74 protein-coding genes, 1 riboswitch and 1 other annotated feature (1 of these 76 only partly in view) are annotated in these 84,878 nt (G+C 38.8%); of the genes, 63 read left to right on the forward strand and 11 right to left on the reverse strand.

Features of this window, described 5'->3' with window-relative positions; genetic code table 11:
• The 24 genes from lacA to D3H64_RS04415 all read left to right on the forward strand — a co-directional run.
• Window positions 1–428 carry the 3' portion of a galactose-6-phosphate isomerase subunit LacA gene (gene lacA, locus D3H64_RS04295; RefSeq protein ID WP_121565035.1) on the forward strand. The gene continues 1 nt to the left of window position 1, outside the view, so the window shows 428 of its 429 coding nt (coding positions 2–429); only part of the start codon is in view: it crosses the left edge, with 2 bases visible at window positions 1–2; it ends in the stop codon at window positions 426–428.
• Between the two features lie 12 nt (window positions 429–440).
• Window positions 441–953, forward strand: a complete 513-nt coding sequence (gene lacB, locus D3H64_RS04300) for a galactose-6-phosphate isomerase subunit LacB (protein WP_121565036.1) — start codon at window positions 441–443, stop codon at window positions 951–953.
• A 317-nt stretch (window positions 954–1,270) separates the two neighbouring features.
• Window positions 1,271–2,311, forward strand: coding sequence for a PTS sugar transporter subunit IIC (locus D3H64_RS04305; RefSeq protein WP_121565037.1), 1,041 nt, complete (start codon window positions 1,271–1,273; stop codon window positions 2,309–2,311).
• Window positions 2,312–2,875: 564 nt separating this feature from the next.
• Window positions 2,876–3,820 (forward strand): hypothetical protein, encoded by a 945-nt coding sequence (locus D3H64_RS04310; protein WP_121565038.1) that lies wholly within the window; start codon window positions 2,876–2,878, stop codon window positions 3,818–3,820.
• 26 nt (window positions 3,821–3,846) lie between these two features.
• Entirely contained in the window at window positions 3,847–5,598 is a 1,752-nt protein-coding gene (locus D3H64_RS04315; RefSeq protein ID WP_121565039.1) for an ABC transporter ATP-binding protein, read from the forward strand.
• A gap of 3 nt (window positions 5,599–5,601) precedes the next feature.
• Window positions 5,602–7,428: an ABC transporter ATP-binding protein gene (locus tag D3H64_RS04320; protein ID WP_121565040.1), complete on the forward strand. Its 1,827-nt coding sequence runs from the start codon at window positions 5,602–5,604 to the stop codon at window positions 7,426–7,428.
• A 174-nt stretch (window positions 7,429–7,602) separates the two neighbouring features.
• Window positions 7,603–7,917 carry a thioredoxin family protein gene (locus tag D3H64_RS04325; protein ID WP_158589221.1) on the forward strand — a complete coding sequence of 105 codons (315 nt, stop codon included), beginning with the start codon at window positions 7,603–7,605 and terminating at the stop codon, window positions 7,915–7,917.
• A gap of 396 nt (window positions 7,918–8,313) precedes the next feature.
• Window positions 8,314–8,416, forward strand: a riboswitch (TPP riboswitch).
• A 158-nt stretch (window positions 8,417–8,574) separates the two neighbouring features.
• Window positions 8,575–9,342, forward strand: a complete 768-nt coding sequence (locus D3H64_RS04330) for an ABC transporter permease (protein ID WP_199700136.1) — start codon at window positions 8,575–8,577, stop codon at window positions 9,340–9,342.
• Complete coding sequence (locus tag D3H64_RS04335; RefSeq protein ID WP_121565042.1) at window positions 9,335–10,333, forward strand: ABC transporter substrate-binding protein; 999 nt, start codon at window positions 9,335–9,337, stop codon at window positions 10,331–10,333. Before D3H64_RS04330 ends, D3H64_RS04335 begins: the two co-directional genes overlap by 8 nt.
• A 4-nt stretch (window positions 10,334–10,337) precedes the next feature.
• Complete coding sequence (locus D3H64_RS04340; RefSeq protein WP_121565043.1) at window positions 10,338–11,075, forward strand: ABC transporter ATP-binding protein; 738 nt, start codon at window positions 10,338–10,340, stop codon at window positions 11,073–11,075.
• A gap of 71 nt (window positions 11,076–11,146) precedes the next feature.
• The gene (locus D3H64_RS04345) at window positions 11,147–11,878 is read left to right on the forward strand and encodes a TatD family hydrolase (protein ID WP_121565044.1); all 732 of its coding nucleotides are present in this window, start codon (window positions 11,147–11,149) and stop codon (window positions 11,876–11,878) included.
• 281 nt (window positions 11,879–12,159) lie between these two features.
• Window positions 12,160–13,098: a 2-dehydropantoate 2-reductase gene (locus tag D3H64_RS04350; RefSeq protein WP_121565045.1), complete on the forward strand. Its 939-nt coding sequence runs from the start codon at window positions 12,160–12,162 to the stop codon at window positions 13,096–13,098.
• Window positions 13,099–13,259: 161 nt separating this feature from the next.
• Window positions 13,260–13,514, forward strand: a binding site (T-box leader).
• A gap of 73 nt (window positions 13,515–13,587) precedes the next feature.
• Window positions 13,588–15,264 (forward strand): peptide ABC transporter substrate-binding protein, encoded by a 1,677-nt coding sequence (locus D3H64_RS04355; protein WP_158589222.1) that lies wholly within the window; start codon window positions 13,588–13,590, stop codon window positions 15,262–15,264.
• Window positions 15,265–15,597: 333 nt separating this feature from the next.
• Entirely contained in the window at window positions 15,598–16,557 is a 960-nt protein-coding gene (locus tag D3H64_RS04360; RefSeq protein ID WP_305000258.1) for an ABC transporter permease, read from the forward strand.
• Between the two features lie 80 nt (window positions 16,558–16,637).
• Entirely contained in the window at window positions 16,638–17,696 is a 1,059-nt protein-coding gene (locus tag D3H64_RS04365; protein WP_121565104.1) for an ABC transporter permease, read from the forward strand.
• Between the two features lie 63 nt (window positions 17,697–17,759).
• On the forward strand, window positions 17,760–18,971 hold the full coding sequence (locus D3H64_RS04370; protein WP_121565047.1) for an ABC transporter ATP-binding protein: 1,212 nt from the start codon (window positions 17,760–17,762) through the stop codon (window positions 18,969–18,971).
• Entirely contained in the window at window positions 18,928–19,878 is a 951-nt protein-coding gene (locus tag D3H64_RS04375) for an ABC transporter ATP-binding protein (RefSeq protein WP_121565048.1), read from the forward strand. The genes D3H64_RS04370 and D3H64_RS04375 overlap by 44 nt, the downstream gene beginning before the upstream one ends.
• Before the next feature lie 412 nt (window positions 19,879–20,290).
• Window positions 20,291–21,751, forward strand: coding sequence for a C69 family dipeptidase (locus D3H64_RS04380; RefSeq protein ID WP_121565049.1), 1,461 nt, complete (start codon window positions 20,291–20,293; stop codon window positions 21,749–21,751).
• Between the two features lie 177 nt (window positions 21,752–21,928).
• Window positions 21,929–22,330: a hypothetical protein gene (locus tag D3H64_RS04385; RefSeq protein WP_121565050.1), complete on the forward strand. Its 402-nt coding sequence runs from the start codon at window positions 21,929–21,931 to the stop codon at window positions 22,328–22,330.
• Entirely contained in the window at window positions 22,320–24,131 is a 1,812-nt protein-coding gene (locus tag D3H64_RS04390; protein ID WP_121565051.1) for an acyltransferase family protein, read from the forward strand. The genes D3H64_RS04385 and D3H64_RS04390 overlap by 11 nt, the downstream gene beginning before the upstream one ends.
• A gap of 175 nt (window positions 24,132–24,306) precedes the next feature.
• Window positions 24,307–25,155 (forward strand): DMT family transporter, encoded by an 849-nt coding sequence (locus tag D3H64_RS04395; RefSeq protein WP_121565052.1) that lies wholly within the window; start codon window positions 24,307–24,309, stop codon window positions 25,153–25,155.
• 322 nt (window positions 25,156–25,477) lie between these two features.
• The gene (yedF, locus tag D3H64_RS04400; protein ID WP_121565053.1) at window positions 25,478–25,813 is read left to right on the forward strand and encodes a sulfurtransferase-like selenium metabolism protein YedF; all 336 of its coding nucleotides are present in this window, start codon (window positions 25,478–25,480) and stop codon (window positions 25,811–25,813) included.
• Window positions 25,814–25,996: 183 nt separating this feature from the next.
• Complete coding sequence (locus D3H64_RS10535; protein WP_305000257.1) at window positions 25,997–27,187, forward strand: cobalamin-independent methionine synthase II family protein; 1,191 nt, start codon at window positions 25,997–25,999, stop codon at window positions 27,185–27,187.
• Window positions 27,188–27,515: 328 nt separating this feature from the next.
• Window positions 27,516–28,706 (forward strand): NADH-dependent oxidoreductase, encoded by a 1,191-nt coding sequence (locus D3H64_RS04415; RefSeq protein WP_121565055.1) that lies wholly within the window; start codon window positions 27,516–27,518, stop codon window positions 28,704–28,706.
• A gap of 218 nt (window positions 28,707–28,924) precedes the next feature.
• Here the strand turns inward: D3H64_RS04415 and D3H64_RS04420 are convergent, their stop codons facing one another.
• Window positions 28,925–29,251, reverse strand: coding sequence for a putative heavy metal-binding protein (locus D3H64_RS04420; RefSeq protein ID WP_121565056.1), 327 nt, complete (start codon window positions 29,249–29,251; stop codon window positions 28,925–28,927).
• 264 nt (window positions 29,252–29,515) lie between these two features.
• Here D3H64_RS04420 and D3H64_RS04425 point away from each other — a divergent pair, with 264 nt between their 5' ends.
• Window positions 29,516–30,184, forward strand: a complete 669-nt coding sequence (locus D3H64_RS04425; protein WP_121565057.1) for an HAD family phosphatase — start codon at window positions 29,516–29,518, stop codon at window positions 30,182–30,184.
• 89 nt (window positions 30,185–30,273) lie between these two features.
• On the opposite strand, the gene D3H64_RS04430 is transcribed toward D3H64_RS04425, so the two are convergent.
• Window positions 30,274–31,158: a MurR/RpiR family transcriptional regulator gene (locus tag D3H64_RS04430; RefSeq protein ID WP_121565058.1), complete on the reverse strand. Its 885-nt coding sequence runs from the start codon at window positions 31,156–31,158 to the stop codon at window positions 30,274–30,276.
• Between the two features lie 300 nt (window positions 31,159–31,458).
• On the opposite strand from D3H64_RS04430, the gene D3H64_RS04435 reads away from it, so the two are divergent.
• The 12 genes from D3H64_RS04435 (at window position 31,459) to D3H64_RS04490 (ending at window position 43,251) form a co-directional block, all read left to right on the forward strand.
• Complete coding sequence (locus D3H64_RS04435) at window positions 31,459–32,574, forward strand: iron-containing alcohol dehydrogenase family protein (RefSeq protein ID WP_121565059.1); 1,116 nt, start codon at window positions 31,459–31,461, stop codon at window positions 32,572–32,574.
• Window position 32,575: 1 nt separating this feature from the next.
• Window positions 32,576–33,433: a PTS sugar transporter subunit IIC gene (locus D3H64_RS04440; RefSeq protein WP_121565060.1), complete on the forward strand. Its 858-nt coding sequence runs from the start codon at window positions 32,576–32,578 to the stop codon at window positions 33,431–33,433.
• Window positions 33,434–33,453: 20 nt separating this feature from the next.
• Window positions 33,454–34,296, forward strand: a complete 843-nt coding sequence (locus tag D3H64_RS04445; protein ID WP_121565061.1) for a PTS system mannose/fructose/sorbose family transporter subunit IID — start codon at window positions 33,454–33,456, stop codon at window positions 34,294–34,296.
• Window positions 34,297–34,318: 22 nt separating this feature from the next.
• A complete protein-coding gene (locus tag D3H64_RS04450; RefSeq protein ID WP_121565062.1) occupies window positions 34,319–34,831 on the forward strand; it encodes a PTS sugar transporter subunit IIB in 513 nt (170 codons plus the stop codon).
• A 2-nt stretch (window positions 34,832–34,833) separates the two neighbouring features.
• Window positions 34,834–35,709: a hypothetical protein gene (locus tag D3H64_RS04455; protein ID WP_121565063.1), complete on the forward strand. Its 876-nt coding sequence runs from the start codon at window positions 34,834–34,836 to the stop codon at window positions 35,707–35,709.
• Window position 35,710: 1 nt separating this feature from the next.
• The gene (locus D3H64_RS04460) at window positions 35,711–36,154 is read left to right on the forward strand and encodes a PTS sugar transporter subunit IIA (RefSeq protein ID WP_121565064.1); all 444 of its coding nucleotides are present in this window, start codon (window positions 35,711–35,713) and stop codon (window positions 36,152–36,154) included.
• A gap of 45 nt (window positions 36,155–36,199) precedes the next feature.
• Window positions 36,200–37,261, forward strand: a complete 1,062-nt coding sequence (locus D3H64_RS04465) for a mannonate dehydratase (RefSeq protein WP_121565065.1) — start codon at window positions 36,200–36,202, stop codon at window positions 37,259–37,261.
• 23 nt (window positions 37,262–37,284) lie between these two features.
• Window positions 37,285–37,917, forward strand: coding sequence for a bifunctional 4-hydroxy-2-oxoglutarate aldolase/2-dehydro-3-deoxy-phosphogluconate aldolase (locus tag D3H64_RS04470; protein ID WP_121565066.1), 633 nt, complete (start codon window positions 37,285–37,287; stop codon window positions 37,915–37,917).
• A 13-nt stretch (window positions 37,918–37,930) separates the two neighbouring features.
• Window positions 37,931–38,926, forward strand: a complete 996-nt coding sequence (locus D3H64_RS04475; RefSeq protein ID WP_121565067.1) for a D-isomer specific 2-hydroxyacid dehydrogenase family protein — start codon at window positions 37,931–37,933, stop codon at window positions 38,924–38,926.
• Window positions 38,927–39,300: 374 nt separating this feature from the next.
• Window positions 39,301–39,945: an HAD family phosphatase gene (locus D3H64_RS04480; RefSeq protein WP_121565068.1), complete on the forward strand. Its 645-nt coding sequence runs from the start codon at window positions 39,301–39,303 to the stop codon at window positions 39,943–39,945.
• Window positions 39,946–40,617: 672 nt separating this feature from the next.
• Complete coding sequence (locus tag D3H64_RS04485) at window positions 40,618–41,850, forward strand: MalY/PatB family protein (protein ID WP_121565069.1); 1,233 nt, start codon at window positions 40,618–40,620, stop codon at window positions 41,848–41,850.
• Between the two features lie 75 nt (window positions 41,851–41,925).
• Window positions 41,926–43,251, forward strand: coding sequence for a Na+/H+ antiporter NhaC family protein (locus D3H64_RS04490; RefSeq protein WP_121565070.1), 1,326 nt, complete (start codon window positions 41,926–41,928; stop codon window positions 43,249–43,251).
• A gap of 293 nt (window positions 43,252–43,544) precedes the next feature.
• On the opposite strand, the gene D3H64_RS04495 is transcribed toward D3H64_RS04490, so the two are convergent.
• Window positions 43,545–45,449 (reverse strand): DUF2207 domain-containing protein, encoded by a 1,905-nt coding sequence (locus D3H64_RS04495; protein ID WP_121565071.1) that lies wholly within the window; start codon window positions 45,447–45,449, stop codon window positions 43,545–43,547.
• Between the two features lie 223 nt (window positions 45,450–45,672).
• Window positions 45,673–47,229 carry a helicase HerA-like domain-containing protein gene (locus D3H64_RS04500; RefSeq protein ID WP_121565072.1) on the reverse strand — a complete coding sequence of 519 codons (1,557 nt, stop codon included), beginning with the start codon at window positions 47,227–47,229 and terminating at the stop codon, window positions 45,673–45,675.
• 297 nt (window positions 47,230–47,526) lie between these two features.
• Between D3H64_RS04500 and D3H64_RS04505 the strand changes: the two genes are divergently transcribed.
• Both D3H64_RS04505 and D3H64_RS04510 read left to right on the forward strand, forming a co-directional pair.
• On the forward strand, window positions 47,527–48,426 hold the full coding sequence (locus tag D3H64_RS04505; RefSeq protein WP_121565073.1) for a DMT family transporter: 900 nt from the start codon (window positions 47,527–47,529) through the stop codon (window positions 48,424–48,426).
• A 210-nt stretch (window positions 48,427–48,636) separates the two neighbouring features.
• The gene (locus D3H64_RS04510) at window positions 48,637–49,926 is read left to right on the forward strand and encodes an MFS transporter (protein WP_121565074.1); all 1,290 of its coding nucleotides are present in this window, start codon (window positions 48,637–48,639) and stop codon (window positions 49,924–49,926) included.
• Window positions 49,927–50,437: 511 nt separating this feature from the next.
• Here the strand turns inward: D3H64_RS04510 and D3H64_RS04515 are convergent.
• The 4 genes from D3H64_RS04515 to dhaK are packed head-to-tail and all read right to left on the reverse strand — an operon-like array spanning window position 50,438 to window position 53,128.
• Window positions 50,438–51,151, reverse strand: a complete 714-nt coding sequence (locus D3H64_RS04515; RefSeq protein WP_121565075.1) for an MIP/aquaporin family protein — start codon at window positions 51,149–51,151, stop codon at window positions 50,438–50,440.
• Window positions 51,152–51,180: 29 nt separating this feature from the next.
• Window positions 51,181–51,555: a dihydroxyacetone kinase phosphoryl donor subunit DhaM gene (gene dhaM, locus D3H64_RS04520; protein WP_121565076.1), complete on the reverse strand. Its 375-nt coding sequence runs from the start codon at window positions 51,553–51,555 to the stop codon at window positions 51,181–51,183.
• Window position 51,556: 1 nt separating this feature from the next.
• Window positions 51,557–52,132 (reverse strand): dihydroxyacetone kinase subunit DhaL, encoded by a 576-nt coding sequence (gene dhaL / locus D3H64_RS04525; protein WP_121565077.1) that lies wholly within the window; start codon window positions 52,130–52,132, stop codon window positions 51,557–51,559.
• A gap of 9 nt (window positions 52,133–52,141) precedes the next feature.
• Window positions 52,142–53,128, reverse strand: coding sequence for a dihydroxyacetone kinase subunit DhaK (dhaK, locus tag D3H64_RS04530; protein WP_121565078.1), 987 nt, complete (start codon window positions 53,126–53,128; stop codon window positions 52,142–52,144).
• A 454-nt stretch (window positions 53,129–53,582) separates the two neighbouring features.
• On the opposite strand from dhaK, the gene dhaS reads away from it, so the two are divergent.
• Entirely contained in the window at window positions 53,583–54,146 is a 564-nt protein-coding gene (gene dhaS / locus D3H64_RS04535) for a dihydroxyacetone kinase transcriptional activator DhaS (protein WP_121565079.1), read from the forward strand.
• Window positions 54,147–55,163, forward strand: a complete 1,017-nt coding sequence (gene dhaQ / locus D3H64_RS04540) for a DhaKLM operon coactivator DhaQ (protein WP_255420996.1) — start codon at window positions 54,147–54,149, stop codon at window positions 55,161–55,163.
• 254 nt (window positions 55,164–55,417) lie between these two features.
• On the opposite strand, the gene D3H64_RS04545 is transcribed toward dhaQ, so the two are convergent.
• Window positions 55,418–56,290, reverse strand: coding sequence for an aldose 1-epimerase family protein (locus D3H64_RS04545; RefSeq protein WP_121565080.1), 873 nt, complete (start codon window positions 56,288–56,290; stop codon window positions 55,418–55,420).
• Window positions 56,291–56,691: 401 nt separating this feature from the next.
• On the opposite strand from D3H64_RS04545, the gene D3H64_RS04550 reads away from it, so the two are divergent.
• Entirely contained in the window at window positions 56,692–57,468 is a 777-nt protein-coding gene (locus D3H64_RS04550; RefSeq protein WP_121565081.1) for a nucleoside phosphorylase, read from the forward strand.
• A 2-nt stretch (window positions 57,469–57,470) separates the two neighbouring features.
• On the forward strand, window positions 57,471–58,394 hold the full coding sequence (rbsK, locus tag D3H64_RS04555) for a ribokinase (protein ID WP_121565082.1): 924 nt from the start codon (window positions 57,471–57,473) through the stop codon (window positions 58,392–58,394).
• A 478-nt stretch (window positions 58,395–58,872) separates the two neighbouring features.
• On the opposite strand, the gene D3H64_RS04560 is transcribed toward rbsK, so the two are convergent.
• Window positions 58,873–60,972 (reverse strand): LacI family DNA-binding transcriptional regulator, encoded by a 2,100-nt coding sequence (locus D3H64_RS04560; protein ID WP_121565083.1) that lies wholly within the window; start codon window positions 60,970–60,972, stop codon window positions 58,873–58,875.
• A 180-nt stretch (window positions 60,973–61,152) separates the two neighbouring features.
• Between D3H64_RS04560 and D3H64_RS04565 the strand changes: the two genes are divergently transcribed.
• The 7 genes from D3H64_RS04565 (at window position 61,153) to D3H64_RS04595 (ending at window position 69,600) form a co-directional block, all read left to right on the forward strand.
• On the forward strand, window positions 61,153–62,211 hold the full coding sequence (locus tag D3H64_RS04565) for an extracellular solute-binding protein (protein WP_121565084.1): 1,059 nt from the start codon (window positions 61,153–61,155) through the stop codon (window positions 62,209–62,211).
• A 139-nt stretch (window positions 62,212–62,350) separates the two neighbouring features.
• The gene (locus D3H64_RS04570) at window positions 62,351–63,367 is read left to right on the forward strand and encodes an ABC transporter ATP-binding protein (protein WP_121565085.1); all 1,017 of its coding nucleotides are present in this window, start codon (window positions 62,351–62,353) and stop codon (window positions 63,365–63,367) included.
• A 12-nt stretch (window positions 63,368–63,379) separates the two neighbouring features.
• Window positions 63,380–65,143, forward strand: coding sequence for an iron ABC transporter permease (locus tag D3H64_RS04575; RefSeq protein ID WP_233554883.1), 1,764 nt, complete (start codon window positions 63,380–63,382; stop codon window positions 65,141–65,143).
• Window positions 65,136–65,972 (forward strand): glycerophosphodiester phosphodiesterase family protein, encoded by an 837-nt coding sequence (locus tag D3H64_RS04580; protein WP_121565086.1) that lies wholly within the window; start codon window positions 65,136–65,138, stop codon window positions 65,970–65,972. Before D3H64_RS04575 ends, D3H64_RS04580 begins: the two co-directional genes overlap by 8 nt.
• An 11-nt stretch (window positions 65,973–65,983) precedes the next feature.
• Window positions 65,984–66,691: an MgtC/SapB family protein gene (locus tag D3H64_RS04585; RefSeq protein WP_121565087.1), complete on the forward strand. Its 708-nt coding sequence runs from the start codon at window positions 65,984–65,986 to the stop codon at window positions 66,689–66,691.
• Window positions 66,692–67,539: 848 nt separating this feature from the next.
• Window positions 67,540–68,916, forward strand: a complete 1,377-nt coding sequence (locus D3H64_RS04590; RefSeq protein WP_121565088.1) for a TrkH family potassium uptake protein — start codon at window positions 67,540–67,542, stop codon at window positions 68,914–68,916.
• A gap of 9 nt (window positions 68,917–68,925) precedes the next feature.
• Window positions 68,926–69,600: a TrkA family potassium uptake protein gene (locus tag D3H64_RS04595; protein WP_121565089.1), complete on the forward strand. Its 675-nt coding sequence runs from the start codon at window positions 68,926–68,928 to the stop codon at window positions 69,598–69,600.
• A gap of 197 nt (window positions 69,601–69,797) precedes the next feature.
• Here the strand turns inward: D3H64_RS04595 and D3H64_RS04600 are convergent, their stop codons facing one another.
• Window positions 69,798–70,862: a methyltransferase domain-containing protein gene (locus tag D3H64_RS04600; protein ID WP_121565090.1), complete on the reverse strand. Its 1,065-nt coding sequence runs from the start codon at window positions 70,860–70,862 to the stop codon at window positions 69,798–69,800.
• Window positions 70,863–71,492: 630 nt separating this feature from the next.
• Here D3H64_RS04600 and spxB point away from each other — a divergent pair.
• The 13 genes from spxB (at window position 71,493) to D3H64_RS04665 (ending at window position 84,586) form a co-directional block, all read left to right on the forward strand.
• Entirely contained in the window at window positions 71,493–73,274 is a 1,782-nt protein-coding gene (gene spxB / locus D3H64_RS04605; RefSeq protein WP_121565091.1) for a pyruvate oxidase, read from the forward strand.
• A 266-nt stretch (window positions 73,275–73,540) separates the two neighbouring features.
• Window positions 73,541–74,572 carry a BMP family protein gene (locus D3H64_RS04610; protein WP_121565092.1) on the forward strand — a complete coding sequence of 344 codons (1,032 nt, stop codon included), beginning with the start codon at window positions 73,541–73,543 and terminating at the stop codon, window positions 74,570–74,572.
• A 9-nt stretch (window positions 74,573–74,581) separates the two neighbouring features.
• Window positions 74,582–76,138, forward strand: a complete 1,557-nt coding sequence (locus D3H64_RS04615; protein WP_121565093.1) for an ABC transporter ATP-binding protein — start codon at window positions 74,582–74,584, stop codon at window positions 76,136–76,138.
• Window positions 76,125–77,186 (forward strand): ABC transporter permease, encoded by a 1,062-nt coding sequence (locus D3H64_RS04620; RefSeq protein ID WP_158589223.1) that lies wholly within the window; start codon window positions 76,125–76,127, stop codon window positions 77,184–77,186. Before D3H64_RS04615 ends, D3H64_RS04620 begins: the two co-directional genes overlap by 14 nt.
• Entirely contained in the window at window positions 77,179–78,087 is a 909-nt protein-coding gene (locus D3H64_RS04625; protein ID WP_121565095.1) for an ABC transporter permease, read from the forward strand. The genes D3H64_RS04620 and D3H64_RS04625 overlap by 8 nt, the downstream gene beginning before the upstream one ends.
• A complete protein-coding gene (locus D3H64_RS04630; protein WP_199700137.1) occupies window positions 78,077–78,637 on the forward strand; it encodes a cysteine hydrolase family protein in 561 nt (186 codons plus the stop codon). The genes D3H64_RS04625 and D3H64_RS04630 overlap by 11 nt, the downstream gene beginning before the upstream one ends.
• A 5-nt stretch (window positions 78,638–78,642) precedes the next feature.
• Window positions 78,643–79,572, forward strand: a complete 930-nt coding sequence (locus tag D3H64_RS04635; RefSeq protein ID WP_121565096.1) for a PfkB family carbohydrate kinase — start codon at window positions 78,643–78,645, stop codon at window positions 79,570–79,572.
• 34 nt (window positions 79,573–79,606) lie between these two features.
• A complete protein-coding gene (locus D3H64_RS04640) occupies window positions 79,607–80,383 on the forward strand; it encodes a nucleoside phosphorylase (protein WP_121565097.1) in 777 nt (258 codons plus the stop codon).
• Window positions 80,361–81,152: a BtpA/SgcQ family protein gene (locus D3H64_RS04645; protein ID WP_121565098.1), complete on the forward strand. Its 792-nt coding sequence runs from the start codon at window positions 80,361–80,363 to the stop codon at window positions 81,150–81,152. The genes D3H64_RS04640 and D3H64_RS04645 overlap by 23 nt, the downstream gene beginning before the upstream one ends.
• Window position 81,153: 1 nt before the next feature.
• The gene (locus tag D3H64_RS04650) at window positions 81,154–82,308 is read left to right on the forward strand and encodes an iron-containing alcohol dehydrogenase (protein WP_199700138.1); all 1,155 of its coding nucleotides are present in this window, start codon (window positions 81,154–81,156) and stop codon (window positions 82,306–82,308) included.
• Entirely contained in the window at window positions 82,298–83,032 is a 735-nt protein-coding gene (locus D3H64_RS04655) for a tryptophan synthase subunit alpha (RefSeq protein ID WP_121565099.1), read from the forward strand. The genes D3H64_RS04650 and D3H64_RS04655 overlap by 11 nt, the downstream gene beginning before the upstream one ends.
• A gap of 19 nt (window positions 83,033–83,051) precedes the next feature.
• Window positions 83,052–83,786 carry a GntR family transcriptional regulator gene (locus D3H64_RS04660; RefSeq protein WP_121565100.1) on the forward strand — a complete coding sequence of 245 codons (735 nt, stop codon included), beginning with the start codon at window positions 83,052–83,054 and terminating at the stop codon, window positions 83,784–83,786.
• A gap of 80 nt (window positions 83,787–83,866) precedes the next feature.
• Window positions 83,867–84,586 carry a transaldolase gene (locus D3H64_RS04665; protein ID WP_199700139.1) on the forward strand — a complete coding sequence of 240 codons (720 nt, stop codon included), beginning with the start codon at window positions 83,867–83,869 and terminating at the stop codon, window positions 84,584–84,586.
• Window positions 84,587–84,878: the final 292 nt, after the last annotated feature.

Consider the following 84,878-nt stretch of genomic DNA (forward strand, 5'->3'; position numbering starts at 1 on the left):
TGAAAGTTTATCTCGGCTCAGATCAAGACGGCATGGAATTGAAGAATGTCATTAAAAGTTATTTGACAGAAAACGGTTATGAAGTGATCGATAAATCAGAAACAGCGAGTGAAGATTTTGTAGAATCCACTAAAGCGGTTTGTCAAGAATTGTTAAAAGATGACAGTGCACGTGGGATTTTGTTCGATAAATATGGGGCAGGTTCTTTTATGACAGCTTGCAAGATTAAGGGGATGATTGCAGCTGAAATTTCTGAAGAACGCTCTGCTTACATGACACGGGAACACAATAATGCCAAGGCTATCTGCTTGGGGAATGAAATTCTTGGGAAGGGTTTGGCTAAGAATGTGGTTAAGGAATTCTTGGCTGCCAACTATGACGGTGGTCGTCACCAAGTTCGTGTCGATATGCTAAATGCGATGTGCTAGAGGAGGGTCATTATGAAAATTGCAATTGGTTGTGATCATATTGTTACGAAAGTCAAAATGGCTGTTTCAGACTATTTAAAAGCTCAGGGGCATCAAGTTTTGGATATGGGGACTTATGATAACACTCGCACACACTACCCAATCTATGGGAAGAAAGTTGGCGAAGCTGTTGTATCCGGGCAAGCTGATCTTGGTGTAGTAATCTGTGGTACTGGGGTAGGGATTACTTCTTCAGTGAATAAGGTTCCTGGTGTACGGGCAGCTTTAGTTCGTGATATGACGACTGCTATTTACTCCAAAGAAGAATTGAATGCCAATGTCATTGGTTTTGGTGGGATGATCACAGGGGAATTGTTGATTAAAGATATCATCACCGCCTTCATTAATGCTGAATATAAACCAAGCGAAGAAAACAAGAAGTTGATTGACAAGATTGATCATTTAGAAGATCTGAATAAGCCAGCTGATCCACATTTGTTTGATGAATATATCAAGAAATGGGACGAAGGCTATTATCATGACTAAGTTATAGACAAAAAGACAGATAAATGTCCTATAAATAGTTTTTGTCATTTGGATGGAATAAATGTTTTTGAAATTTAGGATGAAATAAAAAGGCCAGGTGTACAGATAGCAGTGCACTGGCCTTTTTTCTATCTTTTTTGGGAGGAGGGAACGACAGTTTTCTCTTGGAGAAGAAAAATAAAACACAAAAAGATCGATTTCTTCTCATTAAAGTGCGTTAATGCTATTGATTATAAAAAGTAGATCGGGTAAACTGACGGGGTTATTTCAGAAAATATAATTTCTTTTACAGAAAATCGTTTTTAAAGGAGACCTTGATGGAGAGAAAAGAAATGACGCCGAAAGTTTTTACAAATAAAATTTTGACAGGGACAGCGCAAGCTACCTTAATTGCTTTGATACCTCATGCCATTTTAGGAGGCTTTTTGAAATATTTTAACCATCTGCCTCTTGTTTCCATGATTCTTTTAGTCACGCAAATGTTTCAATTAGCCACTCCTTTGATTATTGGGAGTATGATTGCCAAACAATTTAACTTTACTCCAGCGAGAAGTTTGATTGTAGGGGCGGCTTCTTTTGCAGGATCTGGAGTGGTGCACTTTAACGAGGAAAGCCATAGTTTTATTGCTCAGGGGACTGGGGATATTATTAATGTCATGCTCACTGCTGCTGTTGGCTGTTTGATGGTGCTCTTTATTGGGGATCGCTTCAAGTCTTTAGAGACGATCGCCATGCCACTTGTAGTGGGGGTTGGAGCAGGTGTGATAGGGATGCTGATCTATCCTTATGTCAGTCTGATCACCTTAGCTATCGGAAGATTTATCGATCAATTTACGCAATTTCAACCCATCCTAATGAGTATTTTAATCGCTTGTTCTTTTGCTACTTTGATCATTTCTCCGATAACGACGATAGGTTTAGGGATGGCTATTCAGTTGAATTTAATGTCTGCTGGGGCAGCTGCTATGGGGATTGCGGCAACGACGATCGTTTTAGTGATTCACTCATGGAAAGTCAATGAATCTGGGGTGACTTTAGCCGTCGCTTTGGGCGGAATGAAGATGATGATGCCTAATTTGATCAAATACCCTGTGATTCTCGTGCCAAGTCTCTTTACAGCGATGATTTCATCCTTACCTGTATCACTCTTGAATATTTCTGGAACACCTCAATCGGCAGGTTTTGGTTTGATCGGTATGGTAGGGCCTTTAGCTTCACATGAGGCTGGTTTACAGCTCTCCCTTGTTGTCGTTTGTTGGTTTGTGATTCCCATTTGCACTGGACTTTTGGCCAAGTTCTTGTTTGAAAAAGTGCTGAAATTATACGACAGCAAAGAAGTATTTGCTTATCAAGGCTAAGGATATAGCTAAGCGAAGAAGTGTTTGCTTATCAAGGCTAAGAATATAGCTAAGCGAAGAAGTGTTTGCTTATCAAGGTTAACGATATACAAAAGTAAGGAAGTATTGCTTACCAAGGTTAATAATCTCCCCAAGCGAAGAAGTATTTGTTATCAAGGCTAATAATCTACCCAAGAGGACATGTTCTGACTGGCCTTTTTTAAAGAAGCTTCTATAAAATAGAAAGACTTCGATGATAGCAGAAGGTTCTATAAATAGCTCAAGGCTTCGATGGTATCATCGGAGCTTTTTCCTTTCATCCAGCGCTCGACTTGGCTTAGAATAAGCCGATTTTCAGTCTGACATGCGGGGATCGACTTAGTATAGAATAAGCCGATTTTAAGCCTGACATGCGGAGCCCGACTTTGCTTAGAACAAGCCGATTTTCAGGATAAGAAGGGAAGTTTTGAAAAGGCTTGAAAAGACTTATTTTTTCCTTAATGATGAAGCCAAATAGCTGAATAAAATGGTGAAATATGTTAAGATTGGTAAAATCTAGTGAATCCCTTGAAAAGGAGAATGAAAATGAAGTCAAAAGTTTTAAACTCTATTGATGTAACGCAATTGAAGATTCCAGAAGAATTACTGACCCTTTCTCGTAAAGACTACTCAGCTCTTTTAGAGGAAGATTTGCAAAAATTATCCCGCCAATATTCTAAAGATAAGGAACGGGAAAATGGAGAAGCCTTAGTTCTAGGCGATGTGGTCTCTATTTCAGCGTCGTGTGATCAAGAGGGGGCTCCTGCTAAGTTTAATCGAGAAAAGGCTACGATTAAATTAGGAAAAGGGTTCTATGATAAAGCTATCGAGAACGAATTGATAGGGAAATTAGTTGGCGAAAGCTACAGTTTAACAACTGGAGACTTTACTGTAGAAGTGAAGATTCTTGCTGCTAAATTTATGGACATTCAACCGGTTAATGATGAGATGATTCAAAAAGAAGAGATCAACGGTGTAGATACGCTTGAAGAGTACAAACGAGTGATGCTCAATAGCTTTAAAGAAAATGATGATTGGAATCATATTTATGACCATATTTTGCCGAAAATTTCCGATCAAATTTTTGACCAAGTGAAATTTGACGTTGATGAAGAAGAAATGGATCAATTTGTGACGGAATGGGTAGAAGCAGATAAAGAAGCTTGTACCTATGAGGAAGAGGAACTCAGCTTTGAAGAGTATGCCGCTAAGGAAACAGGTTTATCTGAAGATGATCCAGGTCTTGAAGATGCCTTAAAAGAAAAATATAAAGCTGATTTTTACCTCGAACTTATCTACATTGATCTAGGGAAAAAACTCTATCAAGCTTCTGAAGAAGATTTTAAAGCTGAATTGGATCAAGCCCGAGAGTATGGTGTGGATGAAGAATATATCGCCAGCATGACTTATGAGAAATTCCTAGAAGGACATTGGATTGAGTTAGGACGAAACGAGCTTTTCCAACATATTATCAAGCAATTTAAGAATTAATCCTCAAGAAGGTGAGGAAGGCATTTATGAAAAAGAAGAATAAGGGACCAGTTATTGCGAGGATTAGCCTCAAGCAATTCTGGAATTTAGTCAAAAGTGTCCGGATCCCTTGGGTTCTTTTGCTGGTTACCATTGCCTTGTCCTTGATTAATGCAAAGGTCAGTATATGGTTCCCAGATTATCAAAGAACCTATTTTGAAAAGGGTAATTTAACCAGTAAGACGGTGACAATCGGGATTTTGATTCTGATTTTGAGTGGTCTAACGAGTATGATCTCAACAGGGGTTGAAAATTATCTGCGTAAGGACATTGACCGACGCTTTAGAAACCGGATCTGGCAAAAAAGTTTGGCCTTGAAAGTTTCGAGCTTGCGTCAGTTTAATCCTAACGAATTAATTTCTCGTACCACGGATGATACGCAACAATTGAGTGATTTTATGGTGACAGTCACGGTAACATTACTATCGGCTATTTATTCTGTCTATATTAATCTAGCCTTGATTGCTTCATATCATAAAAATTTAATGTATGTGCAATTAGCGGTGATTCCTATCTTGCTCATTTTGCGGATCATTGAAGGGGAGGTTAATTATCGGATCCAATACCAAGCCCAATACCGTTTGTCTAAATTTACGGAGTATATGGCGGAAATTTTGACCAATGTACCTTTGATCAAGTCTTTTGTGAAGGAGAAGTATGAGGGAGATCGAGCCTCTAAAGTCATTGATGATTACAATAATATCCATTTCAAATCATCAGCTATTGGTCTTCTCTTTATAGTGGGAGATAACATCCTGCAAATTTTAGTTCGGGTAGTTGGTATCCTCTATGGGGGCTACTTGATCAAGACTGGTGAATTGGATATGGCTTCTTGGATTGCTTACTTTGGCCTTTCTGGGGGCTTATATTTTACGATTAACCAAATTTTACAACAATGGTCTATCTTAAAAGGGGTTCAAAGTGCGGTCGCTCGTTTGGTGCAAATTTTTGAATTGCCTGAAGAAGATCGAAAAGGGCAAATGCCAGAAGATCGTGTCGGAGATTTAAATGTGCATCAGGCTCAGTTGCAATTGTCAGGGCAGGTCGTTCTCGATGATTTGTCCGTCACATTTGCTCCTAAAGGTAAACAAGTGATTGTTGGCCCTTCTGGAGCAGGGAAATCTAGCCTTTTGAATAGTTTATTACGCTTCCATGATTTGAATGAAGGAAGTATAACATTAGGGGGTCAAGACATCAGTACACTTGACTTGTTGGCTTATCGGCAAGAATTTGTGTATGTCCCTCAAGAACCTGTTTTGTTCTCACGGAGTTTAAGAGATAATCTGTGCTATGGTTTGAAAGAAGCTGTAAAGGATGATGAGATACTGGCTTTATGTCATCGTTTATGTCTCGATGAATTATTAGACCGCCTGCCAGATGGCTTGGATTCTTTATTAGCTGAAAGTGGGCAAAATCTATCTGGTGGTGAACGGCAAAAAGTGGCTATGGTTCGGGCTATTTTGCAATTGCAAGAAGGGCATAAACACTTCTTACTATTGGATGAAATAACGGCGAATTTAGACCCTGAGTCAGAAGAAAAGATCAGTCAAGTCATCGATGAGCTTTCACATGATTATGCGGTGATTATCGTGACCCACCGGATGCACTTAGCCAAGGATGCCAAACAAATTGTCGTCTTAAAAGAAGGGCGTTTATGTGGGATGGGGCAACACCAAGATTTACTCTCGACTTGCCCTATTTACCAACAGCTCGTTTGGAATACAGGAAAGGAGGACTAGGATATGGATTTAAAGATTAGTAAACGGCAACAATATAGGCCTTGGCAACGGATGATTCTCTTTTTCCGTTCTGTCAAATTGCCATGGATTCACTTTATCCTCTCCTCTTGTGTCGGTGTTTTAGGGGCTTTCCTCTTTACGACTTTGCCTGAGATTGAAGGGCAGATCGCTGCAGGGAAAATTTTCAATCATTCCTTGATTGTTCGCTATAGCATTTTATCTGCTTTGATGGCCTGCACCCATTTTCTAGCGGTTTATTCGACTTGGGTAAAATTTCAATTTGACCGTCGTTTTCAAAAGATGACCTTTAGGAAGATTTTGACCCTGCCAATGAATTTGTATCAACGTTTCCAACCGTCTCAATTGATTTCACGGGTAACGGACGATCCATCTATGGCCAGTGAATTGATCAATATCATGACAACGCTAGTGACGGATGTTTCGACAGCTGTGATGATGGTTATTGGGATGTTCCAACAAAACTTAACTTTGGCTAGCCTGACCCTTCCTTTATTTATCGTTAATGCCTTAGCCTTGTATTATGCGAGCACTCGAGGCTATAGCGTGGGGTATGGGATTCAAAATTCTATTTCTAAAATGTTGGCTTTCCTAGCAGAACGTTCTGGGCATATTGCTTATATTAAAGCAGCTGGACAAGAAGAAGCCGAATATGAAGCTGGTGTAAAACAATCCAATCGCTGGTTTAATGCAGAGGTCAAAGGCATCTTTTTGCAATTAGTTATCGATGGCGCACTGCAAATGAGTACCTTACTTTTGAATGCGGGTGTTTTAATTGGGGGGGCTTACTTAGCCAGTCGTCATCAATTAAAAATGGAAGATTTGATTAGTTTCTATATCTACTCGGCTTATTTACCATCTACTCTTCAAGGTTTACTTTGCGATGTCCAGTTGGTCAAAGGCTATCAAGGTAGTCTGGATGTAATTACTGCCGTGAATAGCTTGCCAAGTGAAGATGTGACATCTGGAGAAGCTGTCCTTGAGAATTTATCAGCGGGAGACTTAGCCTTAGAGCAAGTATCATTCGCTTATGGAAAAACTCAGGGAACGGATCCTGAGATTATCAAACTGTTAGATGAAGCTAATGTAGATGAAGGAGAAAGAAGCGATTTCGCTGATCGAAAAGCAATTTTTGAGAAGCTGAATGTGACCATTCCATCCGGTAAGACGACAGGGATTCTTGGCCCATCAGGTTCAGGGAAGTCCACTTTGTTAAAAATCTTAATGCAAATGTTACCTGCTACAGAAGGACAAGTCACTTTTCAAGGGAAAGATTTGAGCCAATTCCAATTGAGTGATTTTCGTCACCGCTTGGCTTATGTCCAACAGAATGCCCCACTTCTCTCTGGAACGATTCGGGATAACTTGCTCTATGGCGCCAAACGTCAGTATAGTGATGAGGAATTAGCTCGTATTTGCCAGAAGGTGAATATTTATGATTATATTCAAAGTTTGCCTGAAGGGTTTGATAGTCCAGTTAAGGCAAAAGCTTCCAATATGTCAGGTGGACAGGCTCAACGTCTGGCTATAGCCCGGGCTTTGTTATCTGAACCAGAAATTTTGGTGTTGGATGAAGTGACTTCTAGCTTAGATGCTGAAAATGCCCATTTGGTTGAAACTGCCTTAATGGAGTTAACGAAAGGCATGACAGTGATCATGATTTCTCATGATGTCCGGAGTTTAGCCGCTTGTGATCACTTGCTTGTGATCAATAATGGTCATTTAGAAGCAGAAGGTAGCCCTGAAGAACTCGGAAAATCTGATACAGCCTATGCCCATTTTTGCCGTTTGCAAGGGCTAGAACAAGCTTAAAACTGACCTGCTTTTTTCGCATGCAAGGTCTAGAATAAGGAAATCAAGCCTGAATGATTCAAGGGATCTATTAACAAAAATAGACTAAAAAAGAAAAGGAAAACGCTAAAGAGTTTAGAGATGAACTCATGATCTATTAAGAAAAATAGACTAAAAAAGAAAAGGGGAACGATGATGATTAAGGAAATTAAACAAGAAGAATTTAAAGAAGCTATTGCAGAAGGTTTTGTTTTATTGGATGTTTACGGCCCTCACTGTGGCCCATGCCGTATGCTCGATAAGACTTTGCATATTTTGGAAAGAGAATATCCAGATATGACAATTTTGAAATTGGATTCTAGCCTGAATGAACAATTTTGTGAAGAAAACCATATCGTAGGGGTACCAACCCTCTTCTTCTTCTTCAACGGAGAATTAAAAGAACGTCTAACAGGAGCTTTGAGCGAAGATGAGCTCATGGAAATTGCAGGGCCTTACCTGTACGCTTAATCAATAGTCTAGAAAAGTAGTCTTGATTTAGTTAGAGTCAAAGCTCTCTTTCCTGAATGGTTTGGAAAATGAAAAGCACGTCGATCGTCCTTTAATGAGGGCTGTCGGCGTGCTTTTTCTTATAGGGGAAATATTCTTGACGATGAACGGCTATTATGCGTAAGTGCTTGCCTTATGACGGTAAGCGGTCAATCGCTAGCTACATTGCATAGATGAGTTAGCAAATCGGCACTTGCTTAACTAGAGTCTCAATGCTGTTATAGGCATGTATAGATCTGTTTCAAATTCTCCTTTCTAAGAGCGATCATATGAAGATAAATTGTTTAAGACAAGCAATTCTAAACGCTTGCAAGAAAGGTAGTGCTCTGTTATAATGTGGGCGAATTAAATGTAAGAGAGTATCACAAGGGGAGCCTTAAAGAAGGCTGAGAAACGCTAGCGTTGACTCTTTGGACCTGATGAAGTTAGTACTTCCGTGGGGATGTGATCATGATGTAGACTTTTCACCTCCGAGGCTTCTTTTGTGAACCTATTGGGGGTGTTTTATTTTTGGCTAAGAAGGTCTGGAATATACTGAAGCTACTGACTGGATAAGGGGAAGTTACTTAGGGGATATAGCATATAGCTAGGGAATCGAAAATGGAAAGGGGGCCTGTGATGAAGCTAATGAAAAAAGCTCAATCTCTCATAGGAATTGCCGTGATATTGATCTTATGGCAAGTGCTAACGGGTTTAGAGATTGTTCCATCTTTTATCTTACCTAGTCCACTGGCTATTCTAGAAGCGATGGTCGAAAAGCGGGAGTTACTTTTCTATCATGCAGAGGCAACGTTACTGGAAGCTTTTTTAGGCTTAACTATAGGGGTAGTCTTGGGATTTACTCTAGCGCTTACGATGGAACGCTTTAGTCTCTTCTATCAAATGCTTTACCCTATTTTGGTGATTTCTCAAACTATTCCCATTGTAGCGATTGCGCCTGTTTTAATCATTTGGTTTGGCTATGGCATCTTGCCCAAAGTAGTGATTGTTGTCGTATCTAGTCTTTTCCCCATTGCTATAGGGCTATTGGATGGCTTTCGATCTGTAGATCCCGATCGGATTCTTTTATTGAAATCGATGCAGGCGACAGATAGACAAATTATTCGCTATGCTAAGTTGCCAGAAGCTCAACCCTATTTTTTCTCAAGCTTGCGTATTTCAGCTACTTATGGTCTCATCGGGGCTGTTTTAGCGGAACTCTTGGGAGGGAATAGTGGCCTTGGGGTTTACCTGACTAGAGCAAGGAAATCTTATGCTTTTGATGAAATGTTTGCCATTATTTTTTTGACGACCTTGATTAGTTTAGCCTTGGTCTGGCTGATTAAGAGGATTGAAAAATTTGCTACACCTTGGAAAAAAGAAGAGGAGAGAAGAAAACATGTGTAAAAAATTTCGCTTTTATCTGTTGAGTATTGTAGCTTTAGTCTTCGTTTTTAGCTTAGTCCCATTAGGAACAATTGAAGCAAAAGAAAAATTAACGGCCATTGATTTTGTCTTGGATTATACGCCAAATACCAATCATACGGGGATTTATGTGGCTCAGGCAAAGGGTTATTTTAAAGAACAAGGGCTTAAAGTGTCCATTATTCAACCACCTGAAGATGGGGCACCTGCTTTAGTGGCATCTGGCAAGGCTAAATTTGGGATCGATTATCAAGACACCCTAGCGCCTGCTTTTGCCTTGAAAAAAGCGCTACCAGTGACAGCTATTGCGTCTCTTGTTCAACATAATACATCTGGGATTATTTCATTAAAAGATAATCCTGTTCAAAGGCCAAAGAATATGGAGGGGAAAGCTTATGCCACTTGGGGATTACCGATCGAACAAGCCATTGTTAAAAATGTTGTGGCTAAAGATGGTGGGGATCCTAAAAAAGTGAAATTTTTACCAGAAGCTTCTGCCAATATCTACAACATGTCTAAATCTGATTATGATTGCGTTTGGGTTTTTTATGCTTGGGATGTTATGTCTGCAAAAGCTAATCATATCGACTACCAATACTTTGCTTTTAGGGATATCAATGATACCTTTGATTACTACACCCCAGTTATCATTGGAAACAATAGTTACATGAAGCAACATCCTAAAGAAACAAAGAAATTTTTAGCTGCGGTGAAGAAGGGTTACGAATATGCCATAGCCCATCCTAAAGAAGCGGCAGATATTCTTTTAAAAGCTGCGCCAGAGTTGGATAAAGAAACAGTATATAAGAGTCAAGACTATTTGAAGGATCAATATATTGCGGATGCCAAACGTTGGGGAGAATTTGACAAAGACCGGTGGAATCGTTTCTATGAGTGGTTAGCTAAGGAAAAACTAATTGATAGGAAGATCCCTAAAGATTTCGGCTTTAGCAATGCTTATTTGCCGGAGTAGAGCCATGTTACTTTTAGAAGCGGAGCAGTTGAGTAAAAGTTACCAAGGGCAGCTAATTATTTCTGATATATCTATTCAACTTCTTGAAGGGGAAATTGTTGCTTTATTAGGGACGTCTGGTGTAGGGAAAACCACCCTTTTTAATTGCTTAGCAGGGTCAGTTCAGGCGGATAAAGGGCATGTTTATTTAAAGGGCAAAGATATCACAGGGCAAACAGGCCATTTTTCCTATATGCTTCAAAAAGATCTCCTCTTTGAACAGATGAAAATGATAGATAATGTGAGTTTGCCTTTACAAATTTCAGGCATGAAAAAAAAGGAGGCTCGCGAAATAGCCCAAAGTTATTTCAAACAATTTGGCTTAGAAGGGCGAGAGATGGATTATCCCAATCAACTGTCTGGAGGCATGAGGCAAAGGGCAGCTTTTTTGAGGACTTATTTAGCATCTGGTTCCTTGATGCTATTAGATGAACCTTTTAGTGCCTTGGATAGCCTAACCAAAGAGGATATTTACTATTGGTATTTAAAAACTAGTGCACGCTATAAACTCTCGACTTTGTTTATTACGCATAGTGTGGATGAGGCCATTACCTTGTCAGATCGCATCTATGTTATGAAAGGAAGACCCGGTAAAATTATAGGGGAATTTCTGATAGAAGCAGCTCCTGATCGGCAATCTTTTGCTTTGACCAAGGAATTTTTAGACTATAAGAAGGCTATTTTAGAGGCGATTCAGTCTTAGAGAGTCTACAATAAGATATTTTCTCTTTTATCTTATATAAAAAAGCCTTGTTTTAAAGGAGACGGTCACTGATGTTAGTAAATGCGCATGATCATCTGAGTCATTATAAAGAGAATACGGCAAAAGCCTTGGACATGATAAATAATTTGCAGATAATAACCTTGGCAAATGGACAAACAGTGGAAGAATATGCCAGTATTCAAGCTGTAGCAGAGAAGTGCCCTTATATTAAGAAAGGTTTTGGGATCCATCCTTGGTCTGTGGATGAGCAAACGTCTTTAGAAAATTTAGAGCCGTATTTAGCGGATGCTGATTTTTTTGGAGAAATTGGCTTGGATTATTTTTGGGAAAAACGGAGTCAATTTTATGGACGCCAACGAGAAGTTTTTGGCTTTTTCTTAGAACAAGCGGAAAAATATCATAAGCTCGTGAATATCCATACCAAGGGAGCAGAGAGGGAAATTCTTTCCTATTTGAGAAGCCACCAACTAGAGGCGACTATTATTCATTGGTATTCTGGCCCCTTAGACTTAGTAAAAGATTATTTAGACTTAGGGATTTATTTTACGATTAGCGTGGATGCAGGTGTGTCAGCTTTAACGAAAGAATTGATCCGTCGTTTACCAATGGATCGTATCCTAACTGAAACAGATGGACCAGATTCGTCGGAATGGCTGGGCCTTGGCTATGGCTTCCCAGATCGGCTCTTGGCCATTATGGATCAGATAGCAAAAGTGAAGGGCATTAGTGAAAGAGAAGTAGAAGAAAGAGTATATGCTAATTACCTTCGTTTAGGTCTGTAAAAGCTTGGGCTGGATACTTGTCCAGTGCTTACCATTTAAATTAGCTCCTTTTCGGACGGCAAAAGAGATAGACTCAGCTGATAGTATCTGTTTAAAAGCTGGGTGCTTTTTCTGGCCTAGGCATAGAGAAGTGATAAAATAAGGTGAGTAGAAATTTAAGCACTCAGCTTATAGAATGGCTGGGATAAAGAGGAGCCAAGCTTTCCCATCAGCTGGATTGAAGCATTAGGAGGATTCAGCTAGACGCTAAGGAAGCGAATGGCTAGAGTAGAGGTGGAATGATGAAGATCACAATTGCTGGTGCAGGGGCTATGGGGATGAGATTTGGCTTGATGTTGCACCGTAGTGGGGAAGAAGTTACATTTATTGATGGCTATAAGGCCAACGTTTTGGCTTTAGAAGAAAAGGGCTTGCAGGCGAATTATAATGGGGAAGAAGTGATTGACCAGATTAAAGCCTATGATATGACGGCTATTCCAACTGACTTGACCATTGATCTGTTGATCCTATTTACCAAGTCCACCCAATTAGAAGACATGTTACAAGCCGTTTCAGGAAATATTAGTAAAAATACCAAATTATTGTGCTTATTGAATGGAATCGGCCATGAGAAAGTGATTGAAAAGTATCTTTCTCTAGAACAAGTTTTCATTGGGACGACCATGTGGACAGCTGGAATGGAAGGCCCTGGACGAGTGAAACTTTTTGGGAAGGGATCCGTTCATTTGGGGGCTGTAGATAAAAGTCAAGAAGCTGTTGGAAAAGAAATAGCGGCTGTCTTAACAAAAGCAGGCTTAAATGCGCATTATGCTAGTCATATTAAGGAAATGATTTATCGGAAAGCTTCCTTAAATGGCTGTATGAATAGTCTTTGCACCATTTTGGAGGCGAATATGGCTGAAGTGGGGGCATGCCCAAGTACGGAAAATATGATTCATTCTATTGTGGATGAGTTCTTAGCTGTAGCGGCCAAAGAAGATGTTCATTTAGAAAAAGAAGAAATTCTTGCCAACATTCACTCCTGTTATGACCCACAAACCAATGGGAAGCATTACCCTTCTATGTACCAAGATTTGATAAAGAATCATCGGCTAACGGAAATTGATTACTTAAACGGGGCGATTAGTGAAAAAGGGAAAGCCTATGGGATTCCTACGCCTTATTGTGATCTGATCACTAACTTAATACATGCTAAAGAAAAATTGTTAGAGGCGAAATAAGTTAGGGGAAGTTGTAGGGGATAAAAATTTTCAAAAAAATATCCTCTAAAAAGTCCCTAAATAGCAAGCTTTTATAGTGGTTTTTGATACTAGACTTAAAAGAAATTTAAAGAAATGGCTTGACAGGGTATAATTGCCTTGATATAGTAAAGCACAAGTTAAGAGATGCGTTGAAGAGATAAGTAATTAGTGGAACTTGCTCAGAGAGTCGGCGTTAGGTGGGAGTCGATCGAGGAAAGCTAGTGAAAATGGTCTTGGAGCAGTACAGTTGCAAGCTTCCAGTGAGTGATTGTCGGGATCTCCCGTTACAGAGAAAGAGTATAATCAGATCATTCTGACGTACTTAATGAGGTAGTATTAGTGATAATACTATAAAAAAAGGTGGTACCGTGGAAGCTTTGGCTTTCATCCTTTTGCATTATAAACGTGCAAGGGGATGAAGGCTTTTTTTGTTTCATCCTTGGGCACATGTATCAAGGAGGAATATTTATGACCAAAAAATTACCTATTCGTCTGGCTAGCGTCGTAGCTTTAGGCCTTTTGACCATTTCTGGAGCACAAGAATTAGTGTTGAAACCTATTCTTCATCCGCAAAGCATCGAAGCTAAAGAAAAAGAAGAAAAGATAGTGGTAAAGGCTATTGAAACGGCTGAAGTGACGGCTTTTGATTCAGTGAAATGTTACGATGTTATTTCTCAAGACGCTTTATCTAAAATTGGCGAGGGCTTAGTGAAGTTCAATGATGAAGGAAAGATTGTTCCTGCTGGAGCGATAGAATTACCAAAAGTTTCAGAAGATGGGCTAACTTACAGCTTTAAACTTCGCCCAGAAGCTAAATTCTCTAATGGTGAGAAAATTACCGCTAAAGATTATGTTTATGCTTTCAGACGTTTAGCGGATCCTAAAACAGCTTCTGCCAATGCACGTAAAGCAACTTTTTTGAAAAATGGGGAAGCTATCGTAGATGGAAAAGCTAAACCGGAAACATTAGGGGTTGAGGCAATTAGCGATGATGAATTAAAAGTAACAGTCGAAAAAGCTTTGCCTAATGTGTTGAACTTGTTAGCTGGTACGAATTTCTTCCCTCAAAGTCAAAGTTTTGTTGAAAAAGCTGGAGAGGGCTATGGGACAAGTTCGGATAAGATCCTTTCTAATGGGCCTTTCGTGGTCAAGGGGTGGGATTCGACGAGTATGAATTATAGCTATGAAAAGAACCCAAATTACTATGATACGAAGAAGGTTCAAGTGGATGAAGTACAGGTCGCTATTGTGAAAGATCCTAATACTATTGTCAATCTTTACGAATCAGGGGAAGCAGACATTGCACCAATTTCAGGATCTTTATTGAATCAGTATCGAGGCAAAAAAGAATTAAAATCTTTCCCAGGATCATCTCATTCCTATCTAGAATTAGGTATTGGCTATGCGAAAGCTTTAAACAATGAAAACTTACGGCAAGCTTTATCTTATGCGATCGATCGCAAGACTATAGCAGAAAAAATTCTCTCTGGTAATGCTACTCCAGTTAAAGGCTTAGTAGCACCAAACTCGGTATTTGATCCAAAATCTGGTAAAGATTTTACAGAAGATTCAAAAGATTTTGGAAAGTATGACTTGAAAAAGGCTAAAGCTTATTGGGCTAAAGCGAAGAAAGAGCTGGGAGTGGATAAAGTAGAATTTGATTTGTTAGTGACTGATGCGGAAGGGCCTAAAAAGATTGGAGAATATATCCAAGGGCAAGTGAATAACAACTTGAAAGGGATTAAGATTAACCTGCTTCCTCTTCCGGCTAAAGCTCGCTTTAAGAAACTATTAGCCCATCAGTTTGATTTAGCTCTAGGTGGTTGGCAAGGGGACTCTGGAGATGCCTTGGAATATATTGCTAACTTTAGAACTGGCGTGACCCACAATCATGGTCAATATGTTGATAAAGCCTTTGATGAACAACTGGATAAGATTGAAGGAGAATTATCTCAACCAGGCAAAGAAGTTGAACGAGAAAAGGCTCTGCATGAAGCTGAAAATTACTTGGCGGAACATAAAGCTTTTATCCCAACGATTCAAAACAATTCCAGTTACCTAGTGGATAAGAAAATTAAAAAGATTGCCACTATCCCAGGCAAAGCTATTGACTATACCACTTTACGGGTTGAAGAAAAGAAATAGACTGGGCTTTTAACGAGGCAACTTGGCTAAATGTGCCAAGATGAGTGCATTTAGCCTCATTCAATGAGTTACTTGATTCTTGCTTAGGCCTATTCTAGCGCTCTTTGTAAAACTCATCTCCCCCCGATTTTTTCCACTGTTTTACCCTTACTGATAGCTAGAGGGTTAGGGAAGTAGTCGGTTTGGTTCCTACTGGAGTGCTAGTTTAGGCTTAGGTGAGCAACGCCCCTATCAGTTTAAGAGACGTGAGGGGAAATATATTAGGATTGAGCGCTACTTCCTCCTTGATTGGCTTTTGATGTTGTGTGATCAAGGAGGCAAGTGGTGTTCTTTATTAAGGAGGTTTATCGTTTGACTTATCGACGCTATTTGATTCAACGAGTGATCTATCTTTTGATCACCTTGTGGCTTATCGTTTCTCTAACGTTTTTCTTGATGAAATTTCTCCCAGGTTCACCATTTGCTAATGAAGAAATGTTAACCGCTTCTCAATTGGCTAGTTTAAAGGCTAAATACCATTTAGATTTGCCCCTTTGGCAACAATATGGTCACTATTTGGCCAATGCCTTGAGAGGGGATTTAGGTATTTCTTTCCAATTCAATAACACGCCAGTGACGGACTTGATTAAAGCTCGTGCTCTCCCTTCTATTCAATTAGGCTTACAGGCAATGTTATTGGGAACAATAGTAGGGACTTTATTAGGCTGTATTGCAGCCGTAAAGCACAATTCTTGCTTAGATTATTTGACTTCGGTTTTGGCAATTGGGGGAAGATCGGTTCCTAATTTTGTTTTCGCTGTCGCCTTACAATTTGTTTTTGCTGTGACTTTGCATTGCCTACCTATTGCTTTTTGGAAGGACGGGTTTCTATCGACCATTTTGCCTACTTTAGCTTTAGCTATTGGGCCAACAGCAGATGCCGCTCGGTTTGTCCGGACAGAGATGGTAGAGGTCTTGAACACGGATTATATTGAATTAGCCACAGCAAAAGGATTTTCAAAGAGCTATGTAATTTTTTCACATGCATTACGTAATGCGATTATTCCCCTTTTAACTATCTTAGGGCCTATGACAGCTGGGTTGATGACAGGGTCTTTAGTGATTGAAAATATCTTTTCCATTCCTGGGATTGGGGAGCAATTTACGAAATCTATTTTAGTGAATGATTATCCAACTATTATGGGGATCACTATTTTATACTCCAGCTTTCTTTTAGTGTTTATTTTATTGGTAGATATTTTGTATGGGTGGATTGATCCTCGGATGAAGCTTTCAGGAGGTGAAGCTGAATGAATCAGATAGATGATTTTTCTAGGCGTGATTTAGGAAAGGCTAGACATACGCAAGGGGTGGCAACAGCGACACTTCCTAAAATGCCTGATACAGCCTACAATAAGGCCTTGCTATCTTCCTACCCTCGTTTAAGTCCAGATGATTTTCGCTTTGATGAGGGACTTAATCAGCAAGAGTTAGAAGAAAGGGAAAGTCCTTCTCAAGACTTTTTTCAAGATGCTTTTAGACGTTTAAAAAAGAATAAGGCAGCTTTGCTTTCTCTTTTAGTGCTACTTATTTTAATAGGGATTGCCGTCTTAGCGCCTGTTTTGTCGCCACGTTCGCCTATTGCGCAAGAGCCATCTTTCGCCAATTTGCCACCAAAGATACCGGCTTTAAGTCATTGGTCACTTTTCGATGGATTTAACCATACAAAAGGATCTGCTCCGGTTGATGCCTATCAATTAGCGCAAGTTCCAAAAGGCCAATATTTCTATTTGGGGACAGATGCCTTGGGTAGGGACTTGCTCTCACGTATTTTGTACGGCTTGCGTATTTCTTTATTGATCGCCTTTGTGGCTGCTTTCTTGAATGTGATTTTTGGAGTGACTTATGGTTTGGTGTCTGGATGGCTAGGTGGGAAGGTAGATACACTCATGCAACGGGTGATTGAGATTCTTTCTGGCGTACCTAATCTAGTCATCGTTATTTTATTACTTTTGGTGCTAAAGCCTGGCTTACTGTCCATTATCCTTACGATTTCCTTGACCTCATGGATCTCGATGTCTCGAGTGGTTCGGGCGAAAACCTTGCGTTTAAAACAACAAGAATATATCCTTGCGGCACGTGTCCTAGGGCAATCTACGCCGAGTATTTTTCTAAAACATTTATTGCCCAATATGCTAGGTCTGATTATTGTTCAAGTCATGTTCGCCTTGCCAAGTGCTATTTTCTTTGAAGCTTTCTTGAGTTTTATAGGGATTGGCCTACCAGCTCCAGCAGCTTCTTTAGGGACTTTGATCAATGATGGCTATAAAACTTTCAGATTTTATCCTCATCTCATGTGGTATCCAGCAGCTGTTATTTCCATATTAATGTTGGCATTTAACTTGCTGGCAGATGGGCTTCGGGATGCTTTTGACCCAAAAACGAAAAATTAAATAACTAAGGCATAAAAGATAATGCATAAATAAATTTATACGATATCAGAAAGAGGTGATGTGATGACAGGAGGAAAAAAGCAAGAAAAAGTAGATACTTTTGAAAATGAGGCAAATCAAGGAGCTGGTCTAAAAAAAGTAAGAGAAGATGTTTCAGGAAGAGCAGATCAAGCAGTAAATGCTTCTGCGCAAGAAGATATTTTGCTGGAAGTGAAGGATTTAGAAATTCATTTTCATAGTCAGGATGGTGAGGTGGAAGCGGTACGTTCGATTAGTTTTCACTTACGGCAAGGGGAAACTTTGGCTATTGTTGGGGAATCAGGTTCAGGGAAAACAGTCAGTTCAAGAAGCCTAATGGGTCTTTTAGGGAAAAATGCGGAAATTGTAGCGGGGTCTATTCAATATCTTGGACGAGAGCTAACGACATTAGACGATAAAGGCTTTCAAAAAATACGGGGGAGCGAGATCGCCATGGTCTTTCAAGATCCAATGACTGCTTTGAACCCGACATTAACCATTGGTCGGCAAATTGAAGAAGTATTGCTCTATAAGCGGGGATTTTCAAAGAAAGAAGCTAGAAAAGAAGCGATCCATCTATTGGAGAAATGTGGGCTGACGCAAGCCGAAGAACGTCTTTTCCAATACCCCCATCAATTATCAGGAGGGCAAAGGCAAAGAATCGTGATTGCTATAGCTTTAGCGGGCAAGCCAAAGCTTTTGATTGCGGATGAAGCTACTACCGCTTTAGATGTGACGATCCAAGCCCAAATCATTGAGCTTTTAAAGAAATTACAAGAAGAAGCTGGAATGGCGATGATATTTATTAGCCATGATTTAGGAGTGGTTGCTAGAATTGCGGATAGAGTAGCCGTGATGTATGCAGGCAAAATTGTAGAAACTGGTCGAGTGGATCAAATTTTCTATCATCCTCAACACCCCTATACTTGGGGTTTACTAGCTTCTTTGCCCACACTTGAAACAAAAGGCCGATTACATACCATTCCAGGGACACCCCCAGTATTGATTCATCCTCCAAAAGGAGATGCCTTTGCGGCAAGAAATGCTTATGCTTTAGCTATTGATTGGGAGATGGAACCCCCTTTATTTCAAGTGGAAGAAGATCATTATGCGGCGACTTGGCTTTTGCATCCTCTAGCCCCACGACTCGTTTTACCAGAGCATATTCAAAAACGATTCGCTTATTATCAAGCGAGGAAGGAGGAGAAGATAGATGACCAAAATCGATTGGAGCAAATCAGCGACAGAAGAGCGTGAAGAATATAAGCAAGCTGAAAAAGAACAAAGCACTCCTATACTGGAACTAGATCATTTAGTCAAAACCTTTCACTTAGATAAGCACCATGAAGTAAGGGCAGTAGATGGAGTGAGTTTTCAGGTCAATAAGGGAGAAAGTTTTGGACTGGTTGGGGAATCTGGTTCAGGGAAATCAACTATCGGGCGCTTGATTGCTCGTTTATATCCCGCTAGTTCAGGGAAGATTATTTACGAAGGAAAAGAAATCAGTCGATTGAAAGGGAAAGAACTCCTGGCTTACCGAAAAAAAGTGCAAATGATCTTCCAAGACCCTTATGCCTCTTTAAACCCTCGAATGAAAGTGAGAGACATTATCGGTGAAGGGATAGATATTCATGGATTAGCGGCAAGTCCCAAAGAAAGGGAAGAGAAAGTGGACGATTTGTTGGAATTAGTGGGCTTACAAAAAGTGCATGGCTCACGTTATCCTCACGAATTTTCAGGGGGACAAAGACAAAGGATTGGAATTGCGAGAGCATTAGCAGTAGAACCAGAATTTATCATCTGCGACGAGCCTATTTCAGCCTTAGATGTTTCCATTCAAGCCCATATTGTTAATTTACTATCCGATTTACAAGAAAAGTTAGGCTTAACTTATCTCTTTATTGCCCACGATTTATCGATGGTGAAATATTTTTCTGATCGTATAGCTATGTTGTATCATGGGCATTTGCTCGAATTAGCCGAGGCAGAGGAACTCTATCGCAATCCCCAACACCCTTATACGAAAAGCCTTTTGTCAGCCATTCCTTTACCAGATCCCGACCATGAAAGGGAAAGAAAAAGGCTTATTTTTGATCGAGAAGTGTCTAATACAGGGAAGTGGCTAGAAGTTACGCCAAATCATTACCTAAGACAAGAGGCTTAGTTAGTCTATCAATCATATCCTCAGATAAGAGTTTGAGGGATTCCGCTTTTAATAGACTATAAAAGAAGCAAAATTTAAGAAAATTGCTCTGATCGTTATAGAGTTTGGAATGAGAAAATTTTTATCTAGGTAAAAAGAATATAGAAAAGTAGGCCCTAAATGCCCTCATCTGGTAAGAAAAGATAGGTCATAAAAAAGTGAAGAGATCTGTAGGAATGCAGAAAAGTGGGAGCTACCTTTTTTTAGGAAAGATCTAGTCAGCTAGCTGGACGTTCTTCTTTTAGATATTAAAAGGAAATAAGACAGATGTAAGCGCCTTTTTCACCTGTTGACAAGTCCTTAAAATGGGTCTAGGCTATAGGGTGTAAGTGCTTCAATATCTTATATCATTGATTAAGGGGGTTTCTTTCTTATGTCTTGTACAACAATTCTTGTTGGTAAAAATGCTAGTTATGATGGATCAACTATTGCGGCTAGAATTGAAGATTCAGCATCTGGCATGTTTAAAGCAAAGAAATTTATCGTTGTTGAGCCAAAAGATCAACCGATCCACTATAAATCTGTTCGGACAGATTGCGAAATTGAGCTACCAGACAATCCAATGCGCTATACTTGTGTCCCAAATGTTAAGAAATGGAGAGGTGTTTGGGGGGCTTGTGGCGTTAACGAAAAGAATGTTGCTTTAACAGCTACTGAAACCATTGCGGTAAATGAATTAGTTCTTGGAGCCGATCCTCTTGTAGAATATGTTGAAGGTGAAGTGAAGAAGGGCGGTATTGGAGAAGAAGACTTTGTGACGATTGTTCTTCCATATATTTCAACAGCTCGTGAAGGTGTGTTAAGACTGGGCGCTTTGTTGGAAAAATATGGTACCTATGAAGTCAATGCTATCGCTATTCATGATGTAGACGAAATTTGGTGGTTAGAAACGATTGGTGGGCATCATTGGATGGCTAGACGAGTTCCAGATGATGCCTATGTTGTGAATCCTAATCAATTAGGAAGTGACTATTTTGACTTTGAAGACAAGGAAAACTTCCTATGCTCTGACGATTTGAAAGAATTTGTTGAAGAAAATCATTTGAACTTGAACAAAGATGGGAAATTTAACCCACGTCTTGTTTTTGGAACGAATAGTGACTCCGACAAGGTTTACAACACTCCTCGTGCTTGGATTATGTTGAGATACTTTAACCGCAATTCTTACAAGTGGGATGGACCAGATGCGGATTATCGACCAGATTCTGAAAACTTACCTTGGTGTTTAGTGCCGGAACGCAAGATCACTATTGAAGATGTCAAATATGTGATGAGTCATCATTATCAAGGAACACCATATGATTGCTATGGGAACAACACCAATCCGAATGAAAAAGGGATATTCCGTCCAATAGGGATTAGCCGTAATGATGTTTTAGGGATTACGCAAATTCGTCCATATATGCCAGAAGCCATTCGTTCGATTCAATGGCTAGCTTTTGGCTCTAATGTCTATAATGCTATCGTGCCATTTTACCCTAACGTGCGGAAGACACCAGAATATTTGAGCAATACGACGCTTAAACCAAGCGTTGAAAATGTTTACTGGGCTAATCGGATTATAGCTGCTTTATGTGATCCGCACTTTAACACGACTAATCAACATGTGGAACGTTACCAACTGGCTGTCCAATCTAAGGGGCATGAAATCATCAATAAGACAGATAAGAAATTCTTGGCAGAAGAAGGTCAAATTGATGTGCATGATTTGCTAGAAGAAGCTAATGAAGAAATGGCAGCTTACCTAGAAGAAGAAACCACTGATCTATTAGATACAGTGCTTTATGTCGCTAGTATGGCTATGAAGAATGGCTTTGCACGGTCAGATAATTAAAATTTAGCTAGTAATTGATATCACAACTCCTTAATAAAAAGGCTATTCTCATGTAGAGGATAGCCTTTTCTTAATGGGAGGAAATATTGTTTTGCCTTCAGTTGTTGGTCTTTTTTCCCTACTATGGATGAGGGATTCATGATAGAATAAAAAAGAATAAAGAAAGGGAGTTTGGTCATGGAAAAAAGGAAAAAAGACAACTTTTTTAGCCTATTTGAAAGGGGCATGCTAGTCTTCATGGCAGTGTGTACTGCCTTTGCCTTTTGTCGTCCGGCAAAGACTCTTGTGGTGAAAAAGCCATTCGGATCAAATATGACCTATACGGGAATTATTAAGCAAGATAAATTTACGGATCAGGGCTTTTTGACGGTAGAAAAAAAAGGTCGTTACGAAGGAAAGTTTAAAGATGGTCGTTTTTATGGGAAAGGTGAATTCCGATTTGATGATGGTTCTGTTTATAAGGGGACTTTTAATGGAAATAAAATGGCCAAAAATGTAAGCTATACTGCTCCAAAAGGAACGGTTTGGCTGAAAGGTAAAGGATATTGGGTGAGAAAGGCTGTAAAAGATGAGAATTAAAGGTTTAGATACACTGAGAGTTTTTGCTATTGTAGTGATCCTTATCTACCATTTCTTTGATAAGATCCTTCCTGCTGGTTTTTTAGGGGTGAACATTCTTTTTGTTTTGTCTGGTTATTTGCTCATGCGCAATTTTTTAAAAGAGATTAATCAGACGGGACATATTCATCTAGGGCGGTTTATAAATAGACGTTTTATTCGTATTGTTCCAGCTATTTTGCTGATGCTGATCATTTCTTTAGTCTTTGTTCAATTTGTGTCAACAGATTATTTGGTCGGCTTACCCCAACAAGTTGCTGCTGTATTATCCTTTAATACGAACTGGTATGAAATTCTCAATGGTGGCTCATATGAAGCGCAATTTATTAAGCATATTTTCCTCCATACCTGGTTTTTGGCCTTGGAAATTCATTTTTATATCTTAATGCCTGTCCTTATACTGGCTATCCTCCAAGTGGCAAAGAAGAAAGCTTTAGATTTTAAAGGCATAAAAATTTATTTGAAACGTCTCTTACTGGCCTTGACTCTTATTTCCTACCTTATTTTGTATATAGGGGTGTTAACTGGGAAGCTCGGCACCTCATTTAATTATTTCTCTGATTTTACTCGGATGAACTCCTTGTTCTTAGGGGCTTTCTTGGCAGTCTTTTTAGAAGATCATCAAATTCCTCGTTTATCGCCAGCCTTAGCTCTAGGAACTTTAACTGTGGTTACTTTAATTTTGTCCTTGCTACTGAATTATAATGACCAACAAACCTATCTCGTCGGCTTTTTCGTTATCGATATACTGACAGCTTTTGCGATTGCTCAATGTCTGAATGCTGAACATGTCTATGAGCCAAAACTGATCACTAAATTAGCCAGTTACACTTATGGGGTCTATATTTTCCATTATCCTTTTATGGTGATGGTCTCTAGTTTAACCAGTTCCTTCATCAAATATCCGATAATTCTATTTTTAATCATAGGGGCAGTTATCCTTAACCAAAAAATATGGGAACCCTTGTTTAGAGGAGAAGAGATTGCTTTTCTACCATTAAAACCGAAATCCTTTAGGGCAAGATTACTTGTTCTAGCTAGTCCATTTTTGATCATCGCTTTAAGTGGCTTGGTGCGCTATAGAGAACCAGACATGCTCAGTTTGGAAAAACAAATTTGGGAAAAGACGGTTGAAGGAGATGTGCAGAAGATTGAAGCGGATATTAACAACTTATCGCAAAGTGTTAAAATGGCAGGGGGAGACGCTCTAGCTGATAGCAATCGGGACGTCAAGATCTTGATGCCAGCGGATATGCACAAAAAAGGATCCATTTCGGTTATTGGGGATAGTGTAGCGCTTGGACCAAAGAATTATTTGGAAAGTAGCGTAAGCAATCTGAGTGTTGATGCTAAAGGTAGTCGTCTGCTGGAAGTGGGAGCAGATGTGATTAGAGAATTGAGGCAGCAAAATCAATTAGGCGAGTATGTTGTTGTGGCTTTGGGAACGAATAATCAAGATTCACCGAAGTACTATCTAAAAGAAATACTCAAGGCAATTCCAGCTGGACGAAAAGTTGTTTTTGTGACCCCTTATAATGGACGAGATAATCTGACCTATGTGGCTGAAGCCATGCGGAAGATTGCCAAGGCCAACAAGTATATAGCGATCATGGATTGGCAAGCTTTTTCTGAAAAGCATCCAGAATTCTATGAAGGAACGGATAAAATCCATTTTTATGGGAAAGAAGATGCTTATAAGGCTTACAAAAATCTCTTGATGGAGGCTCTTCAAGAGGCTAAGAAGAAGGGAGCTAAACCTTAATCGCTTAGGAATAGCTAATAATTTAAAATGTTCGTGACCTCTTAGGAAGCGAACATTTTTTATGAGAGTGGCTTGTCCGGATAACTTACTGGTGAAAGTCTACAAAAAATAAGATTGGAAAGTCAGTCAGTAGTATTTTTGAACACAAGAGCAGATCTTCGAAAGAGGTAGGAACATGTCAGAAAAAACAAAGGGAATGTTGGCTATTCTAATGGCGACATGTGTATGGGGTGGAGGATTTGTCGCCTTGTCTAAGTCACTAGAAACTGTGGATACTATGGCACTTTTGGCCGTCCGTTTTTCTTTGGCAGCCCTCATCATGCTAGCTTTATTTTTTAAGGAAATAAAGACGATCCAGTGGAAAGAATTTAAACAAGGGATACCCTCTGGATTTTGCTTATTTATGGGTTTTACGACGCAAAGTTTTGCCTTGAAATTGACTACAGTGGCTAACAATGCTTTTTTATCCGCACTAAATGTTATTTTTACTCCGTACTTTCTTTGGTTCATCTATAAAAAGCATCCAGGGAAAAAGATATTTATGGCCAGCCTTCTTGCCTTGATAGCGGTGGGATTTCTGACCTTAAATAGTGCCGGCCTTGCCCTTAATTTAGGAACAGTTTTGTCTTTGATTGACGCGGTTTTCTTTTCTTTGCACCTTATTTTTTCTTCTCGAATGAAAGGGAGCAGTGTCAAGCTGATTACCTTTATCCAATTTAGCGTGACAGCTGGCTTGGCTTTTCTTGCTTGCTTTTTGTCTGGCGCACGAATAGCTTTCCATACCCCACTGGAAATAGGCTTGTTGGTTTACTTAACGCTCTTTTCGACCATTATGTGTTATGTCCTGCAAATATATGGGATTAAACGACTTCCAGCTAGTTTGGCAGCTATCATTTTGACCTCTGAAGCTATGTTTGCGACTTTTTTTGCCAGCATATTTTTACATGAAGCTTTAACTTTGAATATCTTAGTCAGCATGATTCTTTTAATCTCTGCTGTTCGTTTGGCGACTAAGCGAGATTAAAGGGAATAGGATGCTAGTCTTTTATAGGAGGAGTCAGTGGCTTATCTCACATAGATAAGCCATTTTTTTATAGCTAATTTTAGCGAAAAAAGTGAGCAGAATATTTTTAGATGAAGATCGTTTGCTAAGGTAAATGACTTAAGCAATCTATTTAATAGCATGGTAAATGGAAATTAAGTTAATAAAGTATGAATAAATGGACTTATTTAGGTATTAAATGAAATTGACTTACTTATGATGTTTTTTGAAAACGATTTCCACTATCGATTAAAGGTGCTAAAATAAGCGTGTAGTAAATGAAAAACTGAGGAGGAAGAAACTTATGGCATACGATGTTGTTATTGTTTCTAAAGAAATGGGTAAAGGGGAAGAATCTCTAACTCAAACCTTGATGCTTGGTTTTATTCATACTCTTGCTGAAAGAGAAGAAAAACCTAAAAACATCATTCTTTATGGTGAAGGGGTTGCTTTAACTTGCAAGGGGTCTGAAGCTATTGATGACTTGAAAGCTTTAGAAGCAGCAGGAGTTAATATTCTTTCTTGCGGTATTTGCTTGAACTTCTTAGAATTGGATAAGAAGTTAGAAGTTGGTGGCGTGACAACCATGGGTGAAGTGGTTGACATTTTAGCAGCTAGCGATCACATCATCAAACCTTAGTCCAGAATTGTTCATTATGTCATCTTAAAAAGATTTAGCTTTAGACAAGTTACTGGACTGATCTGGTAGCTTGTCTTTTGCTTTTTGGACTTTTAGCTCCTTCGTTTTTCAGGCCTGTATAATAGAATTTTTGAATAATTAGCGGTATGATATCATGTAGATGAATAGTAAAGGGGGAGAATTATGGCCAAGACCTATCAGGCGTTTACGACTTCTTTAATGGGGAGTATGCCGAGAAGTCAAGACTTGTTAAAGGCTAAAGCCAAAGCGATGGATCAGACAGAAGAAAGTAAAACTGCCTATCAAGCTTTGCTAGCAAAAGAAACCGAAGAAATTGTTCGCTTTCAAGAGGAATGTGGCATTGATGTAGTGGTTAATGGGGAATTAGATCGGGATAATTACATGTCTTTCGTGGCTGAAAAAGTCCCAGGGATTCAATTAATGTCTTTGGAAGAAATTTCTGCTAGTTTGGAAGATCGGGAGCAATTTGAAAAAAGTCGGGCCAATATGGATGCTTTGGATGATACATTAAGTAGCCCGGTGATTGTCGATAAGATTGCTTTAGATGCAGAACTGGATTATAAAGAAATGCAGCAATTAAAGAAAATGACAGATCACCCGATTAAGGCCACTATTCCAAGTCCTTACCTACTGACTCGTTCCATGTGGATGGATGAGATGGCAGGGAAATTTTACGATAGTCGGAAAGAATTAGGGAAAGATATTCAAGAAATGGTCTTGAATGAAACCAAACGTTTGATTGATTTAGGAGTAGATATTATTCAATTGGATGAGCCTATCCTTTCTGATGTGGTTTTCAACTGTGCTGAAGCAGGTTCTTCCTTCTACTGAGGGGCTTTATCAGCGAAGGTCAAGGTTGACCGAGAATTGAAATTTGCCGAAGAATTGATGAAACCTGTTTTAGACTTGATTAATGCTTCTGGTTCTATTGGGGCTATCCACGTTTGTCGGGGGAATTGGACCAAGGATGAATCAGCACTCCTTGAAGGGGCTTATGACAAGTTATCCAAATTCTTTACCAAGGTTGGCGCTAAGATGTTGAATCTTGAATTTTCTACGCCACGTGCAGGGGATGTCGGCCTGCTTTTTAAAAATAATGACTTAGCTGACGAAATTATTTTAGGTTTAGGAGTCATCAACCCTAGAAGTGATGAGGTGGAAAGTGTAGAGGACATTGTCAATCGGGTAGAAGAAGCGCTGAAATACCTGCCAGCTGAACGGATTTGGCTGAATCCAGACTGTGGCTTTGCAACCTTTGCACAAAGGCCACTTAATCCTTATCCAGTGATCCAAGAAAAATTGAAGCATATGACGGAAGCAGCCCAAATCCTTCGGGATAAATATGTGAACTAGGGGTTAGTTTGGTAAGGATTAGCCCAGTAGATTTGGAATTTTTTAGAGAAGTAGCTAGTCTCTCAGCCTAGATGAAATAAATGATAGAGATAGAACTAGAGGACGAATATAATCTCTTAGTTTAAGTAAGATACACGAATCCCCATATCACCTTTCAAGAGTGACTTGAGAGGTGATTTTTTTGAATAAAAAAACTATCATTTAAGGATAAATCGCATATAAGAGTAGGAATAGGGCGTCTAGTTGCTTTTCCTGTTTTTTTCTAGACGGGTGATGGATTTATTTGTTAAACTGAAAGGGAACTATTGCAGAGAAAGGATGAGGTCTAATGGTAAAAAAATTAACCGATCAAGTTACTTTTCGCCATGGAGCAAAGATTAATGGTCGGATTGTACAACCTCCAATGTTAACAAATTCAGGTTTGAGTGGAGGCTTTGTGAGTCAGGATACTTTAGACTATTATGCTGTTCGTCCGGAATCAGCTTCTATGATCATTGTGGAATATTGCTATGTCATTAAAGATGGCGGGCCTTCTCACACTTGGGGAGCAAATAAGGAACAATTGGGGATCCAAAGTGACGAACATATCGAAGGTTTGGCTAAGATCGCGAAATTATTAAAGGCTAAAGGGAATAAGGCTATTCTTCAAATCAACCACTCGGGGAGAGAATCTAATTATCCTGCTCGACACGGGGGACGTGCTTTAGCACCAAGTAAGATCGATTTTAGCTTCTTGGATTACCCAGTAGAAGAAATCACTGAAAAAGAAATTTATGAAGTCATTGAAGCTTTCGGTGCAGCAGCTCGTCGGGCTATTAAAGCTGGTTATGATGGTTTAGAAATTCATGGGGCTAATCATTATCTGCACCAACAATTCTTCTCTAAATGGTCAAATCAACGGACAGACCAATGGGGAGGTTCATACGAAAATCGGACGCGCTTTATCCGGATGGTCAATGATGCAGTCTTTAAAGTGATTCGTGAAGAAGCGCCAAAAGACTTTATCGTGGGTTATCGGATCAGCCCAGAAGAAATTCATGGGGAAAATGTCGGTTACACGATTGAAGATTCCAAGCAATTAGTGGAAGATTTGGGTAAGAATTATGACTTTGACTACATCCATGTGTCTAATTTGAACTACAAGAATATTCCAGCTGGCTATGATAAATCCTATTCACAAATTTATAGAGAAGTCTTGCCAGATGATGTGAAATTGATTGTGGTTGGTGGCGTGACCAATGAAGAAAAAGCTCAAGATGCCTTGAACTATGGGGATTTAGTGGCAGTAGGTCGGGGTACTTTAATTGACCCAGAATTTGGGAAGAAGATTATGGAAGGGCGAGGAAATGAAATTGTAACGGCGATTTCTCCGGAACAAATTAAGATTTCTAAATTGCCACCAGCTTTAATCACTCTCTTTTCAGATCCACGGATGCCACTACAAATGCCTGGACGGGAATCTATTTTTAGCTTGCATGACCTTTATAAAGGAGACGACTACTATCGAGAAGGTTATTAAGCTGTAAGGTTGAATCTTCTACAAATCTCTACTGATGTTGTAGTAAAGATAGGATAAGAAAAGACCTCTGATGCACTTTTATAAGGTGCGTTAGAGGCCTTTTTAGTTTGAAAAATTTGACTGATCAGTAGGGGAGTTTATTGTTTTTGAATGTTAGTTTTTCTCGATTATTACATCTTCTAGGTCTTGTATAACTTTCTGATCCTTTTTTTGGAATACTAGTTTTTCTCGATGATGACAGCTGTTCCAGAAGAAGTGACCATCAGCATACCATTGTCAGCGCCCAAAACTTCATAGTCCATTTTAACGCCTATGACAGCATTTGCGCCTAAAGCTTTTGCTCGTCTGCTCATTTCTTCCAAGGCTTCTTCACGCGCTTTGGTTAATTCTTCTTCATAGCCAGCAGACCGTCCCCCGAAAATATTGCGAAGACCTGCACCGATATCTTTTAAAAAGTTAACCCCAGAGATGACTTCCCCAAATACGATTCCCTTGTAGCTTGTTACATGATAATCTGCAATTTCGTTTGTTGTAGTAACAATCATTCTTTTCAACTCCTTTTCTATAGCTAAGTATACTTGAATGTGACGTAAGTGTATACTAGGCTTGAGGCGGATTTTTCTGAAGATTTTGCGTTTAGGAGAGGTAACTTTAAAAGTGTAAACGCTTTATTATAACGTGGACGCTTCTACAATCATCGGTTACAATGGGATTAAGCTAGTGAGGGCGTTGATTGGGATAAGAATGCTGTTATTAGTGATCAACAAAAAATTGATTGAAGCTTATAAAAGTAAAATAGGAGGTCAGCAATGATAGATTTGAGTCGGAAGAAGATGATCATTTTTGACTTGGATGGAACCCTTATTGATAGCGAACGCTTGTACAAAGAAGGATGGAAAAAAGGTTTTCAGGCTTTAGGATATAAAGAGTCGGAAGAATTTTTTGAGGCTATGTCGGGTAACTCGGTGGAGCAAAATAACAAAATTGTCTTGCAATGTGTGGGGGATGCTGATCTAGTTCAGAAGATTCGCCAGGTTCGGGAGGACTATTTTAACCAAATAGCCGATCATGGTGGAGTAGCTCTCATGCCAGGTGTGTTAGAAAGCTTAGATAGCCTACATCAGAGAGGGATAATTTTGGCTTTAGCGACCCTATCGTCTAAAAAAAGGGCAGATCGAATTTTTGCGCAAAGGGATATTCGTCATTACTTTAGCTATATGGAGTATCAAGACACGATTCATCAGCAAAAACCAGATCCAGAAGTTTATTTGAAGGTGATTGATCGCTCTGGATTCAAAAAGGAAGAAGTATTAATTGTAGAGGATTCCCAAAATGGCTATCAAGCAGCAATGAATGCTAAAGTGGACACTCTCCTGGTATCTGACCATGTGATTCGTGATCAAGGCAAGGAACATGTTCAAGTGATGTCTTTTCCAGACTTTGAGACAGCTGCAAGAGAAGTTTTTACAAGAGCCTAATAAAAAGAATGATGGAATAAAAAAGACGAGCTTTTCCAAGAAAAAGAAAAGTTCGTCTTTTTTGTTGTGCCTAGCGCTATAATAGAGGGTTAATCTTTAGGCGTTTGCAGTATTTTTCGGCTGGATAGTGTTTTTCGTAACTGCTTAAGGGATTGGTAGTTGTTATCGTAGTCTAAGTACATGAGGTTGACATAGAGGATATCCATGATGGTGATGTAACTGATTCGAGACATCATCGCTTCTGTTCGGAAGATAGCTTCTTCCGTCACTACCAGGATCACCTCATCTGCATATTTACATAGAGGAGATGCCGCATTACCTGTGAGGACGATAATTTTGGCGGGAGTTTCTCGAATAGCTTTGGCTACGTGCAAAATTTCGCTGGAGAGACCAGAATGGGAAAAAAGAAAAATACAATCGTCTTTTGTGTATTTATGGGCGACGGATAGTTGGAGATGGGTATCGCTAATATAATTGCACCAATATTTTGACCGTAAAAAAGTATGGTAGCTATCGTAGGCTGTGATAGATGACCCACCAACACCAAAAAAATGGAAAGCTTTAGAATGCGAAATGCTTTCTAGTATATGAGTTAATTTTTCTTCATCTAAATATTCTAGAGAGTTGGATAGGGAATATAAGTTTGCATTTAATACCTTTTGGGCAATGATATGAGGAGAATCTTCTTTTTCAATGGTTTGAAAATTGGGGAAAAAATTGGCATAAGGATTAGTAGAAGTATTTTGATTGGTGGCGATGGAGACACGAAAATCTTGATAGCCATTGTAACCTATTTTTCGAACAAACTTGTAAAGGGAGGAATTTGAAACGCCAATTTCGTTGGCTAAGTCATCAAGTGTACAAGTGGCTAGATTACGAGTGGTTTGAATGAGATAGTCCGCAATTTTATTTTCTAACTCTGTAAAACTGCTTTGGAAAGGACGAATAACTTTTTTTAAGTAATGGTTGTTCATGGACAAGCCTCCTTCTTGTTTGATAGGAAAGTGATGAGTAGGCGAAAGTGTAGAGGAAGTAGTTAAAATAATTTCTTCTTGGTCGAATATTAGCTTAATTCCCCGTCAATTATAGCACGCTCGCTTTGAGAAGTAGCGGGCTTTTTTTGTTTGACCATACTTATTTTAGCATAAATAAAAAACTTTTTTTATCGAAAGTGTTTACAATAAAAAAAGTTTATGGTAGTTTAATGGTGTAAAACAAATAAAATGTGAAAAAATGATTTTATTACAGTTAGAAAAGAAAAGGAGTTGTCAAAAATGATTCAAGGTTTGAAAGTCAAATTAGGACCTCAGCTGTACCAATATTGTACAGATGCCATTGATTTTGTTCCTAATGTCTTGGTTGAATACAAAAGTGAAAACGTTTTGATTGTTCATGGCGAAAAGTCTTGGGAAAAAGCCAAGCCTTACCTCAAATTTTTAAATGAAAAAGATTTTTCCTTCTCCTTTTACCAATATTTAGGGGAATGTAGTTATGCAGATACTGAAAATATTCGACAAAAAGTGCTAGAAAATGACATTGATTTTATCATCGGTGTTGGCGGAGGGAAGTTAGCTGACTTGGTAGGCTATGCGGCTCATTTAGCCAATAAACCATTTGGCTTGATCCCAACTTTAGCCAGTAATTGTGCGCCATGGACGCCTTTATCTGTCATGTATAAAGAAAATGGAGAGTCTGAAGGGAAAAGTGAACACTTTTTAAGACAAGCGGCCTTTTTGATTACCGATCCTGCTTTGGTAATGGATGCTCCAGTTCGCTATTTTATAGCAGGTATTGTAGACACTTTAGCCAAATGGTATGAGTCAGATGCGATTTTATCACAAGAAAATTTACAAGATGAAACGCCATTAATGTTAGCTCGTTATGTAACCGTCTTCACTAAAGAGAAAATTATGGAGCAAACTTTTAAAGCTATCGATGATATGAAGCATCAACGCATGAGTAAGGAATTTTACAATATGTCGGAGATTGTTTTTGCGATAGCAGGTTTAATTGGGGGACTAGGGGATAAATATGCGAGAAATGCAGCAGCCCATGCCCTTCACGATGGGTTAGGTAAGTATTGCCCAGAAATACATGAGTATTTGCATGGTGAAATTGTTGGTTATGGAATGCTATACCAAATGGCCTTGGAAGATCGGTATGACCAAGTGGATCAATTGGCTCATTTTTACCGGCAAATTCATTCACCAATTAGTTTGAAAGAAATGGGGGTGGAAATGAGCGAAGAACAAATAGAAAAAGTGGTTCAATTTATGGATAGTAAGGAAAAAGTACATTTGATTCCTGTAGACACGACGCCTGTTGCTTTAAAATCTGCATTAATTCGTTTAGAAACTTATATGAACAAGCATTATCTTGAGGAGGATTAATATGTCCACATTAACGGTTACGCAAAGTTTGCTTATCGCTCTTTGGGTTGCTTCAGTAATGTCTCGTTGGCTTGGTGGTGGGGCTACTTTAACTCTGCGCTTTTCTCCACTCATGACTGGTCTTTTCGTTGGGATTGTGATGGGTCGTGTGGGTGAAGCTATGGTGATTACCGCTGCCTTGCAGTTGATCTACATGGGGGTTTTCTCACCAGGTGGACAAATGCCATCAGAACCAGCTGTTGCGGCTGCAGTAGCGGTGCCAGTTGCTCTTTTAGGTGGCTTATCAGCTAAAGCGGCCATAGCAGTGGCCGTACCAGTTGGTTTGTTGGGGAGCTATCTTTACCAATTCCGCTTTTTCCTCAATACCTTTATCGGGAAAGCAACGGATAAGGCTGTAGAGGATATGGATGAGAAAAAAATTGTTCGCTCAATCATTTGGTATCCTACCATCGTTTCTTTCGCTTTGTTTGTTCCATTAATCTTTGCTGCTCTTTATTGGGGAGCGCCAGTGATTGCCAGTGTTATTGCTAAGTTACAAGGTACAGTGATTATTCATATATTAGAAGTGACTGGTGGTGGCCTTGCTGCTATAGGTATTGCGACAACGATCTATGTTATCGGACGGCGTGAATTAATGCCATTCTTCTTCCTAGCTTATTTTGCTAGTGTCGCTTTTGCATCATTGAAAATTACCATGGTTACCTATGCTATTTTCGGGATCTTAATCGCTCTTATCTTTGTCAATGCTAAAGGAAGCGGTAAGGCCAAAGTAGCTGCAACAGCAAGTTCAGATGATAAAGCTGTTAGCTCAGGGGAAGCAACTTTTGATGATGGCCTTGATTTTGACGATGGATTCTAAAAAGGAATAGGAGGATTAACATGACGACCAAATTAGCACCTGAAAAAATTACCGAAAAAGATGTAACTAAAGCCTATTTAAGATGGCACTTCGCTAATGAAATTCCTCATTCCTTCGAACGTTATATCGCAGCATCATTACTTTATGCGATGATGCCAATTCTTCGCAAGCTCTACAAAGATAAAGATCGCCTACAAGCAGCCTATCGCCGTCAACTACTCTTTTTTAATACGCAGTTGACTTGGGGCGGTGGGGTTATTACAGGTTTGATGTCTTCTATGGAAGAAGCTAGAGCTAACGAAGAATATGAAAATAAAGAAATTTCTATGACAGATGATTTGCTTTATAACACTAAAGCTGGGTTAATGGGAGCTTTAGCAGGTATTGGGGACGCTATCGACTCAGGGACTGTGCAATATATTTTTATTGCGATTGCTATTCCTTGGGCACAAAAGGGGAGTGCTTTAGGTGCTTTGTTCCCATTTGTTACTTTTGCCCTCTACCAATTTATGATTGGTCTCTTCTTCGCTCGTAAATCCTTTGCTTTAGGTCGTAATGCGAACGAGTTGATGCAAGGGGTTGGGGTTCAAACGATGATTGAAACCTTGTCTATCTTAGGGTTATTCATGATGGGGATTCTAGCTGGTAACTATGTCAGTGTCAAGTCAGGCTTAACCTTTACGCTGTCTGGTCGAGAATTTGTCCTACAAGATATTTTAAATAAGGTCATGCCAGGTATCTTACCACTAGCAACTGTTATGGGGGTCTACTTCTACTACGATAAGAAGGGTCTAAAAGTTACACAGGCTTTGATTTACCTTACCCTCATCCTTGTCGTATTAGCAGCAGTTGGTATCTTATAAATCACGAAAGGAAGATCTATTCATGGGAGAAGTTAATTTAGCTCGAGTGGATGAACGCTTAATTCATGGACAGGTGATGATGACCTTATCACAAAAAAGTGGTGTGAATTCTATTTTTGTTGTGGACGATGTGGTCGCTAAAGATAAATTCATGCGTGAATTGTATATGAACGCGGGTAGCCGGACAGGGCAAAAAACGGTTGTCACAACTGTAGAACGGATGAAACACTATTGGAATGAATACCAATTAAAAGATTATAGTTGTATTTTACTGACCAAGACTATCGGCACCATGTATGACTTAGTGAAAAGTGGTTTGCCGTTAAAGGAATTAAATATTGGCGGGATTGCGCAGAAAAATAGTGAAACAGATAAACAAGTTTCCAGATCTGTGTATATGAATCAACAAGATGCCCAAATGTTGAAAGAGTTATATCAGGAGTATCAGGTGAAGGATATCTATTTCCAATCCACTCCAGCAGCAGAAAAGACGTCCTTAAAAGACGGACTGAAACTGTTTGATTTGAGCTTGTAGAGATGAAGGAAGTGAATAAGCCACAAACCGTATGGAAGGACTGGTTGGTGAGATATCATGGCCTTTTATCGATCAGATATAGCAAAAAGCAAATGGAGCGAGCGATTCATAGCTTGGTCAAAGATATCTCTCAATATCGTCAGGATGTGCGTGTCAAGGCGTTTTCAAGGGGATCTACTGATTTAGGTCAATTTATTTTAGTCGGGAAAGTTGATCAGGCAGATCGTATTATTTGCAGTTATTATGACACGCCTATGCGCCATTTCGGGTCTTATGTCTTCTTTGATCATCAAGGTCAGCAAAAAAAGACTTTGGCTCTTACTTGTCTAAGCAGTGCTCTTGTCTTTTTATTAGGTATGCCACTAATTTTAGCTTACAGGCATTTGTTAAGTCATGGAACACAGGCTTATTGGACGAATCTCCTACTTATTTTGATGGCTTTCCTTTACTTTTTCACTTTGGGTAAAGTAGCCAAAGGGTTGCCAAGAAAAAAGAATGGGGTACGGAATACTTCTTCTCTTTTGGCCATGTTAAGGCTTATTGCGACTGACCAGTCTAGGGATAAGGCCTACATATTTTTCCCAAACGGGTCTTATGGAGACTATTCATTAAAAGTCATCGAAGGATTGATTAAGGAGAAAGCTGAGTTAATTTGCTTAGATAGTATTGGATCAGGTCAGAATCTGTATTTCTTTTCAAAAAAATCTTACCCGAGAGGAAAGAATATTGAAGTCGTTCCAACAAAAGAGCGTATATCTTATCTGATCAGCGCACGATCAACAGAGGGAAAGTTCTATTTAAGGCCTGAAGATTTAAATGATGTGATGGTAAATGAAGAAAGAATTCATACAGTTTGTGATTTTCTAAGGAGGAAGTGACATGTTTCATATTGTGATTGCTAGCCATGGTAGTTTGAGCCAAGGACTCAAGGATGCAGCAGATGTGATTATTGGCAATGTTGACCATATCAGTACGATTAGCTTAAACAAGGGTGAAAGTATTGAAGCATTTGGAAGTCAGCTCAAAAGTCTAATTGAAGAAAAGAATAGTGAAGATGGGGTCTTGGTCTTCACTGATTTGCTGAGTGCCAGCCCTTATAATCAAAGTGTGATGGCTATTTATGAGATGGAACAAGTTGATAAAGTTCATATCCTAACTGGAGTGAATATGCCAATGCTCTTAGAAGCTGTTAACCATCAATTACTAGCGACTTCCTTAGAAGAGGCTATTCCTTTGATTCAAGAACAAGGAGCAGCAAATATCAGTCATTGGCATATTTCAATGTACAAAGCTGAAGAAGATGACTTTGTTGACGATTTTTAAAAGAGATGAGTTTGTCGACTATTTTAAAAAGAAGGGAGAACTGCTATGAAATGGTCCTTTAGATGGTACGGAAAAGATGATCCGATACCTATCGAATATGTTAACCAAATTCCTCAAATGGATGGAGTTGTTGGGACTCTTTTGAATAAGTTGCCAGGGGATGTTTGGGAAATAGATGAAATAAATGAATTGAAAGCTCAAGTGAATAAAGTAGGCCTTAAGTTACATGGAATTGAATCCGTTTCTATTCACGAATCTATTAAAGCAGGCCTGCCGGATCGTGACCAATACATTGAAAACTATCGCCAAACGATCCGAAATTTGGGCGCATGTGGGGTCAAAGTCATTTGTTATAGCTTTAAACCAATCTTTGGCTGGTTAAAAACATCATTGAATTATGAATTCCCAGATGGGTCAATTGGTTTAGTTTATGATCAAGCTGTTATCGATCAAATGAAACCTTGTGAAGTTTTTAATCATGTTAAAAAGCAAACAGGAGGATTTAATTTGTCGGGCTGGGAAGAAGAGCGACTGAAAAAATTTGATCGCTTAACAGCTCTTTATGACGGGATGACTGAAGACCAGTTATTTGAAAACTATCGTTACTTTATTGAGCATATTATAGATGCTTTGGAAGAATCGGACGTTTATATGGCCATTCATCCGGACGATCCACCTTGGGAAGTATTTGAATACCCACGAATTACGAAGAATTTGTCCGATCTAAAACGCATTCTATCGATTAGCGATTCGAAACATCATGGATTGACGATTTGTACAGGATCTTTAGGAGCCAATCCGGATAATGACGTGGTAGAAATCATTAATGAAGTGGCAGATCGAATTAATTTTGTCCACTTCCGTAATGTGGGCTTTATGGGGCCTAAGAAATTTGCTGAAACGGCTCACTACACTCCGGAAGGTTCTCTAGATATGTATGAGATTATGAAAGCCTTGGTTGATAATGGCTATGATGGAATAATTCGCCCTGACCATGGAAGAGCTATTTGGGGAGAAGTCGCTCGACCAGGATATGGGCTGTATGACCGTGCCTTGGGGATTTCTTATATGCAAGGCTTGTATGAAGCGCTCAGTAAAAAGCATTAGGCACTAGAATAAGGAGATCCATAATGGATGTATTAGAACAACTTAAAGCAGTTAAATTAATGCCTCTTTATACGGCGACAGATTTAACGATTTTAGATCAAGTGGCAGAAGTATTGATCACTCATCATGTTCCCTTTATTGAAGTGACCTTTCGAAGTGATTTAGCTGGACAAGCTATCAAGAAACTGTCTGAATACCCTGAATTAGTCGTCGGAGCAGGGACGGTAACGACTATAGATCAAGCTGAAGAGGCCGTTAGAAATGGGGCTAAATTTATTGTTACCCCAGCTATATCTCGGCCAGTAGTGGAATATTGTTTAAAAGAAAATGTTCCGATTATACCAGGGACTGCCACTCCTAGAGATATCCAAATAGCCTTGGAATATGGCTTAGATACCGTTAAATTTTTCCCAGCCAATATTTATGGAGGGATAAAAGCTTTGAAAGCTTTATCAGGGCCTTTCCCACAGGTAAAATTTTTACCAACTGGTGGGGTGAATGAAGAAAATCTCAAAGAATATCTTGACTTAGATGCTGTTGTGGCGGTTGGTGGCTCCTTCATTCTTTCAGAAAAGGCAGTCTTAAAGGATAATGGGCAAACAGCAAAAGCGCATTTAGGGGAGATTGTTCAAGCTATTTCATCAATTACTAGATAAAGGAGCAATGAAAATGTCTGAATATCACATTGCTGTGGTCAATTCGAGTAGTTTCGGTCAATGGTTTCCAACACATATGGAACGTCTTAGGAAGATAGGGCCGGTCAAGCATTTCCGGTTTGATAATCATGTCGATGGTAAGACCCTTGCCAAAGCACTTCATGGCTATAACATCATTATTTCGAGCGTGACGCCATTCTTTACTAAAGAATTTTTTGAGGAGAAAGACGAGCTTTTGATCATTTCAAGGCATGGGATAGGTTTTAACAATATAGACCTTGAAGCGGCGGAAGAACATGGGACAATGGTGACCATCGTGCCTCCTCTAGTCGAAAGGGATGCGGTTGCTGAAAATGCCGTGACCAACCTTTTAACACTTATTCGTCAAACCTTGCCTGCTCAAGAAAAAGTTAAGGATGATGCTTGGGCTAGTCGGGCGTCTTTCATGGGGCATAATTTGACTGGGAAAACATTTGGTGTTATTGGTTGTGGGAACATAGGCAGTCGGGTCGCCGAAATCTTTAAATATGGGTTTAATGGGCGAGTCCTAGCTTGTGATCCTAAGTTGAACCTAGAATGGGCAAAAAAACATGGGATCGAGCAGGTGGAATTGGAGCAGTTATTGGCAGAAGCCGATATCATTTCGATGAACGCTTCCTTGAATGATACGAGTTACCATATCTTAAATGAAGAAGCATTTGACAAATTAGCTAAACCAGTCTATATTACCAATACCGCTAGGGGAGCTTTAATTGATGAAGAAGCTTTATTAGTGGCTATTGATCAAGGTAAAGTTCTCGGCTTGGCAACGGATGTGATGACAGAAGAACCAGCTTTTAGTAGTCATCCTTATATTGGACATGAAAAAATATTAGTAACACCACATACCTCTGCCTATACCTTTGAATGCTTGGAAGGCATGGGAGATAAATGTGTGACTGACGTTGAAACTGTAGTAGCGGGCGGTCAACCTCAAAATCAGGTTAAAGCTAAAGATGTTGTGAAATAAAGCAGGTCTACAGAAAAAAGCTAGCCTGTTTTGATTAAAAAAATCAGAGAATGGCTAACTTATATATGAAACTTAAGGTAAAATTGGCTAGCTACTGGCTGATTCGACTGAGTTTTAAAAGAGGATGAATAAGTGATTAAGCTTGATGAGCTTATAGATCTGATCATTCTAAGTATTTAGAGGCATAGTAAATCTGATGCCTTGAAGGATCCGTAAAATAGTTCGAACAGTTTAAGTGTTGATGACTCCCTAGTTATCAACACTTTCTTTATAAAGTATATCTGAATAGGAGAAGAGGATTGACAATAAACTTCGTATAACTTTACTAGAAAGTTGTGAAACAAGACTATTTTTAGAAGAGGAGGAAAAGCTTAATGGTTCAAGTAGCTATTTTTGATTTAGATGGTTTGTTGGTAGATACAGAGCTCATTTCTTGGAAAGTTTATCAAGAGGTTTTGAAAGAAAGTCATCAGACCATGACTAAGGAAGAGTATGCAGAATATTATAGTGGAGTTAGTCATGAAAACAATGTGAAGAGGTTAAAAGAAAGCTACCAGTTAGAAGATTCTATTGAGCTATTGGATAAAAAGTCTAGTGAATTAGAAAAGAAGTTAATTCAAGAAGGAGTAGACTTGAAAAAGGGAGCCAAAGAACTCCTTCGTTATTTAAAGTCAAAAGGATTTTTACTAGCCTTAGCAAGTTCAAGTACGCCTGATCGAGCGGAGACTATTCTCAATCAACATCAGCTTGTTCATTACTTCGATTGCTTTGTATTTGGACAAGAAGTAGTTAAGGGGAAACCCTATCCTGATATCTTTTTAAAGGCTTGCCAAAAATTAGGCGCAGGAGTTAAAGAAGCTATTGTATTTGAAGATAGTGATGCTGGAATTCGAGCTGCATTTTCTGCTGGCATTCCTGTTATTTGTATCCCGGATTTGAAAGAACCGGCTAAGGAAATAAGAGAGTTGACAGAGGCTATTTATCCCAATTTACTTGAGGCGATGACTTATTTTGAATAGTTTCCTTTAGAGGAGAATTCGGATGTGCCTTTTTATTTATACGTAGTTGTTGGTGAATGTAAGCAATGATGAATATAAAACTCAGTCTGACCGAACTGGAGGAAAGAGTCCTTCATCGGGAGCAGCGTAAAAGGAAGTCAAGCGAATTACTTGCTGTGCCGAAAGGCTTACAGCAAGTTTGAGACTGACTAGCTGGGAGACCAAGGCTCCCAGTGGTCCCGCTGCATTTTCCCGGATGAAGGTAACTCTTATCCGAAAGAATCGGTCATTTTTGTGCTTTATATTACATGTACAGACAACCGTCTGTCTCTTTCACCAACAACAAAAAGTTGTCAGCGCTTTATTTTATGGATGGAAAAAATTATTCATCTCTTCTATACTGAAGTTGACGAATAAGAGGGAAAAAGCAGGAGGAAAACTACTGGCAGTACCCCTTTTTCTAAGTATAAGAAATAATTGATGAAAAACTTTTTATAAAGAGGTATTATAGTGGATAAGACTAACTTGAAGAAGTATAGTCGATAAAATCATTTTTAAAATAGGGAAATAGAGGGGATCATTCTCTGCCGTAGAACGAGAGGTTAGGGTGATATCTCGATCAAGCAGGGACAGCCTCTATTGCTCATTGATCGTTGCCTGTCAATTGATGAAGCAAGAAAAGGAGGGAATCAAATGGAAGAAAAAGAATTTTTGGATAAGTATTTAACAGATAGAAGGAATACTTCATGTCTTAAATGGGATTATCTTAACACACGTTATGGCGAAAAGGATTTATGGCCAATGTGGGTTGCTGATATGGAGTTTAAAAGTCCGGATGGCGTTATTGAGGCTCTAAAGAGGCGGGTGGATCATGGCGTATTTGGCTATAGCTTTTGTTGGGATAGTTACTATGAAGCCTACTCCAATTGGATGGAGGAAAACTTTAATTATCCGATAAAGAGTGATTGGGTTAGAACTTCTGTTGGGGTTGTGCCAGCCTTGTATTGGTTTATCCATTGCTTTACTGAGGAAGAGGATGGTGTTTTGATTATGCCACCCGTCTATTATCCTTTTCATCAATGTATTACGGATACCAATAGAAAGAAAGTACTGGTGGATTTGATCCATCAAGACAATCAATATGCCATTGATTATGCAAAGGTAGAAGAAAAGATTCAAGAAGAGAAGGTTAAACTGCTCATTTTCTGTTCGCCACACAATCCTGCTTCTAGAGTATGGAAAGAGGAGGAGTTGGATAGATTATTTGCTATTTGCCAAAGACACGGTGTTTTAATTGTGAGCGATGAAATTCATCAAGATTTCACCTTTAATGGTCACCAGCATACACCAGCTCCAAGGGTTCATGATGGGAAATATAAAGATCAAATAATCTTAGTGAATGCTGCGTCTAAAACCTTTAATCTTGCTGGCTTAGTTCATTCAAATATCGTGATTGAAAACGAGGAGCTAAGACTACAGTTTGATGATTATCAAAAATCTCATGTGCCGATGGAGGTCAATATTTTGGGTCATTTAGCGACTGAAGAGGCCTATCGCCATGGGAAAGACTGGCTCAAGGCACTCAAGGGTGTCATTTGGTCTAATTATCTTTACCTCAAAGAAAGCATTGAAAGAGAATTGCCAGAAGTAAAAGTAGCCGATTTACAAGGGACTTATTTGCCGATGATCGATCTGTCTCATCTCATTGATACAGAAGGGGATGAAAAGGTTATTGTCAATAACATGCCAGTTCCTAAGAAGTTAAAGCATTTTGTTCAAGACAAGTGTCGACTGGCAGTGGATTATGGCGCTTGGTTTGGCGATGCTTATCAAGGTTACATTCGCTTCAATTTGGCCACAGATCCTCAAATTGTCAAAAAAGTTGTTGATACGCTCATTAGTCAGGCCAAAGAATTGAAGGCATAGACTAGGTGTTAGCAATTCGTCGTAACCCTTGTCGAATGAATTTATTCACAATAGCAGAAAGTAAGGGAGGATGTTATGGAAAAAACGAAAAAACTGGATTATTGGGCATTTTTACCACTGATCATTTTTTTAGCGATTTATGTCGGTGTCGGTTTATTTATGGTTCTACGAGGGGTTGAAGACCCTTTTAAGCAATTTCCAAGGCATGTGGCGCTTTTAGTCGGATTAGCTGTAGCACTCTTGTTGGAAAGAGAAACCCCTATTGGTAAAAAAATTGATATTTTGTGTGAACATATGGGTAATTCTGGAGTGATGATGATTGTCCTCATTTATTTATTGGCTGGAGGTTTTCAAGGAGCAGCTGCTTCTATGGGAGGTAAAGATTCCGTTGTCAATTTCTGCTTAAATCATATTCCAGCCCAGTTTTTGGTTCCAGGTATCTTTTTGATGGGGGCTTTTATATCGACGTCAATTGGGACATCTATGGGGACAGTAGCTGCTTTGGCGCCAGTTGCCCTTAGTGTCGCCCAAGGAGCACATTTGAATGTCCCATTGACCTGTGCAGCTGTTATTGGTGGGGCTTATTTTGGGGATAACCTCTCTATGATCTCGGATACGACTATTTCTGCGACACAAGGTGTAGGGGCAGAAATGAAAGATAAATTCAAAATGAACTTTTATATTGCTCTTCCAGCTGCTATTGTCGCAACTCTCCTTTATGGTATTTTAGGAGGATCTGCTGGAATAGTGGATAAACCATCTTATGATTTTATTCAAATCGTTCCTTATATCTTGGTATTGGTCACAGCACTAGTGGGAATGAATGTGGTCTTAGTCTTGTTTTTAGGGATTGTCGTTGCTGGTGTGATCGGTTTAGTTCAAGGGCATGTGACTTTTATTGGCTATGTTCAGGCAACTGGCGAGGGAATGGCGGATATGTTTAGTATCAGTATCGTTGCCATCTTGATTTCTGGGATGATTGGTTTAGTGAAATACTACGGAGGGGTGGAATGGTTAGTCAAGTCGATTACTAACCGAATCCATACGAGACGTGGAGCAGAGTACGGGATTTCTTTTCTATCAGGTATTTTGTCGGCAGCCTTGATTAACAATACTATCGCCATTATTATTGCTGCACCAATGGCTAAAGAAATAGGTCAAAAATTCAAGATTGCGCCTAAACGCTTGGCCTCATTATTAGATATATTTGCCTGTGCCTTTATTGCTTTAATGCCTCATGATGGTGGGATGCTGATGGTGACAGGTCTAACTAAAGTTTCACCACTTGAAGTATTAAAATATTCCTTCTATTTCTTTGCACTGATCATAGCTAGTCTATTAACGATACATTTTGGGCTTTTACGGACGAAAGAGGAAAAAGAAAGTCTGGTTCAAAACTAGTTAATTGCTCGTAAAGTACGGAGGCAGTGCTAGTGGGAAAATAATTCAAAATGAAAAAGCGAGTATAAATGCTCCTGTCTGTGACACTTAAAAAAGTGAGGCTCTATACTTAGTACTGACTGTGATACTTAAAAATTGGAAAAGCGAGTATAAATGTTGATAGAACAACGTTTATACTCGCTTTAATGTTGGGCTGGTTACTGGATAATTTTTCTTATAGGGTTATAGGGTAAGGAGAGCAATTCACCCCTTGTATGAGATGAACTGATGAAGCAAAATACATAGCTATGGACTTAGAAAGCTCCACCGCCACCGCCTCCACCAGAGCCAAAGGATGAACCACTAGAGAATCCACCGCCAAAGCCAGAAGAATTGTCGCCAGAATAGTTATCTGAAGAAGAAACAACCGACTGGGCGGTATGGTAACCCTTGTTGATGCTTTGGTTGAATAAGATATAGTCGACACTTGGGTTTGTTGTGACAACAGCCAAGTTACTTTCCGCTAAAACATCTTCTGGGAAGACATGAGAGAGTTCTTTGGCCACTTGTTTGGCTTGACCCAGTACGAGAGCATAAACGAGGTATTGTTCCCATATGATCAAGGATTGGTGTTTGGCTCGGTCGAGATGGGCTATGTCCTTGAGCATTTGTTGGAAGGCTTGCCACTTGTTTTTCTCATATTTCCCCTTAGCAGTTAAATGTTGACTGAGTGGAAGGAAAAGAAAGATTAGCTGTAAAAGGGAGAGGATGAAGAGGCTTAGATGGATTTTTGTAAAGAAAGTATTGCTTGCTATAGTGTAGAAAATTAAGTAGAGCACTTCTACTATTAGCAGTATGCCAGATAGAATTTTAAAGAGAAGGATCCCTCTTTCGGCCTGATCACTAGCTGAACGGACATAGTCTAATTCTTGCATCTCTTTGTCGGCTTTTTCTGCAATTTGATCCAGCTGGTTTAGGTAGCTCCTAGCCTTTTGCCTAGCATAATGTTTTATATTGGCAGTGGTCACCGTATGCTCTTTACCAATTTTTTGAAAGAGTAAATTGAGAACAGCTTGTTCAACTGCAGGTAATTTTTCGCTAGAGTTAGGTCTCTTTAATAAGTTCATCCGGAATTCTTTGCCTGCTTTTTTAGATCGCTTGGCACCTTTTGGAGTATAACTTTCCATACTCATCCAATTCTTTCGGACGAGATTGAGTACTACGGAAGATAAAAGATTACCATCAAGGGGCATGTCATAGAGACCAACGCCTAAGCTAATAGGGTTAAGGTCTGATGGAGGTTCAAACAAGTGTTGAGGAATATGGGGGAAATCTTTTAGAGCATGTCTTCGATAATTTCTTAACCAAGCGAGGAAAGCAAAAGCAGGAAGAACTAGAAAGCTTAGACCAGCAATTAAGATTTGACTGATCTGCTTTAGCTTTTGTAAGAATCTTTGCCGTTTTTGTGCAGCTCTTTTGTCTGCTTCAACCAAGGCTTTTTCTGCTTTTAGAATCTGATGGAATTTATCCTGATCCTTGATGTTTTTATTTTGTGGCACTAAATAAGTTGGGAAAAGAACATGGGCTTCTAAAAATTGCCCTTTTGGATTATGGGGAAGGGTCATTATCACCGTTTGACGATCTTTTCCCCGCTTAATGCGACCATTTGGATCACCATGCCCAAAAACACGGAATTTATCCAAGTCATCTTCAGTTACGGCTTGTGGGAGTTTTATAGTGGCAGTAATGTTTTGAAGAGAATTTTCCCACTGCGATCCAATCAGTCGGCGATTCAATTCTGCCGTGTCTCTGTATGAGGTGATGAGGTAGGGCAAGCGATAAGTGACGAGTAAGGTCACTTGATCATTTTTCCCAGGATAAAAAATTTTATAGCGCCACATACCTTGGGAGTTTTCTTTTGTATAGCTTCCTGTAGCCTTTGAATCGGCTTCTTTTACCTCTGTTTGATTCACTTTAAAGCGGACATTTTCGGGTTCTTGGTAAAGATGAGTGGGATCGAGCTGATAGATTAATCCCTTGTGCGATCCGCTAAACTGATAGCGGTAGGACTCTTTTACTTCAGCTGTCCCATCAGATTGTATTATATAATCAATATTTACTTGATCAATCTTGTAAGAAACGGCTAAAAGACTGGAGTTGAAGCTCAAGAAGGCAACAAATCCGACAAATAGACTGATCCATAATTGACGAATTTTCATAAGTTCAGCTTTCCCCTTTCTATTGATTTTAGCCTTTCTAAATGAATAGTTTTCATGATTAAGGAAGGCTATTCCCTAAATGAATAGCTCTCGTGAGCATGGGCGATCTATTCCCGACAGAATAGTTTTCATGATGAAGGGATGTCGGTTGCCTAACTGAATAATTTTCATGAGTCGAGGAGGCCAGTTTCCTGATAGAGTATTTCTTGTGATGAAGGAGAGGCTATTTCCTTTTCATGATGGAACCGAGAAGGCCACGAGCGATCTCTCGACCAATAGAACGAGTGATAGTGCCTAACATGGAGTCGATTCCCTTGTCTAAATAGGATTTCTTGCGACGATTAGAAACTTTTTGTTGGCGTTCTAATTCCTTTTCTTGACGTTTCCTTTCAGCAGCTTGTTCTTTTTCCCATTTTTCTTTGGCAGCATTAGCTTCTTTTTCTCTTTGCTTCCATTCGGCTTCTTGTTTCTCTAAAAGAGCTGCCTGTTCTTGTGCTAATTTATCTTGTTCAATCCGCTTGAGGAGGACTTCATAGGCGCTTTCTCGATCGATTGTTGTTTTGTACTTAGTATAAAGAGGAGATGATGAAATCAGTGAGGCGTATTCAGCATCCGTCAAAGCCGTAAAGGAAGAATGCGGAGGCATAATGGTTGTCTTGTCCGCTACTTGAGGAGCACCAGTTTCATCTGGGAAAGACACGATGGCTTGACCTGTTTTCAATCCAATCAATTCTTCTTTAATGTCTAAAGTTCCGTCTTGACGGAAGGTATTAGCGACGGCATTGATGGCTTTTAATTCTTTCGGTGAGTAGGCGCGTAATTGGTGGATGATGCGATTGGCCAATTGCGAAGAAACATCTTCTGGAATGTCTAGAGGGTTTTGGGTGATAAAGAATACCCCAACTCCCTTACTTCTGACTAGACGAACAATTTGGATAATCTTATCCTGCAATAAACTTGGGGTGTTGTTGAAAAGGGTGTGCGCTTCATCAAAGAAGAAAACTAATTTTGGTTGGTCTAGGTCGCCGACTTCTGGGAAATTTTCGTAAATTTCTGAAAGAAGGTAGAGAAGTAGCATGGAATAGATCAAAGGATTAGCGATGAGCTTGTCTGCTTGTAGAATGTTGACGGTACCTTTTCCCGTGCTATCTTGTCTCAGGAGATCATTGATTTCTATAGCAGGTTCCCCGAAGAATAAATCGCCACCTGCATCTTCTAAAGTGAGCAACTTCCTGGAAATAGCGGCTAAACTTTGGCTAGACACATTTCCATAAGTTTGGCTAATTTCTTTGCTGTGTTCTGTGGCATAAAGGATCATTTGCCTTAAGTCTTTGAGGTCGATTAACAAGAGGCCATTTTCATCTGCCACTTTAAAGACGATGGTTAAAACCCCAGTTTGGGTATCATTTAAGTCGAGAATGTTCGCTAACATCAATGGTCCCATTTCGGAAACGGTCACCCGAAAAGGAATCCCTTTTTGACCATAGACGTCCCACATCGTGACAGGATAGGCATGAAAGTCAAAATCTTCTACCCCAATGCTTTTTAAACGTTCTGCTATTTTATCATTAGAGCTACCTGCTTGTGAAAGGTTAGCTAGGTCACCTTTGACATCTGCTAAAATACTCGGGATACCAGCATCTGATAGACCTTCAACTAAGACTTTTAAACTAATGGTTTTCCCTGTTCCTGTTGCTCCAGCAATGAGTCCATGGCGATTTACTTTGTTGAGAAGAATTGACTGTTCTTTTGTCCCTTTACCCATTAAAATTTTATCCATTAGTTTGACCTCCTGTATAAAATGTATTGAGATAGTATGTATGAGGGAAGATCCCAAGTCAGACTAATAATAGGAGCTTCTTTCTCATATTATAGCAAATTGTATGGCGTGGGTGGAATATCAAGAAGTCCTTGAGCGTTCTCTTCTCTTACTAGTAGTTTTTTATAATAGCTTTTTCCCACTAGGAGGGTTTGCTATAATAGCTAGTACTTTATATCATAGAATTTAAAATAGTTTTTGGACTGGATAATGGATCAGATAGAGAGGGCTAAAGATAGTTAAAAGGGAGTGGATAGAATGAAAAGGCAAACAAAAGGGATGGCTTTGGCAGCATTTGGGGGGAGTCTATGGGGCTTAGCTGGGATAATGGTTGAACTGTTATTTAAGCATAAGGCCTTTAGCCCAGAGTGGGTGGTCTCTAATCGATTAGTCTATGCAGGAGTACTGATTTTGGCCTATGCCAAATTAATCATGGGTCAGAAGATATGTCGTGTGTTTAAACAGAAGAAAGATGCTAGTTCCCTTCTTGCTTTTGCTCTTATAGGGATGGCTGGAGTACAATATTTATTTTTCAAGGCTATCGAAAGTTCTGGAGCAGCTTTAGCGGCTATCCTGCAATTTACAGCACCTATTTTTATTTATCTCTATCAGTTGCTAGCGAGGGAAAAAGCTTTATATTGGAAAGAATTTTTGCTGATCCTTGGAGCGGTTTTTGGGGTAGGCCTCATGGTAACTAATGGCTCTTTAAATAGTTTAAACTTTTCAAGTACAGGGGTATTCGCAGGGATAGGTTCAGCTGTTGCTGGGGCATTCTATATTTTACAGCCTAGAAGAATACAAGCTATATACGGCTCAGCAACCGTAGTTGGCTGGGGGATGCTTCTTGCAGGGATATTTTTTCAAGGAATAGCGCCTATATGGTCAGTTAAAGAAATTCTAGATCTCTATAGTCTCATCTTGTTAGCTGGGATCATTGTCTTTGGTACGGCTTTTTCTTTCTTGAGTTATTTATCATCAACGGCCTATATTTCACCCAGTCTTGCTTCTGTCATGACTGCCCTTGAACCTATTCTATCGGTTATTTTAACGGTTTTGATCTTTAAGAAATCTTTCGGTTTGTATGAAATAATTGGTATGGTGTTGGTCTTGAGTATGGTGATCTTCCTATCACAGATGGAAAGTAAGGGAGAAAACTAAAGGCTTATAGGCATAAGGAAAGTTTGAAAGTATATTAAGAGAAGTGAAAAGTATAATGAAAGCGAGACTATAATGAGCTTTATTAGCTATGAAGGATAAGCTTAGCTAAAAAAGGCTATAATAGTGGATAAAATTAAGAAATAGAAGCTAGAGAAGCATAGAACAACTATGGTATAGTGAAGTTAAGGCAAATAGAAAAGGAGATGACTTATGGAAAATAAGGCGATTCAGTTGTCCAAAAAAGACAAGTCCAAACTTAAACGGCAAGCTTTTATCACCTATAGTATCTATGCTTTGATTTATGTATTTGTTGCCTTTCATAGAAATAGCCCTGGAGTTTTAAAAGATCCGATTCAAGCCACTTTTGGGGCATCGATTCAGGATTTTGCTTTAATTACTGGCTTCTTTTTCTATCCTTATCTTCTGATGCAACTGCCAGCAGGAATCTTAACGGATAAATTAGGCCCGAAGAAAATTATGTTTATCTCTAGTTTGGTGACTGGATTAGGCTCTTTTCTCTTTAGCATCGCACCGAATATGATGATGATGTATTTAGCTCGTGCTTTAGTGGGGCTAGGGGTCTCTACTGTTTTTGTGAGCTTGGTAAAAGTTCAACATACTTGGTTTTCTTCCAAACAACAAGGCTTGATGATGGGGGTAACAGGTATTGCGGCTAATTTAGGGGCATTGATGGCTCAAGCCCCACTTGTTCTATTATCCAAAACGTTTGGTTGGCGGATGACTTTTGCCACATTAGCTTTGGGATCACTGCTTTTAGCTGCTTTAAGTCTCTTCTTTGCTAAAGAAAAGCCAAGTGATATTGGCTTACCGAGTATGGCAGAAATTGAAGGACGAATTGTTCAGAAACCTACTATTCACATTGGGGAAGCTTTGAAGTCGGTTTTAAGCAATAAAAACACTTGGTTAGCTGCCTTAAGTTTTTTAGGCCTTTATACATCTTATATTGTCCTCTTTGGAGCTTTTGGCGCTGCCTTCATTCAAGAAGCTTATGGATTAGAATTAGAGTTAGCCTCATCCTATTTAATGTTAGCGACTTTAGGCGCCTTATTGGCTGGACTAGTGGTTGGGGGCTTATCTGATAAATGGAAAAGACGTAAATGGCCATTAATTGGCCTTAGTTTAGCGACCTTAGCGGTATGGGTGATTTTTGTCTTTGTGAAATTGCCATTGCCACTGTTACTGATTGTCTTGTTCCTTTTAGGCTTTACTATGTCAGGATTTTCTTTATGTTGGCCCATTGCTAACGAAACCAATGATCCACGTTATGCGGGTATTTCATCAGCTACTGTTAATACGATAGGTTATATGGGGTCAGCTTTCGTGCCACAAATGATGGCGAAAATTATTCATCAGACGCCTAGCTATATAGGTTATCAACGTGCTTTCCTTGTGTTGATTGGCCTAATTGCTTTTGGTTGTATAGTGACTTTCCTTATTCCTGAAACCAAGGCTAGAAATATTTATCATGGTGAGGAATAAGCTTATTATTTAGAGAGATAAAGCCTATTATTAAAGGAATCAAGCCTATTCTTTAGAAGAATAAAGCCTATCATTAAAGGAATAAAGCCTATTGTTTAGAGAAATAAAGTTTATTGTTTAAAGGAAGTCAGTTAAAAATTTTGTGGGAAATGACCTAGCATAATACCCTCTCGTATTTTCGGGAGAGTATTAGTCAAATGATTCAGCTAGCAGCTTTACCAGCATTCCTCTGTCCCATGGGCAGGGGATTTTTATAAATCTGGAAGAAGCACACAAGTGAAACTCTAGTATATACAGATCAAAAAAAGCAAAGCGAGTATAAACGTTGTTAAATCAACATCTATACTCGCTTTTTTAATTTTTAAGTGTCAAAGTCAGTAAAAAGACCAACAACAAAATTTGACAAAGGGCCTATAAATAAAGAAGCTAGCTTTCACCCTGTGGCAAAAGCTAGCTTTCTTCTTGACCGGGCAGAAGTGATTGCCCGTTTTTTTGCGTTAAATGAGCTGGACTATAAGCTACTGATGAGCATTTGGTAAAGAATAGCGGCAATAGAGCCCCCTACGATTGGACCAAAAACTGGGATCCAAGCATAAGACCAGTCGGAATCTCCTTTGTTTGGAATAGGAAGTAGGGCATGCATAATACGAGGCCCTAAGTCACGAGCAGGGTTAATGGCATAACCGGTTGTTGCCCCAAGAGAGAAACCAACTGCAATAACGACTAAACCAACGATTATAGGACCGAATCCATCAGCTAGTTTATTCATACCGAGGGCTTGGATAGTGATGACTAATACCCCAGTCCCAATAGCTTCATCTAGGAAGTTAGACCAAGTGTGTTTAATAGCAGGACCTGTTGAGAAGCAACCCAAAATAGTGGCAGCATCTTTTGTCCTTTCCCAGTATGGGTAATAGTGTAGCCACAAGATAAAGGCTCCTAGCATGGCACCCAATGTTTGGGCGAGAATAAAACCTGGAACATTAGCCCATGGGAAGGCTCCTGTAGAGGCCATTGCAATGGTGACGGCAGGATTTAAGTGGGCAGGGCAGAAGAAACCAGAGATGTAAACGGCGATAGTGACCGCAATCCCCCAACCTAAAACGATGGCAGTCCAACCTGTACCTTCTTCTTTTGTATCTTTTAAAATATTCCCACAAACAACCCCATCACCTAAGAGAACAAGGATAAAGGTGCCTAGGAATTCACCAAATAAGGCGGACATATTTTTCACTCCTTTTGAAAATGAACGACTTACTTTTCAATAGTCATGGCTTTTAATTGCGCTAAGATATCTTCTTTATTAGCACCAGCTTGAATTAAAGCAACTGCTGCGAAACTCCCTTCAACAAGAGGGACATATTGGACGAGAATTTCTTTATCGGTAAATTCAGCAGCCATTTCTAGATTCATTTTGGCAGAACCTAAATCAAAGAAAGCGAGTAGTTCTTCCTTTTCGTTGCTTTCGATAGCATTTAAGACCCGATCCATGCTAGAGCCAATGCCTCCATCTTCAGTGCCTCCTACATAAGTGACACTGACATCTGGACCAGCTTGTTGAACTAATTTGGCTACTCCTTCAGCAATTTCCGATACATGAGATACAATGACAACACCTAATGATGACATCTTATTCCTCCGCTTCTAATAGGGATTCAAACAAGAGACCAGATGAAGCTGAACCTGGATCGATATGGCCGATAGAACGTTCGCCAACATAGGACGCCCGACCTTTTGTGGCCTTTATATCTTTAGTCGCTTCGACATAGGACTTGATTTTTTCTTTTGTTAAATGATTTGCTTTTAAGTCTTCTACTACTGGGAGCCAGACATCGACCATGGTTTTTTCACCGGCCGTAGCTTTACCACGTTTCATGATTTGGTCTAAACCAGCTTTAAGTGCATCGCTAAGTGGGAGATCTTCTGCCAAGGCTTTCGATAAACCGAGAAAGGCTGATCCATATAAAGGACCTGATGCGCCCCCAACATGGCTTAAGAGTTGCATAGCGACTATTTTAAACAGGTCAGCACTTGATGGAACTTCTTTAGAAGAGAGAGCCTCTGAAACTTTAGCCATCCCCCTAGCCATATTGCCACCGTGGTCGCCGTCCCCGATTGGTGTATCTAATTCGGATAAATAATCTTTGTTTTCTTGAATCTTTTGATTGAAAAGATCCATCCATTTTTTAGAAGTTTGTACATCCATTGTTTTCACCTACCATGCAATAGTTTCGACTGGAGCTTTAAGGGCATCAACCCATTCATCCTCTAATTGAATCAAAGTTAAGGATAAGCCAGCCATATCAATAGAGGTCATGTAGTTTCCTATTTTTTTGAAAGAAACATCCAAACCTGCTGCTTCAAGAATAGCTTTGACATCATTAGCAAAAATATATTGTTCCATTAAAGGAGTAGCACCCATACCATTGACTAAAATACCGACTTTCTTCTTGCTGGAGAAGTCGAAACTTGAGATGAGTTTATCTGCTAATTCTTTTGCCAAATCTTTGGATTCGTGTAGTTTTTCACGACGGTAACCAGGTTCACCGTGGATACCAATCCCAAATTCCATTTCATCTTCTGCTAAGACAAAGCCAGGTTTGCCCACTTCAGGAACTGTAGCTCCGCTTAAAGCTAAACCTAGTGTATGAATATGAGGGACAAGTTTATCGGCAAGGGCTTTAATATCTGCCAGAGATTTTCCTTCTTCTGCAGCTGCACCTAAAATTTTGTGTACTAAAACTGTCCCAGCAACACCACGACGACCTTGAGTATAGAGGGAATCTTCTACAGCGATATCGTCATCGACGACAACACTAGCGACCTCGATACCTTCCATTTCGGCTAATTCTTGAGCCATTTCGAAGTTCATGATATCACCAGAATAATTCTTGATAACCATGAAGACACCGGCACCTTCGTTAACTTCTTGGATAGCTTTTAGAATTTGGTCTGGAGTAGGGGAAGTAAAGACTTGGCCACAGATAGCGGCAGAAAGCATCCCTTTTCCTACAAAACCTGCATGTGAAGGTTCATGACCACTTCCTCCACCAGAAATGATAGCAACTTTTCCTGATTTTTCTGCTTTTCTAGCAATAATATCATGATCTTTTACGCGATAAACGAGGTCCTTATGCATATAAGCTAATCCGTCCAACATTTCTGTCACAACATTTTCTGGAGCATTAATGATTTTTTTCATGGAGATCCATCCTTTCCCTTTTATGCTTTTAGTATAGCGTTTACAAAAGGAAGCCTTAAGGGACAGAAAGACTATTTTGTCCGAATTCTATGGGACAGATTAAGCGATTTGTCCGTGTGTTGACTGAGAGTGAAATAGGAGTTGCCTATTTAAAGAATAGAGCATTGAGATCTTTTGACTTTCAGATTACAATGAATGAAAGCTAGTAGATCGCTTGCGCTAAGAACTGTTATTGAAGCTAAGAGAGAAAGTCATTGGTGTTAAGACAGCTGTTATTGGTGTTAAGATAGCTATTAATGTAGTTAAGATAGCTGTTATTGGTGTTAAGATAGCTATCATTTAAGTTAAGACAACTATCATTGGAGTTAAGATAGGAAGTCATTGAAGCTTAGGCGAGTCATCGCTTGAGCTAAGAGAGATTGGAACGTATGGCCAACCATGTAGGGGGAGACCAATGTTGGAAGGTATTATTACGAAAAAGAAAATTGTCAAGGCTTTCAAAGATGAATTAAAAGAAAGAGACTTTGACAGTATATCGGTTAGTCAGTTGATGAAACGATCAGGGATTAGGCGACAAACCTTCTATAATTATTTTGTGGACAAGTTTGAACTATTGGAATGGACCTTTTTAAATGATCTGAATGAGCAAATTTCAGACCATTTAGATTATTTATCTGGGGTAGAGCTTTTGAAGGAATTGCTGTATTTCTTTCAGCAGAATCAGCAATTTTATGGGAAGCTTTTTCGCATTGTGGATCAGAATGATTTTACCAGCTATTTTTGCCAGTATTGTGAGCAATTAGTTGGGAAAATTTTTAGGGAAGAATTAGCTAAGCGTGGACTATTGATAGATGAAAGTCGATTGGATGGCTATATCAGTTATCATAGTCTAGCCCTTTCTTATATGATCCAAAAGCAAGTCGTTTCGGGATCTTTTGATGAAGTTGAATTATACCAGACCTGTTATAATAGTTTAATGGCATCTATTGATTTGTTAGAAGAAGAGGAGGAAGCTTAAGTGACAAAAATTGTGAATGATCCATCTGAAATGGTAGGGGTCAATTTAGAAAGTTTGACCAGGCTTTATCCTCATTTAAGGGGAGATAGAGCATTAGGGGCTATTTTTTCAACAACCAGTCCAGATGATGTCGTCCCTATTTTATCCGGAGGGGGATCTGGACATGAACCCGCCCATTTTGGCTATGTTGGTCGTGGCATGTTAACTGCAGCCGTTCAGGGGCCTATATTTATTCCTCCTTGTAGTGAGGCGATTTATCAAAGTATGAAACAGATTTACAAGGAAGATAAGGGCATTCTTTTGATCGTGAAGAATTTTGAAGCCGATATGAAAGAATTTTCTGAGGCCATCCATCGTGGAAGAAAAGAGGGCATGAAGATCAGTTATGTGGTCTCTCATGATGATATTTCTAAAGAAACCAATAGTTTTAAAACAAGGCATCGTGGGGTGGCCGGAACCGTCCTTTTGCACAAGATTTTAGGCGGAGCAGCCCTCAGTGGATTGACTTTGGAAGAACTAGAAGCAATAGGCTGGGACTTATCCACCAGTATAGCCACTCTTGGAGTAGCCACACGTTCAGCTACCTTGCCGGGGATGAAAGAGCCTATTTTTGACTTACCAGAAGCTTTCATTTCTTATGGGATTGGGATTCATGGCGAAGCTGGTTATAGGACAGTGGCTTTTGAGTCCAGTGAACGTCTTGCGGTAGAATTGGTGAATAAGCTCAAGCTGAAGTTTCGATGGAAAGAGGGGGATGACTACATCCTTTTGGTCAATAATCTTGGGGGATCAACCCAGTTGGAAGAAATGGTCTTTACGAATGATCTCTTACAGCTTTTAGAATTAGAAGGCTTAAACTTAGTGGATGTGCGTTGTGGAAAATTTGTCAGCAGTTTGGATATGGCAGGCCTTTCTGTCACCCTATGTGAAGTGAAAGATAGAAAGTGGATAGACTATTACAAAGCTCCTACAGATGCCTTTGCTTGGCCAAATCATAGCTTGAATGGGAAAATATAGGCTGGATTTAAAATGAATTTTGCCTTGAATGAAAAAGCATCAACTGGATTTGCTTTAAGCTCAGCCTTGAAGAAACTCAAATAAGCGTGTGAGAATGAACCACTAGGGGCTTGTTCTGACACGCTTTTAGGATAGGTGAGTTAGAATTCCCACAATTTAGCTAGCGACTTGAACATGGGTAGGTGTAAAGCTAAAGAGGGCAGTAGGAGTAGTTCCTAATGATAGACTACTTGAGCTAAGAATGGAGAGGGAGATTAGAACACGCTGATGCTGTATGAACCGATCCATTCTTGTCCAGCTGCTAGATGGGTGATGGCGAATTTATCTGGCAAATTTTGACTTGTATCCTTGCTGTCGGTCATTCCAGTCCAAGCTTCCAGTGAGAGAAAAGGAGCGGCTGGGTGAAATTTCGTCCAAATGCCAAGATAGGGGAAATCTCCTGTATGAAAACGCACACCGTGTTCTCCGTCTACATCAGTTAGGGTCAGGTTTATCGGCCTTTCTGCTTCATAAATTAAGGCGTCATTCTTGAAGAGGTCATGGGTCAAAGGGAAATTTTTTAGCAACACTTGCTTTCTTTTATCAAGGTCAAGGAAAGGCCCATCCAAGGTGTATTGAGTAGCTGATGGATTTCCCTCAAATTGTAGTCTATAGTCTTCAAAAGTTCGTCCTGAAGTCAAGGGTAAATTAAAAGCAGGGTGCCCTCCTATAGAAAAATACAGGCTTTTTAAAGAAGGATTCTTCACTTTATAAGTCACTAGTAGTTTTTCATCTTGAAGCAGGTAGCTGACGATCAAGTTAAAATCGAAGGGATAGCTTTTTTTACTTTCGCTATTGGCTGATAAAATAAAGCTGATTTCATGCGCAGATAGTTGTAAAAGCTCAAAAGTTTGCCAACGAGCGAAACCATGCTGCTTAGAAGGGTAACTTTTTCCTTCATAGAAATAGCAATCATCCTTTAATTTGCCTACATGAGGAAAGAGGATAGGGGCTTGCCAAGCCCAAAAGGAAGGGTGACCTTGATAGAGGTACTCAATAGCGTTATCTTTTCGGCGAATAGATTGCAACTGTGCGCCTAAATTAGAGACGTTGATGGTTAAATAGTTGTTTTCTAATAAATAGTCCATGTTAGAGCTCCTTTTCACTAAGAAAGAGTGGGGATAATGACTAATTTTAGTATAGTCTTTTAAAAGCTTGGGAGCTAGAAGGTAAAGTAAAAGTAGGAACAATCTATGTGACTAGACTAGCCATCTATCATTTATAGGAAGGCAAGTGCTTGGTTAATGGATGGCAAGTAAGCCTAGCTTATTGGAAGAAAACTCGCTGCCTTTTCAATGGATGTAGGAGTAAGCGAAAGCGAGCAAGCCAAAAAGGATCCAGACGGTGGCTTTCACAATGGATGAATGAGCAAGCGGTGTAGCTGGTCGATGGATTGCCCATCACGTCTAAGGTATTTTAGAGGACTAATGAACAATAATAGTCTAGGAATGGTATAATAAAAAGAAATTTATAGTAGGGAGTTATAACTATGGCGATTCGCAAACATCTTTATCCCTTATTAGAATTTGATGACCAAAAAAGAGCTGTGATTGAACCTGATCATGAAGGATTGGACATACGGTTTCCTCCAAAATGTGCTTTTGTTTTTTTAGGGGACTATGTGGATGAGTTTGCTAGGAAGCATCAGGCGAAAGTTTTGGCACATTTTATTTCGGCAACGAAAAAGTTTCCTATTTACCAAATAGAGCATAAAGGGGAAACGATTTGCTTAGTGCAAGCACCGGTAGGCTCTTCGCCTAGTGGACAATTAATGGATTGGCTTATTTCCTATGGGGTAAGAGAAATTATATCAACTGGTACATGTGGGACTTTAGTGGATTGGCCAGCGGGATATTTTATTGTGCCAAATAGGGCTTTACGGGATGAAGGGACATCTTATCACTATTTGCCAGCAAGTCGTTATGTAGATCTGCATCCCCTTGCCTTGAAAGCTATTGAAGAAACCATGTTAGCGCATAGCTTGCACTATCAAGAGGTGATGACTTGGACGACAGATGGCTTTTATCGAGAAACACCGGATTTAGTGAGTTATCGCATAGAAGAAGGTTGCCAGGTGGTTGAAATGGAATGTTCAGCCTTAGCAGCTGTTGCGCAGTTTAGAGGGGTTATTTTTGGTCAAGTGCTTTATACAGCGGATTCTCTAGCCGATATCGATCAGTATGATCAACGTGACTGGGGAGAGACGGTTAAAAAATATTCCTTAGATTTAGCAATGGATTGTTTACTTTCGATTAAGGAGGGATAGATATGGCTAGTATTACGGTGATTGGATCCAATATGATGGATTTGAATACTTATGTGAAACGGATGCCTCTGTTAGGAGAAACTTTTGTAGGTGATGCTTTTGCGATAGGCTTTGGAGGAAAGGGAGCCAACCAAGCTATAGCGATTTCTCGTTTGGGAACTCCGGTTCATTTGATTACGATGGTTGGGAACGATAATTTTGGTCAACAACAATTAGACAATTATGAGCAGAACCATATCAGCTTAAAGGGCGTTGGTGTGGGTCATCAATCGAATGGTGTGGCCTCTATTTTTGTGGATGAAAATGCCGAAAATAGTATAGTAATCGTCAAAGGGGCTAATATGGAACTGACTCCAGAATTTTTGGAGGAGAAAGTCGATCTGATCCAAACGGCAGATTTGCTTGTTTTGCAACAAGAAATTGCACTTGAAACGAACTATCGAGCCATAGATTTGGCTAATCAGTACGATGTGCCCGTCCTTTTGAATCCTGCTCCTGCTAACAAGGATTTAGACTTGGCTTATGTGGCGAAGGTAGATTATTTTACGCCGAATGAAACAGAATTGGCTGCCTTGACAGGGATGGCAACAGATAGTATTGAATCGATTGAAGAGGCTGGAAGAAGCCTTATCGCTAAAGGGGTAAAGAATCTCTTGGTTACCATGGGGTCAAAGGGTGTACTTTATTTAAGTGACAAAGATTCTGTTCTTGTGCCAGCTATGAAAGTTGAAGCAGTGGATTCTACTGGAGCAGGGGATGCTTTTATAGGAAGCTTTGCCCATTATTTAGTCAATGGCGCCAATATCCCAGAAGCTATTCAAAAGGCTAATCGTTACGCTGCTGTGACCGTGACCCGTAGAGGAACTCAAAAATCTTATCCAACAGAAAAAGAATTTCAAGATATACTGAAGGAATGGGAAGACTAAAAAAGTATAAAGCCAAAATCTGAAGAAATAGATATAAGGGGCTGGGACAAAAGTCCTAAAAATGAAAAAAGTACGTCAATCGAAGCTTTAAAAGCTTGATTTGACGTACTTTTTTATTGGAGCTCTCTCGATTAGCAGACTTTTGTCCCAACCCCTTTTAGAATTTCCACAGTTCGTAGGAGGGTTAGCTAAATAGATATTTACTTAACTAGAGCCAAAAGAGAATGGTCATCTGCTAGCCATGTTAAGCACGCCAATGAATGACAAACTGTTGCAAGCTCTGCTTTTATACAGCTTGTTTGAGGCTGGCGAGTTGAGAGACCGTGGCTCGAAAGGGTGCCATGGCTGTTGAACAGATGACCAAGTCTCTAAAAGCTCTAGCTGTTGGCTAAAAATAATTAATAACCCGAAATAATAAGCATTGTAGCTGGCTATCGACCGCTTACAGAATGTTTATCATGAAGAGATCGAGAAAAGATTAAAATTGATAGACGAGGGTCTCTTTATGTTGCTTGAGTTGACTTAGGATGTCTTGGTAAATATGTTCAGAAGAAGACTGATAAGATAATCCCAGAAGGATAGCTTGTCCTATAATCTTTTCAATAGCGATCGTATGGAATATATAATGCTTGTCCTGATATTGCAGGCGCTGACTATTCATAAAATGATTCTTTGAAAAGGCTAGGAAGGGGTAATTTCTTTGGATGCTACGTTCTTGATAGAGGTGGGTTCTTGGCACACAAACCCCAGAATTAGCTAAGAATTCTTGGGTTCGATATTGATATAACCATTTAAAAAATAGAACAGCTTCCGATATTTTAGGAGAGGCTTGACTAATTCCCATGACACCACCACCGAATGCAGGGCAATTACCAGGGATAGAAGTGTAAAGACTATTTTTATTCCTGATTTGGTTTAAATGGTTGGAATAGCCAATGATCAAAGATGATTCTCCCGCATTATAAGCTTTAATTTCGTCAGACCACCAAGAACTATTAAGCTTTTTGGCATAGCTAGAGATTTCCCGATAGCAGTTAAGAACCTTTAGAAAAGTAGAGCGAGAGAGAATAAATTCTCCCTCTTTATAAGAAATTTCTCCTCCTTCAGAAAAATAGTAAGGTAAAAATTCAGAAGCTAGTAAAATCGCTGTTTGACTTGTAATAGCTAAAGGGTAGGCAGTCGTTTTTTCTGGAATATGGAGTTGATGGAAGAAACGGCAAAATTCTAAGAGATCGAAATAAGAACTAGGCGGACTTAGCTTTTTATTGTAGGAGTCTAAATAAGCTTTTTGTATCACCGGATCATTAAAGATATCTTCTCTGTACATCATGAGCTGAACAGAAGGATCGACCGGCAAGGCTAAGAAGTGATCCTGAACTGAGCAATAACGGGGATCGAAGTTAAGAGAGTTTCGAAGAATAGTCAAATCCTCTAACTGATCGAGAGGGCGAAATAATTGTGACCCATACCAAGGAAAATAGCTGACGTCCAGGCGAATTAAATCGTAGTCTTTGGAAGAATTGCTTTCTAAAGTTTGGTTTAAATCTTGGAAGTTCATACAGGTAAGGTCTAAGTGAATATTTGTTTCTGAGTAGCAACAAGAAACAAGTTGCCTCAAAACTTTAGCAAAAGGATTATCCAGTAATAAAATGCGCAGCTGAGTTTCTTTAGCTAATGGTCTAACGGTTAAGGAATTTGTGGAATAAATAGGGATGGACTTAGGAAAAGTTTTTGCCTCGGTAGATGAAAGCTTTGTAGCTGATAGGTAGTGGTCAATGTTAGAGGCAATCGCATTACTGGAAAAATAAAAGTGATGGCTCACGAGAGAGTCATAGCAATATTTTTGTTCCTTGCTAGAAATGAGCCAAATAGATCCAAGAGGGGAAGAGTGAATTTTTGCGGATAAAAGCAAATCTTCCAAATCAGATTCAGAGCAGACGATAAAGTTATCGGTAGATTTTAAGGGAAAGATATTTGTCAATTGAGCTTTAGTTAAACAGATTAATTGATCCTTATCTTTGAAATTCTGCATGAGGGCATTAGAAATGTTAAAACCAGAAGAATCGTCAAGAATATAATATCTTTCATTTTTTGAGATCTGTTCTGTCAATTCTGTGGCATCAAATGCTAAAGATTGACCGTATTGACTTTCTCCGATCACTAAAAGCTTTGACTGAGGAACAAGTTGTAAGAGTTCTTCAGAAGTATGGGTGGTCGTTATAAGAGCTTTGTATTGGCCACTTTTAAGTAAATTGCGTAAGTCGGATAAATCAAAAAGATTATCTATTTCAATGACTTTAAGAATAAGCGATTGTTGTTCTAAATGATGCAATAAGTCTGTTATTAAGGGCTCTAGACAAGAAGAAAGGTGATGAATTAAAAAAATTATTTCATTAGACTCATTTGCCTTCATTGTTTGAGCAGTGTTGTTTTTGATATAACCGAGTTCTTTAACGGCTTGTTCGACTTTTCGAATAGTAGAAATTTTAACATTACCTTTTTTGTTTAAGACATTTGAAACAGTTCCTATGCTGACGCCTGAAGCCTTGGCGATGTCTGCTATAGTAGCGCCTCTCATGTGGGGCACCTTCCTTTCATAATTATCAAGAAAAATACTGATGGGACGAGCTTTTACCCATATTTTACAATAAAAATTAAAACGTTTCAAATTTCATGTTGACGTTTTCAAAAATACAGGTATAATGAACTTGCGAGCGAAAATTAAAACGTTTCAATTTTGGAAAGCGAGGAGAAAGAAATGAAAAAAGTTTTGAAAGCCGTTGCATTATTGTCCGCTATTACTATTGGTAGCTTTGCATGCGGAAAAGCTGGTCAGGCAGAGAACAGTGCCTCTAAGTCGGATTCGAATGAAAAAATTGTCGTTTATTCCAACTCTGTTAGTGATGGACGGGGAGATTTTCTAAAAGAAGAAGCTAAAAAGGCTGGCTTCGATATTGAAATTGCCGATCTAGGAGGGAACGATCTTCTCAACCGGGTTATTGCGGAAAAAGATGCTCCTGTTGCAGATGTTGTCTTTGGGATGAATCAAATGATGTTTTCAAAAGTCGCTAAAGAAGGCATATTAGAAAGTTATAAACCAAAATGGTTAAAGGATGTTGATCCACAATTGGTGGATACAAAAAATGAATTTTCTCCACTTCAAGAGCAACGGGTATTTATGATCTATAATGCTGATAAGATCAAGCCTCAAGATGCACCGAAGTCTTGGGAAGAATTAGCCAAGAGTGGTAAAAAATATATTGTGCCCAAAGGACTTGGAGGGGCAACTTCTAATGCTATTGCCTATAGTATGTTGATGAATTATCGCGATAAAGGTGGGAAATATGACATTTCTAAAAAAGGATGGAAAGCTATCCAAGATTACTTTAAAAATGGGAATGTTCCAGCAGAAGGGCAATCAGAAATTGCCGAGTTAGCTAATGGGAAGGCAGACTATTCTTATACTTGGTTAAGTAATGTGCCAATCGTTGAAAAGAGCTTCAATATGAAGTTAGGTATTGTCAACCCAACATATGGCGTCCCTCAAACTGTGGAACAAGTGGGGATTATCAAGAAAAAGGATAGCAATAAGAAAGTTAAAGCCTTTGTTGACTTTTTGGGAAGCGATAAATTACAGGCTGAATGGGCTAAGAAATTTGGATCAGCTCCAGTGAACAAGAAAGCGCAAGCGAACATCAATCCACGGATAAAACAAATTTTGAAAGAAACCACTCCTCAAAAGAATGATTACAAATTTATCAACGCTCATTTAGATGATTGGGTGGAACATATTGAATTAAACGTCTTGTCTCATTAAAAGACATAGTTGTGAACTATTCAACTCGATGACTTGTTTTAAATATGTAGATCAATGAGTATCAGAAGAGGAGATAATCAGCTGGAACATATTGAACTTATGCTAGTGTTGGACAAGAAGATGAAAGGCGGTTTTAGTTATGATCACTTTTAAGGATGTGGAAATTCGGTACGGCGATTTTGTCGCTGTACCGAAGCTCAATTTTACGGTTCAAGAAGGGGAATTTTTCACCTTATTAGGCCCTTCTGGTTGCGGTAAAACGACTACCCTTCGTGCTTTAGCAGGTTTTTTAAAACCTAGCCATGGAAGGGTAGAAGTAGATGGAGTGGATATTACAAATGTGCCAATTGACGAGCGACAAATTGGGATGGTTTTTCAAAGTTATGCTCTTTTCCCAACGATGACAGCCTTCGATAATATAGCCTTTGGGTTAAAAGTAGAGAAAAGGCCAGCAGCTTATATTAAAGAACGTGTGCATGAATTAGCCAAGATGGTTGATTTGAATGAAGAACAATTGGAGAAAAACGTGTCCAATATGTCTGGTGGTCAACAACAACGTGTGGCTATCGCAAGAGCTTTAGCCAAAAAGCCAAAAATTTTGGTAATGGATGAACCTTTATCTAATCTGGATGCTAAATTAAGAAAAAGTCTTAGGAAAGACATCAAAAATTTTCAACAAAAATTTGGGATTACTACCGTTTATGTTACACATGATCAGGAAGAAGCTTTGATGTTATCTGATCGAATAGCTGTCTTTAATAAAGGTAAAATAGAACAAATTGGTCATTCAGATGAAATATATAATCAATCAGCAACTGAGTTTGTATGTAACTTTATAGGTGAAGCCAATCAATTGACTGTTAAGGATTTGGAACGATTGAAGCTAGATATTCCTGAACAAGATAATTATGATTCCTTCTACATTCGTCCAGAAAAAGTTTCATTTTCAAGAGAGTGTAGTGACGAAAGGCAATTAGAAGGAAAAATCGTGCATAAAGAGTTTTATGGGATGTACGGCTATTATTCTATCGATATTCAAGGGACACAATTACTTTCTTTTCAACGGGAATCTAAAGCTGGTCACCATCAAATTGGTGAAGTGGTTTTTGTAGATGTGAAATCAGACAATGTATTGAAATATCAATCTAAAAAATAGGGGGGGAGAAAGGTGAAGTTACATAAAAAAATAAGCAGAGGCTCCAAAAAAATGAATAGCACTATCGCTATGATGATTTTTATGTCCTTCCTCATGTGGTTTATTGTGGCCTTTATTCTTTTCCCTAATCTTGAAGTCTTGAAAAGCGTATTTATTTCTAATGGTGGATTGTCTCTTGATGTTATTCGAAAAATCATTCACTCAGAACGAGCCATGAGAGGGATCGGTAATTCCTTCTTGTTAGCTGTTTCTCTAACGATCACTACAAGTATTATTGGTATTCTAGAAATTTTGTTTTTGGAATATTTTGAGATTAAAGGGAGAAGATTTCTTAATCTATGTTATATGATCCCCTTGATATTTGGTGGGATTATGCTAGCAAATGGGTATTTATTTACTTATGGGTCTATGGGTTATGTGACGAAATTTTTGCTTCAACTGATGCCTAATTTACCAAGGAATTGGTTTAGTGGCTATGGTGCTGTTCTTTTCTTAATGTCATTTGCGTGTACGACAAATTATATGATATTCTTTCGTAATTCATTTAAGAGTTTGGATTACCAAACAATTGAAGCAGCTAAAGGCCTAGGTGCGAGTGACTGGATGGTCTTGACTAAGGTTGTTCTACCAACGTTAAAACCCATATTGATGACCTGTATGATTCTTCTTTTCCAAACAGGTTTAATGGCTATGTCTGCTCCGTTGATGGTGGGAGGTCCAAAGTTTGAGACGATTGGTCCCTTAATTTTGACCTTTACCCAACGGCCAGCTTCACGATCTTTAGCGGCTGTATTATCCTTGTTTTTAGGCTCATTCCAATTATTACTCTTATATATCATTCAACGTAATGAAAAGAAGGGGAACTACTTATCCGTATCTAAGGTTAAAACACATATCAAGCGTGTGGCTATTGCTAGTCGAAGCTTTAAAATAATTGCTTACGTTCTAGCCTATGCGTTTGCTTTAATTAATTTGATTCCTTTACTTATTGTCGTCCTTTTCTCTTTTACCAATTATCAAACGATCATTACAAGAGAATTGAGTTTATCCTCCTTCACCTTGAGTAATTATGCAAGTATCTTTTGGGATAAAACGGCTTACAATCCATTTGTCTCTAGTGTGCTGTATTCAGCTTTAGCAGCTATTATTGCTGTATCGCTTATGACAGTGACTGCACGTATTATTTTTAAACATAGGAATCGTTGGACAGATATGTTGGAACTAATGCTTCATATTCCATGGGTCTTACCTAGTCTCATGTTTGCTTTAGGATTAGTGCTTACTTATTCCTTGCCAAGAGGGATCATGTTTAATTATGTATTGACAGGATCTTTGGTGATTATGCTGATGGCTTATATCGTCGTTATGTTGCCTAACACCTATAGATTCCTAAAAGCCTCCTATTTTGCCGTAGATGCTAATTTAGAAGACGCAGCCAAGATTTTAGGAGCCAATCCTGTTTATACCTTCTTGAAAATTGTTTTTCCAATTATTTTACCGACTGTTCTAGCCATGCTAGCGATTAATTTCAATGGTAAACTAGGGGATTACGATTTATCCGTTTTCCTATATAACCCAATTGCTAAACCAGTTGGGGTAGTAATCAGGGCTAATTCAAATCCTGAAAATGGCGTGCAAGGACTAGCTATGAATTTTGTTTATTCGGTTATCTTGATGATGATTAATGCCTTAGTCTTCTTCTTTGTCTATGCAGATGGAAAAGAGAAGATCAAAAATATATTTGTGGGAAGAAAGAAGTTGAAAGGGAATGCTTAATAAAGCGTTAAGTCAATTATTAGATCAAAAGAAAACATTGATTATGTTGCATAGAGGATCTCATGGTGGTAATATTATCGAAAATACATTAAATGCTGTTGAAATCGCTGGGAAAAGAGGGGCTGATATCGCAGAAATTGATGTGGTTCAATCGACAGATGGGATATTTTATGTTTTTCATGACGGGCGAGAACCCGAGCTTTTAAAGGAAGAAAAAAATATCAATCAAATGAGCTCAGAAGAAATTGATGCCTGCTCTTACTACAATGAATTAAATTGTAAACTTCATAAGAAGGTTGAAAGACTAGGAGATTTGCTTAGCCAGTTAGAGCCAGGGCATTTGATCAATATTGATCGATCTTGGACGCACTGGGATAAATTGCTGGACTTCTTGGACCAATTTAAAGAACATCGGGACTACCTTTTGTTGAAATCCCCAGTTCAAAAAGAATATTTAGACCTATTGGACCAACATGAGGTGAAGTACCCTTATTTTCCAATTATTAAGAATGTAGAAGAGTTAAAGCTAGTTGAAAGTTACCAAAATATTAATTTGATAGGTTTTGAAGTCATTCAACGAGAAGGCAATTTAGACTTCTTTTATTCAGAAGAATTCACTCGATACAAAAATGGCGACTATTTTATCTTGGCCAATGCGATTAATTTAGATGATGATATAAAACTATTTGGCCCGTATACTGATGAATTGGCGATCACAAAAGATCCAGATCTCGCTTGGGGGAAATTGATGGATATGGGAATTAACTGCATTCAAACCGATTGGGTGGATTTGCTATATAGATACCGGAAAGAGAGATATGGTTTGTAGGGGATGAAGAAATGTTGAAATTAAGTCTATTGGACATGAGTATCCGCTTAAGTCTAGCGCTTGTTATTGGGGGCGTGGTTGGCTTTGAAAGGGAAAAGAAAAATAGACCAGCCGGAATAAGAACCCATATTTTAGTTTGTTTAAGTGCATGCCTTTTAGGTTTAGTTCAACAGTCTATCAGTTTAGAAGCTTTAGATATTGTCCACCATTATAAGGAACTAGCTGGTGTAGTTAAATTTGATCAGGCGAGATTGGTTTGTCAAGTCGTTAGTGGGATTGGTTTTTTAGGTGCAGGGACGATCATCGTTTCAAAACATCAAGTCTTAGGATTGACGACAGCAGCTTCATTATGGGCTAGTGCAGCAGAGGGGATAGCTATTGGTATGGGCTATTATCAAGTAGCTATTCTGGGGATTATCTTTATCATGATTTCACTACTAGCCGTGAAAAAAGTTATTGTTGTGCCAAAGATCAGAAATTTAGAAATTCAATACATTCATCGTGTGGCGACCAAAGAGTTCCTTAACCAGTATTTTGAACGTAATGGCATATATATTGATGATGTGACTTTTGATCTCAGTATACGAAATGGACAAAAAATTTATAAAAATACCTACACGATCAATTTGCCTAAACATATGACCTATACGGAAGTCATTGAGGATATTTCCATGTTCTCTAATGTCCAAAAAATCCGTTTAGTGACGATTGCTGACTAGCTTTTGATTGGAATGGTTTAATAAGTAGCAGCTTGTTGAAATCTAGAAAAGAGACTAGTTGAGCGAGAAGAATTTTTCATACGAAAAGTAGATAGGATTGCTCTATAGGAGAAAGCCTAATAAAAGTAGACAGGATTAATCTATAGAAGAGAGCCTCCTAAAAGCAGGCAGTATTAATTTATAGAGGAAAGCCTTTTAAAAGCAGTAGCCAGGATTGATCTATAGAAGAAAACCTCCTAAAAGTTGATTTGAACAGCTTTGGGAGGCTTTTTGCTTTCAAAATTGCGAAAGATACTCAAGTTTATACGGAGGGCTAATGGCTATGTTAGTCGCTTGGTTATTCAGAATGGATAGGAGGAATAGCTAGTGAAATGATTAAGGCTAGGAGCCCATTTTTTAAGCCTTTATTGTCTCTTGCGTTTAATGATTGACTTCTTTTTTAAATGGTTTATCCTAGTAGTGACTTGCTTTAATGAAAGAGCAATGATGGAGTTGATCATAGCAGAATGTACACTTGTAGTTGCCTTTGCAGATGTAAATTTGTAGTCATCATAGCAGAATGTACGCTTGTAGTTGCCACTGCAGATGTACGCTTGTAGTCGCTACTTCTGAATAGCTAGTTTTGTCAAGTTTAGTAAAATAGTGACTTGCTTTCATAAAAGAAATTCGGCAGTGAATGGCTATATCAGGGATCAAATGAAGATCAGGGCTAAAAAAGAAGAGGACGGATCCAATGCCTTTGATGGTGATATGCTAGATCTTGCTCAAATGAAGATCAATGATCCAATGAAATGAATAGTGACAGCTAGATCAAGGATTAAATGAGATTTGCAATGAAAGGAAGGCTTATGAAGGAATATTTTCAACGATTGACCAATTCACAAAAAATTGCCATGAGTTTTTTCTTGGTCATTCTAACGGGATCTCTTCTCTTGAGTTTACCGATTAGTCAGCTACCAGGATCCAAGGCTACTTATTTTGATCATTTATTTATTTCGGTGTCAGCGGTCTGTGTAACGGGACTTTTTACTCAGTCCATCCACGATTCTTATAGCACTTTTGGACAAGTGATCATGCTATTATTAATCCAAACAGGTGGCTTAGGGCTGATGACCATTATAGGAGCTATTTATCATTCGATGGGGCAGACCATTGAGTTAAAAAATCAAATAGCTGCTGGGGAAGCCTTGAATCGGACGGAGAATAATCAGCTAGGTCGTTTTGTGAGTCGAATTGTCAAATACACTGCTTGTATTGAAGCTTTGGGGGCTTTTTCTCTATCCTTCTTCTTTGTCCCTTTGCTTGGCTTTAAAAAAGGCTTGTGGAATAGTCTTTTTACAGCTATTTCAGCTTTTTGTAATGCGGGTTTCGATTTATTAGGGAACGATAGTTTAGTGCAATACCAAACCAATCCAATTTTAAATTGGACCATAATGGCCTTAATCGTCCTTGGGGGAATCGGCTTTTCTGTTTGGTTTGATATCAGCCACATGGTGAAACGTTATAAGGGTAAAAAGTATGGGGAGAATTGGCTCCTTTACGGCAAACACTTACGCCCTCATACGAAATTGGTTCTGAAAGTGACTGGCTTAATCATTGCTATAGGAGCTTCGCTTTTTTTAGTAACAGAGTGGAACAACCCTGAAACGATTGGGAAACTTTCTATTGGTAATAAAATTATGGCTAGTTTTTTCCAAACCATTACCATGCGGACGGCTGGCTTTGCGACAGTTGACTATACGAAGGCACATCCTGTTTCTCTTTTGATCTTTGTTTGCACCATGATTATTGGTGGTGGTGCTGGGGGGACTGCAGGTGGCTTGAAAGTGACAACTTTTGCCTTAACAATTCTCTTGGCCATTCGGGAAGTTCGGCAAACCAAATATGTGAATTTTGCTCATCGGACTATCCCAGATGACCTCATGCGCCAAGCCTTTACAGTTGCTTTGATGTATGTGAATATTTTGATTATAGGGTCTATGCTATTATTGACCTTTGATTCACAAGTCAGTTATTTGAGATTGCTTTTTGAAGCCATTTCGGCTCTCGCTACGGTGGGGGTTTCGGCTGGCTTAACCCCAAGTTTGAGTGCGGCAAGTCATGTCGTCTTGATGGTCTTAATGTTTGTGGGAAGAATTGGACCGATGACCATGATGCTGGCTTTAACGCGGCAAAAGAAGAGCTATGATATGCGTTATGCAGAAACAGAAATTCTGATTGGATAGGTGAATAGAATGGAAAATAAAAAGAGGGTTATCGGGGTTCTGGGACTTGGATTATTTGGATCGGCTATTGCCAGACGTCTAGCTAAACAGGGAATAGAAGTGATTGGCTGTGACCGCTTGGAAGATCATGTCAGAGAATTGGAAAATTATCTCACTGTTGGTGGTGTGGGAGATTTTACTGATCCCGATTTTTTGAAAGGATTAGGGATTGCTAGCTGTAATGTGGTGGTGATTGGAACCGGGTCAGATCTAGGGGCTTCTGTTTTAGGGGTGATCAACTGCCAAGAACTAGGGGTAGATCGCATTATCTGTAAGGCTAAGAACAAGCGTTACGGGCAAGCTTTAATGGCTTTAGGCGTTTCTCGAGTCGTTCTATCTGAAGTAGAATCTGGTTACCATGTAGCCGATATTATTAGTCGTCAGTCTATTGAAGACGTGATCAAATTAGATGATGAAACCGCCGTTGTTGAATTTCGGGTACCTGAAGCTTGGCTCCATCGGGAATTGAATGACTTAGACTTGCGTAATCGATATGACCTCAACATCATTGGAATTCGTAAGCAAAGTAAAGAACCGCTCTTTACCCAATTTGGCCCAGAATATGTTTTCCGTTCTGAAGATATTGTCGTAGCGGTAGCTAATACAGCAAAATTTGACACCATTGATAATCTCGAACGATTGTAGAGAGGCTTTATTCTATTGAGTTTATAGAAGAAACTGCTTAATAAAAAAAGCCCATTGATCTGTCCTATATCAGCCATTTGAAAGATAAGATACAAGGGTTGATGAGGGAGAACAATGGGTTATTTTTTTGCTATAGTGAGCTGATTAATAAAGCTGATTTTTAAGAAGAGCGAGAGGAGTTAGATGAGCGATAGGCTTTAGCAGCAACAAGAACCGCCTGAACAAGCACTATCCAGACTTGATGGAGCCTTGGAAGATCCACAATCGAAAGTACCAAAATGTTGGCTTCTATCCCCGATAATATCAAAATAGGGGCTAAAACGAGTGTCTTGAACCATCGCACAAGAGTTACCACAGACAGCTAGAGGCAAATCTTTGTAGAAACGGTGGTGATCATCTAAGTCGAAATAGTGAGGAGAATTTTCAATGCCCCCACGATAGATAGCCACTTGACCGTATTGTTCACAGATATCTTCAATCTTATCTGGAATTTTCATGGCACGGACTGTTCGAGAAGTAAATTGAATATTACCTGTCAAGGCTTCGATAGCTTCGTTATGGATGCTAGCTAGTGAAGAAGAGACATAACGGATATCTAACCAGCCAATTTTTTGCATCAAACGGCGGAAGTCTTCAATGTACATAGCACCCCCGATACATTCCCCTCGTAAGAGAGGATTTTCTGCTAATTCTTTTGGTACTCGTCTGTCCGAAAAAATATCAGAAAAGTAGAGTTCGCCACCGACTTTCAGCACACGCCAGATTTCTCTGAAGACACTTTCTTTAAATGGAGAAAGGTTAATCACACAGTTAGACACAACGACATCAATGGACTCATCTTTGATGCCAAGAGCTTTGAGGTCTTCAATATAGCCTTGGTGGAAGCTCACATTCGAATGAGTGTAGCCATATTTTTCAGCCATTTCCTTTTGGTATTTTCGAGCGATAGCTAATTGATCTTCGTTCATATCCACCCCAATCACCTGTCCGTTAGGGCCGACTAGTTTGGATAGAATGTAGACATCTAAACCAGTCCCACAACCAAGGTCTAAAACAGTCAATCCTTCTAGAAGTGGTGGGATAGGTGAACCACAACCGTAAAAACGTTTCACAATTTCCGGATGGATAAGCTTTCGAATTTTTCTTAAGGGTTTGGGCATACAATCAGCAGCGCAAGAACAGATGTTGGTTTTCATTTGCCCTTCTTCTTCATTAGTAATCTTGCTATAGTACTGTTTGACTTCTTCACGTAGGTCTGTCATAGCCATCCTCCTATTGGTTAAAAGTGTGAATAAAAATGCTTACAATGGTATTTTATGATGCATGCTATGGTACGTCAATCATAATATATATGTATAAATAGGGGCTACTTATTGAAGAAATAAAAAACACTATTCCTTCCAGTGAGCATAAGCATTTGCCCATAAGATAGCGGATGAGGAGATAAAACACTATTCCTTTGAGTGAGCATGATCAGTTGACCATAAGATAGACAGATGAGGAAATAAAATATCCCTTCTTCGAATAGCATAAGCATTTGCCCATAAGATAGACGGATGAGGAAATAAAACATTACTCCTTTAAGTGAGCAGAGTATTTTGCCCATAAGATAGACAGATGAGGAAATAAAACACTATTCCTTTGAGTGAGCATAATCAGTTGACCATAAGATAGACAGATGAGGAGATAAAATATCCCTTCTTCGAATAGCATAAGCATTTGCCCATAAGATAGACGGATGAGAAGATAAAATATCCCCCTTTTTGTGAGCATATTATTTTCTTTATATTTAAAGAAATGGTAAAACATAATTGAGGACAGATCTCATTATAGCTAGTGCTTTGTTTTTTGTTGAGAACGATTCTCAGTTATAAATTAAAGGAGAGGATAGTATGTCAGCTAAGAAAATAAATATCGGTGTGGCTGTTATGAAGATTTTTGAGTCTTGGGGTGCCAAGACTATCTATGGGATTCCATCCGGTACCCTCAATGCCTTTATGGATGCTATGGGGGAAACGAGTCAACATGATGTCAAATTTTTACAAGTAAAACATGAAGAAGTTGGGGCAATGGCCGCAGTCATGCAATACAAGTTTGGTGGGAACTTGGGGGTATGTATTGGTTCTGGTGGTCCTGGAGCAACCCATTTGATCAACGGCTTGTATGATGCCTCTATGGATGCAACTCCAGTTGTAGCTATTTTGGGTTCTCGTCCCTTGAAGGAATTGAATATGGATGCCTTCCAAGAATTGAATCAAAATCCAATGTATGACCATATTGCCGTTTATAACCGCCGTGTCGCTTATCCAGAACAACTGCCTCATTTAGTAGACGAAGCTTGTCGGGTGGCTTTGGCCAAGAAGGGCGTGGCTGTTTTAGAGATTCCAGGGGATTTCCCATCTTATGAGATGGATGAAGATGCTGTTTATTCTTCTGCTCCTTCCTTCCGTCCTTTTATATCCAGCGCATTGAATGAAGAAGATGTGGATAAGGCTGTTGAAGTCTTGAAGGCTTCAAAACGTCCAGTGATTTATGCTGGCGTCGGGGTCTTTGGACATGGCCCAGCTGTAGAAGCTTTATCCCGTAAGATTAAAGCACCTGTCATTACTACTGGGAAAAACTTCGAAAGTTTCGACTACCATTTTGAAGCTCTAGCTGGCTCTTGTTTCCGTGTTGGCTGGAAACCTGCTAATGAGCTTATTTTGGAAGCGGATACCGTCTTATTTGTGGGATCTAACTTCCCATTCGCTGAGTTAGACTCAACTTTCAGAAATATTGACCACTTTATTCAAATTGACAATAATCCAACTCGTTTGGGTAAACGTCATGCGACAGATGTCTCTATTTTAGGGGATGCCGGGGAAGCGATTGAAGCCATTTTATCTAAAGTGGATGAAGTAGAAGAAAATGCTTGGTGGAGAGCTAATCTCAAGAATATTGAAAACTGGCGCCAATACATCAATAAATTGGAAACAAAGACTGAAGGCGACTTACAATTCTACCAAGTCTATAATGCCATTAACAAATACGCAGATGAAGATGCTATCTACTCTATTGATGTGGGTAACTCTACTCAAACCTCTATCCGTCACCTCAAGATGACTCCAAAGAATATGTGGCGGACGTCACCTCTCTTTGCTACTATGGGAATTGCTTTGCCTGGTGGTCTTGGGGCTAAAAATACCTACCCTGATCGTCAAGTTTGGTGCTTGAACGGGGATGGAGCCTTTTCAATGGTTTACCCTGATGTAATTACTAACGTTCGCTACAAATTACCTGTTATTAATGTGGTGTTTGCTAACCGAGAATATGCGTTTATTAAGAACAAATATGAAGACACCAATAAAAACAACTTTGGGACAGAATTTACGGATGTCGATTATGCTAAGATTGCGGAAGCTCAAGGGGCTCTTGGTTTGACTGTTTCTCGGATTGAAGATATCGATCATGTAATAGAAGAAGCAGTGAAAGCAAATAAAGCAGGTCAAACTGTTGTGGTGGACTGCAAGATCACTAAAGATCGTCCGATCCCAGTTGAAGTTTTAAGATTGGATCCAAAACTTTATTCAGCAGAAGAAATAAAGGCCTACAAAGAAAAATATGAAGCAGAGGATTTAATTCCATTCCGTGAATTCTTAGAAGCAGAAGGGTTAACATCGAAATATATCCACTAGTTGGTGGAATGGTGTGAGCCTTTAAAAAGCTTAATAGAGAAAATCTTTTAAATGAAAAACTGTTCGTTACAAGAACTTACCTTCCATAATTGAGACTAAATAGTCAAATGATGAGGAAGGGGGTTAGCTAACGGACAGTTTTTTTGTAAAAATGAGAGGACGTATCCAAATTAAAGGACTAGTCCATTTGTAAGAAAAGGCTTACAATTTGAAATGTAAAAGGTAGTGACGTCATAACAAGTTGTAACCCATGAAAGGAGAAAAAAATGAAAGCGTTCTACAAATTAGTTGCTACAGTTATGTTGTTTTGTGCCATGGTTCTAGGATTATTGGTAGGTAAGTCTAATCAGCACACAGTATTTGCTAAAGATAAACCATTTAAAGTAGCTTTGATAACGAGCGAAGGTGGGTTGGGAGATCGTTCATTTAACGATTCTGGTAATCGAGGAATGAAGTTAGCCAAGAAAAAATTGGGTGTAGAAACTAAAGTAGTTGAGCCTGGAGATGTGTCTGAAGGTGAAACGTATCTAACAAAATTGGCTCAATCGGGATATGATTTAGTGATCACACTAGATTTAGGACATAAAGATAGCTTAGCAAAGGTAGCAAAAGCTTATCCTAAAACACATTTTGCAATTTTTAATACCGTAGTAAAAGGGAAAAATATTTCATCAGTTATGTTTAAAGAGCATGAAGCATCATACTTGGCAGGAGCACTCGCTGCTATGGTCACTAAAGATGCTGATCTAAATAAAAGCAATGAAGATAAAACTATTAGTTTTATTGGAGGGATAGACTCTCCAGGTATTAATATCTTCTATACAGGATTTCAATCAGGTGCCCAAGCAATTGATCCATCTATTAAGGTCTTAAAAGGATACACGAATTCTTTTGCTGATCCAGCTAAAGGGAAAGAATTAGCCATCTCTCAAATAAATAAGGGATCAGATGTTGTATTCCAAGCAGCTGGCGCTACCGGAGATGGAGTTATCCAAGCAGCCAAAAAATCTAATGTTTACGCTATTGGTGTTGACTCTGATCAAGATGGTATTGCTAAAGGGACAGTTCTAACTTCAGTGATGAAGCGAGTAGATAATGCTGTTTTTGAGTTAATTGAAAAAGGTAAGGTAGGGAAATACCCTCATACTATGGAGTTGGGATTAAAGGAAAAAGGGGTTCAACTCTCTGAAATGAAGTACACCAAAGATCAATTGAAGCCTGAATACTTAGATAAAATTAATGAGTTAAAAGAAAAAATCATTAAAGGGGAAATAACTGTTAAGGATACAAGAAAGTAGGGGGAATTTATGGCTGTCATCGAAACAAAAAATTTAAGCAAACAATTCGGTGATTTTACAGCTGTTGATCAAGTTTCCATTCAATTCAAATCAGGGGAAATACATGCCATTTGTGGAGAAAATGGAGCAGGTAAATCAACTTTAATGAATATGCTTTATGGATTACTTCAACCTTCCTCTGGTGAGTTATTAATAAATGGAGAAAAAGTGAGATTTCAATCCCCAAGAGATGCTGTTTCTAAGGGTATAGGGATGGTGCACCAACACTTTAAGTTGGTGCCTTCTCTAACTGTTTATGAAAATGTCTTATTGGGTCATGAAATTTGCCATAATTATTTGATTGACGATAATGTTGAAGCACAAACAGTTCAAGATACTATTGATCGATTTGATTTTGACTTGGATGCAAAAAGTATTGTGGGGCAGCTTTCAGTAGGGGAACAACAACGTGTTGAAATCATAAAAATGTTACATCAAGATGTCGATGTGCTTATTATGGACGAACCTACAGCAGTTCTTACGCCTGAACAAATTGATGAATTATTAAAACAGCTAATAGCTTTAAAAAAACAAGGGAAAACCATCATTTTGATTACGCATAAGTTAGATGAAGTAAAAAAATGTGCGGATCGTGTGACTGTTATTCGTAGAGGTAAGTGGATAGCTACTGTAAATAATAGTGATGTAAGCAAAGAAGATATTTCCACATTAATGGTGGGAAGAAGTGTTAGAGAGATTAAGAATGATAAGGGTCATGAGTGTAGCGGAAAAGTAGGCCTAAAGTTGGAAGACATTTGCTTCAAAATTCCATCTGGAAAAGATGTATTAGACCATGTCAACATTGAAGTTAAATATGGGGAAATAGTTGGTATTGCAGGGATTGAAGGTAATGGGCAAAGCGAATTAGTCAATATTCTAACTGGTATTATTAAACAGACATCAGGAAAGTTTATTTATGAGGGAAAAGAAGTTATAGATAGCTCACCATTGAAATTAAGGGAGATGGGTTTTGCTTTAGTTCCTGAAGATCGCTATAAAGAAGGGCTGAGCAAAGAAATGAGCGTGTGGGAAAATATGATAGCTGGTCGCTATAAAGAAGGGTATTCATCTTCTAAAGGGATTTTAAATAAGGGAGCGATTCGGCAGAAGACAATGAAATTAGTTAAAGAATATGATATTCGAAATTGCAATGATATTACCATTAAAGTGGGTAATTTATCAGGTGGAAATGCCCAAAAAATAATTATGGCCAGGGAGTTATCGTGTAATCCTAAAGTAACCGTTATGAGTCAACCAACACGTGGAGTAGATATAGGAGCCATAGAGTTTATTCATTCTAAAATTCTTGAATTAAAAGAAGCTAACAAAGCTGTCCTGATTGTTTCTTCAGACTTAAATGAAATTTTGAATTTGAGTGACCGAATTTATGTTATGCACAAGGGGAAAATAGCTGGTGTTAGAAAAAAAGCAGAAACAAGTAAGGAGGACTTGGGACGTTTGATGGTGGGAATTGATAGCATGAGATCTCAAGATGAACAGGAGTTGGGCCGAGATGCGTACAGATAAATGGCGAATGCTGTGTACTACTTTAGCTCCTATAGGTGTAGCACTGCTAATTGGATATTTCATTATCAAGGTGTCAGGCCATAACCCGTATGAAGCATACATGAATTTATTTGCTGGGTCTTTTGGAAGCAAAGATCAAATTTGTAATACTTTATTCTCAGCAACTCCGTTAATTTTTACTGGACTAGCGACAGCGATATCCTTTAAAGCTGGATTATATAATATGGGAGCAGAAGGTCAATTGTATTTAGGAGCATTTGTAGCGGCTTATATAGGATTTTCTTTTAAACATCTTCCAATGGCAGTTCATTTGCCCTTATGTTTACTTGCTGGATCTTTAGCTGGGCTACTATTCGCGCTAATTCCGGCTCTCATTAAAGCCTATTTGAAGGTTGATGAAATGGTATCGACATTAATGTTAAATTATGTCGCTATATTGTTTACTTCTTGGTTAGCTGCTTATCCTTTTAGAGCACCAGGGTCTTCAAATCCTGAAACAGTAAATATTAATCCATCCGCTGTGTTGATGCGATTGTTTCAAGGATCACAGCTACATGTAGGATTTATAATAGCTTTAATTGTGTTTGCTTTAGTGTATTATATATTAAAATATACTTTGTTTGGTTATCAAATTAAGGCTATTGGCCAAAATGTTGATTTTTCACAATTTGTGGGGATGAATGTTTCGAGTAAAATTGTTCAAATTATGTGCTTATCAGGAATTATATCTGGTTTAGGTGGAGCTATTGAGGTGTTAGGTACTCACGGGAAATTTATTAGTGGCTTTTCTGCTGACTATGGCTGGACAGGATTAACTGTTGCTTTAATTGGACGATTTAATGCGATAGGTGTTTTCCTGGCTTCTATTGTGTTTGGGGCTTTAAAAAGTGGTGGAAGTACTATGGAAATTATGACTGGAGTGCCGCGGTCTTTGATTACTATTATCGAAGGAATGATAGTTCTGTTCTTTACTATTCAAATTAGATATAAACGACGTAAGACATTTGGAGCTAAAAGAGCAGATAAGGGGGGCGTTAAAAATGGATAGTTTTCTAGTTCTCCTACATTCTACGCTACGTATGAGTACTCCAATTGCTTTGGCTGCTTTAGGCGGGCTATTTGCTCATCGAGCTGGGGTTTTAAATGTAGCCCTTGAAGGAATGATGTTAGCTAGTGCTTTTACCGGAGTTATTGTGAATTATCTCACAGGAAGTTTACTACTGACTTTAATTGCTGGTGTAGCGGTATCTATTGTCTTTAGCTTAATTTTTGCACTCTTTGGACTAAGTTTAAAAGGGAACCTGACTATAGTTGGCTTGGCAATCAATACACTTGTTTCAGGTTTATCAGCATTTATATTGCAGATAGCTTTTGGACAAAGGGGGACCTTTACTAGCGAGAAGCTGATTGGATTCCCAGAAGTGAATCTTCCAATAATCCGGCATATTCCAATAATTAATCAGGTGCTGAATAAGCACACACCGATTGTATACGTTAGTATTATCGCCCTCTTTGTATGCCATATTTTGCTGAATCATACCAAAATTGGCTTGTATATTCGTATAGTGGGAGAAAATAAAAATGCGGCAGAATCGGTTGGTTTATCCGTAACTAAAATTCAGTATTTAGCAGTTAGTATTGGTGGTGTTTTGTGTGGGCTAGCTGGTTTAAATATATCCTTAGAAAATGTTCATATGTTTGTTGAAAATATGACAAGTGGGCGAGGCTTTATTGCCTTAGCAGCTATTTATTCAGGAAATGGAACAGCTATAGGAACATATGTATTTAGTTTGCTGTTTGGTATGGCGGATGCTGCTCAAATACAGTTGCAAGGTATCAATATTCCAGGTGCCTTTATTCAAATGATTCCTTATATAGCTATTGTGGCTGTTTTGACGATTATTGGTTTAGCAGAAAAGAAGAAGGGTGGGATGTTGATTGGAAAATAAATCATATACAAGTGCATTAATTGTCATTGACATGGTTTACGATTTCGTTAACCCTCTTGGACGTGTTTATTATGAAGGAAATAGAGATTTACTAGAAAAAGTTAATCGGCTGATTCTGCAATGTAAAGATAAAGGTATGCTTATTATTTATCTTCAACATTCTCATAGGAGAAATAAATTTGATGCAGGGTTGACTAGAGGGCGTCTAAATTGTATGGAAACAGATGGCGGGGATGCGTTAGATCCTAGTCTTCCAATTAATCAAGATGAAGATTTTATTCTTAAAAAAAGGCGCTATAGTGGATTTGCCTATACAGATTTGGATCTCATTTTAAAAGAACATGGCATCAATAAAATATATATATGTGGGACAAAAACGAATAATTGTGTTCGTTCCACCGTCGAGGATGGGTATCATCTTGGTTACGATGTTTGGGTGATAAAAGATTGTGTTGCAACAAATGATCCAAATGTTAATCAGGTTCACTTACAGGATATTGATAAATATTATGGACATGTCGTTTCTAGTACGGATCTATTAGGGGAGTAGTGAGTATGGTGAAAGAAAATGACATTATTATTTGTGGCTATCCAAGTATTGATCAGATGATTCAATTGGATTCTACTCCCAAAATTGGAAGAACATCTACCATTGTAAAAGAATCAATGTCTAATAAGTTGTATGGGGGATGCTCTGTTAATATTGCCTATGCTATGAGTGCTTTAGGTATTCGTTGTGGGCTATCGATGATAGTTGGAAACGATTTTGAGTCAAGTGGCTTTAAAAGCTTCCTTGAAAAAGGAAGGATCGCTATCGATGATGTTTTGGTAAATACAAAGTTACCAACATCACATACTTATCTCATTGCCAATCAGAAAAATGAACAAATGACCCTATTTTATCCAGGTCCAATGGCTGTAGAGCATGAAAGAAAATATGCCGATCCTAAAATTGATGGCAAGAGCTTGCTTATTACGATTGGGAACTTGTATAGAAATCAATTAATTTTAGATCAAGCCATTGAAAAAGGCATACCTGTTTTCTTTAGCATGAAAGGAGACTTAGCTTCTTTAAATCAAAGTTATATCAAAAAGGTTTTAAAGAATTGTCAAATCATCTTTATGAATGAAGCAGAGAAAGAGATGCTAGATAACTTGCTTGGAGAAAATATACTAAATAATATTGGACACGATAAATTACAAGCAATTATTGTGACTAAGGGATCAAAAGGGAGTACTTGCTACACAAATGATAAATATATCGATATGGGTATTGCACCTTTTGGTAAGATCGTAGATACGACAGGGTGTGGAGATGCTTATATCGCAGGATTCCTTTCGAGTTATCTACAGGGAGAAGATATTGAATCTTGTATGGCTTCTGGCAGTGTTATGTCATCTTTTGTCATAGAAAGATTCGGTTGTTTAACTAATATTCCTAATAGAGAAGATTTTAACAAACGTAAGAAAGAATTTTGGACTTAATTTTTAAACAAAATCTAAGAAAAGTAGTGAGAAAATGGAACAAACTTTATATATGAAATTAACTGAAAATAATATCGCTCCCTATGCTATTTTGTCTGGCGATCCAGGGAGAGTAGAATTGTTAAAGCAATGGTTAGATGATATTGAGGAGATTAGTATAAATAGGGAATTTGTTACCTATAGAGGTAATTATAAGGGAGTTCCAATTTTGTTATCATCAACGGGTATAGGTGGCCCTTCTGCGGCGATAGCGATTGAAGAAATGCATACGGCTGGAGTACAAGTAGCCGTGAGATTAGGGACGGTGATGTCTATTAATGATCATTTGGGCTATTACTATGTCCCAAGAGCCAGCTACCGTAAAGATGGGACGAGTGATTCATACATTGACCCTTCTTATCCTGCTGTTGCTGATCCGGATTTAGTTCGCCTAATGAGCGAATCGGTTATAGAAAATGGACGATCTCTGGATAATGGCATTATTTATTCAACACAAGCTTATTATCGGGATATGAAAGAATCTAAGTTAACACGTGCCATGAATACATCGATAAGCACTTGTATTAGCAAATTAAAAAAACTAAATATTTCGGGAATGGACATGGAAACGTCAACACTTTTAACATTAGGCAACTTAATGGGTGTAAAGACTTGCAGCGTGACTTTAGCTACGGTAACTGAAAATTGTAGTAGCTCATTGGAAGATAAGGAACGGCTACAAGAAGAAAAGTTATTAGGAAAGATAGTGTTAGAGGGATTAGCGAAGTTAGATAAGGAGATGAATTCAAATGATCGAATGTCTACAAAATAAAAAATGGATCATTGGGATGGTTCATTTGGACCCTCTTCCAGGATCAGTTCATTATAGTGGAGATCTTAATAAACTATACCAAAAGGCTTTGAAGGAGGCTATGTCTCTTAAAGATGGTGGAATAGATGGGATCATGATAGAAAATGCAGGGGATCTTCCCTTTCCTAAAAAATTAGACCCTGTTCAAATAGCAAGTATGGCAGTTATTACTGATCGTATTCGTGAAAGGACAGGTTTGCCAGTAGGGATAGATGCCGCATTTTGTGACTATAAAGCTGCTTTGAGTGCGGCTAAGGCATCAGGGAGTGATTTCGTACGGTTAGCAGTATTTGTTGATACGGTTGTAACAGCACAAGGTTTGATGGAAGCGTGTTCAGCTGATGCAGTGCGCTATAGGCATGAAATTGGAGCAGATGATATTAAAATTCTGGCTGATATACAAGTTAAGTATTCTTATCCTATTTTATCTAGTATAAGCATTGTACAATCTGCTAGAAATGCCCAAGCCAATATGGCAGATGCTGTTATTGTCACTGGAAAGTATTCTGGAAATGAGACGCCAATAGATATTGTAAAGCAGGTTAAAGAGGTCGTCTCGATACCTGTATTTGTTGGAAGTGGCTTAAATGAAGACAATGCTCATGAGCAAATGGATATTGCAGATGGTGCTATTGTAGGGACTAGTCTTAAATCACTCGATGATGGGGATTGGTTAATTGACTCAAAGAAAGTTCAACGATTAATGAAAAATGTAAAGGAGACAAAGTAAAATGTTACCAATGCGACCAATGAAACTCGGTGGAGATTACGTTATTTTCGGTGAGAACTCTTTAGAATATTTATCATCTTTAGAAGGGGCTAGAAAGAAAGCTTTTGTCGTAACCAGTGGAGATTTTTTAGAAAAACAAGGCTATTTAAAGGAAATAACAGATTATTTAGAAAAAGGTGGATTTTCTTGCCAAGTGTTTGATCAAGTTGAGCCAGATCCTTCTATCGATACGGTCAATAAGGGAGCTTCTTTGATGAAAGAGTTCGAACCTGATTGGATTATTGCAGTTGGTGGGGGATCTGTAATGGATGCAGCAAAGGCTATGTGGGTATTTTATGAGCATCCAGAATTATCAAAAATTGAAGACTTGAAGAGTCCAGTACCGAAATTGAGAATTAAGGCTAAAATGGTTAACATTCCTACTACTAGTGGAACAGGAAGTGAAGTGAGTCGTTCGATAGTTATTTCAGATAACAAGACACATGTTAAATACGGTATTGGGGATATGGAAATGATGCCAGATATCGCTATTCTAGAGCCCAAACTTACTTATTCTCTTCCTCCAAGAGTAACAGCGGCATCTGGCATGGATGCGTTAGTGCATTCTCTTGAAGCCAGGGTGTCCAATAGAGCCAATAGTGTAGCTGATGCCTTAGCAAATTATGCTATTAAGCATATTACCAAAAATCTGCCTATTGCCTATAAAGAACCTAATAATACAGAAGCACGTGAAAAAATGTTAATTTCATCTATGGTTTCAGGTATGGCTTTTACCAATGTATCACTAGGAATTGTGCATAGTATTGCTCATGCTATTGGTGGAAAATTCGGTATCCCACATGGAGAATCCTGTGCGATAGTATTACCTTATGTCATTGAAGTGAATTCAGCTAATGAAACAGCAAAAGAAATTTATTGTGAAATAGCTGAAATGCTACACACGGATGATTTGAAATCCTTTATAGAAGATTTGAATAAGCAATTAGACATTCCTGAAAAATTTCAAGATATTATTCAAGATGATGAAAAATTTGAAAAGGAAGTTGAAGATTTAAGCTGCCTTGCACAGCATGATGGTTGTACTAAGACTAATCCTGTTATCCCTGATTTAGAAGGCTTTAAAGAAATTGTAAGAAGGGTGTATTATGGAAAATAACAAGGTCAATATTATTTGCTATTTGTCCAATGGAGCGCCATCTGTAGAAAAAACTTTCGAAAATGCTGAGCGATATATTGAAGCTGGCTGTGATATTATTGAGGTAGATCTCCCTACCGATAACCCCTATTTAGATAATCAACTGATTCAAGATCGTATGAAATATTCTTTTCAACAAGACGAAAGTTTAGATAGGCATTTACAGACAATTGTAGAGCTAAAAAACAAGCATAGCAAAATGAAATTTATTATATTAGCGTATGAAGCAAGTATACTTTTATTGGGAATTGAAAAGTTTATAAAAGCTTTTCAAAAAATTAATCCGGAAGGTCTTATCTTAGTAGGAGAAAAAGATGGAGACGTTCGTCGTGAATTGCAAGGAAAAGGCATTAAATGTGCCGCATATGTTCCTTTTGATTTACCAGAAAAAGATGTGGAAATTGCTAAAAAATCGAATAGTTTCATATATTTGCAAGCAAAATCAAGTGGGAAAATAAAAGATAATTTGGATACTTTGGATAAGGTAATTCATTACATGAGACAAGTTATTGGCTTAAAGCAAGATATATATTGTGGGGTGGGCGTTTCTACTCCTGAAGATATTCGTATGTTAAAAGCAGCTGGCGCTGATGGGGCTTTTATTGGGAGTGGTGTTATAAAAAGAGAGGATACTCCAGAAGAACAAATTGCTTATATTAAGTCATTAAAAATAGCAAGTAAATAATTGGAAGGAAGAGACTATTATGTTGATGAGCTCATCGCCACTTTATGTACAGCTAAAAAGTTACATTACCAAATTGATTGAAAATGAATTTGAAGTCAATCAACAAATCCCCTCAGAATTTGAACTGATGGAAAAGTATCGGGTAAGTCGAACGACTGTACGTAAAGCGATCGATGAGCTTGTAAAAGAAGGCGTTATAGTCAAGAAACAGGGAATTGGGACATTTGTCGTTGAAAAGAAAATTCATCAAGAAATTAGTGACTTTTCAAGCTGTTCTGCTCAATTAAAAATGATGGGATATTGTCCAAGCTATTTGGTCAAGAAGGCAAAAATTTGTCTGCCTAAGCCATCTATTGCTAGCAAATTAGGTTTAAATAATGATGAAAAAATATTCGACTTAGAGAGAGTGACCTATGTTCAAGATGAACCACTATGTATTACTGAGTCTTGCATTCCGTATAAATATATACAAGGTATAGAGAATAATGATTTTTCTAATGTATCTTTATATAAAGTGATCAAAGAAAGCTATGGAATAAGTGTTTTAAATTCTTTTCGAAGTATTGAAATTATTATGTGTGATGATAATTTGGGAGAAGAATTAAATATTCTTGAGAACACACCTATTCTTAAGTTTAAAGGAGAGGTAGAGGGCCTATTAAGGGATAAGTCAGTAGCCAAGATAGAATATTTTAAGACATATTATCGGACAGATAGGATAAAGTTTTATATTTCTCAAAAGGCCCATAATTAATTATTTTATACTTATTGACTATTAGGAATATTGTTTTAGATAAGAAAAATAGTTAACTAATGGTCGATGAATAAGGAGAGATGGAAATGACAGAATTAGCAACGGCCATTTATTCAGATGGAGCAAGTATAGACGATATGTTGGAAGCACTCGCCAAAGGGACAGTGAGCGGCTTTACCACCAATCCGTCCTTGATGAAAAAGTCAGGAGTGACTTCTTACACCGATTTTGCTAGTGAAGTGGTACGACAAATAACGGACTATCCCGTCTCTTTTGAAGTCTTTAAAGATGATTTGGAAGGCATGCGACAAGAAGCTTTAAAGATTTCTAGCTTAGGGTCAAATGTGTATGTTAAGATTCCAGTGATCAATTCCAAGGGAGAATCTACTGCTAGCTTGATCAAGGAATTGAGCCAAGAAGGGCTCAAATTAAATGTGACGGCTATTTTTACGCTAGAACAAGTGCGTGAAGTGGTGGATCATTTGACCGATGGCGTGGATAGCATTGTGTCCGTATTTGCCGGTCGCTTGGCGGATGCAGGGATCGATCCTATTCCAGTGATGAAAGAAGCTTTAGCCATTTGTCGTGAAAAGAAGGGGTGTCAACTCTTATGGGCCAGCACTAGAGAAGTGTATAATATCTACCAAGCAGAACAATTAGGGGTAGATATCATCACTTGCCCTCCAGCTGTCATTAAAAAATATGAGCAAAATAAAGGGAAAACAGCCCTAGAAGGTTCTTTAGAAACCGTCCAAGGCTTCATGAAAGATATAAAGTCTCTAGGCTTCAGTATTTTGTAATAGAAGCATTGCATTAATAATGAACAATAGGAAAAGTCCAATGGTTTGGGGATATATAGTGACCCAAATCTTTGGACTTTTTAGCGTATTATTGGGGGAATTTAGGATTCTACTATTTTCCGTCCTATCAGTAGATAGAGATTGAAGAAAATCTTAGTGTTGTGAGGTGATCAAGGGATTTTAATTATAATAATGACAGCCTTATTGCCCGACATCAGCGAAATCTATCACTGTGTTTGGCAATTAAAAAATCAACCACTTTGGCAATTAAAATCCAACCAGCGTGGCAATT

This window comes from Atopobacter sp. AH10 (assembly GCF_003664595.1).
Classification (GTDB): domain Bacteria; phylum Bacillota; class Bacilli; order Lactobacillales; family Aerococcaceae; genus Atopobacter.

Bases quoted from the DNA above. Each gene is read 5' to 3' on its own strand.
- D3H64_RS04305 (WP_121565037.1), top strand. From the start codon at position 1,271: ATGGAGAGAAAAGAAATGACGCCGAAAGTTTTTACAAATAAAATTTTG.
- D3H64_RS04330 (WP_199700136.1), top strand. From the start codon at position 8,575: ATGAAGCTAATGAAAAAAGCTCAATCTCTCATAGGAATTGCCGTGATA.
- D3H64_RS04585 (WP_121565087.1), top strand. From the start codon at position 65,984: ATGTTGAAATTAAGTCTATTGGACATGAGTATCCGCTTAAGTCTAGCG.
- D3H64_RS04475 (WP_121565067.1), top strand. From the start codon at position 37,931: ATGTCTGAATATCACATTGCTGTGGTCAATTCGAGTAGTTTCGGTCAA.
- D3H64_RS04660 (WP_121565100.1), top strand. From the start codon at position 83,052: ATGTTGATGAGCTCATCGCCACTTTATGTACAGCTAAAAAGTTACATT.
- D3H64_RS04485 (WP_121565069.1), top strand. From the start codon at position 40,618: ATGGAAGAAAAAGAATTTTTGGATAAGTATTTAACAGATAGAAGGAAT.
- D3H64_RS04455 (WP_121565063.1), top strand. From the start codon at position 34,834: ATGAAGGAAGTGAATAAGCCACAAACCGTATGGAAGGACTGGTTGGTG.
- D3H64_RS04315 (WP_121565039.1), top strand. From the start codon at position 3,847: ATGAAAAAGAAGAATAAGGGACCAGTTATTGCGAGGATTAGCCTCAAG.
- D3H64_RS04375 (WP_121565048.1), top strand. From the start codon at position 18,928: ATGACCAAAATCGATTGGAGCAAATCAGCGACAGAAGAGCGTGAAGAA.
- D3H64_RS04570 (WP_121565085.1), top strand. From the start codon at position 62,351: ATGATCACTTTTAAGGATGTGGAAATTCGGTACGGCGATTTTGTCGCT.
- lacB (WP_121565036.1), top strand. From the start codon at position 441: ATGAAAATTGCAATTGGTTGTGATCATATTGTTACGAAAGTCAAAATG.
- D3H64_RS04470 (WP_121565066.1), top strand. From the start codon at position 37,285: ATGGATGTATTAGAACAACTTAAAGCAGTTAAATTAATGCCTCTTTAT.
- D3H64_RS04545 (WP_121565080.1), bottom strand. From the start codon at position 56,290: ATGGACTATTTATTAGAAAACAACTATTTAACCATCAACGTCTCTAAT.
- D3H64_RS04635 (WP_121565096.1), top strand. From the start codon at position 78,643: ATGGTGAAAGAAAATGACATTATTATTTGTGGCTATCCAAGTATTGAT.
- D3H64_RS04595 (WP_121565089.1), top strand. From the start codon at position 68,926: ATGGAAAATAAAAAGAGGGTTATCGGGGTTCTGGGACTTGGATTATTT.
- D3H64_RS04365 (WP_121565104.1), top strand. From the start codon at position 16,638: ATGCCTGATACAGCCTACAATAAGGCCTTGCTATCTTCCTACCCTCGT.
- D3H64_RS04325 (WP_158589221.1), top strand. From the start codon at position 7,603: ATGATTAAGGAAATTAAACAAGAAGAATTTAAAGAAGCTATTGCAGAA.
- D3H64_RS04370 (WP_121565047.1), top strand. From the start codon at position 17,760: ATGACAGGAGGAAAAAAGCAAGAAAAAGTAGATACTTTTGAAAATGAG.
- D3H64_RS04505 (WP_121565073.1), top strand. From the start codon at position 47,527: ATGAAAAGGCAAACAAAAGGGATGGCTTTGGCAGCATTTGGGGGGAGT.
- D3H64_RS04655 (WP_121565099.1), top strand. From the start codon at position 82,298: ATGGAAAATAACAAGGTCAATATTATTTGCTATTTGTCCAATGGAGCG.
- D3H64_RS04385 (WP_121565050.1), top strand. From the start codon at position 21,929: ATGGAAAAAAGGAAAAAAGACAACTTTTTTAGCCTATTTGAAAGGGGC.
- dhaL (WP_121565077.1), bottom strand. From the start codon at position 52,132: ATGGATGTACAAACTTCTAAAAAATGGATGGATCTTTTCAATCAAAAG.
- D3H64_RS04665 (WP_199700139.1), top strand. From the start codon at position 83,867: ATGGAAATGACAGAATTAGCAACGGCCATTTATTCAGATGGAGCAAGT.
- D3H64_RS04580 (WP_121565086.1), top strand. From the start codon at position 65,136: ATGCTTAATAAAGCGTTAAGTCAATTATTAGATCAAAAGAAAACATTG.
- D3H64_RS04420 (WP_121565056.1), bottom strand. From the start codon at position 29,251: ATGATTGTTACTACAACAAACGAAATTGCAGATTATCATGTAACAAGC.
- D3H64_RS04510 (WP_121565074.1), top strand. From the start codon at position 48,637: ATGGAAAATAAGGCGATTCAGTTGTCCAAAAAAGACAAGTCCAAACTT.
- dhaS (WP_121565079.1), top strand. From the start codon at position 53,583: ATGTTGGAAGGTATTATTACGAAAAAGAAAATTGTCAAGGCTTTCAAA.
- D3H64_RS04640 (WP_121565097.1), top strand. From the start codon at position 79,607: ATGGAACAAACTTTATATATGAAATTAACTGAAAATAATATCGCTCCC.
- D3H64_RS04565 (WP_121565084.1), top strand. From the start codon at position 61,153: ATGAAAAAAGTTTTGAAAGCCGTTGCATTATTGTCCGCTATTACTATT.
- D3H64_RS04490 (WP_121565070.1), top strand. From the start codon at position 41,926: ATGGAAAAAACGAAAAAACTGGATTATTGGGCATTTTTACCACTGATC.
- D3H64_RS04445 (WP_121565061.1), top strand. From the start codon at position 33,454: ATGACGACCAAATTAGCACCTGAAAAAATTACCGAAAAAGATGTAACT.
- D3H64_RS04600 (WP_121565090.1), bottom strand. From the start codon at position 70,862: ATGACAGACCTACGTGAAGAAGTCAAACAGTACTATAGCAAGATTACT.
- D3H64_RS04515 (WP_121565075.1), bottom strand. From the start codon at position 51,151: ATGTCCGCCTTATTTGGTGAATTCCTAGGCACCTTTATCCTTGTTCTC.
- D3H64_RS04450 (WP_121565062.1), top strand. From the start codon at position 34,319: ATGGGAGAAGTTAATTTAGCTCGAGTGGATGAACGCTTAATTCATGGA.
- D3H64_RS04495 (WP_121565071.1), bottom strand. From the start codon at position 45,449: ATGAAAATTCGTCAATTATGGATCAGTCTATTTGTCGGATTTGTTGCC.
- D3H64_RS04650 (WP_199700138.1), top strand. From the start codon at position 81,154: ATGTTACCAATGCGACCAATGAAACTCGGTGGAGATTACGTTATTTTC.
- D3H64_RS04620 (WP_158589223.1), top strand. From the start codon at position 76,125: ATGCGTACAGATAAATGGCGAATGCTGTGTACTACTTTAGCTCCTATA.
- D3H64_RS04625 (WP_121565095.1), top strand. From the start codon at position 77,179: ATGGATAGTTTTCTAGTTCTCCTACATTCTACGCTACGTATGAGTACT.
- D3H64_RS04425 (WP_121565057.1), top strand. From the start codon at position 29,516: ATGATAGATTTGAGTCGGAAGAAGATGATCATTTTTGACTTGGATGGA.
- D3H64_RS04390 (WP_121565051.1), top strand. From the start codon at position 22,320: ATGAGAATTAAAGGTTTAGATACACTGAGAGTTTTTGCTATTGTAGTG.
- D3H64_RS04440 (WP_121565060.1), top strand. From the start codon at position 32,576: ATGTCCACATTAACGGTTACGCAAAGTTTGCTTATCGCTCTTTGGGTT.
- D3H64_RS04480 (WP_121565068.1), top strand. From the start codon at position 39,301: ATGGTTCAAGTAGCTATTTTTGATTTAGATGGTTTGTTGGTAGATACA.
- dhaM (WP_121565076.1), bottom strand. From the start codon at position 51,555: ATGTCATCATTAGGTGTTGTCATTGTATCTCATGTATCGGAAATTGCT.
- D3H64_RS04430 (WP_121565058.1), bottom strand. From the start codon at position 31,158: ATGAACAACCATTACTTAAAAAAAGTTATTCGTCCTTTCCAAAGCAGT.
- D3H64_RS04590 (WP_121565088.1), top strand. From the start codon at position 67,540: ATGAAGGAATATTTTCAACGATTGACCAATTCACAAAAAATTGCCATG.
- dhaK (WP_121565078.1), bottom strand. From the start codon at position 53,128: ATGAAAAAAATCATTAATGCTCCAGAAAATGTTGTGACAGAAATGTTG.
- D3H64_RS04310 (WP_121565038.1), top strand. From the start codon at position 2,876: ATGAAGTCAAAAGTTTTAAACTCTATTGATGTAACGCAATTGAAGATT.
- rbsK (WP_121565082.1), top strand. From the start codon at position 57,471: ATGGCTAGTATTACGGTGATTGGATCCAATATGATGGATTTGAATACT.
- yedF (WP_121565053.1), top strand. From the start codon at position 25,478: ATGGCATACGATGTTGTTATTGTTTCTAAAGAAATGGGTAAAGGGGAA.
- D3H64_RS04350 (WP_121565045.1), top strand. From the start codon at position 12,160: ATGAAGATCACAATTGCTGGTGCAGGGGCTATGGGGATGAGATTTGGC.
- D3H64_RS04550 (WP_121565081.1), top strand. From the start codon at position 56,692: ATGGCGATTCGCAAACATCTTTATCCCTTATTAGAATTTGATGACCAA.
- D3H64_RS04355 (WP_158589222.1), top strand. From the start codon at position 13,588: ATGACCAAAAAATTACCTATTCGTCTGGCTAGCGTCGTAGCTTTAGGC.
- D3H64_RS04500 (WP_121565072.1), bottom strand. From the start codon at position 47,229: ATGGATAAAATTTTAATGGGTAAAGGGACAAAAGAACAGTCAATTCTT.
- D3H64_RS04615 (WP_121565093.1), top strand. From the start codon at position 74,582: ATGGCTGTCATCGAAACAAAAAATTTAAGCAAACAATTCGGTGATTTT.
- D3H64_RS04560 (WP_121565083.1), bottom strand. From the start codon at position 60,972: ATGAGAGGCGCTACTATAGCAGACATCGCCAAGGCTTCAGGCGTCAGC.
- D3H64_RS04320 (WP_121565040.1), top strand. From the start codon at position 5,602: ATGGATTTAAAGATTAGTAAACGGCAACAATATAGGCCTTGGCAACGG.
- D3H64_RS04435 (WP_121565059.1), top strand. From the start codon at position 31,459: ATGATTCAAGGTTTGAAAGTCAAATTAGGACCTCAGCTGTACCAATAT.
- D3H64_RS04345 (WP_121565044.1), top strand. From the start codon at position 11,147: ATGTTAGTAAATGCGCATGATCATCTGAGTCATTATAAAGAGAATACG.
- D3H64_RS04465 (WP_121565065.1), top strand. From the start codon at position 36,200: ATGAAATGGTCCTTTAGATGGTACGGAAAAGATGATCCGATACCTATC.
- D3H64_RS04610 (WP_121565092.1), top strand. From the start codon at position 73,541: ATGAAAGCGTTCTACAAATTAGTTGCTACAGTTATGTTGTTTTGTGCC.
- D3H64_RS04380 (WP_121565049.1), top strand. From the start codon at position 20,291: ATGTCTTGTACAACAATTCTTGTTGGTAAAAATGCTAGTTATGATGGA.
- spxB (WP_121565091.1), top strand. From the start codon at position 71,493: ATGTCAGCTAAGAAAATAAATATCGGTGTGGCTGTTATGAAGATTTTT.
- D3H64_RS04340 (WP_121565043.1), top strand. From the start codon at position 10,338: ATGTTACTTTTAGAAGCGGAGCAGTTGAGTAAAAGTTACCAAGGGCAG.
- D3H64_RS04395 (WP_121565052.1), top strand. From the start codon at position 24,307: ATGTCAGAAAAAACAAAGGGAATGTTGGCTATTCTAATGGCGACATGT.
- D3H64_RS04460 (WP_121565064.1), top strand. From the start codon at position 35,711: ATGTTTCATATTGTGATTGCTAGCCATGGTAGTTTGAGCCAAGGACTC.
- D3H64_RS04415 (WP_121565055.1), top strand. From the start codon at position 27,516: ATGGTAAAAAAATTAACCGATCAAGTTACTTTTCGCCATGGAGCAAAG.
- D3H64_RS04645 (WP_121565098.1), top strand. From the start codon at position 80,361: ATGATCGAATGTCTACAAAATAAAAAATGGATCATTGGGATGGTTCAT.
- D3H64_RS04335 (WP_121565042.1), top strand. From the start codon at position 9,335: ATGTGTAAAAAATTTCGCTTTTATCTGTTGAGTATTGTAGCTTTAGTC.